Here is a 115343-nt window from a genome sequence, read left to right as displayed (position 1 = left end):
CATCTTTATGTGCCTCCTCCGTGAAATTAGTTTAAATACAGTTTTTATACTAAAGCAATGGTACCTAAAAGTCAACAAAACACTTAGTATTTTACAAGATTCAGAAAGGTTTTTAATACAATGAAAAAGGCTGCTTTACACAACCTTGGATGTAAGGTAAATGCATATGAAACAGAAGCCATGGAAGAGCTTCTCAAAAAAGACGGATTTACGATAGTAGGATTCGATGAAATTGCTGACGTGTATGTTATCAACACATGTTCAGTTACTAATATAGCTGACAGAAAATCACGTCAGATGATTCATAAATGTAAAAAGCTCAACCCGGATGCATGCGTTGTTGCTGCTGGCTGCTATGTCCAGAATTTCGGCAACGAAGTAGCAGAGGAGCTTGGGGCTGATATCATTCTTGGAAACAACAAAAAGAATGAGTTGGTTGAGAGAGTACACGAGTACTTTGAAAAGTTGGATACTGTCGACGGTCCTATCATGGACTGGATTGATATAAATGATGGCAATGTTTCTTACGAGAACATGCACATCGAAAAGGATTCTGAACACACCAGAGCTTTTGTTAAGGTTCAGGATGGCTGTAACCAGTTCTGCAGTTACTGCATTATTCCATTTGCAAGAGGTCGTATCAGAAGCCGTGATATCGACGATGTTGTAGAAGAGGTTACAGGTCTTGCGGCAAATGGCTACAAAGAAGTGGTTATCACTGGTATCCACCTTAGCTCATACGGTAGCGGCACAGATTACAATCTTGCTGACTTGCTTGAGGCTATCCAGAAGATTGATGGAGTAGAGCGTATTCGCCTTGGTTCTTTGGAACCACAGATTGTTACAGAGGATTTTGCAAAGAGAGTTTCGGCTCTCTCAAAGATGTGTCCTCATTTCCATCTTTCCCTTCAGTCAGGGTGCGATACTGTTTTAGTTCGAATGAACAGAAAATACACAATTGAAGAGTATACTAGAGGAGTGGAAATTCTTAGGAAGTATTTCAATAATCCAGCCATTACAACTGACATAATCGTAGGTTTCCCAGGTGAAACAGAAGAAGAATTTGATATTACAGCTAATTATGTGAAAGAAATAGCTTTTTATGAGCTTCACGTATTTGCCTATTCAAAGCGTAAGGGCACAAAGGCTGCTACAATGTCAGGTCAGTTGACAAACGCTGTTAAGAAGGAGAGAAGTGCAAAACTTATCTCTATTGGAAACGAGACAACTGAGGCTTACAGAACGTCATTTATCGGCAAGGATTTGGATATCCTTTTCGAAGAGAAGGCTGTAATTGACGGTAAGGAATACTTTATTGGATTCTCTCGCGAGTACATTAAATGTGCCATTTTAGCAGAGGATTCTAAGGATTATACAAATCAGATTTTAGTGGCAAAGGGTACTGTTTTATCAAAGGATAAGCAATACTTGATTGTTGAAATTTAAAGGTTTGTATATTACAATTATCTTGATTTAATTTTTATTGTGGTACGGTTTTAAGAGACGAGGTAGATATGGCAGAGTTAAGTAACACACAATACTTTAAGGTTCAAAAGGAAAATCCTGTAGGGGTAAAAGAGGTCCTCGAACAGGTTTATAGCGCCCTTTCGGAAAAGGGTTATAATCCTGTGAATCAGATAGTAGGATACATTATGTCCGGGGACCCTACATATATTACCAGTCACAATAATGCACGTAGCCTTATTATGAAAGTAGAACGTGATGAGCTCGTAGAGGAGCTTCTTAAGGAATATATAGCTAGTGAAAGCTGGAGTAAATAATGAGCAGGATTCTTGGTCTTGATTATGGGACGAAAACAGTTGGGGTCGCTATTAGTGACCCTTTACTTTTGACTGCGCAGGAATTTGAGACAATCACCCGAGAGAGGGCCAGTGCGCTTCGACACACCTTAGTTAGAATCAAGGAAATCTGCGAAGAGTACCAGATTGAAAAGATTGTTTTAGGATATCCTCGCAACATGGACGATAGCGAGGGCTTTCGTTGTGAAGACACACTTGAATTTAAAAAGTTATTAGAAAAAAGAGTTACTATACCAATTGAGCTTGTTGATGAGCGACTTACTACCGTATATGCGGATGAGATTTTAGAGGAATCAGGCGTAGCGAAGAAGGATCGAAAGAAGGTTATCGATCAGATTGCTGCGGCTATAATATTACAGGATTATTTGGATAATTATAGGAGTTAAAAATGGAAAAAATCATTTTATCTGGTGATGATGGAGAAGATATCGAGTTTTTTGTATTAGAGGAAACATTGGTATCTGGAAATAAATATCTTCTTGTATGTGACAGTGAAGATGAAAATGAAGATGCTGACGCAACAATTTTAAAAGAGGTTTCAGTAGAAGGCGATGACGTAGTCTATGAGTTTGTCGAGGACGACGTTGAGTTTGATGCTGTAGCTAAGCTTTTTGATGAATTAGTTGGCGACGAAGCTGACATTGAAATGTAATAAAAGATTATTTTTGAATTGAAATAGGAGGTTATTTTTTTGAAGAAGAAAACTGAACAGAAGGCTGAAAGGCTGAAGATTATTCCACTTGGCGGTCTTGAGCAAATCGGCATGAATATTACTGCTTTCGAGTATGGAGACAGTATTATTGTTGTGGATTGCGGACTTTCATTTCCTGAGGATGATATGTTGGGCGTGGATCTGGTTATTCCAGATATATCATATCTGAAAGACAATCAGGATAAGTTAAAGGGATTCTTTATTACCCATGGTCACGAGGACCACATTGGGGCGATTCCTTATGTCTTTAAGGAGCTTAACGTATGCCCTATTTACTCTACAAAGCTTACTAATGGTCTTATTGAGCATAAGCTTGAGGAGCACAAGATGCTCACTAAGGTTAAGCGTAAGGTTGTTAAGTATGGCACACATATTAATGCAGGTGAATTTAGAGTAGAGTTTATCCGTACAAATCACAGTATTCAGGATGCGGCTGCACTTGCTATTTATTCGCCAGCAGGTATCGTTGTACATACAGGCGATTTCAAGGTTGATTACACACCAGTTTACGGTGATCCAATCGACTTACAGCGTCTTGGCGAGATCGGTAAGAAGGGCGTACTTGCTCTTATGTGTGATTCTACAAATGCAGAGCGCCCTGGCTTTACTGCGTCAGAAAAGACAGTAGGTAAGACTATCGATTCTATCTTTGCTGATAATACTACCAGCAGAATTATCATCGCTACATTTGCGTCAAATGTTGACCGTGTTCAGCAGATTATCAATTCAGCTGATAAATATGGACGTAAGGTTTGTGTGGAAGGCCGTTCAATGGTAAATACCATCGACACAGCTTCAAAACTTGGCTATCTTCACATTCCAGATAATACTTTGGTTGATATCGAGCAGTTAAAGGCATATCCAGATGAGAAGCTTGTTCTTGTTACTACAGGTTCTCAAGGTGAGTCCATGGCAGCTCTTTCAAGAATGGCTAACGGTACTCATAAGAAAGTACAGATTAAGCCAGGTGATATGATTGTATTCTCATCTCATCCAATTCCTGGAAATGAGAAGGCAGTATCAAATGTTATCAACGACTTAACAATGCGTGGCGCTCAGATTGTTATGCAGGATGTTCATGTTTCAGGACATGCCTGCGCAGAAGAGATTAAGCTTATTTATTCTCTTGTACGTCCACAGTTTTCTATTCCAGTTCATGGCGAGTTCAAGCATCTTACAGCTCAGGCTCGTATCGCTGAGTCACTTGGCTGGGATCACGACCATATTAAGATTATCCGTTCAGGTGATGTGCTTGAGCTTGGAGATAATTACTCTAAGGTTACAGGTCATGTTCACACTGGAGCTATCATGGTTGATGGTATCGGCGTAGGTGATGTTGGAAACATCGTACTTCGCGACAGACAGAAGCTTGCTGAGGATGGAATCATCATCGTTGTGCTTACATTAGACAGCGCATCAGGTACAGTTCTTGCTGGTCCTGATATTGTATCCCGCGGTTTCGTTTATGTTAGAGATTCTGAGGACCTTATGGAAAGCGCTCGTGCAGTTCTTTCTGAGACAATGGAGGTTCTTGAGGAAAAGAATATTACAGATTGGAACAAGATTAAGTCAGACATCAGAGACAACCTTTCTGATTTCGTATGGCATGAGACTCAGAGACGTCCAATGATTATTCCAATCATCATGGAAGTATAAAATGATAGTTGATGAGAGATATACCACTTATTTGAATAGCCTTTATCCAGAGCTTAGCCCTGTGTTAAAGGAGATTCAAAAAGAAGCAATAGAATCCTTCGTTCCAATAATAAGACCGGAGACAGTTAATTTACTTCAGCTTCTTGTCAAGATGAACAGACCAAAACGAATCTTGGAAGTTGGAGCTGCCGTTGGTTTTTCTGCAAATGTAATTGCGGAAGCGGCAGGAGATGATGTTACTATTACCACCATCGAAAATTATGAGCCTCGCATTCCTATCGCAAATGCGAATTTCAAGAGAACAGGCAGAGATAAGCAAATCACTCTTTTAGAGGGAGATGCCATGGAAATCTTACCTACTCTTGAAGGTCCCTACGATTTCATTTTCATGGATGCGGCAAAAGGTCAGTACATTAATTTCTGGCCTGAAATAAAAAGGCTTATTGCTGATGATGGTTTAATTGTTACTGATAATGTATTACAGGATGGGGATATAATTGAGTCCAGGTACGCTATTACAAGACGTAATCGTACTATTCACAAGCGAATGAGAGATTATCTCTACGAGCTGACTCACGATGAAGGTTTTACTACTACGATTCTTCCTCTGGGAGATGGCGTTAGTATCAGCGTGAAAGGAAAGAAATGAGAAATACAGAATTATTAGTTCCTGCAAGCAGTCTTGAGGTACTTAAGGTTGCTGTTATTTATGGAGCAGATGCAGTTTTTATTGGTGGAGAAGTTTTTGGTCTTAGAGCTAAGGCAAAGAATTTTTCTAAAGAAGATATGATTGAGGGTGTAAAGTTTGCCCATGATCACGGTGTAAAGGTTCACGTTACTGTTAATATTTTAGCTCATAATAACGACCTCGAGGGCGTTAGAGAGTATTTAAAGGAACTGAAGGAAATTGGTCCGGATGCTCTTATTATTGCAGATCCTGCAATCTTTATGATGGCTAAAGAGATTTGTCCTGAAATCGAGCGTCATGTAAGTACTCAGGCAAATAATACAAACTATGGTACATATAAGTTCTGGTATGATTTAGGCGCTTCAAGAGTTGTTTCTGCAAGAGAGCTTTCATTGGCGGAAATCAAAGAGATTAGAGCGAACATCCCTGACGATTTAGAGATAGAGTCATTCATTCATGGTGCAATGTGCATTTCTTATTCAGGAAGATGTCTTCTTTCAAATTATTTTACAGGTAGAGATGCGAATCAGGGTGCTTGCACACATCCATGCAGATGGAAGTATGCTGTTGTTGAAGAGCAGCGTCCAGGAGAGTATTTCCCTGTATATGAGAACGAGAGAGGGACATACATCTTCAATTCTAAGGACTTATGTATGATTGAACATATTCCTGACTTAATTGACGCTGGTATCGACAGCTTTAAGATTGAAGGCCGCATGAAGACTGCTCTTTATGTAGCAACAGTTGCCCGTACATATCGTAAGGCAATTGATGATTACAAAGAGTCGCCTGAGAAATACGAGGCAAACCTTGATTGGTACAAGGAGCAGATTTCTGCATGTACATATCGTCAGTTTACAACTGGCTTCTATTATGGAAAGCCATCTGAGGAATCTCAGATTTATGACAATAATACATACAATATTGGCTATACATACCTTGGCATCTGCGGGGCTCCTAATAGCGAGGGCTTTGTGGAGATAGAACAGAGAAATAAATTTTCAGTAGGCGAAACTATTGAAATTATGAAGCCAAACGGAGATAATGTAGAAGTAGAAGTATTAGGAATAAAGAATGAAGATGGTGAGGATATGGAGAGTTGTCCACATCCAAAGCAGAAGCTTTTCATTAAGCTTAGCACTACACCAGAAGAGTTCGACATTCTTAGAAGAAAAGAAGAAGAAGCATAAGTTAAAACAAGGAGAATACAATGGCAGAAAAATATGTTGCTTATGTGGGTACCTATACACACGAGACAAGCGTTGGTATCTATGTTTATGATGTTAATCCTGACACAGGACTACTTACTGAGCAGAGCGTTGCTCCAATTAATAATCCTTCGGATATTATTAATTCTCACGATAACAAATTCCTTTATTCAATTGCTGATGAAGGTGTTGCAGCTTTCAAGATTCTTGAAAACGGTGATCTTGAGAAGATGAATCAGGAGTGGGTTGGAGGCATGCGTGGTTGCAATCTCTGCGTTGATTCTCAGAATAGATATTTATTCGTAGCTGGCTATCACGATGGCCGAGTTACTATGATGAAGCTTAATGAAGATGGAAGTATTAATGGTATCGCTGACGGTATCTTCCACCAGGGTATTGGAAAGTCAGTTGCTGACAGACCTTTATATCCACATTGTACATGCGTTGAGCTTACTCCAGAGGAGAAGTATCTTTGTGTTGTAGAGAATGGTCTTCATCAGATTAAAATCTACGAGGTAGATTACGAGGCTGGAAAGCTTCACCTTGCAGACATCATCAGATGTCCAATGGGTTCAGCCCCACTTAAGATGAAGTTCTCTCACGACGGACAGTATGCATATGTTATTACAGAGATGTCAAACGAGATTCTCGTTTATGATTATCATATCATTGGAGATCGTCCTGATTTCGAGAACATCCAGACAGTTTCATTACTTGTAGGTGTTGATGAGGAAATCTCTACAGGAACTAATATTAAGTTTGGTGATGATGATAAATATTTATACGCAAGTGTAGATGGCCTTAATGCTGTTTGTATGTATGAGAGAAATGTTAGATCTGGAAAGATTGAATACTTCTCACACAATTTTATCAGCGGCGATTATCCAAAGAGCTTTGCAGTTCTTCCAAAGGATAAGTATTTTGTATCACTTAACCATGATACAAATGAAATCCGAAGCTTTACAATTGATAAGAAGACTGGTCATTCTCTTATGCAGAATCCACCAATCAAAATTGCTAAGCCAAACAGTATTGTAGTTGTAAAGATTAAATAGGAGTGGTTCAGGGGCTGTTAATGTCAGCCCCTTTCTTTACTATATAGGGTTTCTTTTTTAGGAGGGCATCATTATGGCAGGTTCAACATTTGGTAATAGAATTTCAATCACTACTTGGGGAGAATCCCACGGGGCAGCTCTTGGGGTTGTTATAGATGGTTTTCCAGCTGGTCTTAAGCTTTGTGCTGCAGATATTCAGATGTATTTGGACAGAAGAAAGCCAGGACAGTCAAAATTTACTACAGCCCGAGCAGAGGGCGATGAGGTTGAGATTCTTTCGGGAGTATTCGAAGGACGTACTACAGGCAATCCAATTTCTCTTATGGTTAGAAATAAGGATCAGCACTCAAAGGATTATGGCGATATAGCTACTACCTATAGACCTGGTCATGCTGATTTTGGCTTCCATGAGAAATTTGGATTTAGAGATTACCGAGGAGGTGGCCGCTCTTCAGGTAGAGAGACTATCGGACGTGTAGCCGCTGGCGCAATTTGTGCAAAGCTTTTAAGAGAACTTGGCATTGAAGTGTTCGCATATACGAAATCAATTGGTGATATCACTATATCTGATTTCGAATTAGGCTACAGAGATCAGAATCCTCTTGCTATGCCAGATTCAAAGGCTGCAGATGAGGCTGCTGAATATTTAGCTGCATGTATGCTTAATAACGACAGTGCAGGTGGTGTTATTGAATGTGTAATTACAGGTGTTCCTGCTGGAATAGGTGATCCTGTATTTGATAAGCTGGATGCAAAGCTTGCCCAGGCGGTTGTTTCTATCGGAGCAGTTAAGGGTGTAGAAATCGGCGATGGTTTTAAGGCTTCCAAAAATGTAGGAAGCTTGAATAATGATGAGTTTGTACTAAACGATGATAATGCAGTCGTTAAGACCAGCAATCACAGTGGAGGAATACTTGGTGGTATTTCTGATGGTGATGACATTATTCTCAGAGCTGCAATAAAGCCTACTCCATCCATTTCAAAGATGCAGCACACAGTTAACGAGGCTGGCGAAGAGGTTGATATAGAAATACATGGTCGTCACGATCCTATAATTGTTCCTAGAGCAGTAGTTGTTGTGGAGGCTATGTGTGCGATTACAGTTTGTGATGCTTTGCTTGGTCATATGACTGACAGAGTTGAGTATATTAAGGAGTTTTATAAGAATTGAAATACGAGTTATTAAAGACAGAGGGAAGAGCAAAAAGGGGACGTTTTCACACAGTACACGGTGTGATTGAGACACCTGTATTTATGAATGTTGGAACAGTTGCTGCCATTAAGGGGGCTGTTTCTACTGATGATTTACGTGAGATTAAATGTCAGGTTGAGCTTTCTAATACTTATCATCTTCATGTTAGAACAGGTGATAAGCTTATTAAGGAGCTTGGCGGTCTTCATAAATTTATGAATTGGGACAGACCAATCCTTACAGATTCAGGCGGATTCCAGGTATTCTCGTTAGCTGGTATCAGAAAGATTAAGGAAGAGGGCGTTACTTTCAATTCACATATCGACGGCCGCAAGATTTTCATGGGACCTGAGGAATCTATGCAGATTCAGTCAAATCTTGGTTCTACAATCGCCATGGCATTTGATGAGTGCCCACCAGCCCTTGCAGAACGTAAATACGTAGAGGATTCTGTAGCACGTACTACAAGATGGCTCTATCGTTGCAAGGAAGAGATGGCTCGTCTAAATAGCCTTGAAAATACTATCAATAAGGAGCAGCTTCTTTTCGGTATCAACCAGGGTGCTGTTTTCAATGATATTAGAATTGAGCATGCGAAGATTATTTCTGAGCTTGATTTGCCAGGATACGCAGTAGGTGGTCTTGCTGTTGGTGAAAGCCATGAGCAGATGTACGATGTTTTAGATCACGTCGTTCCATATCTTCCACAGAACAAGCCTACATACCTTATGGGTGTTGGTACACCAGCAAACATTTTAGAGGCTGTAGACAGAGGCGTGGATTTCTTCGACTGCGTTTACCCTAGCCGTAATGGTCGTCATGGTCACGTATATACAAACCACGGCAAGCTCAATCTTTTCAACCAGAAGTTTGAGAAGGATATGCGCCCAATTGAGGAGGGCTGTGGATGTCCTACATGTCGTTCTTACTCTAGAGCTTATGTGCGTCATTTGCTCAAGGCTAAGGAAATGCTTGGAATGAGACTTTGCGTTTTACATAATCTTTATTTCTACAACACAATGATGGAAGAGATTAGAGATGCTTTAGATGCTGGCGAGTTTGCAGCATACAAGAAGCGCAAGCTTGATTCAATGGCTCAGGGCCAGGATTAATCTTAAAAATTTATTAATTAGACTTTTTTTCTTGCCTAAGAAGGTAAATTTCGATAAAATTAATTTCAGTGATTTGTGGCTCGGCCACGTAGTAGGAGGATAACTTAATGAATAGTTCAATTAGCTTAATTATTTGGGTTGTAGTACTTTTTGTATTCATGTATTTCTTCATGATTCGCCCACAGCAGAAGGAGCAGAAGGAAAAGACAGCTATGATGTCTTCTCTTGCAGTAGGTGATACAATTCTTACAACAAGCGGTTTTTACGGAGTAATCATTGCAATTCCTGATGATGCTACAGTTATCGTAGAGTTCGGAAGCAACAAGAACTGCCGTATTCCAATGACTAAGAACGCTATCGCACAGGTTGAGAAGCCTGAGGATGCTGTAAAGTCTACAGAGAAATAGAATAATTGAAGACTAAAAAGGAAGACTTCTTGTTACACTCTCAAGCCTTAAAATACTCCGCTCGACTAACATGTCTCGCTAAAGTATTTTTAAGAGCTTGATAGCTACAAGAAGTCTTTTATTTTTTCTTACCTCGAAGTACCTCGGAAGCCTTCTCAAAGAGCGCTTTGGTCGACGCTACGGGGTGGGTGAATTTTGCAATGTGGCGGAACTGGCCACGTTGTGTTTCTGTTGCATTGAGTATCCACTGCTTAACAGCCTCAGTAGATATCTGTTCTTTAATTTCTGCTAGCTTATCCGCATTCAATTCCTTTTTAACAAAAGCAGCTTCTTTTCGTACAGTAGCTTTTTCGATTCTGGCTACCTTTGCATCCTCAAGGTTAGTCTGGAGAGCTGCGATTCTTTCAGCCATCTGATTATTAATCTCCTCGTTAATACGCTCAAACTCTTTAGCAAAAGTAGTAAGGGCTGATATTGTCAGAGCCATATCCATTCCAAAGATAAACATAAATATGAGAGCAAGAAGCTCTATTAAAACTGCAGGGAAGTAGGATATTATTTCTACTATTGGTGGAATGATAATCTGTGTCACAAGGATTCCTGCAAAGCCAAAACACAGAGTGAATATGAGACAGACACGTCCGTTTATATTAAGTGGTAAATCTGAGTAATCCCACCAACGGGCATGGAATCTTTTCTCTAGAACATAAGATGTGCCATATTCCAAAAAGAAAGAACCAACGGCACAGCCTATAAATATAGTGGTTAAAGAAGGATCATCTAATCCTTTGATTGGTAAATCCATAAATAAAATTTGTGCCAGTGTAGCACCTACACCATAAAGGGGAATGCATGGACCGTAAAGAAAACCTCGATTCTCCCAGGCTTTTTCGTGAATGGTACAGTAGAATGTCTCGTATATCCAGCCCAGGAAACTATATATGATGAAATATAAAAAATATCTGCAGATAATCATTATTCTGTCCCTCCGGATTTAAGTATAAATTAAGTGAGTAGAAAATTAAAGTTTAATGGGGATTGTTCATAGTTATTTACGATTTTAATGCTAAAATATAATTACCTATAGGTATGTAGTTTTATGGGTGGTGGTTTTTATGTTAGGTATTAATTCTATTGGGCAGAATCCATATGTGAACAGCCCATCTATGGATTTATCTAATTATGGTTCCTCCAAGGTTGCAGACGAACTAAAGGCCGAAGGTAAGAGTACTGATTTAGCGAAGAACTATGCTTCTGAGCGTGCAGCTAAAAGAGCCGGGGTTATTGAATGCGAGACCTGTGCCAGCCGTAAATATCAGGATGGCAGTGACGAGCAGGTTTCTTTTAAGTCTGCCCAGCATATTTCTCCACAGGCGGCAGCGGCCAGAGTAAGAGGCCATGAGGCTGAGCACGTGGCAAACGCCTATGACAAGGCAGAACAGAAGGGTGGAAAGGTGCTTAATGCAACAGTATCCATCCATACTGCAGTGTGTCCAGAGTGTGGCAGGACATACGTCTCAGGAGGAACAACACATACTCAAATTAAATATCCAAATGAGGATAATCCATATCAAAAAAATAGGAAAAATGCAGATGGCGGAATGCTTGCAGGAATGAACTTTGACGCAGAAGTTTAATGGGAGTCTTTTTTTACAAAAGTGTGTATTAACTATTGAAAAATTAGGGGCTCCTGTGATATACTTCATTTGTTGCGTGAAGCGTAACACTTTTTCTATTAGGAGGAAATTATGCAAGCATTAAAGTATGTTCTTATTATATTATTAATCGTCATTTGTGTGGCACTTACAGTTATCATTCTTTTCCAGGAGGGCAAGCAGAACGGACTTGGTTCTTTATCAGGCCAGCAGTTCGATTCATACTGGAGCCGTAACAAGGGTCGTTCACGCGAGGGCTTATTAGTTAAGCTTACAAGCGTATGTGTAATCCTTTTCTTCGTGCTTTCTGCTGTTCTTAATATTGGTAGCTTCTAGGATTAAGATTTTAATTGCCACCCGTATGGGTGGCTTTTCGTATTTATAAGAGTTTTATTAGGAGGAATATGAAAGATTTCGATAAGCAGAGACACTTTTTAATGGACGTTTTCAAAAGTCCAGCATATATACCCATGAAGAAGAAGGATCTTGAGATTCTTTTGGATGTAGAAAAGGATAAAAGAGCCGAATTCGCAGAGGTTTTACAGGACCTTGTTGATGATGGTCAGGTGGAGATTACCAAGCGTGGTAAATACCAGATTCCTGAGAATCGTCCTAAGTTTATTAAGACCAAGGACCACAGGTCTAAAAAGGGTACAAAGGCCGAGACTGCCGCTAAAAAGCAGTCACTTAATCAGGTGGCAAAGCGTGCCAACAGACCATCAGATGACAACATCGAGCCAGATATCATCGGAAGATTTATTTCCCATAAGGATGGCTTCGGTTTTATCGAGGTAGAGGGCCAGGAAGAAGATTACTTCGTCGGCAGAGACAATACAGGTTTTGCCATGCAGGACGATATTGTTGCTGCAGTTCTTACTTTCGGTGCACCAGGCAAGCGTCAGGAGGCACGTGTAATAAGAATCATCACTCACGGTTTTTCTGATGTGGTTGGTACTTATGAAGATAGCGGTACTTTTGGTTTTGTTGTAGCTGACAGCCAGAAGATGTTGAGAGATATTTTCATCCCATCAGGAAAGAGCATGGGCGCTGTTTCTGGTCACAAGGTTGTTTGTCACATCGATGATTACGGCGATGACGATCACAAGCCAGAGGGACACATTACAGAGATTCTTGGTCATAAGAATGATCCAGGTGTAGATATACTTTCTATCGTTAAGGCATTTGGCATTACTACAGAGTTCCCTGACAAGGTTATTAAGCAGGCGTCCACTGTTGCAAAGCCAGTTTCTGAGGCTGATATGGCTGGCAGAAATGATATCAGAGACTTATGCGTTGTCACAATCGACGGCGAGGACACAAAGGATATCGATGACGGCGTTTCACTTGTGATGGACGGGGACAATTATGTCCTTGGTGTTCATATTGCAGACGTTACTAACTATGTTCAGGAATCATCTGCTCTTGATGTGGAGGCACTGAAGCGAGGCACATCTGTATATCTTGCAGACAGAGTTATACCTATGCTTCCTCACACATTGTCAAATGGTATGTGTTCTCTTAATGAGGGAGAGGACCGCCTTGCCCTTTCTTGCATCATGACATTTGATAAAAAGGGCAATCTTGTGGATCACGAGATTTGCGAATCTGTCATCCACAGCAATCACCGCATGACATACACAAGCATTTATGCCATAATGACTGGTGATGCGCAGGAGCGTGAGAAGTACGCTGACGTGGCAGAGATGATTGATAAAATGTATGAGCTTTCAAAGATTCTTCGCGCTAAGCGTAAGAAGAGAGGCTCTATCGATTTTGATTTCCCTGAGACACATATTCTTATCGATGAAAATGGTAAGGTTGTTGGTCTTGCTCCATATGAGCGCAATGACGCTCACAAGCTTATAGAGGATTTCATGCTTGCAGCCAATGAGACAGTTGCAGAGCATTTCAATCTTATGGAATCACCATTTGTATATCGTGTTCACGGAGCGCCAGATCCAGAGAAGATGCAGACTTTAGGCAAGTTCCTTGGAGCCTGTGGTTACTCACTTAAGGGCAATAAGGACAGTATCCATCCAAAGGAGATTCAGAAGATGCTGGATTCTCTTAAGGGACACGAGGATGAGGCAGTCATTACCAAGATGACTCTTCGATGTATGCAACAGGCTAAATACGATACAGAGTGCAAGGGACACTTTGGTCTTGCGGCTCAGTATTATTGTCATTTCACTTCGCCTATACGAAGATATCCTGATTTACAGATTCACCGAATAATCAAGGATCACTTACGTGGACGTATGAACGAGCGTAAGCTTTCTCATTACGAGTCTATTCTTCCACAGGTGGCTCTTGAGACAAGCAAGCTTGAGCGTCGTGCGGAGGATTGTGAGCGCGAGGTTGATAAGCTTAAGATGGTTCAGTACATGAAGGAATTTATCGGACAGGAATTCGAAGGAAGCATTTCTTCAATTACAGGTTGGGGAATGTATGTGGAGCTTGAAAATACAGTGGAAGGTCTTGTTCACGTATCCACATTGTACGATGATCATTATGAGTTCATCGAGGAGAATCTTACTCTTGTAGGTGAGCGCACAGGCCGTACCTTTAAGCTTGGCCAGCCGGTGACAGTTGTTTTAGACAGCGTTGATGAGCAGGCCCGTACGATTGACTTCGTACTTACGGAATTTCAGAGATTTTAATGAGGAATTGTTATGAATAAAGAAGGACGTAAATTAATAGCTAACAACAAAAAGGCTTACCATGAATATTTCATGGAAGAGGAATATGAGGCAGGAATCGAGCTTCACGGCACTGAGGTAAAGTCCATGAGAATGGGCCAGTGCTCTATCAAGGAAGCTTTTGTAAGAATTGATAATGGTGAGATGTTCATCTACCAGATGCACGTTAATCCTTATGAGAAGGGAAACATCTTCAACAGAGATCCACTTCGCCCTAGAAAGCTACTTCTTCACAAGTCTGAGATTAACAGACTCTTAAGCAAGATTAAGGAAAGTGGTTACACCATCGTTCCTTTGGAGGTTTACCTTAATAATGGCCTTGTAAAGGTCAAGATTGCATTGGCAAAAGGTAAGAAGCTTTACGATAAGAGAGCTGATATCCAGAAGAAAGATATGAAGAGAGAAGCAGAGAGAGACTTTAAGATAAGGAATTTAGGATAATGAAAATTGTACTTGCATCGGGATCACCACGTAGAAAAGAATTATTAGCACAGGCTGGAATCGAGTTTGTTGTTGATCCAGCTGATATTGATGAGGTTACCGCTGAGACACTTCCAGCAAAGGTTGTTGAGGATCTCAGCAGACAGAAGGCACTTGCAGTAGCAGAAAAGCACAAGGGCGAGACAGTTCTTGCTGCAGATACAGTTGTTGCATTTGATGATAAAATCCTTGGCAAACCAAAGGATGAAGAGGATGCTTTCAGAATGCTTACAGAGCTTTCAGGAAGAGCACACCAGGTTTATACTGGTGTTACTATCGTAAATGCGAATGGGGATGTTAAGACATTCTCAGAGTGCACAGAAGTTACAATGTATGAGAATTCACCTGAGGCTATCAGGGACTACATTGCATCAAAGGAGCCAATGGATAAAGCTGGAGCCTACGGCATCCAGGGCTTAGGTGCAGTGCTGATTAAAGGCATCGAAGGCGACTACAATAATGTTGTAGGATTACCGCTTGCGAAAGTATATAGAGTACTATATAATTTGTAGTGCTGATTAGGGCTAGTCATGGTTTCGACATAGTGATGTTAAAAGCAGAATGAAATGAATGCTTTTAATATCAGAAACCTGTATAGTCATTTATTTAGTTTTTGGGCTAGTCATGGTTTCGACAGGGGTCATGCAGCGGAAGAAGCGAGTCCCACGGCGATGGGTTAAATGGCCAAACTTAAAATTAAACGCTAACGATAATTTAGCATACGCTGCCTAGTTGCGGCAGTCTGACCTAGAGCACCTACACTTTAGGACTCAGACTTCGACTTTGTAGGAAACGACGTTATCAAAGCTTTGAGATGGCGGGCGTATCATGAAGCTACTAAAGCATAAAACCTGTTTGTGGGTGTTATGTGGAGGGAATGTAAAAATACAAACTACACTCGTAGAAGGGCCGGGAATTGGCTTTTGGACACGGGTTCGACTCCCGTCTAGTCCACTAATTCAAATCCAATTGGAGCGATTTGCTTCAGTTGGATTTTTTATTTGGACAATAGTTACGAAATGTTTGTTCTGAATTGTCTATAACAGTTATCAATGATAAACTTTTTGTATCGGTATTGGGGAGATGGAGTATTTTGTTATGAGTAATAATTTTAAAAATAGAAATATGTCTAGCGAGGAACGCAGAGAGTATCGCAGACGCAAGAAGATGATTCGCAGGATTCAGGTTTATTCTGAAATGGCTTTGATAATTATCGGATTGATAGTTACAGCCTGTCTGATTATTTCCCATATAAAAGGTAAAGATGATAATTCATTAAAGGTGGCAGCCGAGGAACAGGTTGTGGCTGAGGCTGAAGCTCAGGAGGAAAAGGCTACAGGTCTAAAAGTATCTGCAAAAGCTGCTGAGGAGCCAAAAGAGGAAGAAACAAAGGAAATAGAAGAGGAAGAGGCACCAAAGGCTGGCAATTATTCTGCAAAGGAATCTGAGGAAACAGTTCAGATTGGCGGAGATGTTGTCAGTGAATCTGCAGTGTTGATTAACAATAAAACAAAGACAATAGTAGCTACAAGAAATGCTACTGAAAAGATTGTTCCTGCATCCATGACAAAGGTTATGACTGTTCTTGTAGCAGCAAATCATATTCCAGCTGACAAGCTTAACGACAAGGTGGTTATGAGTCATGAGGCTATTGATTATTCATATGCTGGTGGCGGTTCCACATCTGGTTTTGTTGAGGATGAAGAGGTTACTGTAAAGGATTTGTTCTACGGAACAATCCTTCCTTCTGGTGGAGATGCAGCTGCTCAGCTTGCTATCTATGTAGCAGGTGATATCGACAGCTTTGTTAAGATGATGAATGAAGAGTGTGCATCTCTTGGAATAAATGGCACAACACATTTTACAAACCCTGTTGGTTTCCACAGCAAAGAGCACTACAGTACACCATATGATATCGCTGTTATTATGATGGCAGCTCTTGATAATGAGCTTTGCAAGGAAGTAATTACCACAAAGGTTTACAATTCTACAGCTACAAACGTAAATCCAGAGGGAATCACTATTTCCAACTGGTTCTTACGCAGAATAGAGGATAAGGAATTTGGGGGCGAGATTGAAGGCGCCAAAACTGGATATGTAGATGAATCTGGAAGCTGTGCTGTCAGCTCCATGATATCAGAAAGCGGCACAGAATATATTTGCTGCACCGCTCATTCAAGCTCCTCATGGAGATGTATCTATGATCATGTAGATATTTATAAATCTTACGCTAAATAAAATTCGCCAGTTACAGTAACAAGCATTAGTATTTCTACACTCAGCTGAAGAAAGCTTCGTTTAAGAAATCTAATAGCTTGTTACTTACTGGCTTATTAAATATCCAGGAGTTTTGAAAAGCTATCTACGTACGCTATTGGATGGAACTGCTGAAGAACATCCATATCACGGAAGCCGTAAGTGCAGAGTACATAATCAAGGCCTGCGTTTTCTGCTGTAGTGGCATCTACTTCGGAATCGCCTACATATAGCACCTTGGATTTATCTGTGATGCCGAGCTTGTTTAACGCGATTTCGATTGGCTCTGGATCAGGCTTTCTTTTGTGAATACCATCATCACCTACTACGATAGTGATGTGTGGTGCGAAGAAATCATCAATAAGAGAATCACTGGCTGTCTGACCTTTATTGGTTACGATAGCCATTTTCATACCAAGGGCAGCAAGCTTTTCAGTGGTCTCAATAACACCATCATATGGTTTTGTTTTGATTAGATTGTGACAGTTGTAGTATTCGATGAACTCCTTTAAAAATTCTTCGAAATGTTTGTAATCAGGTCCCTCAGGGAGAGCTCGCTCAACAAGCTTTCGAAGTCCATTGCCTACAAATCTGCGAACGTCATCTATTGAATGAGTTGGAAAACCGTATTTATCCAGCATGTAGTTGATGCTGTCGGTTAAATCTTCAAGAGTGTATAAAAGTGTTCCATCTAAGTCGAAAAGTATTGCTTCGTATTTCATGAATAAATCTCCTGTGTCCAAAATAAAAATCTAAATCATTGTTATAGATGAAATAACGGGATTTGTAAAGTTAAATATAAAACAATCTAAAATATGTCTATTTTATTTGAAATAAATATAGGGCTTTGTTATCATTTTATCTATACTAGCTTTGAGGAGATTGACTATGGATATAGAAATTCGTGACGCTGTGGAAAGTGATGCCAGCGCCATTCATGATATTTATGGCTATTATGCTGAGAATACATCGGTTACTTTTACAGAGAAGAATCCTTCTATAGAGGTATACAGACAGAGTATTATTGACACAAAGAAGGCGTATCCTTATATTGTGGCTTGTGATGAGACCGGAAAGATCCTGGGAATGGCATATGGCGGCCAGGTTAGACATCATGATGCTTATAAGTTCTCTGTAGAGACTACTATCTACGTTTCTAATGATGCGCCAAAGCGTCAGGGAATCGGCAGCAAATTATATACAGCTCTTGAGGAAAGACTCTCCGCAATGGGCTACAAATTCATGTACGGTGTTATTACTGACGATAATGAACCTAGCATAGCCTTACACAAAGCACTTGGCTTTGAAGAGGTTGGGCATTTCAAAGATATCGGTTACAAATTTGGAAAATGGAAGGGAATAGTGTGGTATCGCAAGCAGATTGGTTCGCTTGATGATATGACACTTAGAATATAAGATGAGAAAAGCAATCAGATATTTTTTAATATCTATTATTTCGATAATAGTGACACTAATAGCGGTGGGTGTTATTTACATAGTGATTGATACTAAGGGCCGCATTCAGGTGGACAAGGTAGAAGAGGGACAGACTTATTCTTCTGCCGAGGTAGAGGCACTTGTTGATGAAGCTAAGGAAGAGGGAAGGGTTTCAGTTCTTGATTCCCTTCGTGAATCTCTTGAAAATGGAAATACGATAATTTCAGTTTTGAAGTCTTTCTATCCTGAGTACATTGTTGTTGCTGCTAATCAGAAGTACAACTTTGTTCCAATCAACGAAGAGCTTACAAAGAGTGCATTCAACATTGATAACCTTGTGGAGGACGAGACCACAGGTCGTTACAGCTACATAGAAGACGGCAAAGTTACTTCCAGATTTGGTATAGATGTTTCTTCACATCAGGGAGACATCGACTGGGAGGCTGTTAAGGCAGACGGTGTAGAGTTTGCATTTATTCGTGCTGTATATCGTGGATACGGTACAGGAAAGCTTGTTGTTGATGAGAAGTGCATCGAGAACATCGAAGGTGCACAGGCAGCTGGTATCGATGTAGGTGTTTACGTATTCTCACAGGCTATTTCAAAGGATGAGGTTTTAGAAGAAGCTTCTACAGTAATAGATCTGCTAAAAGGATATGAGCTTCAGCTTCCAATCGTATTTGATGTGGAAAAGGTAAGCGACAGCGAGGCCCGCACAAATACACTTTCTGTTGAAGACAGAACAAATCTTACCATCGGATTCCTTAATTCAATCAAGAATGCTGGATATGATGGAATGATTTATCACAACACAGAGATGGGCGCTATGCTTATCGATTTGACACAGCTTACAGAATATCCAAAGTGGTTTGCGGGATATAATAAAGAATTCTATTGGCCATATGAATATCAGCTTTGGCAGTATTCAGAAAGCGGCACAGTTAAGGGAATCAAAGGTAAAGTAGATTTGGATCTTTGGTTGCAGTAATATGATAGAACTAGAAGGACTTGCATCTGTGATGCAGGTCTTTTTATTGAACTAGAAGAGCTGTCAGAGGCAATTACATCTTTTTTTGTAAACTTAGATTCACTATAATTTAGATAGTTTAATTGAGGAGGATATGGAACAATTGCATTGTAAAAATTGTGGATGCGAATTTTCTGGTGCTATCGCTGGAAATGTTATATATCTTTGTCCCAAGTGCAAGGAATATGTAAGCTGCATTTGTGATTATGGATTTGGACCTATTACACCATGCAGTATTTTTTTAGGCGAGAAAGAAATAGCAAGAATAGAAGAGCGAGAGCGCACAAAATATCAATTAAAGTCAGCTGCATTGGGGTTAGATGTTGCTCTTACTAAAGGATACAAGAACTTAGAAGTATACAAAGAAGCTTCAAAGATTGTGTCAGAAGCTTTAATGTAAAGCAATAGCCGATGAACAAATTAAAACTATTAAGGGGGCATTCTACTTGGAAATGAGAGTAGGTAATTTTTTTATATTGATAATTGGAGTAACCGTTACCTTTATAGGACCATGGCTTTTGTATTCTCTTCATAAGTGTACAGAAAAGATTACAGCAAAAGTTGAAAAAGTAGAATCTACTAAATTTTATAATTTGATAAGATTTTCATATATTTATGCTGGGCGCGAATATAATGTACACCAAATGAATGTGATATCATCCTTAAAAGCAATTAGATATAAAAGTGGTGAGGAAATATCAGTTTACATAGATCCGAAAAAGCCTCATCATCTCAGGACTAGTGAAAGACTAGGGTTTTTAGATATTTTGATACTTGGAGTATTTTCTGTTCTAGTTGGATTGATTCTTATTAAAACTAGTAGTTCACTGTAAGACGAGCCTATTTTTTCTTAAAGGAACAGGTTCAATTTGTTCCCATAGTTCTGGAAAGGTTGGAGCATTAGCAACTTTTTCTTCGTTAATTCCTGTAAGCTTAACATTAAAATAGTCAAAGTGAGTCTCTGGATTTACTAATGAGTAGAACTCGTCGATGATTTTTTGTAAACCCGAACAAATTATAAAATTTATTTACAGTAAACTTAATTGAGAAAATTTATAACCATTCGTCCTATGTAATATAGAGATTGCTATTTGCCTACTAAAAGAGTATGCTTTTAGAAAATAAGAGAAGGGGGATAGTAACAATGATTTCAAGAGATGAGGCTTTTGAATTACTGAAAAAATACAACAAGGATTCTTTTCATATTCAACACGCATTAACCGTTGAAGCTGTTATGAAATGGTATGCAAATGAACTTGGTTATGCAGATGAAAAGGAATATTGGGGAATTGTTGGACTTTTACATGATATAGATTTTGAATTGTATCCAGATGAACATTGTTTAAAAGCTCCAGAATTATTAAAAGAGGGCGGTGTGAGTGATGATATTATTCATGCAGTATGTTCACACGGATACGGTATTACTGTTGGTTGCGGAGAAACTATAGATGTAGAGCCAATAAGAGAGATGGAAAAAGTACTCTTTGCAGCTGATGAGTTGACAGGACTTATTTGGGCGGCAGCTCTAATGCGACCATCCAAGAGTACTAAAGATATGGAACTAAAATCTCTTAAGAAGAAATATAAAAGCAAAGGATTTGCCGCAGGATGTTCACGAGAGGTAATAGAACGTGGTGCAAATCAGCTTGGCTGGGAGCTCAATGACTTGTTAGATAAAACATTGCAAGCGATGGCAGCTAGTGAGGATACAATTAACGAGGAAATGTTAGCGGGGTAAAGGCCTATGAAATCAATCCTTATACTTCCAAAGCATGATATGAATATTGTAGTTATGGAGGGAGATTTAATTAATCTCCCTCCTACTACTCGATTGTTTAAAAACATGGCAAATTGCCTATCACTAGGCTTCCTTTCGATATTCCATAGGTGTCTTTCCAGTCTGTTTTTTGAAAGCAGTTTGAAACCAGCTTTGTGATGAAAATGATAATATTTCTGAAATTGATGATAGTGATAGATCTGTGAAGCGAAGTAGAGCCTCTGCCTCGTGTATTTTTTCTTTAACAATAAAACTCTTTAGTGTCATGCCTGTTTCGGATTTAAATTTTCTGGATAAATGTTCTTCTGATAAATTCACTAATTCAGCAAGTTTCTTGACAGTTATCTGTTCTCTAAAATGATTTTGAACATATATTATTACAGTTCGAATATCACGACTTGTGTTGCCTGGTATATTAACATCTCTGACCAACCTTGCATAGGCAGCGGGAATGAACATTCTTGCTGATAATTGAATTAGGGACTCAACATCAGGCGAGGACTCTATCTGGTCACTAAAAGCCCTTCCTAAAGAGTCAGTAGAACGTAATGGCACGCCTGCAGATAGAGCTGCACGTTGGCTGAGAGAGTTCAAAACAATGAGTGAATTTTTAACATATCGTAGACTTAATCTATTCATTGATTCCATAAATTGCTCTGGAATAACAAGGTTCTCAAGATTTTCAACCATACCATGAGAAATATAAAATAGAATTCTGTCCTGAATATCTGTGTCAGTGTAGTCATGATCGTCAAAAGTAATCTCTGTTGTAATTGCATTAGTAACTTTCTCTAGCGCATTTATCTGAGTTAAGTTCGTTGAGTATTCGCTAATTGTTTTAATATCGTGTATTTCCACACCCAATAGGGATTCTATTAGAGATAAGGTAGCTTTAAATTGATGTAGGTCAGTCAATTTCATCGAAGCAAGTGTACTCGATATTGCTAAAGCAATCTCTTTTGAATAGCTGGAGCTTACCTGATCCGTAAAATGTTTCAGGGAAACAGAATTCATCTCGACAGTAGTGGCAGGCCCCAAGACGATTATCTGCTTATTTGAAAAATCCGGGATAAATCCCAATAGAAGCAGGGAATCTGTGACAAGACAACAAACTTGATTTGTAAAAGAACTAAAGTGTGTCCATTCAGGAATATCAGATAGTTTAAAAGCGCCATTAAAATTCTTATCAGGGATAAGTTTCTTACATGTCCCATCTAAATCAAATACTGAGATTGGAACTCCATATATTTGATAAATCAATTCTAATTGTGAAAATAGCATTTCATATCAGCCTCCCATTGTAACTTTTTCATAAATTTGCGCAGTAGTAAATTGTGCAAAAAGTGAAAAATATAGCAAATATCATAAAACTATAATATACATCATTTTAATAAAATACAATATCTGTTTATCCCAATATAATGTGTTCACAACTTAACATTTAACTAGGAAGGAAGAAAGAATATGTTTGAGAAGAGTTTTTTATTGGGGGCTGCCACAGCCGCACATCAGGTAGAAGGAAACAATATTTACAGTGATTATTGGGTTCAAGAGAATTTGGAGCACAGTATGTTTGATGAACCTTCTGGTTTGGCAGTAGATCATTATCATCATTTTGAAGAGGATATAAAGCTATTAAAGGATGCTGGACTGAATGCATATCGATTTTCAGTTGAGTGGGCAAGAATACAGCCAGAGGAGGGCAAATGGGATTCTGCAGAAGTAGAGCATTACAAGGATGTCATTAAGTGCTGTGTAGAAAATGGAGTGGAACCGGTTATCACTCTAATGCACTTTACATCTCCTAAGTGGTTAATTCGTAAAGGCGGATGGGAGAATCCTGAGGTCATTGATGATTTTTCTGCATACTGCGGACGAATTGTTTCAGAATTGGGAGAAGGAATTCATTATGTTTGCACCATCAATGAAGCCAATATGCGTTATCAATTGGCTGGACTGATGAAAAGCATGATGGCTCGCATGAGTGCAAGTCGTTCTCTAGAAGAAAAACAGGCAGAAGAAGATTCGAAGGTTCAGGTTGGTATCAATTTGGATCAGAATCGTATGATTCAAGCTGCAATGGAAAGTGCACAGGCATTTGGATTTAAAGACCCAAGAGATGTTGCTGTATTTGTATCACAGTGCTCAGATGAAGGAGACCGAATTGTAATGAAAGCACACATGGCTGCGGTAAAAGCAATTCGAGAAGCTAGGCCTGATTTAAAGGTTGGAATTACATTATCATTGCATGACTTACAATCACTTGAAGAATCAAATAGTGCAGAATCAACTAAAGCAATTGAAAGAGTATGGGATGAAGAATTACTTCATTATCTTCCAGCTATTGAAGGTGATGATTTCCTTGGAGTTCAATGTTATACGAGAAAATGTTTCGATGAGCAGGGGGAGGAACGTTTACCTGATGGAGTTAAAACAACCCAGATGGGATATGAAAACTATCCTAAAGCAATTGGAAATGTAGTTCGAAAGGTGGCAAAGTCCTTCAAAGGAGATTTAATTGTTACGGAAAATGGAATTGCAACATCAGAAGATAACGAGAGAGTAGAGTACATAAAAACTGCTACTGATGAGATTAAATCATGTATAGATGATGGATTACCAGTTAAAGGGTATTTTTATTGGTCATTACTAGACAATTTCGAATGGCAAAAGGGATTCAAGATGACCTTTGGACTTATTGGCGTTGATCGAAATGATATGAGCCGACATCCAAAGGAAAGCCTGAGATTTCTTGGAAGTCTACGCTAGATACAAAATGATAGTAAAAAGGAGCAAAAATGGAAAATCAGATTAATTACAGAAAAGCAAAGAACTGGCAAATTGCCTTATCACAAATGAATTCTGCAAACGCAATGTGTTTTTATATCTTAATGACTTACGTCAGTTATGTTGGAAATGCTGGGTATGGTATTGCAACTGCGATAATGGGCACTATTCTTACATTCAGTAGAATACTTGAGGGTGTTCTAAATCCTGTAATTGCAGTATTCGTGGATAAATTTAACACCAGATTTGGAAAGATTCGTATATTCCTTTTTGGCGGATGGCTGATTCAGTCTGCAGCGGTTTTATTGTTATTTATTTGGGGAAGTGGTAAAGGACATGGAATTATACTTTTCGTAGTAATGTATGTCATTTATTTATTTGGATACGCCATGAATAATGTTGCAGGTCAAATAATGGGACCGGTAATGACAAATGATCCTGAGCAAAGACCAATGGTAGGGGTATGGGCAACAGTTTATAGTTACTTTGCGCCAATGATTATGACAATTTTAATCACAATGGTAATTCTTCCAAAGTATCAAAATACATATTCTGTTGAAATGCTTAGCACTTCGTGCATTGTAACAGTGGCAATCTCTCTTGTGTTCATTATTCTGGCTTGCATAGGTGTATCTGAGACTGACTGTCCAGAAAATTTTGAAGATGTGGCTGCAACCAATAATGAAAAGGTTTCTTTTAAAGATATGGTTTCGCTTCTAGGCAAGAATAAAGCAATGCAAACCTATGTGATTTCAGCCTCTGCTGTAAAACTTGCAAATCAGGTTGGTAGTCAATCTATTGTATCAACAATGATGTTTGGAATACTGATTGGAAATATGCAGCTTTCCACATTAATCAGTGTAATTGCGATGCTTCCTTCAATCGTGTTCGCCATTATTGGAGGAAAGTATGCAGGTAAGCATGGAAGTAGAAAAGCTATTTCATTCTGGTCATTTGTAAGTCTCATTGCAACAGTACTTATGACTGTATTTTTACTGACAATTAATACGAGAACGATTACAGTTGCAGTACTTCCAACTATTGTATATTTCGTTTTAACTCTTGCTGTTAATGGAACAAAAATGGGTGTCACAGCAGCTACAACATCAATGAGTGCGGATGTAGTCGATTATGAGAAAGACCGTTCTGGAAAGTTTATTCCTGCTGTTGTTACAGCTACCTATTCTATGATTGACCGACTTGTATCGTCGTTAGCAACAGTGATTACCATGGGCTGTGTTGCTCTTATTGGTTATGAGACAACTATGCCACAGCCAAATGATCCTATGACTAATGGTATTAAGTATCTGACAGTGTTATTGCTTTATGGATTTCCAATAATAGGATGGATTATCTCAATTATATGCATGAAAATAAGCCCTCTTTCAAAGGAAAAGATGGCTGAGATTCAGGCAAAAGGCCAGAAGAAATAATAGAAAGTGAGGTAGTAGAGGGTGATTCGAGGAATACAACAGTTTCAGCTTCGAACCGTGATTGGCAATCAAAAAAAGGCACAAGACACATTGGGTAGATTGAGAGCGTCTGGCTATCAGGGGATTGAATTATGTTCATACATGATTCACCCCATGCCATTTATCATAAGAGCCTTGACTCGTCTGGCAGGGATGCCTATGGGAAAAAGTGGCAAGCTGAACTGGAAAAAATTGATAGATGAGTCCGGCCTTAAAGTTATTAGTTTACACTCTGACTTGGGTAGCGTATTGAAAAGAACAGAGGAAGTGGCAAAAGAGGCTCATCTTTACGGAACAAAATATGTGGTTATTACAGGCATGCATCACTTTGATTATACCGATGAGAAGGCAGTTTATGACCTGGCAAATAATTTGAATGAAGCAGGAAAATTGCTAAAGAACGAAGGACTAAGTCTTTTATATCACAACCACAATTGCGAGTTCAGAAGATTAAAAAGTGGAAAGATGGCCTATGAAGTTTTGATTGAAGAGACCAATCCGGAATATGTGAATTTTGAATTTGATTCATATTGGGCTGCTGATATTGGAGTGAATCCTGAATACTGGATGGGTAAACTTGGGCAGCGAATGAAACTTTGGCATATCAATGATAGAGGCTCAAAACAGACGGGACCACTTTCATCAATCTTAAAAACCGATAGTTGTGAGCTTGGAAAAGGAAGTATGGATTTACAAGGAATGCTTGAAATTGCAAAAGAGAATGAAGTAGAAGCGGTTGTTCTTGAAAGTCATAGAAATTGGGAACAGAAGTCACCAATAATTTCTGCTGAAATTAGTTCTCAGTTTCTAAAAGAGTATGTGAATTAAAACACCCAATGAGCGAGAGGTAACAGGAATAGATGAAAGCAATAAATTGTAAAACCGAGTACCGGAATAACCCTATAGGAATAGATGCACAGGATTTATATGTTTCATGGCAGTGTCAGGAAGGTATTATGCAGAGCGCATACCAAATAGTTGTAAAAAAGGGTAGTGAGATAATACTTGATACTGGCAAGGTAGAATCAAACAAAATGCATGCTATTATTGCACCAGAGCATAGGTCAAGAGATAACATGTCATGGACTATCCGTTTATGGGATCAGGACGATTGCTCAGGTGAATGGGCAGATGGAGGCAACTTTGAATATGGGCTGCTTAACAGTGATGACTGGTATGCTAAATGGATTGAGCCAAGTGAGGAAATTGGGTATCAATTTGATATAGGTACTCCAGATTATATGAACTCTACGGCTTTAAAAGCATGGAACGAGAAAAACCATAAAAAAAATGAAGTGTTTATTCCTCATAAGCCAGCATCAGTTCTTAGAAAGAAATTCTGTCTGGATTCAATGGAGAAAATAGAGACTGCAAGAGTATATGCCAGCGCTTGTGGACTCTATGAAATATACATAAATGGACAAAAAATAACTGATTATGTGCTTACACCAGGAACAGCCAATTATAAATTCGAAATACCATATCAAACATATGACGTTTCAAATTATGTTAAGACTGGAGAAAATGAAATACATATTATCTTAGGTGATGGTTGGTATCGTAGTACATCAGGTGTAGATGGTGACAGAAATTTATTTGGCGAAAAAACGGCTGTAATATGCCAGCTAGAGATTAACGGGAAAGCCATTGTGTCAACTGATAACACATGGCAAGCATCACAAAATGGCCCTCTTAGACAGAATGATATGCAACATGGCGAGGTATATGATGCCAGAATGGAGAACTTGTCAGATGATGAGATGGCTTGGCATGAAGTGAAGGAAGTACCTATTGGGTATGAGCTTTTGAAAGCAATGGATACTGTGCCTATACTAAGAATGGAAAGGTTTGATGCAACAATCCTTAAAACTCCAAAAGGAGATACAGTTCTTGATTTTGGTCAAAACCTTGCGGGACAGATTGAGCTTATAATTCCAAATGGAGCGGCAGGAGAAAAAATACGCCTGATTCATGGTGAGACATTAGACCAAAATGGAGAGTTCACACAGGAAAACTTTCAAGATAGAAAACGTCATAAAGAAGGTGGAACCTACCAGACTATTGATTATACAATGAAAGCTGGGTATAACCATTATCATGCAAACTTTACCATCATGGGATTTCGTTATGTAAAAGTAGAGACAAATGCTGATTTATCAAAAGCAGTATTCTATGCCCATGCGGTGTATTCTCAGATGATGGATACTCTTTCATTGACTACATCAAATACAGCGCTAAATCAGTTGGTAAAAAATGCAATGTGGAGTCAGAAAGGAAACTTTTGTGATATTCCAACAGACTGCCCAACAAGAGAACGTGCTGGTTGGACTGGCGATGCTGGTATATTTGCATATACAGGACTGCGTTTGATGGAATCAGTTCCTGTATTTAAAAAATGGTTAAGACAGTGTAGGTATACACAGCTTTCTGATGGAAGAGTAATGAACATTGCACCTCCTAACAATAAACCTGGATTTTTTGCCAAGCTATTGGCTGGATCCGTTGCGTGGGGAGACGCTATTATAATTGTGCCTTGGGAAATATATCAATTGACCGGGGATAAGCGTGTTCTCAGTGAAAACTATAGCATGATGTGCAACTGGTATTCATTCTTGAAGAAAGAGGCGCGTAAGAAAAAGCTTTTTAACAAGTCTCATTCGAAAAAGAATAGAAATTATGTAATCGAAAAGGGGATGAATTATGGCGAGTGGTGTGAGCCAGGCCGAAGCGCGGCTGAAAGCATGAAGGATGGTAACTATGATGTTGCTAATGCCTATTTTGCATATTCCGGAATGCTTATGTCAAAGATTGCCAAAATTTTAGATAGACCTGAAGCTGAAGTCAATGAGTTAATTCGTGTGTCTGAGAAAGCCAGACAAGGCTATATTGAAGTTTATACAGAAAATGGATTGATTACTACAGAACGCCAATGTCAATTAGTACGACCACTGGCTTTTGGGCTTTTACACGAAGAGGCCGACAAGCTTGCGGCAAAACAGTTAGCTGTGATGGTAAAAAAAGAAAATGGAAAGCTAAATACAGGATTTCTAACCACACCTGAAATATGCAGGCAGCTGGCGAAAAGAGGATATATAAAAGAGGCATATCAATTGCTATTGAATCCACAAATGCCAGGATGGTTATATGAGGTAAATCAAGGTGCCACAACCCTTTGGGAAAACTGGGATGGAATTCAGCCGGGAAAGGAACCAAAAGCATCTCTTAATCACTATTCTTATGGAGCTGTTGTAGGCTGGATTATGGATGGTGTATGTGGAATACACTATTGTGATGGTGAGCTGGTAATACAACCTGAAATATATATAGGTGATGATGCAAATGGACTTACTTCTGCAAAAGCAACGTATGATTCACCAGCAGGAAAAATAGAAATGGGATGGGATTATATTAACGAAAAAGTTCATATTCATCTATTTATTCCTGTAGGACTTGAAGCAAAATTAATCCTTCCAAATGGAACGCAGCAACGGGTTTTAGCCGGTGAGTATAACTATATGTGCTGACAAAATATGAATTATCAGAGGACTCCCTGTTTGGGAGTCCTTTTTTAGAATATAGATTAGCCCTGGAATAGGGGTGTATTATTTTACCATTGTCTAGCAGCTTCGCAGGTCTGTGGAGGGATTTACTTTTTGTTTTCTTGAACCTTTCAGTCTTTCCTTCCCCCGTATCCCCTTTCCTCAGGAACTAGGAATGAATTTATTGGACGAAATTTTAATTATTGTGGCATTTTAAGATTAGAAAGATTAAAATGGTTGTAATTTATTTCATAGAGTTCTGCCTACTGGTTAGTCCTTGGTTCCTTGCAATGGAAGATGAGAATTAACAGATAGAAGAGCAGTTGAAGGGGGACAAATAAAAGCATTTGCTTTGGAGGAGCTGTTATGTTTTTCTGGTGGTTTATGCTAATCAATGGATTGCTTATACCAGGTATTATGATTTTGTTTGGATGGCTTTTGTGGAAACATGGTCCAAAGGACATCAATTCTTTCTATGGATATAATACTTTGGCCAATCATACCTACAGAAATCAATTTGAAAAAGAATTTCTAGAGGAGAGGTTATTTTAATCGGGTTATGGTAAGAAGATTATAGGAAATGGAGGGGAAAGCCTATGATTAAGATATACGGAATGCCAACTTGTCCATATTGCGATTACATTCATGAGCAGATTAAGGGTAGAGAGTCAGAATTTGAATATATCAATATTGGTGAGAACATCAGAAATATGGGAGCGTTCACTAGACTACGTGATACCAATTCTGTTTTTGATCACTGTAAAGAAATAGGCGATGTAGGTATCCCTGCTTTTGTATTCGAGGATGGTAGAGTTTCAATTGATCCTGCCGATGCAGGCTTGATTGAATATGGCACTGCTAATGCTTGTTCAATAGAAGATCACAAGAGTGGAAGAAAAGGTTGCTAATGGAAATATTATTAGTGATTGATATGCAGCAAAAGTATATGGATAACTATGAGTCAGATCTACTTGAACGTGTTAATATGCGTATTCAAGAAGCTGTGGCTGCGGACATTCCTGTAGTCTATGTGAGAAATGTAGGCAAGATTGAGAATGAGGATAAGTATGTGTTGGCGGAAGGGCTTGATGTAGTATCGAAGTATGTATTTGCCAAAAGATGGCCAAGTGCTTTTTCCTCGGAAGAGTTTGTGCAGTTTATAGAACGGATGCAGGTAGATGTTATCAATATGGTTGGTGTTGATGGTAGATGCTGTGTCGCTCGAAGCGTCTTGGATGCAAAGAATAAGGGATATGAGGTAAGGCTCTATTTAGATGCTGTTGCTGCCACTAATGACAATTTCTATATAAAAGAGCTTCCTAAGATGCAGGAAGCTGGAATAGTAATAGTATCCGATTAAGTGCCATTTATAGAGAGTCTAAACTCTAAGTGGATGTTTGACTCCGAACGCAAATCGAAAGACACCTCTGGCACAAGATGTAATACAAATACAGGGGTCACAAATGTGACTATCGTTCAACTTTTAGGGCAAAAAACGGAGATTATATTTATAAAGTTGGTAGTAAACTAGTATTTACGGACCACGAAAAAGATGAGTTTGGTATAAGTAAAATAATTGCTGTAGATACTACTATAGTTCAAGATGAAACAACTATAGATTACATTTTGAATGAATTAATAGAAGGAGAAAAAGATGGGCAATCCATTCAAGTGGCGCACCAAATTATTTCAAACAATGTTGGATCAGGGGTATTCACAGAATACACGACTGCTGATTTCGGAGAAAATGAAAGATATGACAGACCAACAAAAAGAGGAAAAATCAGCTCAGATGTATACCATGCTGAAAGAAAGCAAAACAGAACAAGAGTTTATATCGCAAATACAGGGGTCACAAATGTGACTATCGTTCAACTGAGGGCTATGCATTGGTGGAGATAAACGAAAAATGGGGGTATATAAAAAGCGACGGTTCTTGGTTTCTTGAGCCGCAGTTTGAAGATGCATCTTATTTTAACAGTGGTTATGCAACAGTAAAGCTCACAAAAGGTCAAAGAATAAAGAAATAAGAATTATTTGATACACCTCTATCTCTATATAAGAGATAGAGGCTTTTTTTACATTACTGAATTGGTGTACTTACTTCAACGGTATTCTTTTTACCTTTTTTGATTATGATTATAACTACAACAGCAGCTACAATTGCTAATGCGAGAACACATAAGCCGATAATCATGCCAATGTTGATAAGACTAAACTCTTAGTGGATGTTTGACTCCGAAAGCAAATCCCATGTGAGTGTCTTGCCATCATCTGATACAGATGTAGCATTGTTAGCAGATGGCTTGATTGGAAGGCTGATTACCACCTTCATATAGCCACCACTCATATCAATGTACTGTCTGTTAGAAGATACCTGGCTCATATCATCTGGATCAAATACCTGCCAGTAAGTGTATATTATTACATCATTATGAAAACAAGTTGACAATTATTGCAAAATAGATATTTATTCAATTATTTTAAGTTCATTTGTTTTGATGTAAAATTATTTACATGAAAAGTGAAATCGCACATTCATCAACTGAATATCAGAAGTTGTTTCATAAGCTCGCAAGGATTAAATATGTGAACGAGGAAGATGGCTTTACAATCTATAAAAACGATTCATTGGGAACGATAGTAAGCTATGGAAATCCTGATACAATCCAATGCGGGATTGGTGACTATTTAATAGAGGATGATTTTTCTATTGAATATCAGTATGACACTCAGTTTTTGCATTTTGGAATTATTTATGCAGGAGTGACGTATTCTGTTAAAGATGGGGATATAATAGCTCAATCAATTCCATCGTCATTTATGTCCTTAGAAAAAATGGATAGAGGAATAGGTGCATGGAGGGCAAAGCAACATTTTAAAGGAATAGAATTTTCTATTAACTACGATTATTTGGTGAATAGTCTTTTACCTTCTATTGGCAGGAGCATTTCCGAGTTTAATTTTTTTAGAATTAATACCAGATATACAATCTTGATACCAGAGATTACTGCCGTTTTGTCCAAACTGGAAGGGTATATGCAAAATAGGATTATGACAGAGCATATAGCCCAGGCAGCGGCTGTGGAGCTTGTAGAACTACTTCTTAGTCCACCATCACGAAAGCTTTTCAGCGCAGAAGGGGATAAAAGCCTGCGCACTATCAAAGCTGGGGCCAGAGACATAAAGATTAATTCAGAAGATTTGCGCAAGATAAATCAGGTTCATGAGATAATTATGTCTTCGGCATATGAATTTAAAACTATTCCCATGTTGGCGCAGGAAGTGGGTATAAGTGAGCAAAAGCTGAAGTATGGTTTTTTAGATTATTACAAACAGACTATTTGGGATTTTCAAAATAATATTAGGATGAGTAGAGCGGCATGGCTCATTTTAAACGATTCGGATACCTTTGAAGAAATATCAAAAGCAGTCGGCTATCATAGCCAAACTGCTTTCTATAATGCATTTAAAAAATGGTGTGGTTTATCCCCAGGAGCCTTTAAGAAACTCCAGAAATCTCATCGTGAGAGCTTATAGGGATAATCATAGGACTGTTGGAGACAGGGTCTGTCACAACAACACTTTCAAGTCCATAGATTTCCCTGATAGTTTCAGGGGTAATAATATCAGCTGGTTCGCCTTCTTTGATAAGATGACCATTTTTCATGGCGAAAATATAATCAGCATATTTGCTGGAAAGATTTATATCATGCAAGACCATCACAATGGTGGTCTTTTTCTTTTTGTTTAAATCCTTTAAAAGATCAAGTATTTCTATTTGGTAAGCAATGTCTAGGTAAGTTGTAGGTTCGTCTAAAAACAGGATATCTGTCTGTTGGGCAAGTGCTAGGGCAATAAAGACACGTTGACGTTGCCCGCCTGATAATTCATCTACACTTTTGTCTGCAAGCATACATATATTCATTGCTTCCATAGCTTCCTCAATTGCGATGTAATCTTCTTTTGTAAGAGGTGCCATAAATTTCCTGTAAGGGAAGCGTCCTCTGGCAACAAGCTCAGCTACAGAGATTCCAGCTGGTGCTATAGAATCCTGTGGAAGTAATCCTATGGACTTGGCAATGTCCTTGCTTCTAATGCAATTGATAGACTTGTCGTCTAGGAGAATCGAGCCGGATTTTGGAGCCAAAAGTCTGCAGAAGGTTTTAAGCATAGTAGACTTGCCACTTCCATTTGAACCGAGAATGACACTGATTTTATTTTCTGGAATTTTCATATTCACAGAGTTTAATATGATATCGTCGCCATATCCGGCAACTAAATTTTCAGCTTTAAGAGAATGGGCTTTCACTAAATTACGCCTCCTTTATTTTGTCTGATTAGAAGATATACAAGGTATGGAGCTCCTAGAAGTCCAGTAACAATTCCAACTGGATATCTAGTTGGAAGAAGATTTTGTCCAATAAAGTCTCCTGCTATTACAAGAATTGCTCCAATTAATGCTGAGGACGTGTAGTTGGTTTGGTTGTTTGAACATATACGGGTCGCAATTGGTCCAGATAAAAAAGCAATTGAAGCAATTGGACCAGAGATTGAGGTAGCAAATGCAATCAACACAACAGAGCAAAACATGAGGAGTGTTCTAACTACACTAACATTTACTCCTAGGATTGTGGCATATCGTTCGCCTAATTCCAGAGACCGGATACTTTGATTACAATAAATCATTATCGCAAAAGCAAGGATTACCACAATCACAAGGAGAGGTAGTGTATCTGTTGTGATTCCGTTGAGATTGCCTGCCATCCATCTCATGGCTGTTGGAACATCATATTCTGCAGCTCGCATTACCATCCAGTTTATAAGGGCTGTAAAGAATGCCTGGGCCCCAATACCTGTGAGAATAAGCCTGCTGTTAGAAAATCCATTTTTACAGGATAGCTTGTAAATTGTAAACGCTGCAAGTAATCCGGCAACAACGGAGATGATAGAGACAATCCCTCTGTTTAGATTCAAAAATAAAATACAGAAAACTGCAGCTACTGTTGATCCAGAGGAAACTCCGATAATATCAGGGCTTGCCAGTGGATTGCCAAGAAGGGTCTGAAATGTGTTTCCTGCAATGGCAAAGGCAATTCCGCAAAAAATACCTGCTATAGTTCGAGGTAACCTAAGCTTCATTATGATATAGTTGTTTTCACCATTTAAAATGATGCTTACTACTTCGGCAAGAGTATAGTTTTTCTCGCCAATTGTAACATTGAGACAAACAAGTATTGCAAGGATAACAAACATTATAAAGATTGCAATATGGTAGTGTTTCTGTCTTTTTTTTATTCCGTGAAAAATGATTTCGTTTTTTATCATAAGCTCTGAAGCTTCGCCTTTCTAATAATGTAAATAAATACTGGAGCTCCAATAAGTGCTGTCATTATTCCAGACTCCAATTCACCTGGAGCGCCAAGGATTCGTCCAAGCACATCTGAGATAATAAGAATAGCACCACCATATATTCCACTTAGAATAATAAGTGGTTTGTGGCTGGATCCAATAGAAGAGCGGATAAGATGAGGAATCATAAGACCGATAAAGCTAATTGGTCCTGCTAGTGCTGTGGTGCAAGCACATAATAATACGCCACAAAGAGCTGCCAAAATTCTAGTACGACCAATGTTTAGTCCTAGAGCTATTGCAGTTTCTTCTGAAAGAAGCATTGTGTCCAGATTGTCTGATAGAAGAAAACTCACCACGATAGCCAAAACAGTGAATGGGAGAAGCAATAAGATGTCATCAGTAGATGTGCCGCCAATACTGCCTATCTGCCAAAATCTGAAGGATGTCATTACACTGGAATCTGGCATAACAATTATGCTTATAAGACTGGATAGAGCGGTGCTAATAGCTGCCCCAGAAATAGCAAGCTTAATTGGCGTGGCCCCACTATAACCAAGACTTGCCAGACGATAAACAAATATGGAAGTGAGGAGCGCCCCTACAAAGGCAAGTCCAATATATGATAGCTTGGATTGAATATTAAAAAATGATATTCCAAATACTATAAAAAGGGAGGCACCAGTGTTAACCCCGAGTATACTTGGATCAGCTATTGGGTTTCTGGTAATAGACTGCATCAATACACCAGAAATGCTAAGAGACGCACCAGCTATAATTCCAAAGAGTGTGCGAGGTAGTCGTGCCTGAACTACATTCACATTGTAGTCTTCAAGATTTCTGCCAAGTAATGCATCTATAACATCAGATAAACCTACGGATTTTGCTCCGTAGGTTATTGACAAGATAACTGATATAAACAGTAATAATATTCCTATTAAAGTTATTGTTTTAATCTTATTATTTTGCTTCAATTTTTTGTGCTGCCTCATTTAATACTTTAAGATAATCATCAACTGCATATGGTATAGAGAGAATTGATGGAGTTGTTGCTGCTGCCAAGGCTGTTGTTGAATCAATTAATACAACTGCACCATTTTTTACAGCAGGAATCTGGCTCATAAGTGGGTCGGCCTGAAGTGCTTCCAAAAGTCCTTTATCACCATACACAACCATAATATCTACGTCATTTAACATATCTGTTTTTTCTCGTGAAATAGTTACCGAGAAATCATCAGAAGTCTCTGCCAAAGAAAGAATGCTTTCTGGAGTAGCCAAGCCTAAATCATTAAGATAAGAAGCTCGTGGGTCATTTGGAAGATATGCATAAAATGTACTCATATCATCTTGTGATATCCAGAAGTAACCAGCAGTTTTTCCTTCAAGGTCAGGGTAGTCAGCAAGCTTTTCTGCAATCAATGCATCAGTCTGTTCTACAAGCTTTTCACCATCTTCTTTAAGTCCCATTGCAGTAGCGTTTGTAATAGTTTGTTCACGCCAGTTTGTCTTCCATGCAACTTCCAAGAAAGGAACAACTGGAGCGATTTCAGAAAGAAGATTATATTCCTCTTCGGTGAATCCAGAGTAAGAAGCAATGATAACATCTGGTTCACAGGCAGCAATGGCTTCGTAATCCCAACCAGTTTCATCATTGAAAACATTTGGAGAAGTTTCACCTAAATTTTTGAAAGCATCATCAGTCCAAGGATGAAGTTTATTTTCAGTCATAAGACCATAATTTGCTGCAGACACACCAACTGGAACTACACCAAGTGCAAGTGTTGTATCTTGATTAGCCCATCCAAGGTTTACAATTCGTTCAGGCTTACTTTCAATAACTGTCTCACCAAAAGCGTGTTTAATAGTAAGTGGAAACTGAGTATCAGCTTCTGCTGTTGTCTCAGAAGTAGCTGCTTCTGCTTTCTGTGATGTAGAACCGCAACCAATAAATGATGCAAAAATCGAAGTAGATAACAATAAAGCTAGTAATGGTTTTTTCATTAAATTAATCCTCCATATCTTATCTATCTAAAGTTAGAATCAACTAACAATGTGAAAGAAATTTACCATAGGAAGTTAGTCATGTCAAACATCACGACTGATTTAAGAATTTCTGCACCCGATTCAGTAGGAAACATATCTCAAACAAAAGATTTTTGAAAAGAGTAGGGCAGTAATCAGAAAATAATGAAATTGAAAGAAGTTCTTGGAAGAATAGTGACTATCGTTCAACCTAATTGAGCCAGAACTTGTTAAGTCGAATTATCTATTTCTGGTTGATGCAGATTGTTTTCTGAATGCTGATGGCGTCATGCCTGTATGTTTCTTAAACTGTCGAATATAGTGTTCGGCAGTATCATATCCAATTGCCTCTGCTATTGTTGCTACAGACATAGTGGAGTTTGCAAGCAAATCCTGTGAGTGTTCTATTCTTACAGTTCTAAGAATCTCAGTGTAATTCATGCCAGTCAATTCCTTTATCAAACGCGAGGTATATTCATTTGAGTAATGGAACTTCTTAGCCAAATCTGAAAGAGTAATCTCTTTATAATTCTCCTGAATGTATTGAATAAGAGCGTATCTTTGAACATCAACTCTACTGTCGAACAAGGGCATTTGTACTGATTCAGAGTAGTTTCTGATAATCATGTAAAAATCTAATAGCAGAGTATTGGTTATTGCTTGATAGTAGTATTCTTGTTTGTTTGTGCTTTCCGCCAACATCCATATAAAAGATATATTTAAGGACTCGTCACTTCCGGTTCTAAACATAATATAATCATTTGCTTTTTTAGCGTAGATATTGTTTAGAAAGAATGATGAAAGAATATTTGGTGTATTCAAAAAGCCATAAAACATGGAGTGTAAAGTATCTTTTCTAAGCATAATATTGATGGCAATTGTGTCGTCAAAAATGGAAATAGAATGCTTAATACCTGGAGGAATAATACAAAAATCTCCTGTTCGCATATTGATAGTGCTTCCTGATATTTCCTGGGTGCATTGTCCATCAAAAATATAAGTGATTTCAAAGAAAGTATGACTATGTTCAATGGCAGGACTATATCTTTCGTGCTTCTGCACAACAATACTGTCGTTATTTGACAAGTCAAAGAAAAATGAATCCTCGAAAACTTCGGGAATGGTTTCCTCTATTTCCAAAATCAACAAATGCTTTTTGAAAACCTCGTCCATATTCAGATTAGCAAGAAACTTGTTAAGTTCTTTCTGATTGCTTCTTGCTAAGTAATATTCTTTATAGAATTTTTCTGTTTCCGTCATATCGTAGATATGCTGTCTTAATGCTTTTGCGTCCATGAAGATGATGATAGCTCAAAAAGGGTTCTATGTCAAAAAAAATCAAAAATATATTTCATATAATTCATATACATCAAAATAGGTCAATATAGTTGAACAATATTGTTAATTATTAAAGGGCAAAAATGATTCTATAATCAACTTGCAAGTTAAGTAAGGAGAAAGGTGTTGATGATTATGAGTGAACCAATACTTGAAATGAAAAATATTTCAAAAAGGTTTGGTAGCGTTATAGCCCTTGATGATGTTTCACTTACAGTTTATCCAGGTGAGGTAAGAGGTCTTATTGGAGAAAACGGTTCGGGAAAATCAACTATATCCTCTATAGCTGCTGGTATGCAGAAGGCAAATGAGGGACAAATGATTTTCAAGAACAAAGAGTGGAATCCAGAGAGCATGATAGATGCCTTAACGGGTGGAATAGGTATGGTTGTTCAGGAAAGCGGTACTATTGCTGGAATAACTGTAGCGGAAAACATTTTCTTAGCAGAGTTAAAGCTTTTTAAAAATAAGTTTGGACTTGTTGATAAGAAAAAGCTTTATGAAGAAGCTGGTAAAGTTTTACAGGAAATTGGAATCAAAAATGTAAAGGCTAGTGACTTAATGGGAAGTCTTGATTTCCAGGAAAGAAAGCTTGTTGAAATTGCGAAAGTCATGATGAAAAAGCCTGACATTTTAGTAATAGATGAGACTAGTACAGCATTGTCACATGATGGAAGAACATTGATGTATGGACTTATCAAAAGACTTAAAAGAGAGAATAAATCAGTTATTTTTATTTCCCACGATTTAGAAGAAATCACTACTGTTTGCGATACATTGACAGTGCTTCGTGATGGTAAGTTGATTAGAACATTTGAAAAAGAAGAATTCGATGACGATTTAATCCGAACAAGCATGATCGGACGTGAGCTTCAGGGGGATTATTACAGAACTGACTTCGAAGCTACTTCTCAGGAAGAGGTTGCATTAGAAGGTAAGAATATCAATTACGGCGACAAATTAAAGAATGTTAACATCAGTCTCCACAAAGGCGAGATAGTTGGAATCGGGGGCCTTTCAACATGTGGAATGCACTATTTAGGGGAAGCTCTTTTCGGAGCATTGGAACTTGATGGTGGACAGGTGATTACAGAATCTGGCAAGGAAATCAAATGCTGTCATAATGCTGTATCTCAAAAGATTGGATATGTATCAAAGGACAGAGATACAAAGTCCCTTTGTTTGGAAGCCAGCATTAAAGACAACATCGCTATTGCAGGAATGAATATTTTCAAAAATAACGCTGGCATTATTACAGAAAAGAATGAGAAGGATTATGTGCAGAAACAGGTTAATGATCTTTCCATAAAGTGTAGCGACATGAATCAGCAGGTGAGCCAGTTATCTGGTGGAAACAAGCAAAAGGTTGTTTTTGGAAAATGGATTGGATGCGAGAGTGAAATTCTCATTCTAGATTGTCCAACACGTGGCGTTGACATCGGCGTAAAACAGGCTATGTATCAGCTGATGATAAAGCTTAAAAAACAAGGAAAAGCAATTCTTATGATAAGTGAAGAGCTTCCAGAATTGTTGGGAATGAGCGATAGAGTCCTGATTATGAAGGACGGAGAAATAACAAAAGAATTCAATCGTAGCAAAGATTTGTCTGAAGCAGACGTTATTGGCTACATGATATAGGAGGTACGCTGTGAGTAAACTTAAGAAATTCAAAAATACTCAAATGCTTATAGCTACATTGCCATTGGTAGCGCTTATTGCTTTGTTTTTTATCTTTTGCGGAGTTATTCAAACATACGGCTATAGGCTTGATATGTATTTACAAATCGTTTTCAACGAGGCGGTAGTTCTTGCGGTTGTAGCAACAGGAGCAATTTTTATTTATACCTTAGGAACATTTGATATCAGCCTTGGTGCATCTACTCTTTTTGCAGCGACCCTTGGTGTTACTGTTTACAACAAGACAGAAAGCCTTGCGCTTATGATTCTTGTTTTGTTTGCAACAGGTATTGCATGCTCATTGTTTAATTCAGTTTTGGCATCAGTATTTAACATACCTGCATTCGTAACAACTGTTGCTATGATGTCAGTTTTGTCTGCAATAGCATCTCAGATTATTACAACAGATGGTGGTGCTCTCGGTGGAATCAGTATTCCGTCAAGCGTTGTAAAGCCTTATTCAGGAACCGGATTTAAAGCAATGCTCTTAATTATATATTTTGCAGTTTGTTTCTATGTTTTCCAGTTAACAAAAACTGGTAGAAGAATGAAGTTTATAGGTGGTAATCCACTATGTGCTTCACTTACAGGAATTAAAGCAAACAAGTATACAATTATCGCATTTACGATGGCAGGAATTGGTGTAGGTCTCGGGGCATTTCTTACTCTTACCTATACACCATCAGTTACAACACAAACAGCATCAAGCATTGGAATGAATATTTTTATTGCAATTGTATTTGGAGGAATGCCTATTTCAGGTGGCCCTCGTTCAAAAATCTATGCAGCCTTGATTGGTGGATTTTCCTACATGCTACTGAACGACATTTTGGAAATTGTTATTGATAGTAGCGCGGCATATGGAATTACTCAGGTGATATCTGCTTTATTCTTTATGGCAGTTGTATACATAACAAGTATGAACTACCGTACTCAGGCATTGCCAAGATAAAGGTACTAACTGCTTTGGCAGTTAAAAATAATGGTTAATTATGGAGGGATTTGAAGATGAAAAAAAGATTTGCAAAACTTATTAGCTTAGCACTTGTTGGTGTGATGAGCGCTAGTGTTTTGGCAGGATGCGGAAATTCTAATGACACAGCATCTGCATCAAAGGACGGGGTTAAAATTGGTGTCCTAGTAGCTGATGTAAGTGGCGAGGAAGCTCTTGGTTTCAGAAACTATTATGAAGAGTATATTCAGAACAACTATGACGTAACTTTCGAATATACAGATGCTCTTGAAAGTGCAGAAGATGAGAAAGCTGCAATTGAGAAGTTTGCATCTAAGGGATATGACGCAATCATTTCTCTTTCAAGCTCAGATAGAGCACAGCAGATTGAGACATGTGAAGAATATGGTGTTTACTATGCAATTGCATCTGGTGTTCTTGATGATGAGCAGTACGAACAGTACAAGGGTTATGAGCATTTTGTAGGCCAGATTGGACCATCAAACGAAACAGAGTTTGAAGCTGGAAAGGCTATGGGGGAGTACTACAAAGAGCAGGGAATTAGCACAGTTGCAATTTACGGTGCATTTATTCCAAATCCAATGCATGTATATCGTGCTGCAGGAATCATTGCAGGACTTGGTGATACATACGGTGGAACAGATGATATGAACGGCATGATCGGTCAGATTTTTGGAGATCAGGCTGTTGACCCATCAAAGATTGAAGGTGATGTAGAGGTAGTTGCTTACCTTCAGGGCTATGGTGATACAACTACAGATGAGCTTAATGCGGCAATCCAGAAGGCTCCAGAAGCTTTCTTATCAGTTGGTATGGCTACAACATTCTTTGCTCAGACATTAGCTCAGAATGATATTCAGTTTGCTGATATTGATTCATTTACAGAAATGAATTTGGATTCTATGACAAATGGAACACTTACATATCTGGCTGGTAAGTATTCTTCATCAATTGGACCTGTATTTGCACTTGTTATGAATGCAGTAAATGGAAATGTAATCCGTGACAATGATGGAAATGCAGTTTCATTAAGCCAGGGATACCTTGTAGCAACAGATGTTGATTCGTTCAACGAATATTATGTAACAGACAACGGAGATACACCAATTTTTGATAAGGAATCACTTGATACAATCATAGGTGATGCAGTTACTTATGATGATGTAAAGGCTCTTGTAGAGTCAAAATAGTTTTTTGGAGGCAATTATGAGCACCCTTAAGAAGATAATACATTCATTGGCAATACCCGTTTTAGTAGCAGCAATACTTGAGGGACTTTGCCTTACACAGGGACAAAATATTATTACAAATGCAAAGAGTTTTGATAATTTTGTTGTTTACACAGCAATTGTCATGATTACAACAATGGCTCTTTCTATAAATCTAAATAGTGGACGATTTGATTTTTCACTTGGTTCAATGGCAGCGCTTTCATCAGTAATTGGAGCTGAAATAACATATTCAGCTCTTGCTGGTGGAAAAGGCTCAGCAGCGATGATGCTTATTGTAACAGTAGCTGTGGGATGCTTATTGGGATTAATCTCGGGAGCTATCTACGTTGCACTGCGTTTACCACCTATTATCACTTCACTTGGTGTGACTCTTATTTATGAGGGAATCATGTATACAATCACAAGTGGAAAATACCTTATGAAAGAGGTGCAGAATTCATCTATGTCTGCTTTTGCTAATACATGGGTTTATGCATTTATTATCATTCTTGTGGTGCTCATATTTATGGTTGTTGTATTTGAAAAGACAACATTCGGATATGATTACGCAGCTCTGAAAAGTGGACAGAAGGTTTCAATAAACACTGGTATTAACGAAGTGAAAAATGCGCTGATCTGCTATGGAATATGCGGAGCATTAATGGGACTTGTAGGATTTTTAAATGCTGCAAGAAACACAACAATCAATGGTGGACAGCTAAACTTCGGAAGTATCGCAATCATGTTCACAGCATTTCTTCCAATGTTTATTGGTGGATATATCAGCCAGTACTGTAATGAAAAAATGGGATTTTTGCTTGCGGCAGTTTGCATGTCACTTTTGAATTCCACATTTGCTGTTTTTTCAAATCAAGTAACAGCTTCCATGCAATCAATTATAAATGCCGTACTTCTAGTGGTATTTTTGATTTATTTAAACAATATTAACGTGATAAAGAGATTATTTAAAAGATGAGAAATGAAAAATTATTAAAGACAGCGCTTGACCACATGCCAAAGCTGATTTATACGGATGTAAGTCCTATAAATATGACAGAGACCCAGTATCTTTCAAAGGGAGATAGCATAATAATAGATTTTGGTGACCACCAGGTGGGAAGATTAGCTTTCGATTTGAAATCAGTCGGTTCTCATGCTGATGCGCCTGCTTTCCTCAAGATTCATTTTGCAGAAAGAGAAATCGAGTTATACGAGAATCCTGCTGAATATAAAGGATGGATAAGTGCATCATGGATTGAGGAAGAGCAGATTCACGTAGATGTTATTCCATCAAGAGTGTCACTAGAAAGAAGATATTCATTTAGATATGTAAAAATTGAAGTTTTAGATATAAGTGATAAATTCAAGCTTTATTTGGACAATGTGGTGTGCACTAGCGAATCTTCAGCTGACGATTCTAAGCTTGTTCCACTTAATTCTGATAATCAGTTACACAAGGATCTTGATAGAGTTGCTATCAAAACTCTTCATGATTGTATGCAGCTGGTTTTTGAAGATGGTCCAAAGAGAGATAGACGTCTTTGGATTGGCGATTTAAGAATGCAAGCATTGGCTAATTATGAGACATATCGTAATTACGATTTAGTAAAGGAGTGCCTGTATCTTTTTGGGGCTCTTACAAACGATGAGGATAGAGTGGGAGCATGCATATTCCTTGAACCAGAGCCAGAGGTGGATGACACTTTCATGTTTGATTACTCCTTGTTTTTTATCAATACATTATTAGATTATTACAGACAAACAGGAGATGATTCGGCTGTAAATGATTTGTGGCATGTATGTAAAAGACAAATTGAGCTGGCAAAAGAAAATCTTGATGAAAACTATGTTGTAAGGGATTCCGATAAGCTAGGTTGGTGTTTTGTAGATTGGAACCTTATGCTTAACAAGCAGGCTAGTGCCCAGGGAATATTCCTTTATGCTTTGGAGGCAGCAATTGAGCTTGCTCAGATTACAGGAGATGTAATGGCAGAAGAAGAGTATGCCCAGGACTATCTTAAATTAAAATCAGCAGCTAATAGCTTTTTATTTGATGAGGAAAAGAAGCTATATGTTTCTGGTACAGACCGACAGGTATCCTATGCATCTCAGGTATGGATGATTCTTGGTGGAGCTGTAGAAGGAAATGGCGCTGTTAAGCTTATTGAGCGTTTGCGCCAGGAAGAAAGTGCTCTAACAATGGTTACACCATACATGTTCCATAACTTTATAGAAGCTTTGATTATGATTGGTGAAAAGGATCAGGCTTTAAAGGAAATGGAAGAATACTGGGGTGGAATGCTTAAGGAAGGGGCAGATACATTCTGGGAATTATACAATCCTAAGAATCCAAATGAGTCTCCTTATGGCGGAACAATAGTTAACAGCTATTGTCACGCATGGAGCTGTGGCCCTACATATTTCTTAAGAAAATATTTTTGTAATTAACGAGGTTATAAATGTCAAAGATAGATTTTAAGGGAAATCCCTTTTATTTAGATGATGAGGCTGTAGAGTGGATTGAATCTACTTTTAGCGAGATGTCACTCGAGGATAAGTGTGGACAGGTATTCTGTCCAATGGGATTCAGCAGTGATGATGGAGTCCTCAACCACATTGTAGGAGATATAAAGGTAGGGGGTATGATGTATCGAAGTGGCAGAGCCGAGGAGATACAGAACACTCACAGAAAAATTCAATCAATCGCCAAGGTTCCACTTCTTCTTGCTGCCAATACTGAGGCAGGAGGAGATGGTTTGGCTTTTGAGGGAACATCCTTTGGAAAGCCTATGGCAGTAGCTGCAACAGCAGATAGCGAATATGGCTACAAAATGGGATATGTGGCCTGCAAAGAAGGTGCAGCTCTTGGTATGAATTGGTCTTTTGCACCAATCGTTGATATTAACAAGGAGTTTCACAATCCAATTACAAATGTAAGAACATTTGGAGACAATCCACAGATGGTGGTTGACTTTGCTTCTAGGTACATGGATGGTGCTGATGAGAATAATGTGGCAGTTGCTATCAAACATTTCCCAGGAGATGGTATCGATGAGCGAGATCAACATATTCTTACAAGCATAAATAGCCTTTCTGTAGAGGAATGGGATGAGACCTTTGGATATGTATATAAGTCACTCATTGATAAGGGGGCTAAGACAGTTATGGTTGGCCATATAGCTTGCCCTGCCTATGTTCGTAAATACGATAATGGTGCTTCAAGAGAAAAACAGTTACTTCCTGCATCATTGTCTTATGAATTACTTACCAAATTGCTTAGACAGCAGCTGGGATTTAATGGCTTGATTTCTACAGATGCTACACCTATGGTTGGATTTACAGCTGCTATGAAGAGGGAACTTGCAATTCCTACTGCTATCCAAAATGGATGTGACATGATTCTTTTCAATAAGAGCTTAGAAGAGGATTATGGATTCCTTATGAATGGTGTGAAAAATGGAATCCTTAAGGAAGAAAGATTAGACGAAGCAGTTCTTAGAATACTTGCTACAAAGGCTTCTTTAGGTCTTCACAAAAAGCAGGCAGAAGGAACTCTTGTGCCAGGCAAAGATGCTTTGGCTGTAGTAGGTTGTGAAGAGCATAGAAAGATGGCTAAGGAAGTTGCAGATAAGGCTATCACACTCGTAAGAGATGAGGAAAGTTTACTTCCACTTTCTGCAAAAAAATATAAGCGCATTTATTTGAATGTTATCGATAGAAATGATGATCCAAATAGCGATTTTGTAAAGATGTGGAAGGAAAAACTAGAAGAAGAAGGCTTTGAAGTCAAGGTTAGAGACAGACGTACTCGAATTTCTGTAATGGATTTTGCAGATCCAAGCAGAATGACTCCAGAAAAGCAGGCTCTTATGAATGAAATGTACAGAAGCGTTGCAGATATGAAGGCTGATTATGATTTATATCTGTATGTATGCAACATGGAGAATGCATCAAATAATACAACACTCAGACTAAACTGGAACGTATTGTTTGGACTGGGAGATGACGCTCCATGGCATGCCAGCGAAATTCCTATGCTTATGGTTTCTACAGCATACCCATATCATCTGTTTGATGCACCAATGATGAAAACATATATCAATACTTATAGTGGCAATGAGGAATTTGTTACTGCTTGTATTGATAAACTTATGGGCCGCTCAAGCTTCAAGGGAATCAGCCCGGTAGACCCACTATGTGGAAAGGACTATATATAAAATGGAAATCAAGGGAATTATATTTGATTTAGATGGTGTTATTTGCAGCACTGATGAATATCATTATCAGGCCTGGAAGAAAATGGCTGACCATGAGGGGATTTATTTTGATAGAAAAATAAATGAAAGACTTCGTGGTGTTTCCAGAGCTGCCAGCCTGGAGATAATTCTGGAGAAAGCTGACAGGCAGTATTCAGATGAAGAAAAGCTTGAGATGATGACAAAGAAAAATGATTTATATAAAGAGTTTTTGTCATCAATGACAGAAAGGGATGTATCGTCAGAGGTATCAGATACTTTAAATGCACTTCGAGCAAAAGGTTTAAAGCTTGCTATTGGTTCATCATCCCAAAACACTAAGCTGATTTTAAGCCGCATTGGTCTTTTGGATTTCTTTGATGGGATATCTGATGGAACAATAATTTCTCAGTCAAAGCCTAATCCAGAGGTTTTCATTAAGGCTGCCGGTATTCTTCAATTAAGGAATGAAAATTGTTTTGTTGTTGAAGATGCCGAAGCTGGAATTGACGCAGCAGTAGCTGGTGGATTTCACAGCATAGGAATAGGTAGTGCTAGCAGTTATGACAAGGCAGAATATAAAATAAATAGCTTTAAGGAAATTATCGATTTAGTATAATACCCTTATACAAGTACAGAGGACACAAACATTGGACCGATTAACAGACTCGACAGGAGAACAAAGCGTTAAGCGAATCTATGGAGCAAAATGTATTTATATATTGTAAAAGGAGAGAGTTAGACATGGCAAAAGTGATTACATATGATTAAAAAGAGCCTGCGGAACCGCAGGCTCAAATATTATCTACTTCAAAAGAAGAGCAGCAAGTCTATCATTATCCTCTGGATTCATGAAGCAGAAGCGAATGTAATTCTCGCCCAGATATGGGAAAGTAGAACAATCGCGAATCATGAGACCTTCTTTGATGCATCGGTCGAAGAGCTCCTGGCTGGTAAGGCCGTCTTCTAAGATGCGAAGAAGCATGAAGTTTCCATGTGGCCAGTAAGGCTTAAAACGTGTGCTCTTATCAAAAATATCGTATAAACGATTTCTTTCAGTCGCAATAAGATTACGAGTCTTTTCGATATATTCTTTATCTGAAAACATTAACTTTCCGGCAACAACTGCAATTGAATTAATTGTCCAAGGATCTTTGCGCTGGTTGATAGTCTGCATCAAATCTGTGTTGGAACAGATTGCATAACCAAGACGAAGACCAGGGGCAGCAAAGAACTTTGAAGTGCCTCGAAGGATTGCAATGTTTGAATAAGTGCGTGTAAGAGTTACAGAAGAAACCTCATTGATGTTTTCTGCAAACTCCACATAAGTCTCATCAACCATAACAAAGATATCGCATTCCTTGCAGGCATCAAGAATCTTTCTCATATCGTGATTGTTGATTGCTGTTCCTGTAGGATTGTTAGGATTGCAGATAACAAGCATGTCAATATCTTCTGTAAGCTTGCTGATGAAATGGTCAACATCTAAAACAAAATCATTATCTTCGCGAAGAGGATAGTAGATGCTCTTTCCGCCGCCTAAAGCGATTTCTCTTTCGTACTCTGAATATGTAGGTCCAAGTATTAAAGCTTTTGAAGGCTTTTCAATCTGAATGAAAAGTGAGATAAGCTCTGTAGAACCATTTCCTACGATGATGTTTTCTGTTTCAGTGTTGCAGTATTCTGCGATGCATTTTCTGAGCTCTACATAATCTCTGTCTGGATAAGATGTGATGCAGTCAATATTTGCGGCAATTCCATCCTTAAGCTTAGGAGATATTCCCAGGGGATTAACATTTGCAGAAAAGCTAATGATGTCCTCTTTTTTTATGCCGTAAATCTGCTCTATTTTTTCTAAATCACTTCCATGAAAATGATCCTTGTGCTTTATCATTGAAAGCCTCCTTAAAGGTTAAAATTTTCTTGCCTTATATAATAGCACTGAGTCTGTATTTTATCCATATTTTTGTCACCCAATACGTTTGAAAACACTATATGTTGTGCTATACTAATAAATAATATGCTTGGGTTAGTATTACCCACATGATAAAAGAGGAGAATGTTTTGAGAAAAAGAATCTATCGTATTTCCGAAGATAAATTCGACGACTTAAAACCAAATATTGAGTTTGAATCAGAGCAGATAGAAGAAACCTGCTTTATTAATGATGCCTTTTCGGGCAGCATATATTTTAAGAGTACAAATGATGTTAAGGCAAGAGGTGTGGTTTACTGCGATAATCCTTATGTTCGTATCACTAATCCGTGGTTTGATGGTGTTAGTGTTCGTATCGATTATCTTGTTGATGATTACAATTACAAAGCTTCAGAATGTCTCAAGGGCAATTTCATCATTGTCACTGTAGGCATGGAAAAGAAGCTGCCATTTTCTATTACCTATGTAAAACGTCCACTGACATGCAGCATAGGTCAGATTCGCACACTTCAGGAATATGCAGAGTTTGCGCAGAATCATTTTGTGGAAGCTGTTTCTTTGTTTTATTCAGACAGATTCGCAGAGTTTATTTCAGATCAGGACAAACGCACCAAGCTTCTTTACAGAGGCTTTAAAGCTGCACCTATCGCAGCTGTAAATGTAGATGAGTTCTTAGTATCCTGCGGACTGAAAGCAAAGATGACTTTCAACTTAGAGGAGCGACAGGATTCATACTACGAGGTAGAAGGAAATGTTAAAGGCGAGATAGAAATCAGCCGTTCTACATGGGGCTTCATCGATATCACTGTCACTTGCGATGCAGATTTCATCTCAGTTGAAAAGGAGCACATTACTGGAGATTTCTTCCTTGGCTCCATTTTCAATATGAGCTACTACATCCACAAGGATAAGATGCACGCCGGAATCAATTTTGCAAAGATTTCTTTCGACTATAGAGACATCCACAAGGAGATTACAGTCCTTGCAACAGCAGATAAAGAGGGCGTGTCATTAGAGTCAGAGGAGTTCTCTCACAACAAAAAGATTTTAAAGGCATTTCGTTTATACGAAGATTACAGACTTCGCCGTGTTACCACCAGCCAGTGGTGCGCCGAGTCTCTTGAGATTATAAACAGTCTTTCTGACGAAGTTGGCAGCAGCAATTTCATACTTCTTGTAAAGGCATTTTTATATGTGACTAACAATCAAAAGCAGGAAGCACTCTGGATTATCCAGGATTTAAAGCGCAGCATCGAGGATAAGGGCAGCAGAGAGTGGGCATTCCTTCTCTACATTTGTACACTTATCGAGCGTGAAGAAGATTACGTGGATCGCCTTACAGAAAACATCGAAGGCATCTTTAGAGAGCATCGCGGAGATGTTCATATTTTCTGGTTCCTTTTGTTCCTTCGAAAGGAATACATCAAGAATCCTACAGCAAAGCTGAGAGAGATTGGAAAATGGGTAGATGATGGATGGGATACACCTCTTTTATACATCGAGGCCTACTACATTTTCCTTCAGGATCCATACCTCATTTCAAGCTTTGATGAGCTCACTATCAAGGTATTAAACTGGGCTAAGAAGAAAAAGGCTATCAATAAAGATATGGCCATCCAGATGATTCATCTTCTGGAGACAGAGCGCAATTACAATCCAAAGGTATTGCCTATTTTGGAGGAGTGTTACGAAGTATATCCAGACATGAAGCTTCTCTTGGCTATAGTCACTTACCTTTTAAGAGCTCCTTACATTGAGCCAGAATTCTTGAAATGGTTTGGAATGGCCATTGAGCACAATCTTCATGTGTCAGGTATCTTCGAGGCATATATGGAGGCGCTTCCAGCTTACTCGGTAGATAAGCTGCCACAGCTTCTTACCATGTTCTTCAAATACAACAGCAATCTGTCTTATGATAAAAAGGCATTGCTTTACGCAAACATTATCCTTCACAAGGATGAGGACTATGACACTTATGAGCATTACGAGAGTGCTATAGAATCATTTGCTTTGGAGCAGTTAAAGCTAGGTCGTCTAGATGACAATCTTGCAGTTTGTTACCAGCGCCTGATGGAGCTTGGTATTTTTGATAAAGAGGTGGCTCGTCTTATATCAGAGCTTTCCTTCAAGAAAAAGCTTGCGGTTATCAATCCAGATATCAGAAGAGTATTTTTGTATCAGGAGGAATTTAAGGCGCCTACCATTGCCAATATTTCTGATCACAAAGCATACATTAATTACATTGGCAGTACAGGAGTTGTTCTCTTCGAGGATAACAATGGCTATCTTTTTGTGGATGATGAAGCCTACTTTACAGAGGACATTATCAACACAGAGGGCTACACTGAAAAGTTAAAAGAGCTTTCTACTCTTAATCTGCCTTACGCACTTATGAGATTTGCTCATAGCTCAAACACTAAGGATTATTCATCTGCAGATGCTGAGGCAGCAGAGCTTATCATGGAATCAAAACAGATATCTACAGACTATCTGGACAAGATTTATCCTCAGCTCATTGAAATCCTTAGATTCAATAACAGGGAAGCTGTTTTGGAAAAACATTTTATGCAGGAGGCAGATTTAAAGTCTCTTAATGCTGAGGTTATAGCAGCAGTGCTTGAAGTGTTTATTGTCAGGAGCAAATATGAGGAAGCTTACTACATGTTAAAGCACACTAATTCCTCATTGCTAAAGCCTGCTCCAGCAACAAAGCTTTGCCAGTTTATGATTAACAAGGAGCCAGAGAAATCAGATGATTTCCTGATTCTGTTTACAGCAGGACTTATTTCACAGGGATACATCCATTCAGACATGATTCGCTACCTTGTACAATTCTTCGTAGGTCCTACAGATTTGATGCTTTCAATCTACGAAAGTGCCTTTGAAAAGGGCGAGGATGTTGTGGAGTTTGGGGAGAGAATTATCACCCAGGCTCTATACAGGGATTTCCTTTGTCCAAAGATTATGGATGTCTTTGAGACATACGTGTCCCGCAAGAACAACAAGATGGTGGTGGAGGCATTCCTTAATTACGAGGCTCACGATTATCTTGCTAATCAGGCAGAGATTCCTGAGAAGATTTTTGCATATATTTACAACAGATTTAAGAAGGGGCTCAATGTTTCTGAGAGTATGAGAATTGCTCTTTTGAAATACCTGTGTACTGGTACAGATTTAGACGAGGATGATTACACGATGCTTGATATTCTTCTTGCAGATGCCATCCTTCGCAATCAGTACTTTGGATTTTTTGCAAAGTGCGATGAGAAGCTTAAGATTAAATATCACCTTTATGACAAGCATTTCATCGAATTTAATACAGACAAGCGCAAAGCAGTTGATATTATCTACTCTGTAAACGGCTCACCAGCTGTCAAAGAAGATATGATTGAAATGTACGACGGTCTTTATGTAAAACAGTTTATCCTGTTCTACGGTGACGAGCTGAAATACGAAATTTACAGAGATGATGTTTCAGACGAGCCACTTAAATCTGAGACATTTGTACTTAGTGATGAGCTTGAACAGACTCAGGGCAGATACGCACTGATGAATCGTATCGCAAGACACAGCCTTTACAACGAAGTTTATGACCTGGCTGAGGATGTGAAGATTTATCAGGGACTTGATGCTGTGACCAGAGATTTATTTTCAATTATTTAAGGAGTTTTATGGGAACTACAGAGGGCACATATGTAGGAATTGATATTAGTTCAAGGAATACAGTTCTTAGCATTTACAATTCGAATATGGATGAGCCTGCTACTATAAGCACAATCTTGGGTGAGGAAAATTATTCCATCCCTACTGTGCTGGCCAAGAGAATAGGTATGGGCCAGTGGTTCTTCGGTGAGGAAGCTATCAAGATGAGCAGGCTTAAGGAAGCCGTTCTTGTTGAGGAGCTTTTTAACCTGGCCCTTCGCGACGGTCAGATAGTAATCGATTCTGACACTTATGGCGCCAGAGATTTGCTTACCATTTTCTTCAAGAAACTGTTTTCCATTCCAGGGCCAATGGCTGCCCTTAGCGAGGTGGAAAAGCTTGTTATCTGCGTGGAGCAGATTAATCTTGAGGTGATGGAGCTGATGAATCATGTGGCTTCAAAGCTTGGTATTGATCAAAACCATGTGATGCTTATAGACAGAAGTGAATGCTTCTATTACTATGCACTGTCACAGAAGCCTGAGCTGTTTCTTTACAACGTGGCATTGTTTGATTACAGCGGTACCAATATGGTGTCCTGCACACTTCACCGTAATCAGACTACACGCCCTCAGTTGATTAATCTTAATGTTACCAATCACGGTGAAATCACCGATAACAGGGATGAGCTTTTTGATGAGGTTATCTCAGACACATTTGGAAGCAACCTTTACTCATCAGTTTATCTGGTGGGAGATGGCTTTGATGGAGAATGGATGAAGGTGAGTCTTTCCCATCTTTGCAAGGGAAGAAAGGTATTCCTTGGCAAGAATCTTTATTCAAAAGGCGCCTGCTACGGCGGCTTTATAAAGGATGGAAAGAGAGACTGGCCGTTTATCTACATTGGAGACAACGACCTAAAGCTTAATCTTTCAATTAAAATATTAGAAAACAATGTTATGAAGTTTTTCACCTTAATCGATGCCGGTGAAAGCTGGTATGACGTTAAAGGCGAATGCGAGGTAATCCTGGACGGAGAGCCTGAAATAGAATTCTTTATCCAGCGACCAGAATCAAGGGAAGCACATTCGGAGGTTTTGGAGCTTACAGACATGCCAAAACGTGAAAACAGAACCACCCGTCTTCGTATCGAGGCAAGGCCGGTTTCTGATGTGGCTGTCTCAATCACCATTACAGATTTGGGATTTGGAGAAATATCACCAGCATCTGGCAAGAGCTGGGAACACACTATTACCACAGAGTAGGAATATATGAGCACATTAATCTATTGCAAAAATGCGTTATCAGCAACGCCATATTATATCGAAGAGGCTGCTCTTAATGTTTATTCTTTGGAGGAGCTAAGTTATTATATTCTTAACAACGTTTATTTGCTTTCTTCGAAACTGATGAGTCCGGAGCTTTGCAACTGGGTTGGAAGAGAACTTAAAGAGCCAAAGCTTGCTGCCGAGCTTCAGGGATTAGTTCAGAACAATGCACCTCTTCACATCTTTGTTGGACATATTCTTGGTTCTAATGGTTATGCCTCTAACAAAGAGATAAAAGATATTTTAGCTATCATAGCCACCTTCGAAAATAAATCTGAGGCAGAGCGAAAGAAGCTGAGAGCTGACAGACTTATGGCTAAGGATAAACTGGTTGATGCTATCTATGAGTATGAGACGCTCCTTGCAGATGATGTGGCAAAGACCATGCCTAAGATAGTGGAGGGAGATGTTTATCACAATTTAGGTTGCGCCTTTTCACGATTATTCTTTTTTACAGAAGCAATGCAGTGTTTCGACGAGGCCTACAAGCGCAATCAGAAAAAGCAAAGCCTTCATTGTCTTTTGTACGCCGCAAGATGTGCGAAGGATAAATTAGCCTTTGACCAGTATGTATCAAAATACCTTGTTTCAAAGGAGAATGTGGATCAGGTTTTAAGTACAGTATCTACAGCCACAGCCAATGAAAATATTTTAGAGTTCGACAGGGCTATAAACGAACTTGTTAATGATGACTATAAACGAGAAGGGACAGTAAATGCTGTTAGTAGTGTAGTAAAGAACTGGAAAGACGAGTATATTAAGTATTGTAAAATATAATTAGTAATTCATTGGGGAGATTTTACTATGGGATTTTTTACAAAACGCAAAACAAAAAAAGAAATTAGGGCAGCCAAGATTGATGACGCATTCAACAGAGTCTATTCTCAAATTGAGGATATAGACAGCTGGGAGGACCCTAAGAAGCTTGAACACTATATTCTTGATTCCTGCGAGCAGATTATCGCTTCCACTAAGGCAATGGAACGCCAGAAGATGGAATACAGAATTGTCACCAGATATCTTAACGATATTAAAGCGATAGAAAATCTTCCTAAAGACACCGCAAAGGATTTGCGAACCACTGCATCACGTATATGCGAATTGGAGCAAAATATTCTTGAATCTCGAAACATCACAAGAAATATTTCCGATGAGCAGTTTACCGTCATAGCTGATGAGGAAGAGGATATGCCTGAGATTATTAACAGGTTTGCCTCTGACGAAATCTATCAGGCTAAACTCAAGAAGAGTCTATCTTATCTTGAGGGTGAAAAAAGCAGATGGGAAATTGAAAGGGAAGAGCTTTTGGCTCAGGGAAAAATCTTTAGACGTATGGCCATCGCCGTACTGACTTCCTTTACCACTTTGTTAATTTTACTGTATGTTATGTACAGCGTAGCTACAGTTGATATTTCTTTATGGATTTATCTTGTATTGTTTATTTGCGCAGTTAGTGGATTTATTATTTTCCTGCGTCAGAATACCATTACAAGGGAATCCCGGATGGCTCTCATCCGACTTAATCAGGCCATTAGCATGCTGAATGTAGAACGTATGAAGTATGTTAATGTTACAAACAGCATTGAGTATTCAAAGGACAAATATTATGTAAAGACCGCAGCTGAGCTTCAGTATATCTGGGAGCAGTACCAGGACAAAGTCAGAGATCAGCAGCGATATATTGAAAATAACGATGATTTGGAATTCTACAGTGACAAGCTTGAGAGAATTCTTGGAAGTATTGGTCTTGCAGATGATAAGATCTGGATGAATCAGGTCAATGCTCTGATTAACAAGCAGGATATGTCAGATTGCAGACACAGACTGGTTGTAAGAAGAAAGAAGATTAGAGACAGACTTGAAGACCATCGCAAAATCGTTCAGGAAGAACGAGATGAAATTGACAGGCTGATGACCAGACACGAGCATTATCTCCCTGAGATACAGGAGATTATCAAATCCGTGGACAAATTATGCGGAACCAGTGCCAGCACAAAAATAAAGGCTTGAAAGGAGCGACATCATGATTGAAATGTTTGAAAAATCCAGAGAGTTTAGATTGAATACTTTGTACACCTTTGCCCAGGGAGCATACTGGATGATTGTATGCTGCACCATTAGCATGGGTAGTGCATATCTCTCTAATCGAGGATATTCTACATTTTCAATTGGTGTTTTATTTGCTTTTGCTTATTTATTCGCTGCAATTGTTCAGCAGGTGCTTTCAACAGCCACAGACAGTTCTACCAAGTTTAATGTTTTGGATGTACTGATAATATTGGGTGGTTTAATCATCCTTGATTTGATGATTGCCATCACCAGCTGTGAAAAGGGTTTTGTAATCAGTGTCACATTTTTAATTGGTGCCATGATTGCCACTATTATTCAGCCATTCCTTAATGCATTGAATTTCCATATCCAAAGACAGGGAATAAATATGAATTATGGCGTAGCAAGAGCGTCAGGTTCATTTTTCTTCTTCCTTATGAGTCTTATTGCAGGATTCTTTATGAAGACGGTATCGCCAAAAGCAGCCCCGATGTTAGGCTTTATTGTATCGGTATTGTTTGTTGGTTTGATTTCATGGATTTACAACGAGCTAAAAGAAGGCGGTATTAGCACAGACAGAGAATATGATCCTTTAGACGAAGACAAGGCTGAAGGCGTTGATTACAAGAGCGCAAGAGAATTTGTAATAAAATATAAAATGTTCTTTGTTTACCTGATTGGCGTTGTTTGCGTATTCTTCGGCCATATCATCGTAAACAACTTCCTGTACCAGATAGCAGTAAATGTAGGGGGAAATGAGGCTACAAACGGAGGCTTACTGGCTGTGCAGGCCATTGTGGAGCTCCCGGCCATGATTTTCTTCTCTGCTCTCAGAGAGAAATTTGGATCAAAGCTGTTGCTTGCCACTTCAGGAGTATTTTATCTGGTTAAAATATTTTTTACTGCAATTGCATCTACCATTGGAATGCTTTACTTTAGTATGCTTTTCCAGTCATTGGCATTTGCACTTTTTATTCCGGCATCAGTTCATTTTGTAGATGAAATTATGTCTGAGAAGGATGCGGTAAAGGGCCAGGCCTTCGTTACAATTGCCATGTCACTAAGCAGTTTGATAGGCAGTGTCTTAGGTGGAATTATTATAAATTTGCTTGGAGTTTCAGCAACATTATATTTTGCTACATTGGTGACTTTTGTAGGTGTTATTGTCGCAATTTTGGGACTAGTCAGAATTAATGAACAAAAATAATTATTTAAGATAGATTTTTTGATTACAAATTGCTAAAATAACTATATACATATAGTGAGAGAAAGATATGGCTAAATATAACATTGGTGGATATATCTTTAACGATGAGAATAGTGCTAAGAAAGCTGCTAAGGAGCTAAAGGCTGTTGAGTATATTCTTGGGCAGATGAAGACTGCTGATGAGCAGGAGGTTCTCAAGATATACAAGAAGATTATTTCTCAAAGGCTTTTTTCTACTCAGATAGGTATGGGTTTCCTTAATCAGCTTAGGCAGAATCTGGTTGCGACAGGGGTATTTGATGAAGACCAGATTCCACCTATTTATTCGGTTGACGAACCACCAAAGGCAGAAAGTAAGCCGGAAAAGAAAGAAGCTTCTGAGCCACAGGTTCAAAAGGAAGCAGCTGCAGAAACAGCGCCTGCTAAGGAAAAGCCGGTTAAGGAAAAGAAAGCCAGAAAGCTCACTAAACTCAGAAAAGAAAAAGCCGATAAAAAGAATACGGCGATATCAGAAGATGATGCTGGGGTAATCAAAAAGTTGAGGTTGGTGAACAGCTTTTTGATTGTATGTGTTTTTACCTTGTTACTTTGCGTGTTGGGCATGTTTTACGTTAGTACGACTATTAACAGTCCTACGATACTAAATTACAAAGAGGCTATTACTGACGAATACTCTTCCTGGAAACAGCAGCTTGACGAGCGCGAGCGAGAGCTTAACGAACGTGAAGCCGAACTTGATGCCAGGGAGTCAGGAGTCAGTGGTATAGAAGGTAACTAATAACAAAATTCAAGGATGGGGTTGGGTGTTATGTCAAAAAACAAAATTCTTGTGGCTGATGATGAAAGCCGAATGAGGAAACTTATCAGAGACTATTTGGTAAGATAGGATTACGAAGTTGTAGAAGCTGAAAACGGTGAACAGGCTCTTGATATGTTCTATATGGATAGTGAAATTTCGCTTATCATTTTGGATGTCATGATGCCAAAGGTTGACGGTTTTGCTGTTTTGAAAGAAATCAGAGAAACCTCATCTATTCCTGTTTTAATGCTTACAGCTAAGGGAGAAGAGAATGATGTTCTCAACGGCTTCGAGCTCGGAGCTGATGAATACATCAATAAGCCATTTTCACCAAAGATTCTTATGGCAAGAGTTAACGCTGTTCTTCGCAGAAGCACAGACGATTCTCTTGGCAAGAAAGTTGTTGAGGCAGGCGGTATCCAGTTAGATGTAGATGCTCATGTTGCCACTAATGATGGTAACCCTGTTGAGTTGTCGGTTAAAGAATTTGAGCTCCTTTATTATTTCATTAATAATGAAGGTATTGCGCTTTCAAGAGAAAAGATTCTCAATCATGTGTGGGATTATGATTATTTTGGAGATGCAAGAACAATCGATACTCACGTTAAAAAGCTTCGTAGCAAGTTAGACGATAAGGGAAATTACATCAAGACTATTTGGGGCATGGGGTATAAATTTGAAGTTGACGCAAAGGCCTAGTAAAATTAATCGCCAAATTGTAGGATTGTTAGGTGCTATAGTATTAGTTTCGCTAATAGTTGTTAGCATCATAACATCCTGCTTTTTAGGCGATTATTATATTTATGAGAAGCGAAAAGATATGAAGACACTCTTTTCAATTCTCTCTGAGAAATGTGAAGCCGGGGAGCTGTACGGCAACGAGTATCTCCCTGGAAACATCGCATTATTTGAACAATTTAACGTAGCTGTTGTTGTAACAGGAGCTGACGGACAATCTTATATAACATCTTCAGTTGATTCAGATCTTTTAATAAATCAACTTAATTATTCATTGCTTTCAAATGATGCCAATAATGAATTAATTAAAACTACAGAAAACTACAAGATTTTCAAACAGAAATTTCCAGAGTTTGAAGATACTTTTCTTGTGCTTATTGGAGTATTGCCTGATGGAAATATTGTTTTTATCAAGGCTACAGCATCTGCCCTGGAGCAGACTGCATCTATTACCAATAAGTTTTTCTTAATGATGGTTTTTATTGGTTCTATTATCAGTGTAATTGTAGGTAGATACTTTATTGCAAAGCTTACCAAGCCATTATTTGAGCTTATAAATATTACAAAGAGAATCTCAAACTTTGATTTTGAGGCTACCTATCATCCCCAGAAAATGTACAACGAAATGGATGATTTGGGCGAGCATGTAAATGAGATGTCCACCACCCTTAAGAGAGCTATCGAACAGCTTCGACTTGCCAACGACAACTTGAAGCATGATCTGGAGTTGAAGGAAGAGACTGAGAACATGAGAAAGGAATTCGTTTCAAATGTTTCTCACGAATTGAAAACCCCAATCGCTCTTATTCAGGGTTACGCCGAAGGTCTTCAGGAAGGTATCATGGATGATGAGGTCAGCAGACAGATTTACCTTGATATCATCATTGATGAAGCCAATAAGATGAATCGACTTGTTAGGGAAATGCTTATTCTTAATCAGCTTGAAGCTGGTCAGATGAACATGGATATGGTTGATTTCAATGTTACCGAGATGATTGACAGTGTTATTGACAGCAATCGTATAAATTTCGAGGCCCAGAATATCAGCTACGAGTTCATTAATAAGCAGGACTGCTACGTACATGCGGATGAGTTCTTAGTAGAGCAGGTTGTGACTAATTTCATTAGTAATGCAATCCATTATGTTCAGAATGAAAACATAGTTACAGTTCGCTATGATTTCGTAAAAAAAGGAAAGGTTCGCATTATTGTATTCAATTCAGGAAATAATATCGGAAAGAAAGATATTAAGCATATTTGGGATAAGTTTTACAAAGCTGATAAGGCCAGAAGTCGTGAGTATGGCGGCAGCGGAATAGGTCTTTCTGTTGTAAAGGCAACAATGGATTTATTACACGAAAAATTCGGAGTGGAAAACATCCCAGATGGAGTTGAATTTTGGTTTGAGTTATCTTTGGCAAAAGACACAAAAATCAAAGAAAATTCATAGAATTTTCTGATTTTTCACATTGAAGAATACACATTTTAATGCTAATATACCATTAATGATTAGTGTATTTTTTAGGAGAAGGCATGAAAACTAACAGAATTTTTTTAGCAATTTCTGTGTTGTGTTTTTCTCTATTAGCCACTGGTTGTGGAGAACCGCTATATGAAATGACTAGTGAGGAAGAGGCTATAATAAGCTTATATGCTTCGAAAGCGGTTGCGAAATTTAACAAAAATCAGGTTGTGGGAATCGCTAATGCCCGCGTAAAAAAGGGAGAGTTAGAAGAGGATTATGAACCTGATGAAGAAGGCCAAACTGAGGACGAAGCAGTAGGGGAAGAAAACACAGGTGAGACAATTGATCCAGAAACTGGGGAAGTGATTCCTCCAGAGAATGAATCTGGTGAGAATTCTGAAGCACAGGGCGATGGTGCCGCAGAACAGACTCAGGAGGATGTTTCTGTTGAGTCAGGCTATTCCTTTACAAATGCTGTGGATATTGCAGGCGTTGAATTTACCTGTTCAAAATTTGATGTTTCAAGCGATTATAAGACATCATCCTTCTTCATGAAACCAGCAAATGGAAAGAAATATCTGATTTTATATATCGATGCTGAGAATACTACTGATGGAACGATTGATTTTTCACAGTATTCAGGCAGAACTTATAGTTTATCCCTCAACGGAGGGGAAAAATCGAAGGCTCAAATTACTATGCTACCGAACGATTTATCTTCCTACAAAGGAACGATGTCTGGTAAAGAAAAAAAATCATTCGTGATTGTATTTTCTTTCAGCAATTCGGCGGTTGAAAATATATCATCAGTTGAGTTATATGTAACCAACGAAGGTGCAACCAGAGGGGCAGAAGTAAAACCATTATAAATCATATTTTTTGATTTAAATGAGAGGAGATTTTATGGATACTAATATTTTATTGGAATCAGGTACTAACGAACTAGAAGTCCTTGAGTTCAAGGTTGGCAAGAATTTCTATGGAATTAACGTTGCCAAGATTAGGGAAATTTTGTTATACCAGCAGGTTACTCCATTGCCTAATGCACATCCTTGTATTGAAGGAATTTTCATGCCAAGAGATATTATGATTTCTGTTATCTCTCTTCGTAAGTGTCTCAACATACAGGACGAGGCAGAAACAGATGGTCTTTTCATCATCACAAACTTTAACAGTTTGAATACAGCGTTCCACGTAGACGAGGTACTTGGTATCCATCGTGTATCATGGGAAGACATTATTAAACCTGATGCAACAATCTCTTCTGATGAATCTGGTGTATCTACAGGTGTTATCAAACTTGAAGACAGATTAGTAGTTATTCTCGATTTCGAGAAAATCGTTACAGATATTAATCCGGAGACTGGTCTTAAGGTTTCAGAAATGGATGATTACGAGACTCGTGACAGAAGTAAGTCACCTATCCTTCTCTGCGAGGATTCACCACTTCTTTCAAAGCTTATTGTTGAGTGTTTGAAGAAGGCGGGTTATACAAACCTTATCGTAAATATGAACGGTCAGGAAGGTTGGGACAAGCTTGTTGAGATGCACAAGAAAGGAACAGTTCTTCAGGATGTTCATCTTATCATTACTGATATTGAGATGCCTCTTATGGATGGTCACAGACTCTGTAAGCTGGTTAAAGAGAATGACACGATGAAGAACATTCCTCTTATCATTTTCTCATCTCTTATTAATGACGAGATTAGACGTAAGGGTGAAAGCCTTGGTGCAGATGCCCAGCTTACCAAGCCGGAAATTGGTAAACTTATCGCCGTGGTAGACGATTTGGTTGCTAAGTACGAGAGTGCTCGTAACGGTGGTGGAAATTAGAAATTTAAAATCTTAGGGGTATGCCAAGCATACCCCTTATTTTAAATATATTGGGAGGATTTAAGATGTCTCAGGCTGAGGACTACTTAGATGGACTATTAAATTCAATAAACAAGGCTAAGACTGATGCTGAACAGGTCAAGGAAAATGCTGAAAGAAAGCAACAGGAATTTGTTGAAAACAGGCAGCAGGTAGCACCCGATGAAGATTTCTTTACAGCAACAGGTATTGACGTTCAACAAACAAAAGGTAAAAGCTCACATCCTTACCTCAGGAAAATACTTTCTGAGGAGGATTTCTTGCGCAAATTTGAAGAAGAACTGGAACATGAGGATGTTGATTTGTTCCTGTCAGAGTTTGAGCAGGAAATCGACAATGAAGAGCAGCTTTTTGAAAATACAGGAAGCGGACTTGATAACGAAGATGTTGTAGATAAGCTCATCAATGATATTGATGATGTTGTAAATACAGAAGCCAAGAAAATGGAAGAGGCTGAAGAGCCAGCAGAAGAATCGGAAGCTGCAGAAGATGCTGGTGGCGAGGCTGAAGAGCAGCTGGATGCATTCCCTGAGCTGACAGAGGATTCTGATTCAGGTGAGGCTGGAGAAGAACAGGAAGATGATGGTGATGATTTAAAGCTTCCTGATGACGATGACATTGATTTATCTCAGTTTATAGAAGAATCTGATGAGGATGAGGAATCAGGGGACGCTGGCGAAGATGCTGGCGAGTCTGAGGATGATGACTTTGGATTTTCACTTGATGATGCGTTAGATGACTCTGCTGAGGAGGAACCTCTCGATGAATCCATGAAGGAATTTATGCCTGATGAAATGGATGCATTGGATGAGGCAGAGTATGGAGAGGGCGAAGAGCCGGATCTTTCTGGTGAAGGTGATTTGGACCTTGATAATATCTTAGAGGGCGATGACGACCTTATGGATATTCAGTCACTGTTAAGTGGTGACGAGGAAGGCGCTCCTGAAGCTGGCGAAATAGATGAATCAGCGGAAGCTGCCGCTGAGGAGCCAGCAGGTGATGGAGGCAAGAAGGACAAAAAGAAAAAAGATAAGAAAGAAAAGAAAAAGAAGGAAAAGGGCGAAAAGAAGCCTAATCCATTTTTAGAGAAGCTTTTACTACTTATCTTTGGTGCACCTGATGAGGATGAAATAGCTGAAGCGGAGGCAGAGGCTGCCGCAGCAGCTGCAGCTACAGTGGAAATTACCTATGATGAGGAAGGTAATCCAATAATTCCTGAGGGCGGTGTTCCTGAGGATCCAAAGGAAAAGAAAAAGCGAGAAAAAGAAGAGAAGAAGGCTGCAAAAGAGGCTGCCAAGAAGGAGAAAGAAGCTGCAAAGAAGGAAAAGGATGCAGCTAAAAAAGAGAAGCCTGCCAAGCCGCCTAAGCCAAAAAAGGAAAAGAAACCTAAAGAACCTGACAATTCTCCTAAAATTCCTATTTCCATTATTGCAACATTTTTGGTATTATCAATATCAATAATTGGTGTTGTATTGGTTGGAATGACCTTCACAGGTTTGAAGCGTCATATGGCTCAGGCAAGAGAGTTGTTTGATCAGGGTAATTATATTGCGGCTTACGAGAAGCTTAATGGTTATGATTTCAGATCCGATGAAAAGGTTGAGCTTCTTCGAAATCAGTCCAGAACTCTGGCAGACTTACAACAGTGCCAGGACGAGTATACTACCTTTATGAACTACAAGATGTATAACTACGCGTTAGACTCATTGATTAAGGGATTAGGTAGATACGAGAAGTATAAAGATGATGCCGTTGAATATGGTATCGCAGATGAGTACGATGCATTCGGTAATAGTATTATTATCGAGCTGGAGCAGGACTTCGGTCTCACTGTGGACGAGGCCATGGCTATTTATAAGCAACCAAACCGACATTATTATACAATCGAACTTAGAAAAGTGCTTAGAAAGCTAGGGTTACCGGACACATGATAGCAATACTTGATTACGATGCAGGAAATATTAAAAGTGTAGAAAAAGCATTTGGAATCCTTGGTGAGGAGACTATCCTCACCAGGGATTTTAGTGTAATTGAAAAGGCCGACCGCCTGGTATTACCAGGAGTCGGCTCTTTTGCTGATGCTATGGAGCATCTGAAAAAATATGAATTGGATAAGGCTATAAAAGACTATGTTCAAAGCGGCAAGCCATTTATTGGAATCTGCCTTGGTCTTCAGCTTTTATTCGAATCCAGTGAGGAGTCACCTGGAGTAGAAGGATTACACCTTCTCGACGGCGTGGTAAAGAGAATTCCTGACGGACCTGGTATTAAGGTTCCTCATATTGGCTGGAATTCATTGGATTTCCCAAATAAGGGCAAGCTTTTTGAAGGAATTGACGAAGGAAGCTTTGTATATTTTGTGCATTCATATTATCTTGAGGCAGCAGATCTTTCTATTGTAAAGGCCACCACAGAATACGGCTGCCACATTCATGCCTCAGTTGAAAAGGACAATATTTTTGCATGCCAGTTCCACCCGGAAAAATCATCAACAGTGGGACTTCAGATACTTAAAAACTTTGCTAGATTATAGCCTTCCCCTTGAGGGGCTGAGATGATGCTTTAGCATTATCTGCCACCCTGGCGAAGGGAAGGTGCCCCGCAGGGGCGGATGAGGTGTTAAAATGTTTACTAAGAGAATTATTCCTTGTTTAGATGTAAAAGATGGGCGTGTCGTTAAAGGTGTCAACTTCGTCAACCTACGTGACGCAGGAGACCCGGTAGAAATAGCCGCAGCCTATGATAAGGCCGGCGCAGATGAGGTGGTATTTTTGGATATCACTGCATCTTCAGACCACAGAAACACAGTAGTTGATATGGTTCGCCGTGTGGCAGAGCAGGTATTCATTCCATTTACAGTAGGCGGTGGTATCCGTACTGTAGATGATTTCAAAGCTCTTCTCAGAGAGGGAGCAGATAAAATCGCAGTTAACTCAGCAGCCATTGACAATCCTCAGCTTGTGGCTGATGCAGCTGACAAATTTGGAAGTCAGTGTGTTGTAGTTGCCATTGATGCAAAAAGAAGAGAAGATGGCGGTTTCAACATTTATAAGCACGGTGGTCGTCTTGACTGTGGTATCGATGCAGTCGAATGGGCTATTCAGGTAGAAAAATTAGGAGCTGGCGAGATTCTTCTTACATCTATGGATCAGGATGGAACAAAGGCCGGCTTTGATATCGAGCTTACAAAAGCTATTTCATCATCTGTAAATATTCCAGTTATCGCTTCCGGCGGAGCAGGTACAATGGAGCATTTTAAAGAAGCTCTCACAGTGGGTGGAGCAGAGGCAGCACTTGCAGCTTCATTATTCCACTACAAAGAAATGGAAATCTTAGACCTCAAGCGTTATTTAAGGGACAATAGCATACCAGTGAGGTTATAGAATTAACAGTTTTTACACATTATTATTGTATTATAATGAAAACTATAGACATGATGGGAACAGGATGTTCAGGTTTATAATTCAAAGGAGTGATGTTTATGTCTTTAACTGTTAATTCTTTTGGAAGCGAATCTATTTATTCATTGTTTGGCGGTTCTTCCAACAGCTCAAGCTCTATTTTTGGTGGCTTGGAAGCATCAATTAACAATCTCGCACAGATTAGATCAGGTTCATATGCAAAGCTGGTTAAGTCCTACTATGCAAAATATGATTCTGAGGGAAATCTGAAATCCGATTCCAGCGTTAAATCAAAAGAGAAGGTTTCTAATCTCAGTGGTATCAGAAATGATGCATCTAGCCTTAATAAAGCTACAGATGTTCTTTTAGCCAAGGGCAAGAATTCAATCTGGGAGCAGGTTGAAACAGAAGATGCTGATGGCAAAGTTACCAAGGATTACGACAAAGATAAAATCTATAATGCAATAAATAATTTTGCGAAGGCTTATAACGACCTTGTAGACAGTGGTCAGGAAGCTGAGGGCATGGGTGTCCTTACACAGGTGGCTGCAATGGTTACCACATCTCAGAAAGCAGCTTCTACACTTGGCAAGGCGGGAATCACCATCGACAGCAAGAATCATCTGAATGTTGATGAGGATTTCTTAAAAAATAAAGCAACTATGACATACGTTAAAGATTTGTTCAGTGGCACTGGCAGTTATGCATACCAAATTGCCACAAAGGCATCTATGACTAATTCATATGCCAGCACTTCACTTGCAGATATTACAGGCAAAAAGTCCTACACAAGTCAGGGCTCTTACTCATTATCTGCAGATGATATTGTAAGCAAATTTGATCAGAGTACATAAGCAATTTTTTGTAGACTTATTACCAGGGTTCGGTTATAATTTTGGGCGGAAAATGTAATTAAGGAGGAACCCATGGTAGTAAAATCTTTAGCTAGAGAATTATCAGAAACCAGTTACCCAGGCAGAGGCATTGTCATTGGTAGATCGTCGGATGGAACCAAGGCTGTCACTGCCTATTTTATTATGGGACGTTCTGAGAATTCCAGAAACAGAGTATTTGTTGAGGAAGGGGAAGGCATCCGCACAGAGGCATTCGACCCTTCAAAGCTTACAGACCCAAGTCTCATTATCTATGCACCAGTTCGAGTACTTGGAAACGACACCATAGTTACAAACGGAGATCAGACTGACACAATCTATGAGTATATGAAGTCTGGTGAGACATTTGAGCAGACACTTAGAAGAAGAGAGTTTGAGCCAGACGGCCCTAATTTCACACCTCGTATTTCAGGTCTTCTTCACCTTGAAAACGGACAGTTTTCTTATATGATGTCAATTCTTAAATCTAACATGGGTGATTCTGATTCATGTAATAGATACACCTTTGATTATTCTAATCCTAAGGCCGGTTCAGGTCGTTTTATTCACACTTATATGGGCGATGGAAATCCACTTCCTTCATATGAAGGCGAGCCTACACCAATTGAAATATCAGGAAATATCGATGAGTTCACCGATATGATTTGGACAAATCTTAATTCAGAGAATAAGGTTTCACTTTTCGTGCGCTACATTGATATCGCTACAGGTGCTAAGGAAACCCGTATCGTAAATAAAAATATTAGAAATTAAGGAGAAGTAATGCTATGAAAGAATTGGAGTTAAAGTATGGTTGTAACCCTAATCAGAAGCCTTCAAGAATTTTTATGGAAGAGGGAGAACTTCCAATTGAGGTGCTTTCAGGAAAGCCAGGTTACATCAATTTCTTAGATGCATTTAATGGTTGGCAGTTAGTTTCAGAGCTTAAGAAGGCTACAGGTCTTCCAGCTGCTACATCTTTTAAACATGTTTCACCAGCAGGTGCTGCTGTGGGACTTCCTCTTTCAGATGTTGAAAGAAAAATCTACTGGTGTGATGATTTAGATATGGAGTTCACTCCACTTGCAAATGCTTACGCAAGAGCAAGAGGCGCAGACAGAATGTCTTCATTCGGTGATTTCATTTCTCTTTCAGACGTTTGTGATGTTGCAACTGCAAAGCTTATTAAGAGAGAGGTTTCTGATGGTGTTATCGCACCAGGTTACGAGCCAGAGGCCCTTGAAATCTTAAAGGCTAAGAAGAACGGAAACTATGCAGTTATCAAGATTGATCCAAATTATGTTCCAAAGCAGCTTGAGCGCAAGGAAGTTTTTGGTATCACTTTTGAGCAGGGTAGAAATGAGTTGGTGATTAATGATGATTTCTTCGCTAATATTGTTACTGATAATAAAGAACTTACTGAACAGGCCAAGATAGATCTTGCTATCGCAATGATCACTCTTAAGTATACACAGTCAAATTCAGTATGTTATGTAAAAGATGGTCAGGCAATCGGTATCGGTGCTGGTCAGCAGTCACGTATCCACTGTACAAGACTTGCAGGTCAGAAGGCAGACAACTGGTGGCTTCGTCAGTCTCCAAAGGTACTTGGTCTTGATTTCGTTGATGGAATTAAGCGTGCTGACAGAGATAATGCAATCGACCTTTACATCGGAGATGAGTTTGAGGATGTTATTGGTGATGACGTATGGCAGAAGACTTTCAAGACTCGTCCAAGCGAGTTTACAAGAGCTGAAAAGCGTGCATGGCTTGATAAGCTTACAGGTGTTTCTGTAGGTAGTGATGCATTCTTCCCATTCGGCGACAACATCGAGAGAGCACACAAGTCAGGTGTTCAGTATGTTGCTCAGCCAGGTGGTTCTGTAAGAGATGACAATGTAATTGAGACATGTAACAAATATAACATGGTTATGTCGTTCACAGGCCTTCGTCTTTTCCACCACTAATCATTTAAAATGTCCAAAATGCTTGCAAATATCGTATTTTCTGATATAATAGCATTGTTATTGAAGAGAGCGACTGAAGAGAGAGCAATATTTGCTCTCTCTTTGTTTATGTTCTTTTCCAAAGGGTTTAAATGCTGCAAAGGAAGGCAGCATTTAAATCTGCTTGCAGCAGACAGCATATTTTTTTCAAAATATGCTGCCATATACAGACTACATTAAGCTGATGCTTAATGCAGTCTTACAACTGAATAAGGAGGACATTATGTCAAAACACACCGATTACGAAAAACGTACGGAAGAATTGATTACTCCTATTCTTGACGAGTTAGGCTTCGAGCTCTATGACGTTGAATACGTTAAGGAGGGCGCAGATTATTATCTTAGAGCCTACATCGATAAGGAAGGTGGAATCACAATTGATGATTGCGTAGACGTTAGTCGTCGCATGAATGAGTTACTTGATGCAGAGCCACAGATTGGCGGTGACGAAGGTTACATTTTCGAAGTCAGCTCACCAGGTCTTGGCCGCATTCTTAAAAAGGATAAGCATTTTGAAAAAGCTATAGGACTTGATGTAGATATTAAAACCTACAAGCCTGTTAATGGTGCCAAGGAGTTCACAGGAGCTCTTAAGGCCTTCGATAAGGACACTCTTACAATTGAGTTTGAGGATGGCACAGAAGTATTTAACAGATCAGATGTTGCACAAGTCAGATTATCAATAGATTTTTAGTGAATATAGGAGGAAATATGGCAGCAAATACAAATGATTTTTGGGAAGCCCTTACAGATCTTGCAAAAGAGAAAAACATCAGCATGGATGTTTTAATCGAGACTATCGAGAATTCGCTTCTCATTGCATGTAAGAACAATTATGGAAAGGCTGATAATGCATCAGTTGAAATCGACAGAGCTACTGGCGAGTATCACGTATATCTTGCTAAGACAGTAGTTGATGAGGTTATGGATCCAGTTGAGGAGATTTCTCTTCCAGAGGCCCAGAACCTTGATGGAAAGTTACAGGTAGGCGATATCGCACGTATCGAGGTTAAGTCTAAGGACTTCGGTCGTATCGCAGCTACAGCAGCTAAGAACACTATTACACAGAAGATTCGTGAGGAAGAGCGCAAGGTACTTTACGAGGAGTACTATGAGCTTCAGCACAAGGTTGTTACTGGTGTTGTTACACGTTTCTCAGGAAACAACATTCACGTTAACCTTGGTAAGCTTGAAGGCTTCCTTTCAGAGTCTGAGCAGGTTAAGGGCGAGTACTACAAGCCACAGGACCGTATTAAGGTATACATTGTTGAAGTTAAGACATCTAACAAGGGACCACGTATCCTTGTTTCTCGTACTCATCCAGAGCTCGTTAAGAAGCTTTTCGAGGAAGAGGTTTCAGAGGTTAGAGATGGCATCGTTGAGATCAAGTCTATCTCTCGTGAGGCTGGCAGCCGTACAAAGATTGCTGTTTGGTCAAACGATGAGGATGTAGATCCAGTAGGTGCTTGCGTAGGTCAGAACGGTGCACGTGTTAATGCTATCGTTAACGAGCTTCGCGGTGAGAAGATTGATATCGTTGAGTGGGATGAGAACCCTGCTTACCTCATTGAGAATGCACTTTCACCTGCAAAGGTTGTTGCAGTTATCGCTGACGCAGATGAGAAGACAGCTCGTGTAGTTGTTCCAGATTATCAGCTTTCACTTGCTATTGGTAAGGAAGGTCAGAATGCTCGTCTTGCAGCTCGTCTTACAGGCTTCAAGATCGATATCAAGAGTGAGACACAGGCTAAAGAAGCTGGTGACTTCCTTGATTACGATGAGGAATATGATGATGACGAGTACTATGATGAGGAAGAGTACTACGATGAGGATGGCGAGTATGATGAGGATGCTGAGTACGAAGAGGAGTACGAGGAGTCTGAGTCAGAAGAGTCTTCAGAGGAAGAGTAAATGACTGGTAAAGTGTTACCTCTCAGAAAATGTGTTGCCTGTGGCCAGATGATTCCAAAGGACCAGCTATTTCGCGTGGTCAAAATCGATGGTCAGGCACAGCTTGATTTAAGCTATAAGGCTCAGGGCCGCGGCGCTTATGTTTGTAAGAAAAATGAGTGCGTTGCCCTTGCTGAAAAGAAAAAGTCATTTAACAGAGCGTTAAGGGGACTTGTTTCTGGAGAGGTGATTAACAGCATAAAAATGGAGTTAGAAAATGGCAGTAGATAAAGGACTAAACATGATTAGCATGGCTATGAAGGCCGGTCGTCTTGTCAGCGGCGAGTTCGCATGCGAGCAGGCTATTAAAGAAGGTCTTGGAAGTTTGTGCATTGTTGCTACAGACGCATCAGCTAATACTAAGAAATCATTTTCAAATTCCTGTGAATTCTACGACGTTAGATACGTAGAATACGGAACCAAAGAATCTTTAGGTCATGCAATTGGTAAAGAATATCGGGCATCCATTGTAGTGTGCGATGAAAATTTATCCTTAAGCATTCTAGATAAGATACTGAAGTAGATGAGGAGGATATTAGATGGCAAAAATTAAAGTACATGAATTAGCCAAGGAGCTTGGTAAGGAAAGCAAGGACGTCATCGCTTTTCTTGAGTCAAATGGCATAGAAGCAAAAGCAATGAGTGGTATCGAGGAGGATATGGCTGCAAAGGTCAGATCTAATTTTGGTGCTGCAAATGCAGATAAGAAGGCAGAGCCAAAGAAGGCTCATGTTGATAAAGAGGGAAATCCTGTTAAGAAGGCTCGTCCTGTTGACAAGGATGGAAATCCAGTAAAGAAGAAGAAAAACGTATTCGTAGTTACTCGTGACAGAGATGACAGAAGAAGACGTGGTTCTGATTCTTCAAGAAACGAAAACAGAGATAACAATAATGGACAGAAGAAGGCTCCAGCACAGCAGGCTCAGCCAAGAGGCCCAATCAGACCTCGTTCATTTGCTGATGGTGTTCGTCCATCACAGAGAGCCAGTGCTCAGTCTCAGGATACAGAGTTCGTATCAAAGAAGAACAATGCTGAGGAAGTTCAGGAGCGTCCAGCAAGAAAGGAACGTCCAGAGCGTTCAGAGCGTCCAGAGAGAAATGATCGTCCAGAAAGACGCGACAACAGACAGGAGCGTCCAAACAGAGACGGTGGCGACAGACCAGCAAGAGGCGACAGACCAGCTGGAAAGCGTCCAGAGAGAAACGACAGAGGTGACAGACCAGCAAGACCAGATAACCGTGGTGACAGAAATTCTCGTCCATCACAGAATGCTGCTCCAGATATGGCACCTTCTTCAAACGCTAAGGGCGGACGTCGTGACGACAAGAAAAAGAAGAACGGAAATAACGATAGAGAGAACAACTTAGGCGGCAAGAAGCAGGAGCGTTACATCAATCTTGAGAAGAATGGTGGAAAGAAGAAAAAGAACAATGCTCCAAAGGCTCCAGAGCGTAATATGGACGAAGTTCTTACTATCACAATTCCAGATAGAATTACAATCAAAGACCTTGCAGATAAGATGAAGGTTCAGTCATCTGCAGTTGTTAAGACTCTTTTCATGAAGGGCAAGATGGTTACTGTAAACCAGGAGGTTGATTTTGATGAGGCTTCTGAGATCGCTCTTGAGTTCAACTGTATCTGTGAAGAGGAAGAAAAGGTAGATGTTATCGCTGAGCTTCTTAAGGAAGAGGAAGAGGATACAACTAACTTCCCATCACGTCCACCTGTTGTCTGCGTAATGGGTCACGTTGACCACGGTAAAACATCACTCCTTGATGCTATCCGTGATACAAAGGTTACAGACCGTGAGGCTGGTGGTATCACACAGCACATCGGTGCTTATACAGTTTCTATTAATGATCAGGATATTACATTCCTTGATACACCAGGTCATGAGGCCTTCACAGCAATGCGTATGCGTGGTGCTAACTCTACAGATATCGCTATCCTTGTAGTAGCTGCTGATGACGGTGTTATGCCTCAGACAGTAGAAGCTATCAACCATGCTAAGGCTGCTGGCATCGAAATCATCGTTGCTATCAACAAGATTGATAAGCCAAACGCAAACATCGACAGAGTTAAGCAGGAACTTTCTGAGTACCAGCTTATTCCTGAGGATTGGGGCGGAAGCACAGTATTCTGTCCAGTTTCAGCTCACACTAAGGAAGGTATCGACAACCTTCTCGAGATGATTCTTCTTACAGCAGAAGTACTTGAGCTTAGAGCTAATCCAAACCGTAAGGCTCGTGGTCTTGTTATCGAGGCACAGCTTGATAAGGGACGTGGTGCTGTAGCTACAGTACTTGTTCAGAAGGGTACACTTCACGTTGGTGATCCTGTTGCCTGCGGTAGCTGCTATGGTAAGGTTAGAGCTATGCTTGATGATACAGGCGCACGTGTTAAGAGTGCAGGTCCTTCAGTTCCAGTTGAGATCCTTGGTCTTTCTGAGGTTCCAAACGCTGGTGAAGTATTAATGTCATTTGATTCTGAGAAGGAAGCTCACTCATTTGCTGATACATTCGTTGCAGAGCACAAGAACAAGCTCGTTGAGCAGACTAAGTCTAAGATGTCTCTTGACGCTCTCTTCAGCGAGATTGAGTCAGGTAACCTTAAGGAACTTGATATCATCGTTAAGGCTGACGTTCAGGGTTCTGTTGAGGCTGTTAAGCAGTCACTTGAGAAGCTTTCTAACGAGGAAGTTGTTGTTAAGACTATCCACGGCGGTGTTGGTACAATCAACGAGTCCGATGTAGTTCTTGCATCTGCTTCAAACGCTATCATCATCGGTTTCAACGTTCGTGTTGATCCACAGGCTAAGATGACAGCTGACAGAGAAGGCGTAGATCTTCGTCTCTACAAGGTAATCTACGATGCAATCAACGATGTTGAGTCTGCTATGAAGGGTATGCTCGATCCAATCTTCGAGGAGAAGGTTATCGGTCATGCTGAGGTTCGTCAGATCTTCAAGGCTTCAGGTGTTGGTAACATCGCTGGTTCATATGTAACAGATGGTTACTTCCAGAGAGATTGTATGGTTCGTGTCACACGTGAAGGAAATCTTATCCACGAAGGAAAGCTTGGTTCTCTTAAGAGATTCAAGGATGACGTTAAGGAAGTTAAGACAAACTTCGAGTGTGGTCTTGTTATTGAAGACTTCAATGATGTTCAGGAGATGGATATCATCGAGGCATACATTATGGTTGAGGTACCAAGATAATGAGAAAAAATTCAGTTAAAAATACCCGCATTAACGAAGAAGTTATGCGAGAGCTTAGCAATATCATTCGTCTTGAGGTTAAGGATCCACGTATATCACCAGTTACATCGGTGGTATCTGTGGAGGTTGCCCCAGACTTAAAGACTTGCAAGGCATATATTTCAGTTCTCGGGGATGATGAGGCAGTTAAGAAGACTCTCGAGGGTCTTAAGAGCTCAGCTGGATTCATCCGCCGTGAGCTTGCTCACAGAATCAATCTCAGAAATACTCCTGAGATTACATTCGTAAGCGACCAGTCAATTGCTTACGCTGCAAAGATGAGCAAACTTATTGATGAGGTAAATGCACCTCTTCACGCTAAGGAAGAAGAGTAAAAGGAGACAGGACTATGATAGACAACTTTAACGAACTTTTATCTGAATCAAAGGTAGTAGGAATAGGAGGCCACATCCGCCCAGACGGCGACTGTGTAGGCTCTACTATGGCCATGTACAATTACATTGTCACCTACTACCCAGAGATAGAAGTTCATGTCTATCTTGATCCTATTCCTAATATTTTTAAATTCTTCAAAAATGCTGACAAGATTGAAGACATTCATACTGTTTCAGCAGATAAGCATTTTGATTTATTCATCGCTTTAGATTGTAGCGATGGTGGAAGACTTGGGGATGTTTACCCATTCTTCGAGAAGGCAACACACACCGTTTGTATCGATCATCACATGACAAACGGCGGTTTTGCTGAGTTTAGTTATATTATTCCTGATGACAGCTCTACCTGTGAGCTTGTTTTCAATCAGTTTGGTAAGGATAAAATCACTAAGGACATTGCAGAATGTCTTTATACAGGTATTATCCATGATACAGGTGTATTTCAGTATTCCTGCACTACAGAATCCACAATGGATGCTGCAGGCTTCCTTATGACAAAGGGAATCGATTACTCTAAGATTTGCACTGACACATATTATGCCAAGACTATGATTCAGAACAGAATGCTTGGAAAGGCTTTACTGGGCTGCAAGACATTCGAAGACGGCAAGATTATTGCTGCAGTTATTACAGCAGAAGATATGGCAGAATTCGGTGCACAGAGCAAGCATTTAGAGGGTATTGTTCAGCAGCTACGTGACACTACAGGTGTTGAGGTTGCGATTTTCCTTTACGAGCTTGAAGATGGCGATTTCAAGGGAAGCACAAGAGCCAGCGGAGATGTAGATCTTACAGTTATCACTGGTGTTTACGGTGGCGGCGGACATAAAAAGGCTGCAGGATTTTCCGTTACAACAAAAGAGCCATGGAAGATTGTCGATGAGATAGTTGAAATGGTAAAAAAACAATTTAATGAGTTAGGAATTAACTAATGAATAGTGGCATTATCAATGTCTATAAGGAGGCGGGGTTCACATCCTTTGATGTGGTTGCCAAGCTTCGTGGCATTTTAAAAATAAAGAAAATAGGTCATACTGGCACACTTGATCCTGATGCGACAGGTGTGCTTCCTGTTTGTATAGGTAAAGCTACAAAGCTTTGCGATATGCTTACCGACAAGGATAAGGTTTATGAGTGCGTAATGCTTCTCGGTGTAGAGACAGACACTTACGACATGAGTGGTCGTATCTTGGAAAAGAAGTCTGTTGATGTGAGCGAAGAGCAGGTACAGGAAGCATTATCTTCATTTGTTGGAGATATCATGCAGGTTCCACCTATGTATTCGGCCTTAAAGGTCAACGGTAAAAAGCTTTATGAGCTTGCAAGAGAGGGCAAGGAGGTTGAGCGTAAGCCTCGCCCTGTTACAATTTTTAGCATCGATGTTCTTTCAATGAATCTTCCTGAGGTTTCCATCAGGATTCATTGCAGCAAGGGTACATATATCCGTTCCCTTTGCCATGATGTGGGAGAAGTCCTTGGTTGTGGCTGCGCAATGAAGTCTTTGGTACGCACCAGAGTCAGCCAATTCGACATTTCTGATGCAAAAACTTTAGATGAAATTGAAAGAATAGTTAAAAATGGCAAATTAGATGGTATAATGTTGCCAATAGCCTCGGTATTCGACGGCTTAGGTACTGTTTTTGTGATTCCTACTGAGGAAGCACTTAAGCAGGCTATCAACGGCGGAAAGATACCAGCTGCCAATGTTTTCGCAGAGGCGGTTAGTAGCTTTGAAGATGGTGAGAGATATCGTATCTTCTTACCTGACAACAGATTCCTTGGGATTTACGTATATGAGGAATCTCAGTTTATTTTGGAGAAAATGTTTTTGGAATAATTATGGAGTATTTACATTCTTTATTTGACACGAAAATTTCAGAGCCTACAGCGGTGACTGTTGGAAAATTCGATGGTATCCACAGGGGTCATAATCTTTTGACTACAGATATCATTTCAAAAAAGGCATCGGGCTTAAAGTCCTGCCTTATCACTTTTACCAATTCACCCCGTTTTTTATTAAAAGAAGATCAGATGCCATGTCTGATTACAAATAAAGAGCGAATGTTTATGCTTGATAATAACGGCCTCGATTATCTTATCGAGTGCCCTTTTGATGAGCGCTTAATGCAGACAGATGCCAGAAGCTTTATTGAGTTTTTGGTATCAAATCTCAATATGAAATATATGATTTCCGGCCCGGATTTCACATTTGGTCATAAGGGTGCAGGAAATGTACAGCTTCTTACAGAGCTTTCAAAAGAGCTGGGATTCGAGTACAAAGTCATTGAGAAAATAAAACAGAATAATAGAGATATCAGTAGTACATACATTAGAGAAGAGCTTAGTTTGGGCCATATCGACTCTGTAAACGATATGCTTGGATATGAATATTTTGTTTGGGGAGAGGTGGTACACGGTGCTCACCTGGGCCACACCATCGGCATCCCTACCATCAATATCATGCCAGCAAAGACAAAGCTTGTTCCAAAGTTTGGTGTGTATGTCACTACAATAGATTTTGACGGAAGGATTTATCACGGTGTTACAAATGTGGGCACCAAGCCATCTGTTTCCAATGAAAACGTTGTTGGTATTGAGACTCACATTCTTGATTACAACGGTGATTTATACGGGAAATTCGTTAAAGTTACATTCCAAAGCTTCCTTAGACCTGAGATGAAATTTGGTTCTATCGAGGAGCTTACAAATCAGATGAACATTGATAAAACAAAGGCTAAAAATTACTTTAACAAGAAGTAGAATATTACAGAAATGTTACGTTTGATTGACAAATTTTCTAATTCTTGCTATACTTTCTAAAGTTTCGTATTTTTTGTTTTTGTTATTGGAGGATTTATGAAGAAACGTATTGTTTCAGCATTCACGCTAGTATGTTGTACAGCGATTTTGTTTGATTATTGCGTTGATACACGTACATACATAGATAAAAACAACACTAATGACAATGCTTCAGCAGTAGCAGGTGCAGTTTCTGTTGCCGCTGTTGATTTGTCTGCAATAGAAAAGCTTTCAGTTAGTGATTCTAATGCTATCGCTACAGCCAAATCACTTGGTGATATTTATGGCTACGATAACATCGGTATCTGTAATGTATCAGAAGGAAATCTTAATATTAGAGAGTCTGCTTCTGGTGATGCTAAGCTTGTTGGTAAATTTCCAGCAGAGGCTGCCTGCGAGATTCTTGATACTGATGGAGAATGGAGCCATATTAAGTCTGGCGAGGTAGAGGGTTATGTTAGCTCCGAATACCTTATTATAGGTGATGAGGCTTGGGACAAGGCTATCGAGCTTGCAGAGTATGTTGCTACTTCAAAGACTGGTGGTCTTAGAGTTCGTGCCGAAGGCAACACTGAATCAGAGATTATCTATCAGCTTGCTGAGGGCGAAGAAATAGCTATCCTTGATAACACTCAGGATGATGAGTGGATTAAGGTAGATGTCGATGGTGATGAGGGTTATGTTTGCGCAGAATACGTAGATGTAGATCTTTCTCTTCGAACTGCCATGACACTTACTGAGGCAAGATATGGTGCTGGCGTTTCTGATGTTCGTATGGCAATTTGTGATAATGCACTTCAGTATGTTGGTAATCGTTATGTTTGGGGTGGTACATCCCTTACAAATGGTGTTGACTGTTCTGGTTTCACTATGCAGATTATGAGACAGTACGGTGTTTATCTCAGCCACTCATCAAGAGCGCAGGCTAATGAAGGTACAAAGATTAGCACATCAGATTTAAAGCCTGGTGATTTGATTTTCTACGGCAAGGGTAGCTATATCAATCATGTTGCCATTTACATCGGTGGTGGACAGATTGTTCACGCATCTAATAGACGTGATGGAATCAAGATTTCAAATTACATGTACCGTACACCTATCAAGTGTGTTCGTGTTATTTACGACTAGCAAACAGGAGGGTTCCCTTTAAGGGAGTTGCCTGTTTGCCACAACTCACACCATTGCCGGAGGCAATTTGCATGGTGTGAGTTTTCCCGTTTTTGTGGATTTTTATCTACCTTATAGTTAATTTTTATGTTAAAATAAACGAGGTGGTTTTTACCACGATATTGATTTATTTATTGGAGAGGAATATAAAATGAGTTTACTTGAACAGTGGCAAAAGATTGCCTACAATCAGAACCAGTCTCAGGCTGATTTACAGAGATTCTGGCAGAATTATTTTCTTTTAGAGAAGGGCATTTACGAGCAGCTTCTTGATGATCCTGATACAGAGGTTAAGGGAACAGTTAAAGAGCTTGCTGAGAAATATAAGATCGAAGTTATGCCAATGGTTGGTTTCCTTGATGGAATCAACGATTCACTTGTTGAGCCAAACCCAATCGACACAATGGAAGAGGATACAGTAGTTTCTCTTAAGTTCGATAAGGAAAAGCTTTACAAGAACATGATTGATGCTAAGGCTGACTGGCTTTACGGTCTTCCACAGTGGGAGAAGATTTTTGATGCAGACACTCTTAAGAACCTTACAAAGGAAGCTAAGAACATGCACACAATCATCCGTACAGAAAAGAAGGTTGGACGTAACGATCCATGTCCATGCGGTTCAGGAAAGAAGTACAAGTTCTGCTGCGGAAAGAAATAAGATTTGACACCCTATTATTAATAGTTTATCGGTGTTTATAGTATCCCCCGGATGCTAGAATAGATTCAACATCTATTTTAGTAAGGGGGATTTTTTATGGGAATTTTTACAAGACCAGTTGTAAAAACGTTGGACAACGGTGGTAAGTTCTGGGAGCATACATATAATAATTTTCATTTAAAAGCATATGTGCCTACGACAGATATTGATGGCGAGGTTCATAATTATGGCTTTAGAGCTCCATTACTTTTAGTTTTCGAAGAAGAAAGATTAACAGAAGAAAAAGCAATAGAATTTGCAGAAACTTCAGGCTTGGCATCGATTGCTTCTGCTAACGATTCAACTGTTTTATTTGTTTATCCAACCTGTGAAGGCGGCTGGGACAGAGCAGATGTGTCTCTTTATCAGGAGCTTATAGCAGAGACAAAAATAGACCCTATATATTCAGATGGTATTGTTGAATACACTAATTTCTTTGATAAAGAATTTAAGGGGTATTTTATTCGCGGCGCTATTTTTAGAGCTGATATCTATAGCTTTGGACAGTCAGCAGATTATTGTGCAAAGCATTTATTAAAAACAATCAATGGCGAATATCTTTGGGGGCCAGGTGAGATTACACCAGCTATGATTTCTATGGAAGGTCTCTCAGTTGTTCCTGATGTACAGCGAACGGATATAGCTGTTTTATCCGTAGATAATCCTGATGAAATCAATAAGTTCTTTGATGGCTGCGAGAATCTTCTTATTAAGGAAAAAGCCGATTATAAGGCTGATTTTTATAGCTTTGTAAGAAAGTTCAAAATGTGGTGTGGTCAGATTGAATTTGAGCCAGATTTTGATGCCCTTAACATGGTAGAAAAAAGAGATTACACAGAAGTAAAAACATCACCTGACCATAAAGCAAAGTATAAAGACGTGCCAACGCATAAGGTTGGATATTTTGTTTATTACAACAAGGGACTTTTTGATAATGGCCCGGTTCCACTTGTCGTAGGCTTCCATGGTGGCGGCGATTCTTCTATGTATCTTACTTTTGTTTCAGGATGGTGGGAGGTTTGCCATAAGTTTAACTTCCTCTATGTAGGTATTGAAAATCACCAGAATGTAACTCCAACAGAGGCCATAGATGTTATTGAAGATTTAAAACGTAAATACGATATTGATGAACATAGAATTTACGCTACTGGATTCTCAATGGGAAGTGCAAAAACTTGGGATATGTTCCAGGAGTATCCAGAAGTGTTTGCTGGACTTGCGCCTACCAGTGCATTATTCCCTATAAAGGATAATCCTTTTGGTTTATCTCTTGGAGATCCACGTATGAATATGACTATATCTGTTCCAATGTTTTATTCAGGTGGTGAGGAATCTGTACTTCCAGAACTCCCATTCCAAGATGAAACATCTCTTGATAGAATCAAATACGCAGCGAAGGTAAATAAGCTCACAGTAAATTTTGATGTGGATTATGCTAATAAGAGCAACTGGAAAGATTCTATTTATGGCGTTCCAGGAGACAGAGTAGAAAAGATTTTAGATCCTTCCAGAGGAAGTGTTTTAACTGTAAACTATTACAATAGCGAAGATGGTGTATGTAGAACAGCCTTTGGCAGTGTTAGTGGCCAGATTCACGAATGTCGCGAGCATTCCATTGAGGAGGCTTGGAAGTTTATTTCGAAATTTACTAGATAGAAGAGCTTATAGGAGAAATTATTTTGAAAGTTATAAACCCAGTTTTAAAAATGGATATGCCAGATATGGATGTAATTAAGGCAAATGGCTATTACTATATGGTAAGTACTACCATGTTTTTTATGCCAGGTGGACCAATTCTTAGGTCTAAAGACTTAAAGAATTGGGAAATTGTCTCTTATATTTTTGACACTATTGCAGATAACGATATTCACAATTTAAAGAATGGAAAAAATGCTTATGGTGCAGGGCAGTGGGCTACATCACTTGCTTACCACAATGGCATATTTTACGCTGCGTTTGTATGTAATGATTTGAAAAAGACCTTTATATACTCTACAGATGATATTGAAAAATCATTTTGGAAGCAGCATGAGCTTGATGGAATCTTTCATGATATGAGCTTCCTTTTCTGGGATAATCGAGTTTTCTTAGTGTATGGTAATGGTGATATTTTTATAGCTGAATTAAATGCAGATTTGACTGGCTTAAAAGAAGATGGATTAAAAAAGCTTTTGTTTTCCACTCCTGGAAAAGATGATGGAATCATGCTTAGATGTGAAGGCTGCAGAGCTTATGTCAGAAATGGATATATCTATCTTTGTTTTATTGAATGGCCATCAGAAGGTAATGGAAATTTCAGAAGACGAGAAATTTGCTATAGGTCAAAAACCTTAGAAAGCCCTTTTGAAAGACAAATTATATTCGATGATGATATGGGGGATAATAATAGAGGTATTGCTCAAGGTGTTCTAATAGAAGGCTACGATAATAAATGGTACAGTATGTTGTTTCAAGACCATGGGGCTGTAGGTAGAATTCCTTATCTTATTCCAATGACATGGGAAAATGACTGGCCAGTTATCGGTGTGGATGGCAAGACTCCAGAGGAGCTTGATATTCCAATGAATGAGGTTCCTACAGCACCACTAGTTACCAGTGATTCTTTCAATCACTTCAGTGACAAAATGCTTCTGCAGTTCCAGTGGAATCACAATCCTATCAAGGAAGGCTGGTCATTTACAGAACGTCCAGGATATTTACGACTTAAGAATATGCAGCTTGCCACATCTATTATGGATGCAAGAAATACTCTTACAGAAAGAACAGTTACTCCAAAATCCGTATATACGATAGAAGGAGATTTCTCAGGACTTAAGGATGGTGACTATGCCGGCCTTACAGCTTTCATGGGAAGATTTGGTACCATTGGAGTGTCAAAGGAAAATGGTGAGTTTTTCATTACACTTAAGCGATTTGATGGAGTGGAAAAGAAGATAGCTGCTTCAGAATTGCAAGGATTTAATGCTGAAAACGTATGGTTTAGAATAGTCTTTGATTTTGAAAATGATGACAAGGCATATTTCTATTATTCAGTAGATGGCTCTGAGTTTATTCAGTTGGGAGATGCACTAGAAATGGCATTTACTCTTGATGTATTTGTGGGATATCGTATAGGCGTATTTTCATATGGCACCAAAGAGCTTGGTGGAATGGCAGACTTTAGAAATTTAATATTTACTACATAAAATTATGGAGCTATCGGTTTACGATAGCTCCAATTGTTTTAAAGAAATCTGGATATGAAATACAACAGCAATCCTCGTTGTCGAATGTGGTCTCACCATCTGCTACAAGCCCTGCCACTGCAAATGACATTGCAATGCGGTGATCCAGGTATGTCTTAATCAATGTGCCGGTGAGAGGCATTCCTCCATTGATTATCATTCCATCTTCAGTAGGAGTGATGTCACAACCCATATTTTTAAGATTCTCAGTGACTGTAGCGATACGGTCGCTTTCTTTTACCTTTAATTCTGCTGCATCCTTGATAACAGTGGTGCCTGATGCGCAGGCAGCCATAACAGCGATTACTGGGAGCTCATCGATAAGAGTAGGAATGATATCTCCTGAAACTTCACAGCCATGTAAGTCGCTTGTAGTGACGTGAATATCGGCTACAGGCTCACCGCTTACAATTCTTTCATTGACAAGTTCAATATTTCCACCCATGTTCTGAGCAACTTTTATAATACCTGCTCTGGTTGGATTCGTATTTACGTTTTTAATTAATAAATCTGCATTAGGGCAGATGAGACCAGCCACGATAAAGTATGCTGCTGATGAAATATCACCCGGCACTTCGATTTTCTGGCCAACAAGCTTAGGACCGCCTACAACAGTAGCGGTAAGTCCTTCTGACTTGATATCTGCACCAAAGCCTGAAAGCATAAGCTCTGTGTGATTACGAGATACAACAGGCTCTGTAACGGAAGTGACTCCATCTGCATAGAGACCAGCAAGAAGTACGCAGGATTTTACCTGAGCGCTGGCTACAGGTGAATCGTAGCGAAGGGGCATAAGTGGAACACCGCCTACCTCAAGTGGAGCACAGTTATTGTTCTTTACGGATTTAATATAAGCTCCCATCTGAGTGAGAGGAGTGATGATTCTGCCCATTGGACGCTTCTGGATTGATTCATCGCCATTTAATGTGCTGACAAATGATTGGCCAGCAAGAATTCCTGAAATAAGTCGGGTAGTGGTACCACTGTTTCCCACATCAAGAACCTGCTGTGGTGCAGAAAGTCCATGAAGGCCTTTTCCGTGAATCACTACATGGTCATGTTCCTGATTTACATCGATTCCCATGGCTCTGAAGCAGCCGATGGTAGAGCGGCAGTCAGCGCCGTCAAGGAAACCTGTAAGCTCGGTAACACCTTCTGAAATGGCACCGAACATAACACCGCGGTGGCTGATGGATTTATCTCCAGGAACCTTTATTTCTCCTTTTAAACTTTTGGCTTTTACGATTGGCATATTAGTTTGTCCTCTGTCTTACGTAGTAGTTATTATGTGTCAAAATAGTCTGGGCATTTTTCATAGCCTCATCAGTGTAGAATTCGATTCGAAGAACACCAGGCTCGAATTCTCTGTTATGGATAATATCGATGTTCTTTACACTGATTTCTGCATCGGCAAGTAACTGAAGAACACCCACAAGTGTACCTGGTTTATCATCAATATCACAATACAATTCGTAAAAACGAAGTAAAGCATTGTCAGGAATTGTAATTGAATCTCTGTAATCCTTTGCTTTTGTCCAAAGCTTTAAAAGTTCGTCTGCATCTGATTTTAATATGGCATTTCTAAAGCTTTCAAGCTCATCCTTATAAATATCTAAAAGCTTAATCAAAGCATCTCTGTTGCTAAGAAAAATGTGCTGCCACATGGTAGGTGAGCCAGATGCGATTCTGGTAATGTCCTTGAAGCCACCTGCTGCAATAGTCTTGCATATAGAACGCTCATCATCGGTATCCTGAACAAGATTTACAAGGGAAGCTGCGATAACGTGTGGCAAATGAGAAACTGCTGCAGTGGCATCGTCATGCTCCTCAGGTGTAAGCTTGATAGGAATAGCACCAAGACTTCCAATATATGAAGCAAACTCATCGTAAGTTTCTGGATTCATTTCAGAATCTGCAGTGAGAATGTAGTAAGCATTTTCAAGAAGAAGAGCATTGGAATGCTCGAGACCTGTAAGCTCTGAACCTGTCATTGGATGACCACCGATAAACTGATTTGTCATGCCAAGCTCTCTGGCAACTGCAGTGATGTCGCCCTTTACAGAACCTACATCTGTGATAATGCAGTCAGGTTTTACCACATCTTTAAGCTGTCTTAAATAGTCGCAGTTAATCTTTACAGGGCTGCAAAGAAAGATAATGTCGCACTGACCAAACTGATGAATTTTGAGAAGGCCATTGTTGTCGATAAGGCGCTCCTCAAAAGCAGCTTCGATAGTAGATTCTCTAGAAGCTGTTGCTAATATTCTTGTATTCGGATATACGTTTAATATCGCTTTTGCGATACTGCCTCCAATAAGTCCAAGTCCTACAAATCCGATAGTTTTTGTCTTCATAATTAAGTCTCCCAAAACATTTGATGCTTTAATACTTTAAAGCGAGAATATATTTATATAATATCACATTTATCCGTTGTAAATAGTCTGAATATTAAATATAATATATATAAGTTTTATAACATCACGGCGCGGCGGGGTTAAGGCGTCGAAAAATTATTGGGAGGTACGACACATGAAGGTATTTACTACGGACAAAATCAGGAACGTTGTGTTGCTTGGTCACAGCGGGGCGGGCAAAACCAGTCTCATCGAATCAATGGCTTTTCTAGCTGGTCAGATCAGCAAGCCGGGCACTATCGAGGCTGGTAATACCATTAGTGACTACGACAAACTGGAGACAAAAAACAAATTTTCTATCTACACTTCTTTAGTTCCAATCATTTGGGGCGATACTAAGATTAATTTCCTAGACACACCAGGTTATTTTGATTTCGTCGGAGAAGCTGAGGAGGCTGTTTCTGCAGCTGATGCGGCTATTATTGTTATTTCAGGTAAAAGCGGAATTGAGGTTGGTACAAAGAGAGCTTGGGAGATGTGCGACAAATTTAATCTTCCTAGAATGGTATTTGTAACTGACATGGATATAGATGATGCCAGCTATAGAGAAATCGTTGAGGAGCTTCAGAGTTTGTACGGAAAGAAGATTGCTCCTTTCCATCTTCCAATAAGAGAAAATGGAGAGTTTGTTGGCTATGTAAATGTTATTCAGCAGATAGGTAAGCGCTGGAAGGCTGATGGAACAGTTGAACACTCTGATGTACCTGATTACAGTCAGGAATATTTGGAGAAATATCGTGAAGCTTTAATGGAATCAGTTGCTGAGACATCAGAGGAATTCATGGATAGATATTTCGGTGGTGAAGAATTCTCAGAGGATGAGATTCGTCAGGCACTTCGTGTAAACGTAGCATCTGGTGATATTGTTCCTGTTATGATGGGTTCAAACCTTACTAACAGAGGCCAGTATACAATGCTTACTGACGTTGTTAAGTATCTTCCTTCACCAGCTGATTGCAAGATTACAGGAATTAACGCAAATACGAATGAAGTTTACGAAGCAAACTATGACTTCTCTAAGCCAAAGAGTGCTTATGTATTTAAGACAATCGTTGATCCATTCGTTGGTAAGTATTCTCTTATCAAGGTTAATTCAGGTGTTCTTAAGACAGATGATTTGCTTTATAACAAGCATAAAGAGTCTGAGGAGAAGATTGGTAAGCTTTACATCTTAACAGGAAGCAAGGCTGAGGAAGTTCCCGAGGTACATGCTGGAGATATCTGTGCACTTTCTAAGCTTCAGAAGGTTGCTACAACAGATTCCCTTTCTACAAAGGCTAATCCAATCCTTTACATCAGAACACCACTTTCAGTTCCTTATACATACAAGAGATATAAGGCTAAAAACAAGGGAGATGAAGATAAAATTGCACAGGCACTTTCTAAGCTTTGTGCTGAAGACTTAACAATCAAGGCTGTCAACGACGGCGAGAACAGCCAGTCACTTCTTTATGGTATCGGCGACAGACATATTGATATGCTTGTTCAGAAGCTTAATGAGAAGTACAAAGTAGACATCGAGCTTAGCCAGCCGAAGATTGCATTTAAAGAGACAATTAGAGGAAAGGCTGATGTCGAGTATAAGTATAAGAAGCAGACTGGTGGTCATGGTCAGTATGGTCACGTTAAAATGACATTTGAGCCTTCTGGAAATATGGAAGAGCATTACAACTTTACAGAGTCTGTAGTTGGTGGTGCAGTTCCAAAGAACTACTTCCCAGCTGTTGAGAAGGGACTGTCAGAAGCTGTTCTTGCAGGACCACTTGCAGCTTATCCTGTAGTTGGTGTACATGCTAATCTTTATGATGGAAGCTATCATCCAGTTGATTCTTCAGAAATGGCATTCAAGGTTGCAGCTAAGGGCGCTTTCAAGGATGGCATCATGAAGGCTAATCCAATCCTTCTTGAGCCTATCGAGACACTTAAGGTTGTAGTTCCAGATAGCTACACTGGTGATGTAATGGGTGATTTGAACAAGAGACGTGGACGTGTTCTTGGTATGAACCCTACAGAAACTGGTGGAAAGACTGAGGTTATGGCAGAAGTTCCTATGGCTGAGCTTTATGGCTATGACACAACACTTCGTTCTATGACTGGTGGCTACGGTACATTCTCTTATGAATTAGCCCGTTACGAGCAGGTTCCTTCAGATGTTCAGGCTAAGGAAGTTGAGCGACGTGCTAATAAGATTAAGGATGTGGATGAGGAGTAAACAGTTAAAATAAGTAGATTAGAAAGACTGATGAGGCTTGCTTCATCAGTCTTTTTTTCTATAATTTTTCAAATTCGGTTACTTAACGGACATTCTAAAAAACTTGCATGTAGAGTCTGAGGGGAAGACGTGCTACTATATCAAAGCACTTTTTAGAATGAGAGGATAATGTAATTGATTATTGAATACAATGTAGAATTTATAGAGCAAGAGGAAGCAGAAGCAGAGGAGTATTATTTCTTTGAGGCAGAGGCTGGTACTCTTGATGAGTTAATATCATTTAGTCAGACTATAGACATAAATAACCCGGATGAAGCAGGAATCTGTGTATATAAGGATGATGATTCAGGAAAATATGTAGTTCCGTTCGTGGCTGATGGGAATGTAGCACCATTAAATTATGGGGAATTCCTTAATATCAAATCAGTAGAAGAAAAATATTGGAATATCGAAGAAGGTAGAACCTATATCACTAATTTAGGAATGCTTGCAATGATGTCAGTGATAGCATAGTTCACCGCAGAATTTTCAATAAAAACCATTTTTGCTGTGTAGTTTTATTGCAAAACTACACAGCTTTTATTATAATTTCGAATAGTTATATATACGAGGTGAGAAAAATGAAGCACAATTTTAAAGCAATTGAGAAAAAATGGCAGTCAGCCTGGGAAAAAGATGACATCTTTAAGGCTGTCGATGGTTCTGACAAGCCAAAATTCTACGGCTTGGTTGAGTTCCCATATCCATCAGGTGCAGGTATGCACGTTGGACATATCAAGGCATATTCTTCAGTAGAGGTAGTTTCCAGAAAGCGCCGTATGCAGGGATATAATGTATTATTCCCAATCGGTTTCGATGCTTTCGGTCTTCCTACAGAGAATTACGCTATCAAGACAAACACACATCCTAGAAAGATCACTGATGACAATATCAAAAAGTTCACTACACAGCTTAAGAGCGTAGGTTTTTCTTTTGATTACAGTCGTACAATCGACACTACTCAGGAGGATTACTACAAGTGGACACAGTGGATTTTCCTTAAGATGTTCGAGAAGGGTCTTGTATTCAGAGATAAGACTCTTGTAAACTACTGCCCACATTGTAAGGTAGTACTTTCAAACGAGGATTCACAGGGCGGTAAGTGCGATATCTGTGACAGCGATGTAATCCAGAAGGAGAAGGACGTTTGGTACCTTCGTATTACAGAGTACGCTGATAAGCTCCTCCAGGGTCTCGATGAGGTAGATTTCCCTGAGAATATCAAGCAGCAGCAGGTAAACTGGATTGGTAAGTCGAAGGGTGCTTTCGTTAATTTCACACTTGATGGTATAGATAAGAAGCTTGAGATTTACACTACAAGACCAGATACTCTTTGTGGTGTTACATTTATGGTTATTGCTCCAGAGCATCCATATATCGATGAGTATGCAGACAAGATTTCTAACATGGACGCTATTTTAGCTTACAGAGCCGAGTGCCAGAAGAAGTCTGAGTTCGAGCGTACACAGCTTGTTTCTAAGGACAAGACTGGTGTTAGAGTTGAGGGCTTCGATGCAATCAACCCTATCACTGGAAAGAAGATTCCAGTATTCATTTCTGATTATGTAATGATGGGTTATGGTACTGGTGCTATCATGGCTGTTCCTGCTCACGATCAGCGTGACTGGGACTTCGCTACAAAGTTCGGTATTGATATTATCCCTGTTATCGAGGGTGGAGATGTTACTAAGGAAGCTTACACAGGCGAAGGTAACATGATTAACTCTGAGTTCCTTAACGGTCTTAACAATAAGAAGGACTCAATCGACAGAATGATTCAGGAGCTTGAGAAGCTTGGCTGTGGTAAGGCTGGTGTTCAGTTCAAGATGAAGGACTGGGCATTCAACAGACAGCGTTACTGGGGCGAGCCTATTCCAATCGTTCACTGTCCAACATGTGGTGATGTAGCAGTTCCATTTGAGGAGCTTCCACTTAAGTTACCAGTTCTCGAGAACTTCGAGCCAGGTACAGACGGAGAATCACCACTTGCAAAGATTGACAGCTTTGTAAACTGCAAGTGCCCTAAGTGTGGTGCTGACGCTAAGAGAGAGACTGATACTATGCCTCAGTGGGCTGGTTCATCATGGTACTTCTTACGTTACATTGATCCACACAATGATAACGAGTTCGCAGCTATGGACAAGCTCAACTACTGGATGCCAGTTGACTGGTACAACGGTGGTATGGAGCACGTTACACGTCACTTGATTTATTCACGTTTCTGGCATCATTTCCTTTATGACCTTGGTGTAGTTAATACTCCAGAGCCATATAAGAAGAGAAGTGCGCAGGGTATGATTCTTGGCGAGGACGGACAGAAGATGTCTAAGTCTCGTGGAAACGTTATTGACCCACTTGATATTGTAGATGCTTACGGTGCAGACACACTTCGTACTTACGTATTATTCATGGGTGATTACGGCGCAGCTGCTCCTTGGTCAGATGCATCTGTTCGTGGATGTAAGAGATTCCTTGAGAGATTCGCAGGTCTTACAGATATCGTTACTGATGAGGCTAACAGCGAGTCTATTGAGACTGGAATTCATAAGACAATTAAAAAGGTTTCTGAGGATATCGAGGCTATGAAGTACAACACAGCTATTGCAGCTATGATGGGACTTCTTAACGATATCATTACAGAGGGACATATTACTAAGGATAATCTTGTATTACTTGTTAAGATCTTAGCTCCATTTGCTCCACACCTTTGTGAGGAAATGTATGCTGAGCTTGGCGGTGAGGGATATGTATCACTTTCAGCTTGGCCAGAGTTTGACCCAGCTAAGATTGTTGAGTCGACTATCGAAATCGCTGTACAGGTAAATGGTAAGCTTAAGGCTACTATCAAGATTCCTAACGGATGCGAGAAGGATGAGGCTCTCTCTATTGCAAAGGCTGACGCTTCAGTTGCTGGCGCAATCGAGGGCAAGAATCTCGTTAAAGAAATCTATGTTCCAAACAAGATTGTTAACCTTGTAGTTAAATAAGACTTAAGCCTGCCATCGCGGCAGGCTTATTCTATAAAAGTTATATGATAAGGAGAATACGTTATGAGCAAAATTCAAATGACAACCCCTTTAGTAGAGATGGACGGCGATGAGATGACACGCATCCTCTGGCAGATGATTAAGGACGAGCTTCTTCTTCCTTTCATCGATTTAAAGACTGAGTACTATGACCTTGGCCTTGAGCACAGAAATGAGACAGATGACAAGGTTACTGTAGAGTCTGCAGAGGCTACAAAGAAATATGGAGTTGCTGTTAAGTGTGCCACAATCACTCCTAACGCAGCACGCATGACAGAGTACAACCTTAAGGAGATGTGGAAGAGCCCTAACGGAACAATCAGAGCAATCCTTGATGGTACAGTTTTCCGTGCACCTATCGTTGTAAAAGGAATCGACCCAAATGTTAAGACATGGAAGAAGCCTATTACAATTGCACGTCATGCATACGGTGATGTTTACAAAAACACTGAGATGGTAATCCCAGCAGCTGGTAAGGTTGAGCTTGTTTACACATCTGAGGATGGTAAGGAAGAACGCGCACTTGTTCACACATTCAACGGACCAGGCGTTGTTCAGGGCCAGCACAATCTTAACGATTCAATCGAAAGCTTTGCTCATAGCTGTTTTAAATATGCTTTGGATACAAAGCAGGATTTATGGTTTGCTACAAAGGATACTATTTCTAAGAAGTATGACCATACATTTAAGGATATTTTCCAGGAGATTTTTGACAAGGAATACAAGGATGCATTTGATGCTGCAGGCATCGAGTACTTCTACACACTTATCGATGATGCAGTAGCTCGTGTTATGAAGTCTGAGGGCGGATTCATCTGGGCATGCAAGAACTACGATGGTGATGTTATGTCTGATATGATTTCATCTGCATTTGGTTCACTTGCTATGATGACATCAGTGCTTGTTAGCCCGGCTGGTTACTATGAGTACGAGGCTGCTCACGGAACAGTACAGCGTCACTACTACAAACACTTAAAGGGCGAGGAGACATCTACAAACTCTGTAGCTACAATTTTTGCTTGGACAGGTGCTCTTAGAAAGCGCGGCGAGCTTGATAACATTCCTGAGCTCTCAGCTTTCGCAGACAAGCTTGAGAAGGCTTGTATCAAGACTATCGAGGATGGAAAAATGACAAAGGATTTGGCTCTCATTACATCAATTGAGAACCCAACAGTCCTTAATTCAAGGGATTTCATCATCGAAATTCGTAAAACTCTCGAATCTCTTTAAAATAGTCTGAAAACACTAAATCTTGTGGTTTCGTTTATTGACTTGTACTATATAGTCTATTATAATAATCTCATGTTATAGGCATGAGATTATTTTTTTGCCTTTATTAGGAGAAAATGTATGGAAATGAATGTTAAACTACAGGTTTTCGAAGGGCCTTTAGATTTACTATTACATTTGATTGATAAGAACAAAGTTGATATTTACGACATCCCTATTGTGGAAATCACAGACCAGTACATGGAGTATGTACGTGCTATGGATAACAGCGATTTGGATGTTATGTCAGAGTTCCTTCTTATGGCTACCACACTTCTTGATATCAAGAGCCGTATGTTATTACCACAGGAAGAGAAGACTGAAGAGGGCGAGGAGCCAGAGGATCCACGTGCAGAGCTTGTTCAGCAACTGTTGGAGTACAAGATGTACAAGACTATCTCTTATCAGCTTAGGGACAGACAGCTGGATGCCAGCCTTGTTTTCTACAAGGAGCCTACCATCCCTGATGAGGTGTTAAAGTATCAGCAGCCAGTTGACCTTGAAGAGCTTATGGCAGACCTTACACTTAACAAGCTTAATGATATTTTCCAGCAGGTGCTTAAGCGTCAGGACAATAGAAGGGATCCAATTCGTTCCACATTTGGAAAGATTAAAAAGGAAGAGGTTTCCCTTGAGCAGAAGATGGAGTGGACTATCGCATTTGCGAAGGCACATAATACCTTCAGTTTCAGAAATCTTCTTGAAGCCGCACATTCAAAGACAGAGGTTATCGTTACATTCCTTTGTATTTTAGAGATGATGAAGGCTGGTCAGATTAATATCACACAGGAGGATACCTTCACTGATATTATGATTGAATCCAGAATCGCAGCCTAATATCGACGGAGTAAATAATTATGGAATTAAAAGAGATTGAAAATATAGTTGAGGGCATTTTGTTTGCAATGGGTGGCACAGTTGAGGCTTCCAAGATTGCAAAGGCTCTTGAGATAGAAGAAAAGCAGGTTGTAGAAGCTATCAATTCCCTTAAGGAATCATACGCTGCTGACAATCGCGGTATCACAATCACTGAGATTGATGGAGCATATCAGATGTGCACTAATCCAGAGATTTACGAATACCTTATCAGAATTGCAAAGCAGCCACGTAAATACGTATTGACTGATGTTCTCCTTGAGACACTTTCAATTATTGCTTACAAGCAGCCAATCACAAAATCAGAAATCGAGAAAATCAGAGGAGTTTCCTGTGATTTCGCCGTTTCAAAGCTTGTTGAATTTGGCTTATGTGCTGAGCTTGGACGTCTTGATGCACCAGGTAGACCAATGCTTTTTGGTACTACAGAAGAGTTCTTACGTTCATTTGGTGTAAGCTCTATCGAAGAACTTCCAGAACTTTCACAGACTCAGATTGAGGAGTTTAAAATCGAGGCAGAAAACGAAGCAAATAACGTTGAAGTTACGATATAAAATAATTAAAAAAATCAAGTAAAAATCGACAAAAAACCGCCCAAAATTTTGGGCGGTTTTTTATGACAATTTTTTAACGTATTTACGTTGAAAAGGGCACGAAAATACTCTATTATTAGACTTGCGAGAAATTTGAAATATTTTATATAAATGGAGGTATGAGATGGGTAATGATTTAAGTCAAGCTCAGGCTAGAATTAACGCATTGCTTGATGACAACAGCTTTGTTGAGCTTCAGTCATTAGTAATGTCACGCAACACAGATTTTAACCTTGATGCAAAGAAAGAACCATCAGATGGAGTTATTATTGGTCATGGTCTTGTGGATGGCACATTAGTGTTCGTTTTCAGCCAGAATGCCGAGGTTTTGGGCGGTACTATTGGTGAGATGCATGCTAAGAAGATTCTGTCACTTTATGACATGGCACTTAAAGTAGGTGCTCCTGTCATCGGATTTATCGATTGTGGTGGTGTTCGTCTTCAGGAGTCTTTTGATGCTCTTGAAGCTCTTGGTTCTGTAATCGAGCGAGCAGCTGATGTAAAGGGTGTTATTCCACAGCTTATGTGTGTAGCAGGTAATTGTGGTGGTGGACTTTCAGTTCTTCCTTCACTTGCTGATTTCACATTCATGGTTGATGGTGCTTCACTTTTCTATAACTCTCCAGATGCTATTAAAGGCAACAGAGCAGAAGAGTGCGATTCATCTTCAGCAGCATTCCAGTTTGAAGAAGCTGGTACAGTAGATATGCACGGATCTCTTTCAGAGGTTGTTGCTTCTATGAGACAGGTTATCTCAATGATTCCTAACGACATTACAGAGGCTACAGATGATCTTAACAGAGCATCAGAAGGTCTCGAGTCTAAGGTGGGTGACGCAGCAGCAGTTGCTACAGAGATTGCTGATAACAGAGAATTTATCGAGCTTAAGGCTGGTTTCGCAAAGGAAATGGTTACAGGTCTTATGAAGCTTGATGGAGTAACAATTGGTGTAGTAGGTAATAGAGAAGTTGACGGAGAAGCTTTCCTTTCTGCAGCTGGTTGCGAGAAAGCAGCTGATTTTGTCGATCTTTGCGATATGTACGAAATCCCAGTTCTTTCTATTACTAATGTAGCTGCATTCAAGTCTTGTGTATGTCAGGAGAAGCGTTTACCACGTGCTCTTGCTCAGATGACACAGAGATTTGTTGATGCAAGTATTCCAAAGATTAATCTTATTACTAAGCAGGCTTATGGTTCTCCATATGTTCTTATGAACTCTAAGTCACTTGGTGCAGATTTAGTTTACGCTTTCGAGACAGCATCAGTTGGTGCTATGGAAGCTGCTAAGGCTGCTAGAATCTTAAGCGAAAATGGAACAGACGCAGCTGCTATCGAAAAGGATTATGCTCAGCTTCAGGATAGTGCACTTACAGCTGCAGCACACGGTCACATTGACAGAATCGTTTCTACAGCAGATGCTAGAAAATACATTATTGCAGGATTTGAGATGTTCTTTTAAGAGCAGGAAGGTGAATTTATGAAAAAAAGAATTTTAGTAGTTTTCACTACCTTAATCCTTGCTCTTAGTCTTGTTGCCTGTGGTGGCAAGAAGGATAACACTTACGGAGGATACGATACAGAAGCTTACGATACTATCGCAAAGCTCTATATGAATTATGCTCTTAGCTTAGATGAAGCAGAGTATGAACAAGCTACTGAGTACTTCATGGCTAATGGCCTTGGCCAGTACGGCGATGCAGTAAAAGAAGCTGGTCTTCCTAAGTTCTTATCTACAAGCTTTGTAGGTTTCGATAGTCTTCTTAATAGCTACAAAGATATTAAGGATGTTAAGGTAGGAGATTTTGTTGACTTTGGTAAGGTTGAGGTTGAGAAGTCTGGTAAGACAATCACAGCCACAATGATTACTGATTTTACAGTTAGAGATTTAAAGACAACATTCGTTTACAATGCAAACGATGTTGATGCTGGTCCTACAGCAGTTGATATTGAGCCAGTTTACACATTAGGTGAGACAATGCAGAAGGCAGCACTTAATACAGTAATGGGTATCCTTATTGTATTTGCGATGCTTGTTGTTATGTCTGGTGTAATCAAGTGCTTCGAGATTATACCTAAGCTCGAGAAGAGAGCAAAGGAAAAGAAGGAAGAGCCACAGGCTGTTGCTGCTACTGCAGCTGCACCAGTTGCTACATCCGCAAAGAACGAGACAGACGATTTACAGCTTGTTGCTGTTATTGCTGCAGCAATCGCTGCAAGCACAGGAGCTTCTACAGATTCATTTGTAGTACGTTCCATCAAGAAAAGATTTTAGACTTAGGAGGAAATATCCATGAAAAATTATACAATCACTGTTAATGGAACAGTATACGATGTTACTGTAGAAGATAAGGGAGGCTCTGGCGTTTCTCCAGTTACTCCTGCTGCAGCTCCAAAGGCTGCTGCTCCAGCTGCTCCAGTTGCTACAGGCGCTGCTGGTGGTGTTAAGATTGAGGCAGGTGCTGCTGGTAAGGTTGTTAAGATTGCAGCTGCTGCAGGCACTTCTGTAAAGAAGGGTGACCCTGTTGTTGTTCTTGAGGTTATGAAGATGGAGACACCTGTTGTTGCACCTCAGGATGGTACTGTTGCATCAATCAACTGCAACGAAGGTCAGCAGGTTGAAGCTGGCGCATTACTCGCAACTATGAACTAATAGGAGGATTACACATGAGTTACGTTGGAGAGACATTGTTAAACCTGGCTCATCAGACTGCATTTTTCAATCTGACCTGGGGTAACTTTGTCATGATAGCGGTTGCCTGTGTTTTCCTTTACCTTGCAATTAAAAAGGGATACGAACCACTTCTTTTATTACCTATTGCATTTGGTATGTTGTTGGTTAACATTTACCCTGACATCATTGCATCTCCAGAGGAAACCTCCAATGGAGTAGGCGGCTTGCTTTATTATTTCTATACTCTTGATGAGTATTCAATTCTTCCATCACTTATTTTCATGGGTGTTGGAGCTATGACAGATTTCGGTCCACTTATTGCAAATCCAATCAGCTTCTGGCTTGGTGCTGCTGCACAGATTGGTATTTTCACAGCTTACCTTCTTGCAATCCTTCTTGGATTCTCAGATCAGGCAGCTGCTGCAGTATCTATCATCGGTGGTGCAGACGGACCTACATCTATTTTCCTTGCTGGTAAATTAGGACAATCAGCACTTATGGGACCTATTGCCGTTGCAGCATATTCTTATATGTCATTGGTTCCAATTATTCAGCCTCCAATCATGAAGGCACTTACAACAAAGCAGGAGCGTTCTATTAAGATGGCTCAGCTTCGCCCAGTATCAAAACTTGAGAAGATTCTCTTCCCAATCGTTGTTACTATTATTGTATGTTTGATCTTACCTACAACAGCTCCACTTGTTGGTATGCTTATGCTTGGTAACCTTTTCAAGGAGTCTGGTGTTGTAAATCAGCTTACAGAGACTGCATCTAATGCTCTTATGTACATCGTAGTTATTCTTCTTGGTACATCAGTAGGTGCTTCAACATCTGCAGAGGCATTCTTAAATGCAGCTACACTCAAGATCGTAGTTCTTGGTCTTGTTGCTTTCGTTTTCGGTACAGCAGCCGGTGTATTATTTGGTAAGATTCTTTGCCACATTACTGGTGGTAAGATTAATCCACTTATCGGTTCAGCTGGTGTTTCTGCTGTTCCTATGGCAGCACGTGTTTCACAAAAGGTCGGTGCAGAAGAGGATCCTACAAACTTCCTTCTTATGCATGCTATGGGACCAAACGTTGCTGGTGTTATCGGAACTGCCGTTGCAGCCGGTGTATTCATGGCAATATTTGGCGTGTAATAAGGAGGGACCCACTATTAGTGGGAGGATTCCTTATTACCCAGAAGTGCCCATTGCCGAAGGCAATTTTTAATGGCACTTCTTCAATTAGTAAACTAGGAGGATAAAATAAATGGCAGATATTAGTCCAAAGCCAGTTAAAATAACTGAGACAATACTTAGAGATGCACATCAGTCTCTTATTGCAACTCGTATGCCAACCTCTATGATGCTTCCTATCGTAGATAAGATGGATAAGGTTGGTTACAACGCAGTAGAGTGCTGGGGTGGTGCTACATTCGATGCTTCACTTCGTTTCCTTAAGGAAGATCCATGGGAGAGACTTAGAAAGCTTCGTGATGGCTTCAAGAACACAAAGCTTCAGATGCTTTTCAGAGGCCAGAATATCTTAGGATACAGCCAGTATCCAGATGATGTTGTTGAGTACTTTGTTCAGAAGTCAATTGCAAATGGTATCGATATCATTCGTATTTTCGACTGTCTCAACGATATCAGAAACCTTCAGACAGCTGTAAAGGCTACAAACAAGGAGAAGGGACACGCTCAGGTTGCTCTTTCTTACACACTTGGTGAGGCTTATACACTTGATTACTGGAAGGATATTGCAAAGCGTATCGAGGAGATGGGTGCAGATTCAATCTGTATCAAGGATATGGCTGGTCTTCTTGTTCCAGCTAAGGCTTACGAGCTTGTTACAGCTCTTAAGGAGTCTACATCACTTCCTATCGAAATGCATACACACTACACATCTGGTGTAGCTTCAATGACATATATGAAGGCTGTTGAGGCTGGTGCAGACATCATCGACTGTGCTATGTCTCCATTCGCTCTTGGTACATCACAGCCTGCAACAGAAGTTATGGCTGCTGCATTCGAAGGCACACCATACGCTACAGGTTTTGATCAGGAGCTTCTTTCAGAAATCGCTGATTACTTCAGACCATACAGAGAAGAGTGCATCGAGAACGGTCTTCTTTCTACAAAGGTACTTGGCGTTAACATCAATACACTTCGTTATCAGGTACCAGGTGGTATGCTTTCAAACCTTATCAGCCAGTTAAAGGAACAGGGTAAGGAAGATAAGCTTCGTGAGGTTCTTGAAGAGGTACCTCGTGTACGTAAGGATCTCGGCGAGCCACCACTTGTTACTCCTTCATCTCAGATTGTAGGTACACAGGCTGTGTTCAATGTACTTATGGGTGAAAGATACAAGGTTGTAACAGAGCAGACTAAGGATATCCTTCTTGGTAAGTATGGTCAGACTGTAAAGCCATTCAACCCAGAGGTTGTTGAGAAGGCTCTTGGTGCTGATAAGGATAAGGCAATCACATGCCGTCCAGCAGATTTGATTGAGCCAGGTCTTGCTAAGTTTGAGGAGGAATGCAAGCAGTGGAAGCAGCAGGATGAAGACGTTCTTACATATGCTCTTTTCCCAAAGGTTGCTACAGAGTTCTTCGAGTATCGTGAGGCTCAGCAGACACAGGTTGATCCAGCTAAGGCTGACAAGGCTAACAAGGCTTATCCTGTATAATATTTTTGAAATTATGGCAATGCAAGATTTCTTGCATTGCCTTTTTTTGTATCGTATAATTATGGTCTAAAAGTGGTTTTTATATATTTGAATAAAGGTGACTTATGGCTACTACAACAGATTTAAATTCAAAAATTAATGAAAAATACGGAAGGATGTCAAAAGGCCAGAAGCTTTTGGCCAATTACATCATCGATAATTACGATAAGGCTGTATTTCTCACTGCCGCAAAGCTTGGAGATATCCTTGGGATCTCAGAATCTACAGTTGTAAGATTTGCTTCATTTATCGGCTATAGCGGATATCCAGAGTTCCAGCAGGCTTTAGAGGCGATGGTCAGAACAAAGCTTAATACCAGTGACAGAGTAGAGGTGACAAAAGGTGGTATCGAGCAAAACGGTGTCCTCAGAGAGGTCCTTACTTCTGATGCTTTAAAGATTAAGAATACTATGGAAAATATGGATGAGGCAGCTTTTTATAATGCGGTGGAGGCGTTGCTTAAGGCTAAAAGGATTTACGTGGTTGGTATTCGCAGCTGCGCTCCCCTTGCATCATTTCTGTCATTTTACTTAAATCTTATCTTTGACAATGTGGTAAATCTCCAGACATCATCTGCATCTGAGCTTTTCGAGCAGATGATTCATATCAATGAGGATGACTGTATTATCGGAATATCTTTCCCTAGATATTCTATGCGTACTTTAAAGGCATTGGAGTTTGCAAACAATAGACAGGCTAACGTAATTACAATAACCGATTCTATTCATTCACCAATGAATCTTTACAGCTCATGCAATCTCATCGCAGAAAGCGACATGCATTCGGTAGTGGATTCATTAGTTGCTCCACTTTCAGTTATAAATGCGCTGATTGTCGAGCTTTGCAATCGAAGACAGGCAGAGGTGGCCAATACACTTGATATGGTTGAAAATGTCTGGTCAGAATATCAGTTTTACGAGAATGATGAAATTGATATGGTTGATGATTCTATTAAAATGTTCTATCCAGGAGAATCTTAATGGCAAATGTTATTGTTGTTGGCGGTGGCGCTGCAGGAATGATGGCGGCATACGCAGCAGGAATGTGTGGTCATACAGTCACACTTCTTGAGAAAAACGAGAAATTAGGAAAGAAGATCTATATCACAGGAAAAGGAAGATGTAATTTTACAAACGCCTGCGATATAGAAGACTTCTTTAAAAATATAGTTAGCAATCCAAAGTTCTTGTACAGCTCACTGTATACTTTTGGACCTGAATCCATGATTGATTTCATCGAGATGAATGGCACTCCTACAAAAGTAGAGCGTGGAAACAGAGCTTTTCCAGTTTCAGACCATGCTTCGGATATCACGAAGGCTTTGGAAAAAGCATTAAAAGAGTACGGAGTAAAGATAAAGCTCCACACAGAAGTCCAGGAGCTTCTTATTGATGAAGGCACTGTTACAGGCGTCCTTTTAAAGGATGGTACTAAAATGGACTGCGACCATGTGGTAGTTGCCACTGGTGGACTTTCATACAGGACTACAGGTTCTACAGGCGACGGATTAAAATGGGCAAAGAAGGCAGGTCTTAATGTGACAGAGACCAGACCAGCTCTTGTTCCACTTAATACAAAAGAGGCATACATCCCTACAATGCAGGGCCTTGCCCTTAAAAATGTTAATCTCACAATTTTTGATGAAAAGAAAAAGCTTTATGACAGCTTCGGTGAGATGCTTTTCACTCACTTTGGTGTCAGCGGCCCGCTGGTACTTTCAGCCAGCTCTATAATAGGAAAGACTCTTCAAAAGAAGGGAAGCCTGAAAGCCGTTGTAGATTTAAAGCCAGCTCTTTCCAGAGAGGAGCTTGAAAACAGAATCCTTAGAGATTTCAATGAAAACATGAACAAGCACTTAAGCTCAGTTTTGCGCGGCTTGCTTCCTAGTTCAATGGTTCCTGTATTTATTGAGATTATGGATTTTGATGACAGTCGTCAGATTAATTCTGTTACAAAGGAAGAGAGAGGTCAGCTTCTCGATTTATTGAAAGCTTTTCCATTCACTATTTCAGGGCTTCGTGATTACAATGAGGCCATAGTGACACAAGGTGGAGTTTCTGTGAAAGATATTGACCCATCTACCTTAAAATGTAAAAATATAAATGGTCTTTCATTCGTTGGAGAAGTTCTTGATTTGGACGCCTTCACAGGAGGATTTAATTTGCAAATTGCCTGGTCTACAGGTTACCTGGCCGGGTTATCAATATAAAATCTTGGAGGATATTTTATTATGGCAATGAATGTTGCAATCGATGGACCAGCTGGTGCTGGAAAGTCTACAATAGCAAAGGCTATTGCAAAGAAATTAGGATATGTTTATGTGGATACTGGAGCTATGTATAGAGCTATGGCTTTATTCTTCCTTCGTTCTAATATCTCAAAGGATGATGAGGCTAAGATTTCTTCAGTAGTTGATGATATTAACGTTTCTATTAAATATGAGGATGGAGCTCAGCACGTAATCCTTAACGGTGAGGATGTTACTGGTCTTATCCGTACAGAAGAGGTTGGAAACATGGCCAGCGCTACATCTGTTTACGGTCCAGTTAGAACAAAGCTTGTTGCTTTACAGCAGGAGCTTGCAAAGACTACAGATGTTATTATGGATGGCCGTGATATCGGTACAGTAGTTCTTCCTAATGCAGATGTTAAGGTTTTCCTTACAGCATCAGTGGAGTGCAGAGCAAAGAGAAGATATGATGAGCTTGTCGCAAAGGGACAGGAAGCAGACTTCGATCAGATTGCAAAGGATATCGAAGAGCGCGACTACCGCGACAGCCACAGAGAAATCAGCCCACTTAAGCAGGCAGATGATGCAACACTCGTAGATAGCTCAAACATGACTATTGATGAGGTTGTCGATACAATTATAAAATTATGTAATAAGTAGAGGTATTCTATGAAGGTCACACTAGCCAAATCCGCAGGTTTCTGCTTCGGTGTTCAGCGAGCAGTAGATGTAGTAGAAAAACAAATCAGCGAAGGCGCCGCACCATTATACACATACGGCCCAATCATTCATAATGAAGAAGTTGTTAAGGGCTTCGAGGCAAATGGTGTAAAGGTAATGGAAGAGGATTCAGATGAATCTTATCCAGCAGGCACAGTTATCATTCGCTCACATGGTGTCACCAGATCCGTTGAGGAAGATTTAAAATCAAAGGGTCACAATATTATCGATGCCACATGTCCTTTTGTTAAAAAGATTCATCGTGCAGTTGATGAACATTCAAAGGCAGGAGAGCATATCGTCATTATTGGAAACCCAGATCACCCTGAAGTAAGAGGCATTGTTGGCTGGATTAATGGTGATGATTACACAGTAATTCCTGATGAGAAGGCGGCTGTGGATTTTTCAGTTAATACTCACGCGGGTATTTGTATTGTGTCTCAAACCACCTTTAATCATAATAAATTTCAAGAATTAGTTGAAATTATAAAGCAAAAAGGTTATCATATTATTGTTTTGAATACAATATGCGATGCGACTAATAAGCGACAGGTTGAGGCGGCTGAAATCGCTTCCAATGTAGACGCCATGATAGTCATAGGAAGTAAAAATTCTTCCAACACGCAGAAATTGTATGAGATATGCAAAACAAAATGCAACGATACTTACTATATACAGACAGCTGATGATTTACAGCTTTCTGGCCTTAGTTCCATTGAAAGTGTAGGTATTACCGCAGGGGCTTCCACCCCAAACAATATTATCGAGGAGGTTCAAAAGAAATGTCAGAAATGAGTTTTGAACAAATGCTAGAGGAATCATTTAAAACTATACACAATGGAGAGGTCGTAGACGGTACTGTTATCAGTGTTAAGCCTGATGAAATCGTTTTAAACATCGGTTACAAGTCAGATGGTATTATTACACGTTCTGAGTACACCAACGAGTCAAACGTAGATCTTACTACTGTTGTTAAGGTTGGCGACCCACTTTCAGCTATTGTTGTAAAGGTTAATGATGGCGAGGGCCAGGTTCTCTTATCTTATAAGAGACTTGTTCAGGAAAAGGGTAATGAGAGATTAGCAGAGGCATTTGAGAACGGTGAGGTTCTTACAGCTACTGTTGATAAGGTTCTTAAGGGTGGCCTTACAGTTGTTGTTGATGAAGCAAGAGTATTTATCCCAGCTTCATTCGTATCAGACGTATATGAGAAGGATCTTGGAAAGTACCAGGGTCAGGAAATCAGCTTTATTATTACAGAATTCGATCCAAAGCGTCGTAGAATCATTGGTAACAGAAAGACACTTCTTGTTGCTGATAGAGCAAAGGCTCAGGAAGAGCTCATGTCTAAGATCGCTGTAGGTCAGGAGTTCGAAGGAACAGTTAAGAATGTTAAGGACTTTGGTGCATTCATCGATTTAGGTGGTGCTGATGGTCTTCTTCACATCTCAGAGATGAGCTGGGGTCGTGTTGAGAATCCTACAAAGACTCTTAACGTTGGCGATACAATTAAGGTATTTGTTAAGGAAATCAAGGACGGAAAGATTGCTCTTTCTTGCAAGTTTGACAATGAGAACCCATGGAATGGTGCTTCAGACAAGTATGCAGTAGGCTCTGTTGTTAAGGGTAAGGTTGTTCGTATGAAGGACTTCGGTGCTTTCGTAGAGCTTGCACCTGGTATTGATGCACTTCTTCACGTTTCTCAGATTTCTAAGGAGCGTATCGAGAAGCCTTCTGATGTTCTTACAATCGGACAGGATATCGAGGCAAAGGTTGTTGAGTTCAATGACGATGAGAAGAAGATCAGCCTTTCAATGAAGGCACTTCTTGAGCCAGAGACAGCTGAGGCTGATGAGGCAGAGGTTGCTGATGTAAACATCGAAGAAGTAGCTGCTTCAGAGGAATAAAATTAATTATTCATAAGACCTGGATTAGTTCCAGGTCTTATTTTTTGTTTATTCGTAGAAATATAACAATAAATACACAAATAATCAGTATAATGAATCTGTTCAAAGTGGTGATATCTATTCTTAGGATAGAAATTTATACTATTGAGGAGTGTAATATGGATAATTACGAAGGATTCAAGCAGGAAGTACTCAGTCTTACTAAGATTGATCTTAGTTCCTACAAAGAGAAACAGATGCGTCGTCGAATTGATTCTCTGGTTACTAAGCATAAGTGCAAAGAGTATCACGAATATGTAATGCTTCTGAAAAATGACAAGGAAGTCTTTGACGAATTTGTAAATTTCCTAACAATAAATGTTTCTGAGTTCTACAGAAACCCAGAGCAGTGGGAACTTATGAGCAAGGAATTTATTCCAGAGCTTATGAAGAAGTCAGGACAGAACCTTAAGATTTGGAGTGCTGCTTGTTCTACAGGTGATGAGCCATATTCATTAGTAATGTGTTTGTCACAGCATATTCCACTTAATAAGATTAAGATTTTAGCTACTGATCTTGATAAACAGGTTATTGCTACTGCAAAGGTTGGACTTTACAGTGCAAAGAGTATAGCCAATGTTCCAGCTGATCTTAAGAAGAAATTCTTTACACCTGTAGGAAGTTCTTTCCAGATTAGTGATGAAGTAAAGAGATGCGTAGAGTTTAAGGAGCACAATCTCCTTAGAGATGCATATCCTACAAACTATGACATGATTGTATGTCGAAATGTATTGATTTACTTTACTGATGAGGCTAAGACAGAAGTTTATGACAAGTTCTGCAAATCCCTTAGAACTGGAGGAATCCTATTCATTGGATCTACAGAACAGGTAATAGACTACAAAGAACTTGGATATAAGAGAAGATATTCCTTCTATTACGAGAAAGTATAAAAAATATACAACGAGCTACGGTTACGCTCTCAATCCTAAGATATTGCTTCGTCGAGCTGAAGAAAGCTCTCCTTGAGCAACACTTAGAGATTGATAGCTACCATAGCTCTTTTTAATGCTTTAACATATATCTAGTAATTTTGATAAAAATATCTTCTTTAATATCTGTTACGGATACGTATGCCTCCTTAGAGTTGTACTCAGGTTTGAATACTCGAGTGTTCCCAACATCAAATCCCCTTGGTAGAGCTACGAAAGAGCCTTCAGCAGATACTTTACAATCCTGACGGCTTGCTGGTCTGCGGCAGCTTTTATCGATGCTTTCCCCAATTGATTTAGGCACAATAATATCTTCATTAATGAGATAGTAGTAATTTCTGTAATCTGGCAGGAATGTAAAAAGTGAACCCTTAAACAGATTCAATGTAACGTAAATACGATTTCCTTTTATAATATACATACCGTATTCACGAATTTTATTGATAGAATTAGGCAGATTTATGGAAGTTTCCACCTCAAATCTAAGCTTATTTTCATCACTTTCATGGCTTATATACCGTAAATCCGAAGTAAGTAAATCCGTATATGCCATAATATCTGAGATATAAATCATACCCTTAATATCTTCAAAATTATGAAGCAAAATAAGGTCTTTTGACTCCTGGTCACCCATAAGAGAATAGTGCTGATATACAGGGATAAGCTCGCCACCATTATATTTATCATCACGGTGCAGGCCTAAGAATTCCTCAATAGTCTTTTGCTTGTAATTGGGAAGATCGAGAAGGCATTTTGCCTTTGTGGTAGTAAGATACATATCGACATGATGCTTTGACTTAATAGTGGTATTAAACTTATATTTTCTGCATCTTTCTACTATAAATGCTTCATCAAATCTGGTGGAATTAAAGCCCAGCAAATTATCGTATTTACAAATAACTCTTTCAAATTCTTCAAGAACTTCCAGCTCCTCAGCTTCGTTGTTAGCTAAAAGCTGAGTGATAGTGATTTTATTTCCAAGTCTGACTGCATAGCCAATTAAATAAATAAAGGCCTTGCGAGGTGAGAGACCAGTACATTCTATATCGAAAAATACAGTGTTCTCATCGAAATATTTATCTAAAGAGTAGCTTATATTATCTATGTCATAGCTATATTCTAGAATTTCCATTTATTACTCCGTTTTTATTATGATTTGCACAAACAACACAACTACTTTAACATTTTTGTACTTAAAAATATACAAAATAAATGATAATATTTATCTTTTGTTTCCAGCAAAATGATACAATTTAGATAAGTGTTATGAAACAAATTTTCAAAAGAGGGGTAAAGTACATGGGCCTTAAGACATTCAAAGGTGGTGTTCATCCTTACGACGGCAAGGACCTTTCAAAGGAAAAGCCTATAAAGGATTTAGTACCACAGGGAGAAATGGTTTATCCATTGTCACAACACATTGGTGCGCCAGCAGTAGCCTGCGTTTCAGTAGGTGATACTGTACTTAGAGGTCAGAAGATTGCTGATGCGGGAGGTTTTGTTTCTGCACCTATATATTCTTCTGTATCGGGCACTATTAGAGCAATAGAGCCTAGGCGAGTACCTACGGGAGACATGGTGAACTCCATCGTCATCGAAAGCGATGGAAAATTTATTGAGAAAGGCTTTGAGGGTTGCGAAGACTACACAAAGCTTTCTAAAGAAGAACTCATTAAAAAGATTCAGGACGCTGGAATTGTTGGTATGGGTGGAGCCGGATTCCCTACCCATGTAAAACTGTCACCAAAAAATCCAGAGAGCATTGAGTTCATCATTGCAAACTGTGCAGAGTGTGAGCCTTATCTTACATCTGACTACAGATCAATGGTTGAAGAGCCTGAAAAACTCATTACTGGAATGAAGATTATTCTTCAGCTGTTTCCAAAAGCAAAGGGACTTCTTGGAATAGAAGATAATAAGAGTGATGTTATCGAATCTCTGTCTAAGCTCTGTGAAAAAGAACCTCGTCTCGAGGTAGTTCCACTTATGACAAAGTACCCTCAGGGTGGTGAGCGTCAGCTTATCAAAGCCTGCACGGGTAGAGAAATTAATTCAAAGAAGCTTCCTGCTGATGCAGGTTGTATCGTAGATAATGTTGCCACTATTAATGCTGTCTACACAGCAGTTGTAGAGGGCAAGCCTGTTATGGACAGAATTTTCACTATCACAGGTGATGCGATTATGGAACCACGTAACTTCCGTATTTGCATCGGTACAAGCTACAAGGAAATACTTGAAGCTGCAGAAGGATATGTAAGAGAGCCACAGAAGCTTATCTCTGGCGGTCCTATGATGGGATTTGCTCTGATGGATGTCAATGTTCCTACTACAAAGACATCTGGTGCCCTTGTAGCATTATCTGAGGATGAGGTTTCTAAGTTCGAGACTACTGCCTGCATTAACTGCGGCAGATGTGTAGAAGCCTGTCCTGAAAATCTTATTCCTTCTCGACTTTCTAAGTTTTCTGATCATGGCGATAAGGAACAATTCGAAAAATGGTACGGCCTTGAGTGTATAGAGTGTGGTAGCTGCAGCTTCGCATGCCCAGCTCGTCAGCCTCTTGCACAGGCAATTAAGACCATGAAGAAGATGGTTCTGGCAGATAAGAGAAAAAAGTAGAAAGGAAAGGCAAAACATGAGCAATTTATTAAAGGTTTCTTCATCTCCACATGTTAGAGCCAAAGACGATACAAGCCGTATCATGCTTTATGTAATCCTTGCCCTTATGCCAACAACGATTTTTGGTATTATAAATTTTGGCCTTAGAGCATTATTACTTGTTGCAGTGTGTATTCTAACATGTGTAGTTTCAGAATTATTATTTGAAAAGGCAGTTGGTAAGAAAAGCACTATTAAGGATTTAAGTGCTGCTGTTACAGGTCTTTTACTTGCACTTAACTTACCAAGCACACTTCCTGTTTGGCAGGCAGTTATTGGTTCCGTATTTGCGATAGTCGTTGTTAAGATGCTTTTTGGTGGATTGGGACAGAATTTCATGAACCCAGCACTTGGCGGAAGAGCATTCCTTGTTATTTCTTTCGCAGCTACAATGACTCATTTCGAATATGATGGCGTAGCTGGAGCCACACCTCTCGCTTGTCTTAAAAATGGCGAGATGGTAAACACTCTTGATATGCTTATTGGACGTACTGGTGGTACCATCGGTGAAACAAGTGCTCTTTGCATTTTGATTGGTGCTATTATTCTTATTCTTTTAGGAGTAATCGATTTAACAATTCCTGGTGTTTACATCCTAAGTTTTGTTGTATTCATCGTTTTATTCGGTGGTCATGGCTTTGACACTACATACATCGTTGCTCACCTTTGTGGTGGCGGACTTATGCTTGGTGCATTCTTCATGGCTACAGATTATGTCACATCACCTATTACACCTTTAGGCAAAGTCATATTTGGTATTTGCCTTGGTGTTCTCACAGGTCTCTTCAGAATATTTGGAAACAGTGCAGAAGGTGTCAGCTTCGCAATCATCTTCAGTAACCTTCTTGTTCCACTTATTGAGAGAGTGACTGTCCCTAGAGCTTTCGGCATTGAGCGCGAGAGAAAACCAAAGGAGGTGAAGGCTAATGAATAAATTAGTTAAAGATGCTTTGGTTCTTACAGGTATTACAGTTGTTGCTGGTTTCGCCCTTGGTTTGGTATACGAAATCACAAAAGCTCCTATTGCTAAGGCTCAGGAAGATGCTTTAAATAAAGCTTATCAGACAGTTTATTCTACAGCTGAAGCCTACGAGCCTTTAGAGGGATTCGATTCTGAGAAGGCCACAGCAATAGTTCAGGAAGCTGGTTTCCCTGATGACACAATTGATAACTGTGTTACAGCCTGGGATGCAAATGGCAATCAGGTGGGATACATTATCACTGTTACATCTAATGCTGGATACGGCGGAAAGATCACATTCTCTATGGGTATCACCAATGACAGTGTGATTAACGGATATTCCATCACCAGCATTTCCGAGACAGCAGGTCTTGGTATGAAAGCAAGAGATACAGGCGACGGAACATTCTCTTCCCAGTTTGTTGACAGAAAAGCTGAGATATTTACAGTTACAAAAAATGGTGCATCTTCATCTTCTGAGATTGATGCCATTTCAGCAGCTACAATTACATCAAGGGCTGTTACAAATGGTGTGAATGCAGGTGTTACCTACTTCAATTATTTGGTAGGAGGTGCAGCTAATGAATAAGTATCTTGAGAGATTATATAACGGACTCTGGAAAGAAAATCCTACCTTTGTATTGATGCTTGGTATGTGTCCAACACTTGCTGTTACCACATCCGCTATCAATGGTATTGGTATGGGTCTTTCCACTACAGTGGTACTTGTACTATCAAATATGATGATTTCCGCTCTTAGAAATCTCATTCCTGATAGAGTAAGAATGCCAGCATTCATTGTTGTTGTTGCATCCTTCGTTACAATCGTACAGTTCTTGATGGAAGGCTTCACACCTTCACTTTACGAATCACTTGGAATTTACATTCCACTTATCGTAGTAAACTGTATCATCTTAGGACGTGCAGAGAGCTACGCATCTAAGAATCCTATCATTCCATCTATGTTTGATGGTATCGGTATGGGACTTGGATTCACAGTAGGCCTTACACTTATAGGTATGGTTCGTGAAATCTTAGGTAATGGTTCTTTCTTCGGAAATACTATTACAGCATTAAATGATTATCACATTACATTATTTGGACTTGCTCCTGGAGCATTCTTTGTACTTGGTTTCCTTGTTGCAATAATGAATATTGTAAGAAGAAATATGGAAGCAAAAGGCAAGCCACTTCCTGCAGTTCAGGGATGTCTCGGCGGTGATTGCTCAGGATGTTCACTTTCAAGTGCTTGTACTGGTAAATCATTAGTACATCATGTAGAGGAGCTTCCTCCAGTAAATCCTAAGGATGTGGCAAAGCCACAGATGGTTAAGCAGGAGGTTAAGCATACTGCAAATGCTAAGAATGTAGAAGATGTAGAAAAATCTGGATCTGATTCTTCTTATGCAGATGATGATATTCAGGGAAAGGGGGAAGATAAGTAATGGGCTATTTTACAGGATTAGTTCTTTTACTGGTTGCATCGGCAATCGTTAACAACGTTGTTCTTTCTCAGTTCCTTGGTCTGTGTCCTTTCCTTGGTGTTTCCAAGAGAGTTGAGACAGCAGCCGGCATGGGCGGTGCAGTTATATTCGTAATTACGATAGCATCATTTGTTGCTTCGCTGATTTACAAATTTATTCTTGCACCTACAGGATTTGAATACATGCAGACAATTGTATTCATCCTTGTTATTGCTGCACTTGTTCAGTTTGTAGAGATGGTATTAAAGAAGAATGTGCCATCACTTTACAATTCACTCGGTGTATATCTTCCTTTGATTACAACAAACTGCGCAGTTCTTGGTACAGCAATTAATAACGTAACTAACAACTATGATATTCTCGAATCAGTTATAAATGGTTTTGGTGTTGCAGTTGGTTTCACAATTGCTATAGTAATCATGGCTGGTATTCGTGAGAAAATTGAATACAACGATATTCCAGAGACTTTCAAGGGCTCAGCTATAGTTCTTGTTACAGCAGGACTTATGGCAATGGCATTCCTTGGATTCTCAGGAGTAATTTAAGGAGGGCTGACGTATGAGTATTGCGGGAATTTTACTGGCAGCAGTCATTGTTGGCGCTACCGGTTGTATTATTGGATTTTTCCTTTGTTTCGCATCTGAGAAGTTTAAGGTAGCAGTTGATCCTAAGGAGGAGGCTGTACTTGCAGTTCTTCCTGGGAATAACTGTGGTGGTTGTGGATACGCTGGATGTTCAGGTCTTGCTGCTGCAATTGCCAAAGGAGAGGCACCTGTTAATGGATGTCCTGTCGGTGGAGCTCCAGTGGCTGCATTCGTTTCAGAAATCATGGGTGTCGAAGCAGAGGAAGGTGGACGTAAGGTTGCATTTGTAATGTGTCACGGTACATGTGATCATGCTACTCAGCTTTACGACTACACAGGTGTAGAAGATTGTAAGGCTATGGCCTTTGTTCCTGGAGGCGGCCCTAAGGCCTGCTCTTATGGATGTATGGGATTTGGTTCCTGCGTAAAGGCTTGTCCATTTGATGCAATTCACATCATCGATGGAGTTGCAGTAGTAGATAAGGAAGCCTGCAAGGCCTGCGGTAAGTGTGTGGATACCTGTCCAAATCACCTTATCGAGCTTATTCCTTATGAGGCTGGTCATGCAGTTCGCTGCCACAACAATGACAAGGGCAAAGATGTAATGGCTGTCTGCAAGGTAGGTTGTATCGGATGTCACAAGTGCGAGAAGACTTGTGAATTCGGTGCAATCACAGTAGATGGATTCTTTGCTCACATCGATCAGAGCAAATGTACTTCATGTGGAAAGTGCGCAGAAGTATGTCCAAGACATATAATTTTATAATTTAAACTAAGAACCTCGTTACACTCTCAAGCCTTGAAATACTCCGCTCGACTAACATGTCTCGCTAAAGTATTTTCAAGAGCTTGATAGTTACGAGGTATTTTTTTGTCTTATATACTTTTACCTTGCTTTAACGTAATGGTAAGTGGTATGATATCGGGGAATATAAATAGGAGAAGCGCTATGTACGGACATGATTTTACTAAGAAGAAGCGTGTTATAGTTAAGGTTGGTTCATCCACTATTACACATGAAGCTACAGGTAACATTGATTACACTAAGCTGGAGCGTTTAGTTCGACAGCTTTGTGATTTGCGAGCTCAGGGCAAGGATGTATGTCTTGTTTCATCTGGTGCCATCGCAGTTGGTCGTTATGCCATTGGCCTTAAGGAACGCCCTAAGGATTTGGCTACAAAGCAGGCTTGCGCCTCTATTGGGCAGGCTTATTTGATGTCGGTTTATCAGAAGCTTTTTTCTGAGTATAATCAACGAGCTGGTCAGATTCTTATGACTAAGAAGACTATGACTGACCCAGAGTCCAGAGAGAATGCGCGTAACACCTTCGAGCAGCTTTTCGCCCTTGGCGTTATTCCTGTTGTAAATGAAAATGATACTGTTGCCACACACGAGATTCAGTTTGGTGATAACGATTCACTTTCGGCTATCGTTACCGCTCTTGTTAAGGCTGATGCTCTTGTATTGCTTTCAGATATAGATGGTCTTTATACAGATAATCCTAATACAAATCCAGATGCGGAGTTTGTTCCTATTGTAGAGGATTTGGATTCTGTTATGGATATGGCATCAGAGGAAAGCACATCAAATGTTGGCACCGGTGGCATGACTGCAAAGCTTCGCGCAGCTCAGATTGCTACATACAGTGGCGCTGATATGGTTATTACAAATGGCGCACACATCGGTAATATACACCGTATTTTTGAAAACAAGGATAAGGGCACATTATTTGTTGCAAACAAGCGTGATGATGTCCGAGTCTTAGATTTATTAGAGGATTAAAATGATTACAGAGAAAGATATTGCAAGAATCAACGAATTATATCACAAGAGCAAGGCAGAAGGCCTTACTGACGCAGAAAAGGAAGAGCAGGCAAAGCTTAGAAGAGCATATATCGATGCTATCAAGGGAAATGTCCGTGCTCAGCTAGATAATATTGACATTGTAGATGAAAATGGCAAGGTAGAGAACCTTGGCGAAAAATATGGAAAGAAGTCAAAATAACGCTAATCTTAGAAAACAAAACAAATTGATGAGAGATAGTATTGAGCTACAGGACAGGCAGTTTCTATCTCAGCAAATCGTTATTAGTTTAAAAGCTCTTTTAGAATCTGATTTTGAAAGAGCTAATATTTTTTTATGCTACTATCCATTTGGCTCAGAAGTAGATGTTCTTCTTCTTTACAAGCAGCTTTTAGATAAAGGAAAAGAGCTTTATTTTCCTGTGTCTGACAAAGAGAATCATGAATTGATATTTAGAAAGGTTTCTAATTTATCTTCAGATTTCCATAAGGGTGCTTACGATATTATGGAGCCAAATGAAGAGCTTCCGGTTTATAATAATGATGGAGACGCCATCGTATTTACACCGGGACTTGTTTTCGATACTAACCTTAATCGTTTGGGCTATGGAGCTGGATACTACGACAGATTTTTCCATCAAAACAGTGATGTTACCAAAATTGGTCTTTGCTTCAACACCCAAATCAATAATGAAATTATTCCAGAGGAACATGATGTTCCAATGGATTTAGTTGTTACTGACAGGCGCATCATAAGGAGAACAGGTTATGACATTAATTGAACTGGCATCAAAGGCAAAAGCAGCAAAGTACGAGATTGCACAACTTTCCACAGAGGTTAAAAACAAAGCTATTTTAGCGGCAGCTGATGCACTAGAGAAAAATAGTGCCCAGATTATCAGTGCCAATGCTATCGATATGGCAAATGGTGAAAAAAAAGGACTTAATCAGGGACTTTTAGATCGATTGAAGCTTGATGAAAGCCGTATCAAAGGAATAGCTGATGGTCTTAGAGCTATTGTTGAGCTTGAAGACCCAATCGGAAAGATTACAGAAGAATTTGAAAGACCTAATGGATTAAAGATTAAAAAGCGTCTTGTTCCCATTGGTGTTGTAGGTGTTATTTATGAGGCCAGACCTAATGTTACAGCTGATGTTTTTGGGCTTTGCTTTAAGACAGGAAATGCTGTTATTCTTAAAGGTGGCAGTGACGCCTTAGAATCAAATAAAGAAATTGTAAAGGTTATCAAAAAGGCACTTGAATCAGAAGGACTTCCAGTGGATGCCATAACACTTATAGAAGATACCACAAGAGAGTCTACCAATCAGATGATGCGCATGAATGAATACATTGATGTGCTTATCCCAAGAGGTGGTGCCGGCCTTATTAAGTCAGTAGTAGAAAATGCTTCTGTTCCTGTTATCGAGACAGGGTCAGGCAACTGCCATATATATGTAGATTATGATGCAGATATCGATATGGCTATCAGCATTATCGAAAATGCCAAGACACAGCGTATTGGCGTTTGCAATGCATGCGAGTCTCTTGTTATAAATGAGAAAATCGCACCAACACTTCTTCCTGCTTTAAATAAAAAGCTCAAAGAACATGTTGTTCAAATATTTGCAGATGAGAAATCAAGAGCTTTTATGGAAGGCTCAGATGCAGCTACAGAAGATGATTTCGGTACAGAGTACTTAGATTACATCATCTCTGTAAAAACAGTTTCAGATGTTGATGAGGCAATTGCCCATATCAATAAATACAATACAGGTCATTCTGAATCTATCATCACAAATGATAAGGAAAATGCAGAGAAATTCTTAAGTGGAATTGACGCAGCCTGTGTTTATGTAAATGCTTCCACCAGATTTACTGATGGATTCGAATTTGGCTTTGGTGCTGAGATTGGAATAAGCACTCAGAAGCTTCACGCTAGAGGTCCAATGGGACTTTTAGCATTAACAAGTTATAAATACACCATCTACGGTGATGGTCAGATTAGAAAGTAAGATAGGATTTATATGAGTATTACAGATTTATTAAACAATGCTCCAAATCAGGAGCCAGAGCGTCAATATTATTTTATTGAGGAAGCAAAGAAGATTGTTGCAAAGAAGGAGCAGGAAAAGGGACGTAAGCTTACATGCTGCGTTACTACTTTCGGCTGTCAGATGAATGCCAGAGATTCTGAGAAGCTTCTCGGTATTTTAAAACAGATTGGTTATGTGGAGACAGAGAGCGAGAACGCAGATTTTGTTATCTACAACACATGTACTGTTCGTGAAAATGCCAACAATAAAGTATATGGTCATCTTGGTATCCTTCACGGTTATAAGAAAAAGAATAAGGATATGATGATTGGTCTCTGCGGATGTATGATGCAGGAGCCTACTGTAATCGAGCACCTTAAAGCAAATTACAAGTTCGTAGACCTTATTTTCGGTACACACAATCTTTATAAGTTTGCAGAATTATTTACAACAGCTCTTCTCAATAAAAAGGGCATGATTATTGATATCTGGAAGGACACAGATAAAATCGTAGAGAACCTTCCAATTTCTCGTAAATACCCATTTAAGTCAGGTGTAAATATTAGCTTTGGCTGCAACAACTTCTGCTCATACTGTATCGTTCCTTATGTTCGTGGTCGTGAGCGTTCAAGAAAGCCAGAGGACATCGTAGCTGAGATTAAAGAGCTTGTAGCAGATGGCGTAGTAGAAGTTATGCTTCTTGGTCAGAATGTTAACTCATACGGCGTTGGTCTTGAAGAAAAGGTAACATTTGCTGATCTTCTTCGTATGGTAAATGATATCGAGGGCTTAAAGCGTATTCGTTTTATGACTCCTCACCCAAAGGATTTATCTGATGATTTAATTGAGGCTATGGCTACATGTGATAAGGTTTGCCATCATATGCATCTTCCACTTCAGTCAGGAAGCACAGAAATCCTTAAGAAGATGAATCGTCGCTACACAAAGGAGCACTATCTTGGATTAGTTGAGAAGCTTCGTGCGCGTATTCCAGATGTTGCTATCACTACTGATATCATCGTTGGTTTCCCTGGCGAGACAGAGGAAGATTTCCTTGATACTATGGATGTAGTTGATAAGGTACATTACGATTCAGCATTCACATTCATCTATTCAAAGAGAACTGGTACTCCTGCAGCTGCTATGGAGAATCAGGTTCCTGAAGATGTTGTGAAGGATCGTTTCGACAGACTTCTTGCTCTTGTACAGAAACATGGACATGATAAGGTTCAGTCACTTGAGGGCACTGTTCAGGAAGTTCTTGTGGAAGAGGTAAATGAGCAGGATGCCAGCCTTGTTTCAGGTAAACTTGCTAATAACGTCACAGTTCATTTCCCAGGAGATGAATCTATGATTGGAAAAATCGTTAAAGTTAAGTTAAACTGTTGTAAGGGATTTTATTTTATCGGCGAAATCTCTGAATAAACAACAAGGGGGAGAGTGTATGTTTGCTTACGTTCGCGGCACACTTTCAGATATTGATGAGAATATTGTAATAATAGAGAATAACGGAGTGGGCTATGCCATTAGTTCTTCTATGAGCACTATCAGGCAGCTGCCTAATATCGGTTCAGAGATAAAGCTCAATACAAAGCTCATTCCAAAGGAAGATTCTCTTACTTTATATGGATTTTATGATAAGGAGGAGCTTAAGATGTTTGAGCTTCTTCTTTCAGTTAGTGGAATTGGTCCAAAGGGAGCTCTTGCCATCCTTAGCAACATGACAGTTAGCGATATTCAATTCGCAGTTGCTGGTGCAGATGCAAAGGCTTTTGCGGCATGTCCTGGAATTGGTAAAAAGACTGCAGAGCGTGCAATTATCGATCTTAAGGATAAGGTTGATATAATTGGTGCGTTTGAAGCTAAGATTACTTCAGATTTATCAGGCAAGAAATCAGCTACGCCTGCTATTTCCGTAAAAGAAGAAGTTCTGGAAGCGTTGGTATCGCTGGGCTATTCAGCTAGCAATGCGGCCCGTGCTCTTGATAAAATGACAATCACCGAATCTACCACTACAGAGCAGCTTTTGAGTGACACACTTAAACAGATGTCGTTCTTATAGGATAGATAATTTTATCAAAAATTCAGGGAGTTTTACAATGTTATCAAATAAACAAATCACATCAACAATAGCAAGTCATGAAGATCTTGTTAATGATAATGCCCTTAGACCAAAGTCATTTGATGGCTACATAGGCCAGACTAAGGTTAAGGAAAACATGAAAATATATATTGAGGCAGCCAAGAATCGTGGTGATGCCTTGGATCATGTGCTTTTATATGGTCCTCCAGGTCTTGGAAAGACTACACTTGCTGGTATTGTAGCAGGAGAGATGGGGTCAAATATAAAGGTGACATCTGGTCCAGCTATTACCATTCCAGGTGAAATTGTTGCTGTGCTCATGACACTTAAAGATGGAGATATCTTATTCATAGATGAGATTCATCGTCTTTCAAAGCCAGTAGAGGAGACACTTTACTCAGCTATGGAGGATTTTGCTGTAGATATTGTCATGGGAAAAGATACTACAGCCCGTTCAATTCATACAAAGCTTCCGCGATTCACTCTTATTGGTGCCACCACCAGACCAGGTCTGCTTTCAGCACCCCTCAGGGATCGTTTTGGAATCATCGGACATATGGATTACTACACACCGGAGGAGCTATCTACAATCGTTACAGCATCTGCTGCTAAGCTTAATGCACCTATTGATTATGAGGGAGCTTATCAGATAGCCCTTCGTTCCAGAGGAACCCCTCGTCTTGCTAATAGATATCTAAAGCGTGTACGAGATTATGCTGAGGTTCGTTATGACGGAGAGATTACAAAAGAGGTAGCATCAGCTACTCTTGATTCACTTGAGGTAGATACTTTAGGACTTGATAATAATGATAGAAATATTTTGCTTGCTATCATAGAGCGTTTTAACGGTGGTCCGGTAGGTTTGGATAATCTTGCAGCCACTGTTGGAGAAGATTCTGGTACAATCGAAGATGTTTATGAGCCATACCTTTTGCAGCATGGTTTGATTATCCGAACTCCAAAGGGTAGAGTTGCAACTAAAGAAGCTTACGAACATTTCAATTTACCAGTGCCAGAGAATATGTAGCTTAAGCATCACTTCTTGATTGTGCAACTTTACAAATAATCCACACATGATTTAACGTAAAACACGATAATTGTAGAATGTTTCAAAAAGAGCCAGGTTTCACTTTACCAGGCTCTTTTTTTGATGTTATAGTTATGGTCGATTTATTATAATTAGTAGGGAATATAAATATGGGAAATATTGAATGGAATACCAGTAAGGTAATAGCGTACTTTGAGGCATGCCGAGAGCATTATGAGAAATTTCTTGCTATGTCAGATTCTCTTATGAAGGCATTTGAGGCTTTTGTAAATGACGACACCCATACTGGTGAAGAAGCGGACAATTCTAAGGGATTTGTAAAAGACAGACAGATACCTTTACTTATAGATATAACAGATGATATTCAGCAGCTGGAAACACTTCAGGACGAGATTATGTCGTCCTTTATTTCTGATGTTGATAATTCACCTAATGCCATAATTAGGACAGAGTACCT

The 115343-nt window shown here is 39.6% G+C and carries 113 protein-coding genes, 1 other RNA gene and 1 pseudogene (1 of these 115 running past the window's edge); 99 read left to right on the top strand and 16 right to left on the bottom strand.

Annotation, left to right across the window (positions count from 1 at the left end; genetic code table 11):
• Positions 1-3 carry the start of an HPr family phosphocarrier protein gene (locus tag G592_RS0111280; RefSeq protein ID WP_015549566.1) on the bottom strand. It extends 228 nt beyond the left edge of the window, so only the first 3 of its 231 coding nucleotides appear in the window; it begins with the start codon at positions 1-3; its stop codon lies beyond the left edge, outside the window.
• 117 nt (positions 4-120) lie between these two features.
• Between G592_RS0111280 and mtaB the strand changes: the two genes are divergently transcribed.
• The 11 genes from mtaB to yajC all read left to right on the top strand — a co-directional run bounded on the left by mtaB (position 121) and on the right by yajC (position 9850).
• Positions 121-1446 (top strand): tRNA (N(6)-L-threonylcarbamoyladenosine(37)-C(2))-methylthiotransferase MtaB, encoded by a 1326-nt coding sequence (gene mtaB, locus G592_RS0111275; protein ID WP_028247914.1) that lies wholly within the window; start codon positions 121-123, stop codon positions 1444-1446.
• Between the two features lie 68 nt (positions 1447-1514).
• Entirely contained in the window at positions 1515-1781 is a 267-nt protein-coding gene (locus tag G592_RS0111270) for an IreB family regulatory phosphoprotein (RefSeq protein WP_028247913.1), read from the top strand.
• A complete protein-coding gene (gene ruvX, locus G592_RS0111265; RefSeq protein ID WP_028247912.1) occupies positions 1781-2206 on the top strand; it encodes a Holliday junction resolvase RuvX in 426 nt (141 codons plus the stop codon). The genes G592_RS0111270 and ruvX overlap by 1 nt, the downstream gene beginning before the upstream one ends.
• Before the next feature lie 2 nt (positions 2207-2208).
• Positions 2209-2472: a DUF1292 domain-containing protein gene (locus G592_RS0111260; protein ID WP_028247911.1), complete on the top strand. Its 264-nt coding sequence runs from the start codon at positions 2209-2211 to the stop codon at positions 2470-2472.
• Positions 2473-2511: 39 nt separating this feature from the next.
• Positions 2512-4188 (top strand): ribonuclease J, encoded by a 1677-nt coding sequence (locus tag G592_RS0111255; RefSeq protein WP_028247910.1) that lies wholly within the window; start codon positions 2512-2514, stop codon positions 4186-4188.
• A gap of 1 nt (position 4189) precedes the next feature.
• Positions 4190-4837, top strand: coding sequence for an O-methyltransferase (locus G592_RS0111250; RefSeq protein WP_028247909.1), 648 nt, complete (start codon positions 4190-4192; stop codon positions 4835-4837).
• Positions 4834-6066, top strand: a complete 1233-nt coding sequence (locus tag G592_RS0111245; protein WP_028247908.1) for a peptidase U32 family protein — start codon at positions 4834-4836, stop codon at positions 6064-6066. The genes G592_RS0111250 and G592_RS0111245 overlap by 4 nt, the downstream gene beginning before the upstream one ends.
• 20 nt (positions 6067-6086) lie before the next feature.
• Positions 6087-7139, top strand: a complete 1053-nt coding sequence (locus G592_RS0111240; protein ID WP_028247907.1) for a lactonase family protein — start codon at positions 6087-6089, stop codon at positions 7137-7139.
• A 73-nt stretch (positions 7140-7212) separates the two neighbouring features.
• Positions 7213-8310 carry a chorismate synthase gene (aroC, locus tag G592_RS0111235; RefSeq protein WP_028247906.1) on the top strand — a complete coding sequence of 366 codons (1098 nt, stop codon included), beginning with the start codon at positions 7213-7215 and terminating at the stop codon, positions 8308-8310.
• The gene (tgt, locus tag G592_RS0111230) at positions 8307-9443 is read left to right on the top strand and encodes a tRNA guanosine(34) transglycosylase Tgt (RefSeq protein WP_028247905.1); all 1137 of its coding nucleotides are present in this window, start codon (positions 8307-8309) and stop codon (positions 9441-9443) included. The genes aroC and tgt overlap by 4 nt, the downstream gene beginning before the upstream one ends.
• A 107-nt stretch (positions 9444-9550) precedes the next feature.
• The gene (gene yajC / locus G592_RS0111225; protein ID WP_028247904.1) at positions 9551-9850 is read left to right on the top strand and encodes a preprotein translocase subunit YajC; all 300 of its coding nucleotides are present in this window, start codon (positions 9551-9553) and stop codon (positions 9848-9850) included.
• Between the two features lie 118 nt (positions 9851-9968).
• Here yajC and G592_RS17120 read toward each other — a convergent pair whose 3' ends face one another.
• Positions 9969-10826: a putative ABC transporter permease gene (locus tag G592_RS17120; protein WP_051194893.1), complete on the bottom strand. Its 858-nt coding sequence runs from the start codon at positions 10824-10826 to the stop codon at positions 9969-9971.
• 139 nt (positions 10827-10965) lie between these two features.
• On the opposite strand from G592_RS17120, the gene G592_RS0111215 reads away from it, so the two are divergent.
• The 7 genes from G592_RS0111215 to G592_RS0111190 all read left to right on the top strand — a co-directional run bounded on the left by G592_RS0111215 (position 10966) and on the right by G592_RS0111190 (position 16922).
• Positions 10966-11487: a hypothetical protein gene (locus tag G592_RS0111215; protein ID WP_028247903.1), complete on the top strand. Its 522-nt coding sequence runs from the start codon at positions 10966-10968 to the stop codon at positions 11485-11487.
• 111 nt (positions 11488-11598) lie between these two features.
• Complete coding sequence (secG, locus tag G592_RS0111210; RefSeq protein WP_015549579.1) at positions 11599-11841, top strand: preprotein translocase subunit SecG; 243 nt, start codon at positions 11599-11601, stop codon at positions 11839-11841.
• Between the two features lie 68 nt (positions 11842-11909).
• Positions 11910-14165, top strand: coding sequence for a ribonuclease R (gene rnr, locus G592_RS0111205; RefSeq protein WP_028247902.1), 2256 nt, complete (start codon positions 11910-11912; stop codon positions 14163-14165).
• 12 nt (positions 14166-14177) lie between these two features.
• Positions 14178-14645, top strand: coding sequence for an SsrA-binding protein SmpB (smpB, locus tag G592_RS0111200; protein ID WP_028247901.1), 468 nt, complete (start codon positions 14178-14180; stop codon positions 14643-14645).
• On the top strand, positions 14642-15196 hold the full coding sequence (locus G592_RS0111195; RefSeq protein WP_028247900.1) for a Maf family protein: 555 nt from the start codon (positions 14642-14644) through the stop codon (positions 15194-15196). The genes smpB and G592_RS0111195 overlap by 4 nt, the downstream gene beginning before the upstream one ends.
• A gap of 103 nt (positions 15197-15299) precedes the next feature.
• Positions 15300-15641, top strand: a transfer-messenger RNA (tmRNA) gene (gene ssrA, locus G592_RS17410).
• Positions 15642-15782: 141 nt separating this feature from the next.
• Positions 15783-16922 carry a D-alanyl-D-alanine carboxypeptidase family protein gene (locus G592_RS0111190; RefSeq protein ID WP_051194892.1) on the top strand — a complete coding sequence of 380 codons (1140 nt, stop codon included), beginning with the start codon at positions 15783-15785 and terminating at the stop codon, positions 16920-16922.
• A gap of 95 nt (positions 16923-17017) precedes the next feature.
• On the opposite strand, the gene G592_RS0111185 is transcribed toward G592_RS0111190, so the two are convergent.
• On the bottom strand, positions 17018-17662 hold the full coding sequence (locus G592_RS0111185; RefSeq protein WP_036952725.1) for an HAD family hydrolase: 645 nt from the start codon (positions 17660-17662) through the stop codon (positions 17018-17020).
• A 166-nt stretch (positions 17663-17828) separates the two neighbouring features.
• On the opposite strand from G592_RS0111185, the gene G592_RS0111180 reads away from it, so the two are divergent.
• The 4 genes from G592_RS0111180 (at position 17829) to G592_RS0111165 (ending at position 20237) form a co-directional block, all read left to right on the top strand.
• Positions 17829-18356 carry a GNAT family N-acetyltransferase gene (locus G592_RS0111180; protein ID WP_051194891.1) on the top strand — a complete coding sequence of 176 codons (528 nt, stop codon included), beginning with the start codon at positions 17829-17831 and terminating at the stop codon, positions 18354-18356.
• An 82-nt stretch (positions 18357-18438) separates the two neighbouring features.
• Complete coding sequence (locus tag G592_RS16365; protein ID WP_196801840.1) at positions 18439-19365, top strand: glycoside hydrolase family 25 protein; 927 nt, start codon at positions 18439-18441, stop codon at positions 19363-19365.
• Positions 19366-19507: 142 nt separating this feature from the next.
• Positions 19508-19804 (top strand): hypothetical protein, encoded by a 297-nt coding sequence (locus G592_RS0111170; protein ID WP_028247896.1) that lies wholly within the window; start codon positions 19508-19510, stop codon positions 19802-19804.
• Between the two features lie 46 nt (positions 19805-19850).
• On the top strand, positions 19851-20237 hold the full coding sequence (locus tag G592_RS0111165; RefSeq protein ID WP_028247895.1) for a DUF3592 domain-containing protein: 387 nt from the start codon (positions 19851-19853) through the stop codon (positions 20235-20237).
• Here the strand turns inward: G592_RS0111165 and G592_RS18160 are convergent.
• Entirely contained in the window at positions 20229-20420 is a 192-nt protein-coding gene (locus G592_RS18160; RefSeq protein ID WP_420329245.1) for an exonuclease domain-containing protein, read from the bottom strand. The two genes, G592_RS0111165 and G592_RS18160, sit on opposite strands and share 9 nt — an antisense overlap.
• 128 nt (positions 20421-20548) lie before the next feature.
• On the opposite strand from G592_RS18160, the gene G592_RS0111160 reads away from it, so the two are divergent.
• Complete coding sequence (locus tag G592_RS0111160) at positions 20549-21142, top strand: HD domain-containing protein (protein WP_028247894.1); 594 nt, start codon at positions 20549-20551, stop codon at positions 21140-21142.
• Between the two features lie 123 nt (positions 21143-21265).
• Here the strand turns inward: G592_RS0111160 and G592_RS0111155 are convergent, their stop codons facing one another.
• On the bottom strand, positions 21266-22462 hold the full coding sequence (locus tag G592_RS0111155; protein WP_028247893.1) for a helix-turn-helix transcriptional regulator: 1197 nt from the start codon (positions 22460-22462) through the stop codon (positions 21266-21268).
• Between the two features lie 183 nt (positions 22463-22645).
• Here G592_RS0111155 and G592_RS0111150 point away from each other — a divergent pair, with 183 nt between their 5' ends.
• The 8 genes from G592_RS0111150 to G592_RS18155 all read left to right on the top strand — a co-directional run bounded on the left by G592_RS0111150 (position 22646) and on the right by G592_RS18155 (position 31009).
• Positions 22646-23950, top strand: coding sequence for a glycoside hydrolase family 1 protein (locus G592_RS0111150; RefSeq protein WP_028247892.1), 1305 nt, complete (start codon positions 22646-22648; stop codon positions 23948-23950).
• A 29-nt stretch (positions 23951-23979) separates the two neighbouring features.
• Positions 23980-25401: an MFS transporter gene (locus G592_RS0111145; protein WP_028247891.1), complete on the top strand. Its 1422-nt coding sequence runs from the start codon at positions 23980-23982 to the stop codon at positions 25399-25401.
• A 21-nt stretch (positions 25402-25422) separates the two neighbouring features.
• Positions 25423-26268: a sugar phosphate isomerase/epimerase family protein gene (locus G592_RS0111140; RefSeq protein ID WP_028247890.1), complete on the top strand. Its 846-nt coding sequence runs from the start codon at positions 25423-25425 to the stop codon at positions 26266-26268.
• A 32-nt stretch (positions 26269-26300) separates the two neighbouring features.
• Entirely contained in the window at positions 26301-28964 is a 2664-nt protein-coding gene (locus G592_RS0111135) for a family 78 glycoside hydrolase catalytic domain (protein ID WP_028247889.1), read from the top strand.
• Between the two features lie 611 nt (positions 28965-29575).
• Positions 29576-29887, top strand: coding sequence for a hypothetical protein (locus G592_RS0111125; protein WP_028247887.1), 312 nt, complete (start codon positions 29576-29578; stop codon positions 29885-29887).
• Positions 29887-30339, top strand: coding sequence for an isochorismatase family protein (locus tag G592_RS16360; protein ID WP_051194889.1), 453 nt, complete (start codon positions 29887-29889; stop codon positions 30337-30339). The genes G592_RS0111125 and G592_RS16360 overlap by 1 nt, the downstream gene beginning before the upstream one ends.
• Before the next feature lie 294 nt (positions 30340-30633).
• A complete protein-coding gene (locus G592_RS0111115) occupies positions 30634-30843 on the top strand; it encodes a hypothetical protein (RefSeq protein ID WP_028247886.1) in 210 nt (69 codons plus the stop codon).
• Between the two features lie 28 nt (positions 30844-30871).
• Complete coding sequence (locus G592_RS18155) at positions 30872-31009, top strand: WG repeat-containing protein (RefSeq protein WP_420329244.1); 138 nt, start codon at positions 30872-30874, stop codon at positions 31007-31009.
• A 191-nt stretch (positions 31010-31200) separates the two neighbouring features.
• Here the strand turns inward: G592_RS18155 and G592_RS17600 are convergent, their stop codons facing one another.
• Entirely contained in the window at positions 31201-31431 is a 231-nt protein-coding gene (locus G592_RS17600) for a hypothetical protein (RefSeq protein WP_155942201.1), read from the bottom strand.
• 137 nt (positions 31432-31568) lie between these two features.
• Here G592_RS17600 and G592_RS0111100 point away from each other — a divergent pair, with 137 nt between their 5' ends.
• Positions 31569-32519, top strand: coding sequence for a helix-turn-helix domain-containing protein (locus G592_RS0111100; protein WP_159430873.1), 951 nt, complete (start codon positions 31569-31571; stop codon positions 32517-32519).
• Here G592_RS0111100 and G592_RS0111095 read toward each other — a convergent pair.
• The 5 genes from G592_RS0111095 to G592_RS0111075 all read right to left on the bottom strand — a co-directional run bounded on the left by G592_RS0111095 (position 32482) and on the right by G592_RS0111075 (position 37649).
• Positions 32482-33291 (bottom strand): ABC transporter ATP-binding protein, encoded by an 810-nt coding sequence (locus tag G592_RS0111095; RefSeq protein WP_028247884.1) that lies wholly within the window; start codon positions 33289-33291, stop codon positions 32482-32484. The two genes, G592_RS0111100 and G592_RS0111095, sit on opposite strands and share 38 nt — an antisense overlap.
• A complete protein-coding gene (locus G592_RS0111090; RefSeq protein ID WP_028247883.1) occupies positions 33291-34307 on the bottom strand; it encodes a FecCD family ABC transporter permease in 1017 nt (338 codons plus the stop codon). Before G592_RS0111090 ends, G592_RS0111095 begins: the two co-directional genes overlap by 1 nt.
• On the bottom strand, positions 34304-35305 hold the full coding sequence (locus tag G592_RS0111085) for a FecCD family ABC transporter permease (RefSeq protein ID WP_028247882.1): 1002 nt from the start codon (positions 35303-35305) through the stop codon (positions 34304-34306). The genes G592_RS0111090 and G592_RS0111085 overlap by 4 nt, the downstream gene beginning before the upstream one ends.
• Positions 35292-36332, bottom strand: coding sequence for an iron-siderophore ABC transporter substrate-binding protein (locus tag G592_RS0111080; protein WP_028247881.1), 1041 nt, complete (start codon positions 36330-36332; stop codon positions 35292-35294). Before G592_RS0111080 ends, G592_RS0111085 begins: the two co-directional genes overlap by 14 nt.
• A gap of 261 nt (positions 36333-36593) precedes the next feature.
• A complete protein-coding gene (locus G592_RS0111075) occupies positions 36594-37649 on the bottom strand; it encodes an AraC family transcriptional regulator (RefSeq protein ID WP_028247880.1) in 1056 nt (351 codons plus the stop codon).
• A 171-nt stretch (positions 37650-37820) separates the two neighbouring features.
• On the opposite strand from G592_RS0111075, the gene G592_RS0111070 reads away from it, so the two are divergent.
• The 7 genes from G592_RS0111070 to pgmB are packed head-to-tail and all read left to right on the top strand — an operon-like array spanning position 37821 to position 46406.
• Complete coding sequence (locus G592_RS0111070; protein ID WP_028247879.1) at positions 37821-39329, top strand: sugar ABC transporter ATP-binding protein; 1509 nt, start codon at positions 37821-37823, stop codon at positions 39327-39329.
• Between the two features lie 10 nt (positions 39330-39339).
• Positions 39340-40320, top strand: a complete 981-nt coding sequence (locus G592_RS0111065; RefSeq protein WP_028247878.1) for an ABC transporter permease — start codon at positions 39340-39342, stop codon at positions 40318-40320.
• 56 nt (positions 40321-40376) lie between these two features.
• Complete coding sequence (locus G592_RS0111060; protein WP_028247877.1) at positions 40377-41531, top strand: substrate-binding domain-containing protein; 1155 nt, start codon at positions 40377-40379, stop codon at positions 41529-41531.
• A gap of 16 nt (positions 41532-41547) precedes the next feature.
• Positions 41548-42528 (top strand): ABC transporter permease, encoded by a 981-nt coding sequence (locus tag G592_RS0111055; protein ID WP_028247876.1) that lies wholly within the window; start codon positions 41548-41550, stop codon positions 42526-42528.
• On the top strand, positions 42525-44000 hold the full coding sequence (locus tag G592_RS0111050; protein ID WP_028247875.1) for a family 78 glycoside hydrolase catalytic domain: 1476 nt from the start codon (positions 42525-42527) through the stop codon (positions 43998-44000). Before G592_RS0111055 ends, G592_RS0111050 begins: the two co-directional genes overlap by 4 nt.
• A gap of 11 nt (positions 44001-44011) precedes the next feature.
• Positions 44012-45769: a glycoside hydrolase family 3 protein gene (locus G592_RS0111045; RefSeq protein ID WP_028247874.1), complete on the top strand. Its 1758-nt coding sequence runs from the start codon at positions 44012-44014 to the stop codon at positions 45767-45769.
• Position 45770: 1 nt separating this feature from the next.
• Positions 45771-46406, top strand: a complete 636-nt coding sequence (pgmB, locus tag G592_RS0111040) for a beta-phosphoglucomutase (RefSeq protein ID WP_028247873.1) — start codon at positions 45771-45773, stop codon at positions 46404-46406.
• Positions 46407-46592: 186 nt separating this feature from the next.
• On the opposite strand, the gene G592_RS0111035 is transcribed toward pgmB, so the two are convergent.
• Complete coding sequence (locus G592_RS0111035; RefSeq protein ID WP_028247872.1) at positions 46593-47681, bottom strand: pyridoxal phosphate-dependent aminotransferase; 1089 nt, start codon at positions 47679-47681, stop codon at positions 46593-46595.
• Positions 47682-47851: 170 nt separating this feature from the next.
• On the opposite strand from G592_RS0111035, the gene G592_RS0111030 reads away from it, so the two are divergent.
• The 16 genes and pseudogenes from G592_RS0111030 to G592_RS0110955 all read left to right on the top strand — a co-directional run bounded on the left by G592_RS0111030 (position 47852) and on the right by G592_RS0110955 (position 67062).
• Complete coding sequence (locus tag G592_RS0111030; protein ID WP_028247871.1) at positions 47852-51385, top strand: DUF5717 family protein; 3534 nt, start codon at positions 47852-47854, stop codon at positions 51383-51385.
• Positions 51386-51393: 8 nt separating this feature from the next.
• The gene (locus tag G592_RS0111025; RefSeq protein ID WP_028247870.1) at positions 51394-52629 is read left to right on the top strand and encodes a DUF5716 family protein; all 1236 of its coding nucleotides are present in this window, start codon (positions 51394-51396) and stop codon (positions 52627-52629) included.
• A gap of 6 nt (positions 52630-52635) precedes the next feature.
• On the top strand, positions 52636-53469 hold the full coding sequence (locus tag G592_RS16355; protein ID WP_051194887.1) for a hypothetical protein: 834 nt from the start codon (positions 52636-52638) through the stop codon (positions 53467-53469).
• A gap of 27 nt (positions 53470-53496) precedes the next feature.
• Positions 53497-54702, top strand: coding sequence for a hypothetical protein (locus G592_RS0111015; RefSeq protein WP_028247869.1), 1206 nt, complete (start codon positions 53497-53499; stop codon positions 54700-54702).
• Positions 54703-54715: 13 nt separating this feature from the next.
• Positions 54716-55948: an MFS transporter gene (locus G592_RS0111010; RefSeq protein ID WP_028247868.1), complete on the top strand. Its 1233-nt coding sequence runs from the start codon at positions 54716-54718 to the stop codon at positions 55946-55948.
• A gap of 67 nt (positions 55949-56015) precedes the next feature.
• On the top strand, positions 56016-56726 hold the full coding sequence (locus tag G592_RS0111005; RefSeq protein WP_028247867.1) for a hypothetical protein: 711 nt from the start codon (positions 56016-56018) through the stop codon (positions 56724-56726).
• A gap of 30 nt (positions 56727-56756) precedes the next feature.
• A pseudogene (locus G592_RS18095) lies at positions 56757-57446 on the top strand (response regulator transcription factor).
• A 121-nt stretch (positions 57447-57567) separates the two neighbouring features.
• Positions 57568-58935, top strand: a complete 1368-nt coding sequence (locus tag G592_RS0110995; RefSeq protein ID WP_051194886.1) for a sensor histidine kinase — start codon at positions 57568-57570, stop codon at positions 58933-58935.
• Between the two features lie 83 nt (positions 58936-59018).
• Positions 59019-59819: a hypothetical protein gene (locus G592_RS0110990; protein WP_143001170.1), complete on the top strand. Its 801-nt coding sequence runs from the start codon at positions 59019-59021 to the stop codon at positions 59817-59819.
• 34 nt (positions 59820-59853) lie between these two features.
• Positions 59854-60783 carry a chemotaxis protein gene (locus G592_RS0110985; protein ID WP_028247864.1) on the top strand — a complete coding sequence of 310 codons (930 nt, stop codon included), beginning with the start codon at positions 59854-59856 and terminating at the stop codon, positions 60781-60783.
• Positions 60784-60848: 65 nt separating this feature from the next.
• Positions 60849-62753, top strand: coding sequence for a hypothetical protein (locus G592_RS16345; RefSeq protein ID WP_036952719.1), 1905 nt, complete (start codon positions 60849-60851; stop codon positions 62751-62753).
• A complete protein-coding gene (hisH, locus tag G592_RS0110975; protein WP_028247863.1) occupies positions 62750-63355 on the top strand; it encodes an imidazole glycerol phosphate synthase subunit HisH in 606 nt (201 codons plus the stop codon). Before G592_RS16345 ends, hisH begins: the two co-directional genes overlap by 4 nt.
• 91 nt (positions 63356-63446) lie before the next feature.
• A complete protein-coding gene (gene hisF / locus G592_RS0110970; RefSeq protein ID WP_028247862.1) occupies positions 63447-64205 on the top strand; it encodes an imidazole glycerol phosphate synthase subunit HisF in 759 nt (252 codons plus the stop codon).
• A gap of 98 nt (positions 64206-64303) precedes the next feature.
• Complete coding sequence (locus G592_RS17115; protein ID WP_051194885.1) at positions 64304-65077, top strand: hypothetical protein; 774 nt, start codon at positions 64304-64306, stop codon at positions 65075-65077.
• A gap of 72 nt (positions 65078-65149) precedes the next feature.
• A complete protein-coding gene (locus G592_RS0110960; protein ID WP_028247861.1) occupies positions 65150-65869 on the top strand; it encodes an IMP cyclohydrolase in 720 nt (239 codons plus the stop codon).
• Between the two features lie 14 nt (positions 65870-65883).
• The gene (locus G592_RS0110955; RefSeq protein ID WP_028247860.1) at positions 65884-67062 is read left to right on the top strand and encodes a phosphoribosylaminoimidazolecarboxamide formyltransferase; all 1179 of its coding nucleotides are present in this window, start codon (positions 65884-65886) and stop codon (positions 67060-67062) included.
• Here G592_RS0110955 and G592_RS0110950 read toward each other — a convergent pair.
• On the bottom strand, positions 67059-67265 hold the full coding sequence (locus tag G592_RS0110950) for a hypothetical protein (RefSeq protein ID WP_028247859.1): 207 nt from the start codon (positions 67263-67265) through the stop codon (positions 67059-67061). The genes G592_RS0110955 and G592_RS0110950 overlap by 4 nt on opposite strands.
• A gap of 59 nt (positions 67266-67324) precedes the next feature.
• Between G592_RS0110950 and rimP the strand changes: the two genes are divergently transcribed.
• From rimP to G592_RS0110885, 13 genes are all read left to right on the top strand, one after another.
• Positions 67325-67795, top strand: a complete 471-nt coding sequence (gene rimP, locus G592_RS0110945; RefSeq protein ID WP_028247858.1) for a ribosome maturation factor RimP — start codon at positions 67325-67327, stop codon at positions 67793-67795.
• Between the two features lie 17 nt (positions 67796-67812).
• On the top strand, positions 67813-69012 hold the full coding sequence (gene nusA, locus G592_RS0110940) for a transcription termination factor NusA (RefSeq protein WP_028247857.1): 1200 nt from the start codon (positions 67813-67815) through the stop codon (positions 69010-69012).
• A complete protein-coding gene (gene rnpM / locus G592_RS0110935; protein WP_028247856.1) occupies positions 69013-69282 on the top strand; it encodes an RNase P modulator RnpM in 270 nt (89 codons plus the stop codon). It abuts the gene before it with no gap.
• On the top strand, positions 69269-69574 hold the full coding sequence (locus G592_RS0110930; RefSeq protein ID WP_028247855.1) for a L7Ae/L30e/S12e/Gadd45 family ribosomal protein: 306 nt from the start codon (positions 69269-69271) through the stop codon (positions 69572-69574). The genes rnpM and G592_RS0110930 overlap by 14 nt, the downstream gene beginning before the upstream one ends.
• Positions 69575-69590: 16 nt before the next feature.
• A complete protein-coding gene (gene infB, locus G592_RS0110925; protein WP_081660398.1) occupies positions 69591-72269 on the top strand; it encodes a translation initiation factor IF-2 in 2679 nt (892 codons plus the stop codon).
• Complete coding sequence (rbfA, locus tag G592_RS0110920) at positions 72269-72643, top strand: 30S ribosome-binding factor RbfA (RefSeq protein ID WP_028247853.1); 375 nt, start codon at positions 72269-72271, stop codon at positions 72641-72643. Before infB ends, rbfA begins: the two co-directional genes overlap by 1 nt.
• A 14-nt stretch (positions 72644-72657) precedes the next feature.
• On the top strand, positions 72658-73635 hold the full coding sequence (locus G592_RS0110915) for a DHH family phosphoesterase (protein ID WP_036952715.1): 978 nt from the start codon (positions 72658-72660) through the stop codon (positions 73633-73635).
• Complete coding sequence (gene truB / locus G592_RS0110910; protein WP_028247851.1) at positions 73635-74540, top strand: tRNA pseudouridine(55) synthase TruB; 906 nt, start codon at positions 73635-73637, stop codon at positions 74538-74540. The genes G592_RS0110915 and truB overlap by 1 nt, the downstream gene beginning before the upstream one ends.
• A gap of 2 nt (positions 74541-74542) precedes the next feature.
• On the top strand, positions 74543-75463 hold the full coding sequence (locus tag G592_RS0110905) for a bifunctional riboflavin kinase/FAD synthetase (protein ID WP_028247850.1): 921 nt from the start codon (positions 74543-74545) through the stop codon (positions 75461-75463).
• A gap of 96 nt (positions 75464-75559) precedes the next feature.
• Positions 75560-76630: an SH3 domain-containing C40 family peptidase gene (locus G592_RS0110900; protein WP_028247849.1), complete on the top strand. Its 1071-nt coding sequence runs from the start codon at positions 75560-75562 to the stop codon at positions 76628-76630.
• 190 nt (positions 76631-76820) lie between these two features.
• Positions 76821-77327 (top strand): SEC-C metal-binding domain-containing protein, encoded by a 507-nt coding sequence (locus G592_RS0110895; protein ID WP_028247848.1) that lies wholly within the window; start codon positions 76821-76823, stop codon positions 77325-77327.
• 96 nt (positions 77328-77423) lie between these two features.
• Entirely contained in the window at positions 77424-79022 is a 1599-nt protein-coding gene (locus G592_RS0110890) for a hypothetical protein (RefSeq protein WP_028247847.1), read from the top strand.
• A gap of 23 nt (positions 79023-79045) precedes the next feature.
• The gene (locus tag G592_RS0110885; protein WP_028247846.1) at positions 79046-80551 is read left to right on the top strand and encodes a glycoside hydrolase 43 family protein; all 1506 of its coding nucleotides are present in this window, start codon (positions 79046-79048) and stop codon (positions 80549-80551) included.
• Between the two features lie 10 nt (positions 80552-80561).
• Here the strand turns inward: G592_RS0110885 and aroA are convergent, their stop codons facing one another.
• A complete protein-coding gene (aroA, locus tag G592_RS0110880; RefSeq protein WP_028247845.1) occupies positions 80562-81842 on the bottom strand; it encodes a 3-phosphoshikimate 1-carboxyvinyltransferase in 1281 nt (426 codons plus the stop codon).
• Position 81843: 1 nt separating this feature from the next.
• Positions 81844-82944: a prephenate dehydrogenase gene (locus G592_RS0110875; protein WP_028247844.1), complete on the bottom strand. Its 1101-nt coding sequence runs from the start codon at positions 82942-82944 to the stop codon at positions 81844-81846.
• 175 nt (positions 82945-83119) lie between these two features.
• On the opposite strand from G592_RS0110875, the gene G592_RS0110870 reads away from it, so the two are divergent.
• The 17 genes from G592_RS0110870 to G592_RS0110790 all read left to right on the top strand — a co-directional run bounded on the left by G592_RS0110870 (position 83120) and on the right by G592_RS0110790 (position 102191).
• Positions 83120-85216 carry an elongation factor G gene (locus G592_RS0110870; protein ID WP_028247843.1) on the top strand — a complete coding sequence of 699 codons (2097 nt, stop codon included), beginning with the start codon at positions 83120-83122 and terminating at the stop codon, positions 85214-85216.
• A 174-nt stretch (positions 85217-85390) separates the two neighbouring features.
• Positions 85391-85729, top strand: a complete 339-nt coding sequence (locus G592_RS0110865) for a hypothetical protein (protein ID WP_028247842.1) — start codon at positions 85391-85393, stop codon at positions 85727-85729.
• A 107-nt stretch (positions 85730-85836) separates the two neighbouring features.
• Positions 85837-88242 (top strand): leucine--tRNA ligase, encoded by a 2406-nt coding sequence (leuS, locus tag G592_RS0110860; RefSeq protein WP_028247841.1) that lies wholly within the window; start codon positions 85837-85839, stop codon positions 88240-88242.
• 63 nt (positions 88243-88305) lie between these two features.
• Positions 88306-89511, top strand: a complete 1206-nt coding sequence (locus G592_RS0110855; RefSeq protein ID WP_028247840.1) for an NADP-dependent isocitrate dehydrogenase — start codon at positions 88306-88308, stop codon at positions 89509-89511.
• Positions 89512-89631: 120 nt separating this feature from the next.
• Positions 89632-90387, top strand: coding sequence for a segregation and condensation protein A (locus tag G592_RS0110850; protein WP_028247839.1), 756 nt, complete (start codon positions 89632-89634; stop codon positions 90385-90387).
• A 20-nt stretch (positions 90388-90407) separates the two neighbouring features.
• Positions 90408-90980: an SMC-Scp complex subunit ScpB gene (gene scpB, locus G592_RS0110845; RefSeq protein WP_028247838.1), complete on the top strand. Its 573-nt coding sequence runs from the start codon at positions 90408-90410 to the stop codon at positions 90978-90980.
• 163 nt (positions 90981-91143) lie between these two features.
• On the top strand, positions 91144-92478 hold the full coding sequence (locus G592_RS0110840; protein WP_028247837.1) for a carboxyl transferase domain-containing protein: 1335 nt from the start codon (positions 91144-91146) through the stop codon (positions 92476-92478).
• An 18-nt stretch (positions 92479-92496) separates the two neighbouring features.
• Positions 92497-93291: an OadG family protein gene (locus G592_RS17110; RefSeq protein WP_051194884.1), complete on the top strand. Its 795-nt coding sequence runs from the start codon at positions 92497-92499 to the stop codon at positions 93289-93291.
• An 18-nt stretch (positions 93292-93309) separates the two neighbouring features.
• Positions 93310-93669, top strand: a complete 360-nt coding sequence (locus tag G592_RS0110830) for a biotin/lipoyl-containing protein (protein ID WP_028247836.1) — start codon at positions 93310-93312, stop codon at positions 93667-93669.
• A 14-nt stretch (positions 93670-93683) separates the two neighbouring features.
• On the top strand, positions 93684-94832 hold the full coding sequence (locus tag G592_RS0110825; RefSeq protein WP_028247835.1) for a sodium ion-translocating decarboxylase subunit beta: 1149 nt from the start codon (positions 93684-93686) through the stop codon (positions 94830-94832).
• Positions 94833-94944: 112 nt separating this feature from the next.
• Entirely contained in the window at positions 94945-96363 is a 1419-nt protein-coding gene (locus G592_RS0110820) for an oxaloacetate decarboxylase subunit alpha (RefSeq protein ID WP_028247834.1), read from the top strand.
• Positions 96364-96467: 104 nt separating this feature from the next.
• Positions 96468-97382, top strand: a complete 915-nt coding sequence (locus G592_RS0110815) for a MurR/RpiR family transcriptional regulator (protein ID WP_028247833.1) — start codon at positions 96468-96470, stop codon at positions 97380-97382.
• Positions 97382-98611: an NAD(P)/FAD-dependent oxidoreductase gene (locus G592_RS0110810; RefSeq protein WP_028247832.1), complete on the top strand. Its 1230-nt coding sequence runs from the start codon at positions 97382-97384 to the stop codon at positions 98609-98611. The genes G592_RS0110815 and G592_RS0110810 overlap by 1 nt, the downstream gene beginning before the upstream one ends.
• A gap of 21 nt (positions 98612-98632) precedes the next feature.
• Complete coding sequence (gene cmk / locus G592_RS0110805) at positions 98633-99292, top strand: (d)CMP kinase (protein ID WP_028247831.1); 660 nt, start codon at positions 98633-98635, stop codon at positions 99290-99292.
• A 9-nt stretch (positions 99293-99301) separates the two neighbouring features.
• Entirely contained in the window at positions 99302-100147 is an 846-nt protein-coding gene (ispH, locus tag G592_RS0110800) for a 4-hydroxy-3-methylbut-2-enyl diphosphate reductase (protein WP_028247830.1), read from the top strand.
• Positions 100135-101259, top strand: coding sequence for a 30S ribosomal protein S1 (rpsA, locus tag G592_RS0110795; protein ID WP_028247829.1), 1125 nt, complete (start codon positions 100135-100137; stop codon positions 101257-101259). Before ispH ends, rpsA begins: the two co-directional genes overlap by 13 nt.
• A 158-nt stretch (positions 101260-101417) precedes the next feature.
• Positions 101418-102191: a CheR family methyltransferase gene (locus tag G592_RS0110790; RefSeq protein ID WP_028247828.1), complete on the top strand. Its 774-nt coding sequence runs from the start codon at positions 101418-101420 to the stop codon at positions 102189-102191.
• Positions 102192-102303: 112 nt separating this feature from the next.
• Here the strand turns inward: G592_RS0110790 and G592_RS0110785 are convergent, their stop codons facing one another.
• On the bottom strand, positions 102304-103362 hold the full coding sequence (locus G592_RS0110785; RefSeq protein ID WP_028247827.1) for a ribonuclease H-like domain-containing protein: 1059 nt from the start codon (positions 103360-103362) through the stop codon (positions 102304-102306).
• Between the two features lie 167 nt (positions 103363-103529).
• Here G592_RS0110785 and rsxC point away from each other — a divergent pair, with 167 nt between their 5' ends.
• The 14 genes from rsxC to G592_RS16325 all read left to right on the top strand — a co-directional run.
• On the top strand, positions 103530-104849 hold the full coding sequence (rsxC, locus tag G592_RS0110780; protein ID WP_028247826.1) for an electron transport complex subunit RsxC: 1320 nt from the start codon (positions 103530-103532) through the stop codon (positions 104847-104849).
• 16 nt (positions 104850-104865) lie between these two features.
• A complete protein-coding gene (locus G592_RS0110775; protein WP_028247825.1) occupies positions 104866-105822 on the top strand; it encodes an RnfABCDGE type electron transport complex subunit D in 957 nt (318 codons plus the stop codon).
• Complete coding sequence (locus G592_RS0110770; RefSeq protein WP_028247824.1) at positions 105815-106438, top strand: RnfABCDGE type electron transport complex subunit G; 624 nt, start codon at positions 105815-105817, stop codon at positions 106436-106438. The genes G592_RS0110775 and G592_RS0110770 overlap by 8 nt, the downstream gene beginning before the upstream one ends.
• Positions 106431-107294 (top strand): electron transport complex subunit RsxE, encoded by an 864-nt coding sequence (gene rsxE / locus G592_RS0110765; protein ID WP_028247823.1) that lies wholly within the window; start codon positions 106431-106433, stop codon positions 107292-107294. Before G592_RS0110770 ends, rsxE begins: the two co-directional genes overlap by 8 nt.
• Positions 107294-107878 carry an electron transport complex subunit RsxA gene (rsxA, locus tag G592_RS0110760; protein WP_028247822.1) on the top strand — a complete coding sequence of 195 codons (585 nt, stop codon included), beginning with the start codon at positions 107294-107296 and terminating at the stop codon, positions 107876-107878. The genes rsxE and rsxA overlap by 1 nt, the downstream gene beginning before the upstream one ends.
• A 13-nt stretch (positions 107879-107891) precedes the next feature.
• Complete coding sequence (locus G592_RS0110755) at positions 107892-108683, top strand: RnfABCDGE type electron transport complex subunit B (RefSeq protein ID WP_028247821.1); 792 nt, start codon at positions 107892-107894, stop codon at positions 108681-108683.
• A 183-nt stretch (positions 108684-108866) separates the two neighbouring features.
• Positions 108867-109700 carry a glutamate 5-kinase gene (gene proB / locus G592_RS0110750; protein ID WP_028247820.1) on the top strand — a complete coding sequence of 278 codons (834 nt, stop codon included), beginning with the start codon at positions 108867-108869 and terminating at the stop codon, positions 109698-109700.
• A gap of 1 nt (position 109701) precedes the next feature.
• Positions 109702-109923 carry a DUF896 domain-containing protein gene (locus G592_RS0110745; protein ID WP_330365440.1) on the top strand — a complete coding sequence of 74 codons (222 nt, stop codon included), beginning with the start codon at positions 109702-109704 and terminating at the stop codon, positions 109921-109923.
• Positions 109904-110503 carry a 5-formyltetrahydrofolate cyclo-ligase gene (locus tag G592_RS17105; RefSeq protein ID WP_051194883.1) on the top strand — a complete coding sequence of 200 codons (600 nt, stop codon included), beginning with the start codon at positions 109904-109906 and terminating at the stop codon, positions 110501-110503. Before G592_RS0110745 ends, G592_RS17105 begins: the two co-directional genes overlap by 20 nt.
• Positions 110490-111734, top strand: a complete 1245-nt coding sequence (locus tag G592_RS17595; protein WP_028247818.1) for a glutamate-5-semialdehyde dehydrogenase — start codon at positions 110490-110492, stop codon at positions 111732-111734. Before G592_RS17105 ends, G592_RS17595 begins: the two co-directional genes overlap by 14 nt.
• 12 nt (positions 111735-111746) lie before the next feature.
• Positions 111747-113180: a tRNA (N6-isopentenyl adenosine(37)-C2)-methylthiotransferase MiaB gene (gene miaB, locus G592_RS17590; RefSeq protein ID WP_028247817.1), complete on the top strand. Its 1434-nt coding sequence runs from the start codon at positions 111747-111749 to the stop codon at positions 113178-113180.
• A 19-nt stretch (positions 113181-113199) separates the two neighbouring features.
• The gene (gene ruvA / locus G592_RS0110725; RefSeq protein WP_028247816.1) at positions 113200-113817 is read left to right on the top strand and encodes a Holliday junction branch migration protein RuvA; all 618 of its coding nucleotides are present in this window, start codon (positions 113200-113202) and stop codon (positions 113815-113817) included.
• 37 nt (positions 113818-113854) lie between these two features.
• The gene (gene ruvB / locus G592_RS0110720) at positions 113855-114865 is read left to right on the top strand and encodes a Holliday junction branch migration DNA helicase RuvB (RefSeq protein ID WP_028247815.1); all 1011 of its coding nucleotides are present in this window, start codon (positions 113855-113857) and stop codon (positions 114863-114865) included.
• Positions 114866-115035: 170 nt separating this feature from the next.
• Positions 115036-115343 (top strand): hypothetical protein (locus tag G592_RS16325; RefSeq protein ID WP_036952706.1); only part of this gene is annotated, 308 nt, incomplete at its 3' end.

Origin of the sequence: Pseudobutyrivibrio ruminis CF1b, assembly GCF_000424005.1 — a bacterium.
Classification (GTDB): Bacteria; Bacillota; Clostridia; order Lachnospirales; family Lachnospiraceae; genus Pseudobutyrivibrio; species Pseudobutyrivibrio ruminis_C.
Note: the sequence above shows the minus strand (reverse complement) of the source record. Positions and strands in the feature narration are given on the sequence as shown.

Coding starts and splice junctions, on each gene's coding strand:
- G592_RS0111090 (WP_028247883.1), bottom strand. CDS start 34,307: ATGATAAAAAACGAAATCATTTTTCACGGAATAAAAAAAAGACAGAAA.
- G592_RS0110875 (WP_028247844.1), bottom strand. CDS start 82,944: ATGAAGACAAAAACTATCGGATTTGTAGGACTTGGACTTATTGGAGGC.
- G592_RS17595 (WP_028247818.1), top strand. CDS start 110,490: ATGACATTAATTGAACTGGCATCAAAGGCAAAAGCAGCAAAGTACGAG.
- G592_RS0110840 (WP_028247837.1), top strand. CDS start 91,144: ATGGGTAATGATTTAAGTCAAGCTCAGGCTAGAATTAACGCATTGCTT.
- G592_RS16345 (WP_036952719.1), top strand. CDS start 60,849: ATGTCTCAGGCTGAGGACTACTTAGATGGACTATTAAATTCAATAAAC.
- G592_RS0111145 (WP_028247891.1), top strand. CDS start 23,980: ATGGAAAATCAGATTAATTACAGAAAAGCAAAGAACTGGCAAATTGCC.
- G592_RS16355 (WP_051194887.1), top strand. CDS start 52,636: ATGAGCACATTAATCTATTGCAAAAATGCGTTATCAGCAACGCCATAT.
- hisF (WP_028247862.1), top strand. CDS start 63,447: ATGTTTACTAAGAGAATTATTCCTTGTTTAGATGTAAAAGATGGGCGT.
- G592_RS0111150 (WP_028247892.1), top strand. CDS start 22,646: ATGTTTGAGAAGAGTTTTTTATTGGGGGCTGCCACAGCCGCACATCAG.
- miaB (WP_028247817.1), top strand. CDS start 111,747: ATGAGTATTACAGATTTATTAAACAATGCTCCAAATCAGGAGCCAGAG.
- G592_RS0110790 (WP_028247828.1), top strand. CDS start 101,418: ATGGATAATTACGAAGGATTCAAGCAGGAAGTACTCAGTCTTACTAAG.
- G592_RS0111075 (WP_028247880.1), bottom strand. CDS start 37,649: ATGGACGCAAAAGCATTAAGACAGCATATCTACGATATGACGGAAACA.
- G592_RS0111270 (WP_028247913.1), top strand. CDS start 1,515: ATGGCAGAGTTAAGTAACACACAATACTTTAAGGTTCAAAAGGAAAAT.
- G592_RS0111125 (WP_028247887.1), top strand. CDS start 29,576: ATGATTAAGATATACGGAATGCCAACTTGTCCATATTGCGATTACATT.
- cmk (WP_028247831.1), top strand. CDS start 98,633: ATGGCAATGAATGTTGCAATCGATGGACCAGCTGGTGCTGGAAAGTCT.
- rimP (WP_028247858.1), top strand. CDS start 67,325: ATGTCAAAACACACCGATTACGAAAAACGTACGGAAGAATTGATTACT.
- G592_RS0111035 (WP_028247872.1), bottom strand. CDS start 47,681: ATGATAAAGCACAAGGATCATTTTCATGGAAGTGATTTAGAAAAAATA.
- G592_RS0110785 (WP_028247827.1), bottom strand. CDS start 103,362: ATGGAAATTCTAGAATATAGCTATGACATAGATAATATAAGCTACTCT.
- G592_RS0111185 (WP_036952725.1), bottom strand. CDS start 17,662: ATGAAATACGAAGCAATACTTTTCGACTTAGATGGAACACTTTTATAC.
- scpB (WP_028247838.1), top strand. CDS start 90,408: ATGGAATTAAAAGAGATTGAAAATATAGTTGAGGGCATTTTGTTTGCA.
- G592_RS0111005 (WP_028247867.1), top strand. CDS start 56,016: ATGGCTAAATATAACATTGGTGGATATATCTTTAACGATGAGAATAGT.
- G592_RS0110830 (WP_028247836.1), top strand. CDS start 93,310: ATGAAAAATTATACAATCACTGTTAATGGAACAGTATACGATGTTACT.
- secG (WP_015549579.1), top strand. CDS start 11,599: ATGCAAGCATTAAAGTATGTTCTTATTATATTATTAATCGTCATTTGT.
- yajC (WP_028247904.1), top strand. CDS start 9,551: ATGAATAGTTCAATTAGCTTAATTATTTGGGTTGTAGTACTTTTTGTA.
- G592_RS17115 (WP_051194885.1), top strand. CDS start 64,304: ATGTCTTTAACTGTTAATTCTTTTGGAAGCGAATCTATTTATTCATTG.
- leuS (WP_028247841.1), top strand. CDS start 85,837: ATGAAGCACAATTTTAAAGCAATTGAGAAAAAATGGCAGTCAGCCTGG.
- ruvX (WP_028247912.1), top strand. CDS start 1,781: ATGAGCAGGATTCTTGGTCTTGATTATGGGACGAAAACAGTTGGGGTC.
- ruvA (WP_028247816.1), top strand. CDS start 113,200: ATGTTTGCTTACGTTCGCGGCACACTTTCAGATATTGATGAGAATATT.
- pgmB (WP_028247873.1), top strand. CDS start 45,771: ATGGAAATCAAGGGAATTATATTTGATTTAGATGGTGTTATTTGCAGC.
- G592_RS0110855 (WP_028247840.1), top strand. CDS start 88,306: ATGAGCAAAATTCAAATGACAACCCCTTTAGTAGAGATGGACGGCGAT.
- rnpM (WP_028247856.1), top strand. CDS start 69,013: ATGACTGGTAAAGTGTTACCTCTCAGAAAATGTGTTGCCTGTGGCCAG.
- G592_RS0111050 (WP_028247875.1), top strand. CDS start 42,525: ATGAGAAATGAAAAATTATTAAAGACAGCGCTTGACCACATGCCAAAG.
- G592_RS0110905 (WP_028247850.1), top strand. CDS start 74,543: ATGGAGTATTTACATTCTTTATTTGACACGAAAATTTCAGAGCCTACA.
- infB (WP_081660398.1), top strand. CDS start 69,591: ATGGCAAAAATTAAAGTACATGAATTAGCCAAGGAGCTTGGTAAGGAA.
- G592_RS0110755 (WP_028247821.1), top strand. CDS start 107,892: ATGAGTATTGCGGGAATTTTACTGGCAGCAGTCATTGTTGGCGCTACC.
- G592_RS0110960 (WP_028247861.1), top strand. CDS start 65,150: ATGGTAGTAAAATCTTTAGCTAGAGAATTATCAGAAACCAGTTACCCA.
- G592_RS16360 (WP_051194889.1), top strand. CDS start 29,887: ATGGAAATATTATTAGTGATTGATATGCAGCAAAAGTATATGGATAAC.
- smpB (WP_028247901.1), top strand. CDS start 14,178: ATGAATAAAGAAGGACGTAAATTAATAGCTAACAACAAAAAGGCTTAC.
- G592_RS0111245 (WP_028247908.1), top strand. CDS start 4,834: ATGAGAAATACAGAATTATTAGTTCCTGCAAGCAGTCTTGAGGTACTT.
- G592_RS0110915 (WP_036952715.1), top strand. CDS start 72,658: ATGATAGACAACTTTAACGAACTTTTATCTGAATCAAAGGTAGTAGGA.
- G592_RS0111160 (WP_028247894.1), top strand. CDS start 20,549: ATGATTTCAAGAGATGAGGCTTTTGAATTACTGAAAAAATACAACAAG.
- G592_RS0111215 (WP_028247903.1), top strand. CDS start 10,966: ATGTTAGGTATTAATTCTATTGGGCAGAATCCATATGTGAACAGCCCA.
- G592_RS0110870 (WP_028247843.1), top strand. CDS start 83,120: ATGAAGGTATTTACTACGGACAAAATCAGGAACGTTGTGTTGCTTGGT.
- G592_RS0111045 (WP_028247874.1), top strand. CDS start 44,012: ATGTCAAAGATAGATTTTAAGGGAAATCCCTTTTATTTAGATGATGAG.
- G592_RS0110890 (WP_028247847.1), top strand. CDS start 77,424: ATGGGAATTTTTACAAGACCAGTTGTAAAAACGTTGGACAACGGTGGT.
- G592_RS0111080 (WP_028247881.1), bottom strand. CDS start 36,332: ATGAAAAAACCATTACTAGCTTTATTGTTATCTACTTCGATTTTTGCA.
- G592_RS0111180 (WP_051194891.1), top strand. CDS start 17,829: ATGGATATAGAAATTCGTGACGCTGTGGAAAGTGATGCCAGCGCCATT.
- rbfA (WP_028247853.1), top strand. CDS start 72,269: ATGAGAAAAAATTCAGTTAAAAATACCCGCATTAACGAAGAAGTTATG.
- G592_RS0111190 (WP_051194892.1), top strand. CDS start 15,783: ATGAGTAATAATTTTAAAAATAGAAATATGTCTAGCGAGGAACGCAGA.
- G592_RS0110955 (WP_028247860.1), top strand. CDS start 65,884: ATGAAAGAATTGGAGTTAAAGTATGGTTGTAACCCTAATCAGAAGCCT.
- hisH (WP_028247863.1), top strand. CDS start 62,750: ATGATAGCAATACTTGATTACGATGCAGGAAATATTAAAAGTGTAGAA.
- rnr (WP_028247902.1), top strand. CDS start 11,910: ATGAAAGATTTCGATAAGCAGAGACACTTTTTAATGGACGTTTTCAAA.
- G592_RS0110850 (WP_028247839.1), top strand. CDS start 89,632: ATGGAAATGAATGTTAAACTACAGGTTTTCGAAGGGCCTTTAGATTTA.
- mtaB (WP_028247914.1), top strand. CDS start 121: ATGAAAAAGGCTGCTTTACACAACCTTGGATGTAAGGTAAATGCATAT.
- G592_RS0111250 (WP_028247909.1), top strand. CDS start 4,190: ATGATAGTTGATGAGAGATATACCACTTATTTGAATAGCCTTTATCCA.
- aroC (WP_028247906.1), top strand. CDS start 7,213: ATGGCAGGTTCAACATTTGGTAATAGAATTTCAATCACTACTTGGGGA.
- G592_RS0110770 (WP_028247824.1), top strand. CDS start 105,815: ATGAATAAATTAGTTAAAGATGCTTTGGTTCTTACAGGTATTACAGTT.
- G592_RS0110900 (WP_028247849.1), top strand. CDS start 75,560: ATGAAGAAACGTATTGTTTCAGCATTCACGCTAGTATGTTGTACAGCG.
- G592_RS0111025 (WP_028247870.1), top strand. CDS start 51,394: ATGGGAACTACAGAGGGCACATATGTAGGAATTGATATTAGTTCAAGG.
- G592_RS0111155 (WP_028247893.1), bottom strand. CDS start 22,462: ATGCTATTTTCACAATTAGAATTGATTTATCAAATATATGGAGTTCCA.
- rpsA (WP_028247829.1), top strand. CDS start 100,135: ATGTCAGAAATGAGTTTTGAACAAATGCTAGAGGAATCATTTAAAACT.
- proB (WP_028247820.1), top strand. CDS start 108,867: ATGTACGGACATGATTTTACTAAGAAGAAGCGTGTTATAGTTAAGGTT.
- G592_RS0110950 (WP_028247859.1), bottom strand. CDS start 67,265: ATGGCAGCATATTTTGAAAAAAATATGCTGTCTGCTGCAAGCAGATTT.
- G592_RS17110 (WP_051194884.1), top strand. CDS start 92,497: ATGAAAAAAAGAATTTTAGTAGTTTTCACTACCTTAATCCTTGCTCTT.
- rsxA (WP_028247822.1), top strand. CDS start 107,294: ATGGGCTATTTTACAGGATTAGTTCTTTTACTGGTTGCATCGGCAATC.
- G592_RS0110810 (WP_028247832.1), top strand. CDS start 97,382: ATGGCAAATGTTATTGTTGTTGGCGGTGGCGCTGCAGGAATGATGGCG.
- G592_RS0111240 (WP_028247907.1), top strand. CDS start 6,087: ATGGCAGAAAAATATGTTGCTTATGTGGGTACCTATACACACGAGACA.
- G592_RS17120 (WP_051194893.1), bottom strand. CDS start 10,826: ATGATTATCTGCAGATATTTTTTATATTTCATCATATATAGTTTCCTG.
- G592_RS0110995 (WP_051194886.1), top strand. CDS start 57,568: ATGAAGACACTCTTTTCAATTCTCTCTGAGAAATGTGAAGCCGGGGAG.
- ruvB (WP_028247815.1), top strand. CDS start 113,855: ATGTTATCAAATAAACAAATCACATCAACAATAGCAAGTCATGAAGAT.
- rsxC (WP_028247826.1), top strand. CDS start 103,530: ATGGGCCTTAAGACATTCAAAGGTGGTGTTCATCCTTACGACGGCAAG.
- G592_RS0110985 (WP_028247864.1), top strand. CDS start 59,854: ATGGATACTAATATTTTATTGGAATCAGGTACTAACGAACTAGAAGTC.
- G592_RS0111070 (WP_028247879.1), top strand. CDS start 37,821: ATGATTATGAGTGAACCAATACTTGAAATGAAAAATATTTCAAAAAGG.
- G592_RS0111060 (WP_028247877.1), top strand. CDS start 40,377: ATGAAAAAAAGATTTGCAAAACTTATTAGCTTAGCACTTGTTGGTGTG.
- truB (WP_028247851.1), top strand. CDS start 73,635: ATGAATAGTGGCATTATCAATGTCTATAAGGAGGCGGGGTTCACATCC.
- nusA (WP_028247857.1), top strand. CDS start 67,813: ATGGCAGCAAATACAAATGATTTTTGGGAAGCCCTTACAGATCTTGCA.
- G592_RS0110895 (WP_028247848.1), top strand. CDS start 76,821: ATGAGTTTACTTGAACAGTGGCAAAAGATTGCCTACAATCAGAACCAG.
- G592_RS0110775 (WP_028247825.1), top strand. CDS start 104,866: ATGAGCAATTTATTAAAGGTTTCTTCATCTCCACATGTTAGAGCCAAA.
- G592_RS0110990 (WP_143001170.1), top strand. CDS start 59,019: ATGAAAACTAACAGAATTTTTTTAGCAATTTCTGTGTTGTGTTTTTCT.
- G592_RS0110825 (WP_028247835.1), top strand. CDS start 93,684: ATGAGTTACGTTGGAGAGACATTGTTAAACCTGGCTCATCAGACTGCA.
- G592_RS0110745 (WP_330365440.1), top strand. CDS start 109,702: ATGATTACAGAGAAAGATATTGCAAGAATCAACGAATTATATCACAAG.
- G592_RS0111015 (WP_028247869.1), top strand. CDS start 53,497: ATGGGATTTTTTACAAAACGCAAAACAAAAAAAGAAATTAGGGCAGCC.
- aroA (WP_028247845.1), bottom strand. CDS start 81,842: ATGCCAATCGTAAAAGCCAAAAGTTTAAAAGGAGAAATAAAGGTTCCT.
- G592_RS0111115 (WP_028247886.1), top strand. CDS start 30,634: ATGGGCAATCCATTCAAGTGGCGCACCAAATTATTTCAAACAATGTTG.
- rsxE (WP_028247823.1), top strand. CDS start 106,431: ATGAATAAGTATCTTGAGAGATTATATAACGGACTCTGGAAAGAAAAT.
- G592_RS0111010 (WP_028247868.1), top strand. CDS start 54,716: ATGATTGAAATGTTTGAAAAATCCAGAGAGTTTAGATTGAATACTTTG.
- G592_RS0111055 (WP_028247876.1), top strand. CDS start 41,548: ATGAGCACCCTTAAGAAGATAATACATTCATTGGCAATACCCGTTTTA.
- G592_RS0111135 (WP_028247889.1), top strand. CDS start 26,301: ATGAAAGCAATAAATTGTAAAACCGAGTACCGGAATAACCCTATAGGA.
- G592_RS0110820 (WP_028247834.1), top strand. CDS start 94,945: ATGGCAGATATTAGTCCAAAGCCAGTTAAAATAACTGAGACAATACTT.
- ispH (WP_028247830.1), top strand. CDS start 99,302: ATGAAGGTCACACTAGCCAAATCCGCAGGTTTCTGCTTCGGTGTTCAG.
- G592_RS0110815 (WP_028247833.1), top strand. CDS start 96,468: ATGGCTACTACAACAGATTTAAATTCAAAAATTAATGAAAAATACGGA.
- G592_RS0110930 (WP_028247855.1), top strand. CDS start 69,269: ATGGCAGTAGATAAAGGACTAAACATGATTAGCATGGCTATGAAGGCC.
- G592_RS0111260 (WP_028247911.1), top strand. CDS start 2,209: ATGGAAAAAATCATTTTATCTGGTGATGATGGAGAAGATATCGAGTTT.
- G592_RS17105 (WP_051194883.1), top strand. CDS start 109,904: ATGGAAAGAAGTCAAAATAACGCTAATCTTAGAAAACAAAACAAATTG.